This window comes from Roseimaritima multifibrata (assembly GCF_007741495.1).
GTDB lineage: Bacteria > Planctomycetota > Planctomycetia > Pirellulales > Pirellulaceae > Roseimaritima > Roseimaritima multifibrata.
Genome location: NZ_CP036262.1, coordinates 2,364,530 through 2,479,872 on the forward strand (window position 1 = coordinate 2,364,530; position 115,343 = coordinate 2,479,872).

At 55.2% G+C, this 115,343-nt stretch carries 88 protein-coding genes and 1 tRNA gene (2 of these 89 running past the window's edge); 44 read left to right on the forward strand and 45 right to left on the reverse strand.

Going from position 1 to position 115,343, the window contains the following annotated elements; genetic code table 11:
• The 3 genes from FF011L_RS08590 to FF011L_RS08600 form a co-directional block, all read right to left on the reverse strand.
• Positions 1-506: the 5' portion of a sensor histidine kinase gene (locus tag FF011L_RS08590; protein WP_145351217.1), read on the reverse strand. The gene continues 247 nt to the left of window position 1, outside the view; 506 of the gene's 753 nt are visible here — the first part of the coding sequence; its start codon is at positions 504-506; its stop codon lies beyond the left edge, outside the window.
• A 131-nt stretch (positions 507-637) separates the two neighbouring features.
• Positions 638-2,239 (reverse strand): undecaprenyl-phosphate galactose phosphotransferase WbaP, encoded by a 1,602-nt coding sequence (gene wbaP, locus FF011L_RS08595; protein WP_145351218.1) that lies wholly within the window; start codon positions 2,237-2,239, stop codon positions 638-640.
• Positions 2,240-2,256: 17 nt separating this feature from the next.
• Positions 2,257-4,593, reverse strand: a complete 2,337-nt coding sequence (locus FF011L_RS08600; protein WP_145351219.1) for a polysaccharide biosynthesis tyrosine autokinase — start codon at positions 4,591-4,593, stop codon at positions 2,257-2,259.
• Positions 4,594-4,836: 243 nt separating this feature from the next.
• On the opposite strand from FF011L_RS08600, the gene FF011L_RS08605 reads away from it, so the two are divergent.
• A complete protein-coding gene (locus tag FF011L_RS08605) occupies positions 4,837-6,168 on the forward strand; it encodes a site-2 protease family protein (protein ID WP_145351220.1) in 1,332 nt (443 codons plus the stop codon).
• Positions 6,113-8,374 (forward strand): hypothetical protein, encoded by a 2,262-nt coding sequence (locus FF011L_RS08610; RefSeq protein WP_145351221.1) that lies wholly within the window; start codon positions 6,113-6,115, stop codon positions 8,372-8,374. The genes FF011L_RS08605 and FF011L_RS08610 overlap by 56 nt, the downstream gene beginning before the upstream one ends.
• A 241-nt stretch (positions 8,375-8,615) precedes the next feature.
• Here the strand turns inward: FF011L_RS08610 and FF011L_RS08615 are convergent, their stop codons facing one another.
• From FF011L_RS08615 to FF011L_RS08635, 5 genes are all read right to left on the reverse strand, one after another.
• Entirely contained in the window at positions 8,616-9,743 is a 1,128-nt protein-coding gene (locus FF011L_RS08615; protein WP_145351222.1) for a GNAT family N-acetyltransferase, read from the reverse strand.
• Positions 9,744-9,866: 123 nt separating this feature from the next.
• Positions 9,867-11,039, reverse strand: a complete 1,173-nt coding sequence (locus tag FF011L_RS08620) for a class I SAM-dependent methyltransferase (RefSeq protein ID WP_145351223.1) — start codon at positions 11,037-11,039, stop codon at positions 9,867-9,869.
• 70 nt (positions 11,040-11,109) lie between these two features.
• Positions 11,110-12,144 carry a GDP-mannose 4,6-dehydratase gene (gmd, locus tag FF011L_RS08625; RefSeq protein WP_145351224.1) on the reverse strand — a complete coding sequence of 345 codons (1,035 nt, stop codon included), beginning with the start codon at positions 12,142-12,144 and terminating at the stop codon, positions 11,110-11,112.
• Between the two features lie 61 nt (positions 12,145-12,205).
• Positions 12,206-14,176, reverse strand: a complete 1,971-nt coding sequence (locus FF011L_RS08630) for a sodium/solute symporter (protein ID WP_145351225.1) — start codon at positions 14,174-14,176, stop codon at positions 12,206-12,208.
• The gene (locus tag FF011L_RS08635; protein ID WP_145351226.1) at positions 14,173-14,412 is read right to left on the reverse strand and encodes a DUF485 domain-containing protein; all 240 of its coding nucleotides are present in this window, start codon (positions 14,410-14,412) and stop codon (positions 14,173-14,175) included. The genes FF011L_RS08630 and FF011L_RS08635 overlap by 4 nt, the downstream gene beginning before the upstream one ends.
• 191 nt (positions 14,413-14,603) lie before the next feature.
• Between FF011L_RS08635 and FF011L_RS08640 the strand changes: the two genes are divergently transcribed.
• Positions 14,604-15,152 (forward strand): hypothetical protein, encoded by a 549-nt coding sequence (locus FF011L_RS08640; protein ID WP_145351227.1) that lies wholly within the window; start codon positions 14,604-14,606, stop codon positions 15,150-15,152.
• A 182-nt stretch (positions 15,153-15,334) separates the two neighbouring features.
• On the opposite strand, the gene FF011L_RS08645 is transcribed toward FF011L_RS08640, so the two are convergent.
• Positions 15,335-15,631 carry a hypothetical protein gene (locus tag FF011L_RS08645; RefSeq protein ID WP_145351228.1) on the reverse strand — a complete coding sequence of 99 codons (297 nt, stop codon included), beginning with the start codon at positions 15,629-15,631 and terminating at the stop codon, positions 15,335-15,337.
• A gap of 166 nt (positions 15,632-15,797) precedes the next feature.
• Positions 15,798-16,469 carry a zinc metallopeptidase gene (locus tag FF011L_RS08650; RefSeq protein WP_145351229.1) on the reverse strand — a complete coding sequence of 224 codons (672 nt, stop codon included), beginning with the start codon at positions 16,467-16,469 and terminating at the stop codon, positions 15,798-15,800.
• 427 nt (positions 16,470-16,896) lie between these two features.
• Here FF011L_RS08650 and FF011L_RS08655 point away from each other — a divergent pair, with 427 nt between their 5' ends.
• A complete protein-coding gene (locus tag FF011L_RS08655) occupies positions 16,897-17,523 on the forward strand; it encodes a toxin-antitoxin system HicB family antitoxin (protein ID WP_145351230.1) in 627 nt (208 codons plus the stop codon).
• A 409-nt stretch (positions 17,524-17,932) separates the two neighbouring features.
• Here FF011L_RS08655 and FF011L_RS08660 read toward each other — a convergent pair whose 3' ends face one another.
• Together FF011L_RS08660 and rpoD are read right to left on the reverse strand one after the other, a co-directional pair.
• Entirely contained in the window at positions 17,933-19,606 is a 1,674-nt protein-coding gene (locus tag FF011L_RS08660) for a M28 family peptidase (RefSeq protein ID WP_145351231.1), read from the reverse strand.
• Positions 19,607-19,874: 268 nt separating this feature from the next.
• Complete coding sequence (gene rpoD, locus FF011L_RS08665; protein WP_391560922.1) at positions 19,875-21,548, reverse strand: RNA polymerase sigma factor RpoD; 1,674 nt, start codon at positions 21,546-21,548, stop codon at positions 19,875-19,877.
• Between the two features lie 335 nt (positions 21,549-21,883).
• Here rpoD and FF011L_RS08670 point away from each other — a divergent pair, with 335 nt between their 5' ends.
• Positions 21,884-23,968 carry a hypothetical protein gene (locus FF011L_RS08670; protein ID WP_145351233.1) on the forward strand — a complete coding sequence of 695 codons (2,085 nt, stop codon included), beginning with the start codon at positions 21,884-21,886 and terminating at the stop codon, positions 23,966-23,968.
• Complete coding sequence (locus FF011L_RS08675; RefSeq protein ID WP_246109820.1) at positions 23,968-25,842, forward strand: hypothetical protein; 1,875 nt, start codon at positions 23,968-23,970, stop codon at positions 25,840-25,842. The genes FF011L_RS08670 and FF011L_RS08675 overlap by 1 nt, the downstream gene beginning before the upstream one ends.
• An 88-nt stretch (positions 25,843-25,930) precedes the next feature.
• On the opposite strand, the gene xseA is transcribed toward FF011L_RS08675, so the two are convergent.
• Both xseA and FF011L_RS08685 read right to left on the reverse strand, forming a co-directional pair.
• Positions 25,931-27,142, reverse strand: a complete 1,212-nt coding sequence (gene xseA, locus FF011L_RS08680) for an exodeoxyribonuclease VII large subunit (RefSeq protein WP_145351234.1) — start codon at positions 27,140-27,142, stop codon at positions 25,931-25,933.
• A gap of 65 nt (positions 27,143-27,207) precedes the next feature.
• Entirely contained in the window at positions 27,208-27,444 is a 237-nt protein-coding gene (locus FF011L_RS08685) for a hypothetical protein (protein WP_145351235.1), read from the reverse strand.
• Positions 27,445-28,032: 588 nt separating this feature from the next.
• Here FF011L_RS08685 and FF011L_RS08690 point away from each other — a divergent pair.
• The 3 genes from FF011L_RS08690 (at position 28,033) to FF011L_RS08700 (ending at position 31,115) form a co-directional block, all read left to right on the forward strand.
• Complete coding sequence (locus FF011L_RS08690; RefSeq protein ID WP_145351236.1) at positions 28,033-29,109, forward strand: transposase; 1,077 nt, start codon at positions 28,033-28,035, stop codon at positions 29,107-29,109.
• A 171-nt stretch (positions 29,110-29,280) separates the two neighbouring features.
• Positions 29,281-30,456 carry a hypothetical protein gene (locus FF011L_RS08695; protein ID WP_145351237.1) on the forward strand — a complete coding sequence of 392 codons (1,176 nt, stop codon included), beginning with the start codon at positions 29,281-29,283 and terminating at the stop codon, positions 30,454-30,456.
• Between the two features lie 323 nt (positions 30,457-30,779).
• Entirely contained in the window at positions 30,780-31,115 is a 336-nt protein-coding gene (locus FF011L_RS08700) for a co-chaperone GroES (protein WP_145351238.1), read from the forward strand.
• 153 nt (positions 31,116-31,268) lie between these two features.
• Here the strand turns inward: FF011L_RS08700 and FF011L_RS08705 are convergent, their stop codons facing one another.
• Entirely contained in the window at positions 31,269-32,054 is a 786-nt protein-coding gene (locus FF011L_RS08705) for a creatininase family protein (RefSeq protein ID WP_145351239.1), read from the reverse strand.
• A gap of 101 nt (positions 32,055-32,155) precedes the next feature.
• Between FF011L_RS08705 and FF011L_RS26225 the strand changes: the two genes are divergently transcribed.
• From FF011L_RS26225 to FF011L_RS08720, 3 genes are all read left to right on the forward strand, one after another.
• Entirely contained in the window at positions 32,156-33,772 is a 1,617-nt protein-coding gene (locus FF011L_RS26225) for a ThuA domain-containing protein (protein ID WP_218933089.1), read from the forward strand.
• 160 nt (positions 33,773-33,932) lie between these two features.
• The gene (locus FF011L_RS08715; RefSeq protein WP_145351240.1) at positions 33,933-34,580 is read left to right on the forward strand and encodes a sigma-70 family RNA polymerase sigma factor; all 648 of its coding nucleotides are present in this window, start codon (positions 33,933-33,935) and stop codon (positions 34,578-34,580) included.
• Positions 34,577-36,265, forward strand: a complete 1,689-nt coding sequence (locus FF011L_RS08720) for a serine/threonine-protein kinase (RefSeq protein ID WP_145351241.1) — start codon at positions 34,577-34,579, stop codon at positions 36,263-36,265. The genes FF011L_RS08715 and FF011L_RS08720 overlap by 4 nt, the downstream gene beginning before the upstream one ends.
• Here FF011L_RS08720 and FF011L_RS08725 read toward each other — a convergent pair.
• Positions 36,210-37,295, reverse strand: a complete 1,086-nt coding sequence (locus FF011L_RS08725; RefSeq protein WP_145351242.1) for a hypothetical protein — start codon at positions 37,293-37,295, stop codon at positions 36,210-36,212. The genes FF011L_RS08720 and FF011L_RS08725 overlap by 56 nt on opposite strands.
• Positions 37,296-37,464: 169 nt before the next feature.
• Between FF011L_RS08725 and FF011L_RS08730 the strand changes: the two genes are divergently transcribed.
• Together FF011L_RS08730 and FF011L_RS08735 are read left to right on the forward strand one after the other, a co-directional pair.
• Entirely contained in the window at positions 37,465-38,019 is a 555-nt protein-coding gene (locus FF011L_RS08730; protein WP_145351243.1) for a VanZ family protein, read from the forward strand.
• Between the two features lie 4 nt (positions 38,020-38,023).
• Positions 38,024-39,034, forward strand: a complete 1,011-nt coding sequence (locus tag FF011L_RS08735; protein ID WP_145351244.1) for a 4Fe-4S dicluster domain-containing protein — start codon at positions 38,024-38,026, stop codon at positions 39,032-39,034.
• A 41-nt stretch (positions 39,035-39,075) separates the two neighbouring features.
• Here FF011L_RS08735 and FF011L_RS08740 read toward each other — a convergent pair whose 3' ends face one another.
• From FF011L_RS08740 to ykgO, 3 genes are all read right to left on the reverse strand, one after another.
• Positions 39,076-42,573, reverse strand: a complete 3,498-nt coding sequence (locus FF011L_RS08740) for a mechanosensitive ion channel domain-containing protein (protein WP_145351245.1) — start codon at positions 42,571-42,573, stop codon at positions 39,076-39,078.
• Positions 42,574-42,656: 83 nt separating this feature from the next.
• The gene (locus FF011L_RS08745) at positions 42,657-42,854 is read right to left on the reverse strand and encodes a hypothetical protein (protein ID WP_145351246.1); all 198 of its coding nucleotides are present in this window, start codon (positions 42,852-42,854) and stop codon (positions 42,657-42,659) included.
• A gap of 188 nt (positions 42,855-43,042) precedes the next feature.
• Positions 43,043-43,195 (reverse strand): type B 50S ribosomal protein L36, encoded by a 153-nt coding sequence (ykgO, locus tag FF011L_RS08750; protein WP_145351247.1) that lies wholly within the window; start codon positions 43,193-43,195, stop codon positions 43,043-43,045.
• A gap of 140 nt (positions 43,196-43,335) precedes the next feature.
• Here ykgO and larC point away from each other — a divergent pair, with 140 nt between their 5' ends.
• From larC to FF011L_RS08775, 5 genes are all read left to right on the forward strand, one after another.
• Positions 43,336-44,529 carry a nickel pincer cofactor biosynthesis protein LarC gene (gene larC / locus FF011L_RS08755; protein WP_145351248.1) on the forward strand — a complete coding sequence of 398 codons (1,194 nt, stop codon included), beginning with the start codon at positions 43,336-43,338 and terminating at the stop codon, positions 44,527-44,529.
• A complete protein-coding gene (locus FF011L_RS08760; protein ID WP_246109822.1) occupies positions 44,507-45,394 on the forward strand; it encodes a DUF58 domain-containing protein in 888 nt (295 codons plus the stop codon). Before larC ends, FF011L_RS08760 begins: the two co-directional genes overlap by 23 nt.
• 11 nt (positions 45,395-45,405) lie before the next feature.
• Positions 45,406-46,164: a YggS family pyridoxal phosphate-dependent enzyme gene (locus tag FF011L_RS08765; RefSeq protein WP_145351249.1), complete on the forward strand. Its 759-nt coding sequence runs from the start codon at positions 45,406-45,408 to the stop codon at positions 46,162-46,164.
• Positions 46,165-46,235: 71 nt separating this feature from the next.
• A complete protein-coding gene (hemL, locus tag FF011L_RS08770) occupies positions 46,236-47,567 on the forward strand; it encodes a glutamate-1-semialdehyde 2,1-aminomutase (protein WP_145351250.1) in 1,332 nt (443 codons plus the stop codon).
• A gap of 51 nt (positions 47,568-47,618) precedes the next feature.
• Positions 47,619-48,869, forward strand: a complete 1,251-nt coding sequence (locus tag FF011L_RS08775; RefSeq protein WP_145351251.1) for an alpha/beta hydrolase family protein — start codon at positions 47,619-47,621, stop codon at positions 48,867-48,869.
• 496 nt (positions 48,870-49,365) lie between these two features.
• On the opposite strand, the gene FF011L_RS08780 is transcribed toward FF011L_RS08775, so the two are convergent.
• Positions 49,366-51,906, reverse strand: a complete 2,541-nt coding sequence (locus tag FF011L_RS08780; protein ID WP_145351252.1) for a M1 family metallopeptidase — start codon at positions 51,904-51,906, stop codon at positions 49,366-49,368.
• 122 nt (positions 51,907-52,028) lie between these two features.
• Here FF011L_RS08780 and FF011L_RS08785 point away from each other — a divergent pair, with 122 nt between their 5' ends.
• Both FF011L_RS08785 and FF011L_RS08790 read left to right on the forward strand, forming a co-directional pair.
• Positions 52,029-52,703 (forward strand): RluA family pseudouridine synthase, encoded by a 675-nt coding sequence (locus FF011L_RS08785; RefSeq protein WP_246109823.1) that lies wholly within the window; start codon positions 52,029-52,031, stop codon positions 52,701-52,703.
• Positions 52,704-52,864: 161 nt separating this feature from the next.
• Positions 52,865-53,650 (forward strand): phytanoyl-CoA dioxygenase family protein, encoded by a 786-nt coding sequence (locus FF011L_RS08790; RefSeq protein WP_145351255.1) that lies wholly within the window; start codon positions 52,865-52,867, stop codon positions 53,648-53,650.
• Positions 53,651-53,747: 97 nt separating this feature from the next.
• On the opposite strand, the gene FF011L_RS08795 is transcribed toward FF011L_RS08790, so the two are convergent.
• Positions 53,748-54,203 carry a ferritin-like domain-containing protein gene (locus FF011L_RS08795; RefSeq protein ID WP_145351257.1) on the reverse strand — a complete coding sequence of 152 codons (456 nt, stop codon included), beginning with the start codon at positions 54,201-54,203 and terminating at the stop codon, positions 53,748-53,750.
• Positions 54,204-54,354: 151 nt separating this feature from the next.
• Here FF011L_RS08795 and FF011L_RS08800 point away from each other — a divergent pair, with 151 nt between their 5' ends.
• Entirely contained in the window at positions 54,355-54,960 is a 606-nt protein-coding gene (locus tag FF011L_RS08800; protein ID WP_145351259.1) for a lysophospholipid acyltransferase family protein, read from the forward strand.
• Positions 54,961-54,967: 7 nt separating this feature from the next.
• Here the strand turns inward: FF011L_RS08800 and FF011L_RS08805 are convergent, their stop codons facing one another.
• Positions 54,968-55,465 (reverse strand): acetolactate synthase, encoded by a 498-nt coding sequence (locus tag FF011L_RS08805; protein ID WP_145351262.1) that lies wholly within the window; start codon positions 55,463-55,465, stop codon positions 54,968-54,970.
• Positions 55,466-55,577: 112 nt separating this feature from the next.
• Between FF011L_RS08805 and FF011L_RS08810 the strand changes: the two genes are divergently transcribed.
• The 5 genes from FF011L_RS08810 (at position 55,578) to FF011L_RS08830 (ending at position 60,790) form a co-directional block, all read left to right on the forward strand.
• Positions 55,578-55,967 (forward strand): acyl-CoA thioesterase, encoded by a 390-nt coding sequence (locus FF011L_RS08810; RefSeq protein ID WP_145351264.1) that lies wholly within the window; start codon positions 55,578-55,580, stop codon positions 55,965-55,967.
• Between the two features lie 119 nt (positions 55,968-56,086).
• A complete protein-coding gene (locus FF011L_RS08815; protein WP_145351266.1) occupies positions 56,087-57,649 on the forward strand; it encodes an ABC transporter permease in 1,563 nt (520 codons plus the stop codon).
• A gap of 73 nt (positions 57,650-57,722) precedes the next feature.
• The gene (locus tag FF011L_RS08820; protein ID WP_145351268.1) at positions 57,723-58,442 is read left to right on the forward strand and encodes an ABC transporter ATP-binding protein; all 720 of its coding nucleotides are present in this window, start codon (positions 57,723-57,725) and stop codon (positions 58,440-58,442) included.
• Positions 58,443-58,515: 73 nt separating this feature from the next.
• Positions 58,516-59,376 carry a branched-chain-amino-acid transaminase gene (ilvE, locus tag FF011L_RS08825; protein WP_145355144.1) on the forward strand — a complete coding sequence of 287 codons (861 nt, stop codon included), beginning with the start codon at positions 58,516-58,518 and terminating at the stop codon, positions 59,374-59,376.
• 61 nt (positions 59,377-59,437) lie between these two features.
• On the forward strand, positions 59,438-60,790 hold the full coding sequence (locus FF011L_RS08830) for a nucleotide sugar dehydrogenase (RefSeq protein ID WP_145351269.1): 1,353 nt from the start codon (positions 59,438-59,440) through the stop codon (positions 60,788-60,790).
• 228 nt (positions 60,791-61,018) lie between these two features.
• Here FF011L_RS08830 and FF011L_RS08835 read toward each other — a convergent pair whose 3' ends face one another.
• The 4 genes from FF011L_RS08835 to FF011L_RS08850 form a co-directional block, all read right to left on the reverse strand.
• Positions 61,019-61,219, reverse strand: coding sequence for a hypothetical protein (locus FF011L_RS08835; protein ID WP_145351271.1), 201 nt, complete (start codon positions 61,217-61,219; stop codon positions 61,019-61,021).
• Between the two features lie 107 nt (positions 61,220-61,326).
• Entirely contained in the window at positions 61,327-63,270 is a 1,944-nt protein-coding gene (gene cysN, locus FF011L_RS08840) for a sulfate adenylyltransferase subunit CysN (protein WP_145351273.1), read from the reverse strand.
• Between the two features lie 71 nt (positions 63,271-63,341).
• Positions 63,342-64,253, reverse strand: coding sequence for a sulfate adenylyltransferase subunit CysD (gene cysD / locus FF011L_RS08845; RefSeq protein ID WP_145351275.1), 912 nt, complete (start codon positions 64,251-64,253; stop codon positions 63,342-63,344).
• 130 nt (positions 64,254-64,383) lie between these two features.
• Complete coding sequence (locus FF011L_RS08850) at positions 64,384-66,387, reverse strand: polysaccharide biosynthesis protein (RefSeq protein ID WP_145351277.1); 2,004 nt, start codon at positions 66,385-66,387, stop codon at positions 64,384-64,386.
• A gap of 360 nt (positions 66,388-66,747) precedes the next feature.
• Here FF011L_RS08850 and FF011L_RS08855 point away from each other — a divergent pair, with 360 nt between their 5' ends.
• On the forward strand, positions 66,748-68,520 hold the full coding sequence (locus tag FF011L_RS08855) for an MSCRAMM family adhesin SdrC (protein ID WP_218933090.1): 1,773 nt from the start codon (positions 66,748-66,750) through the stop codon (positions 68,518-68,520).
• A 143-nt stretch (positions 68,521-68,663) separates the two neighbouring features.
• Here FF011L_RS08855 and FF011L_RS08860 read toward each other — a convergent pair whose 3' ends face one another.
• Both FF011L_RS08860 and fba read right to left on the reverse strand, forming a co-directional pair.
• Positions 68,664-70,076 carry a class I adenylate-forming enzyme family protein gene (locus FF011L_RS08860; protein WP_218933091.1) on the reverse strand — a complete coding sequence of 471 codons (1,413 nt, stop codon included), beginning with the start codon at positions 70,074-70,076 and terminating at the stop codon, positions 68,664-68,666.
• A gap of 19 nt (positions 70,077-70,095) precedes the next feature.
• A complete protein-coding gene (fba, locus tag FF011L_RS08865; RefSeq protein ID WP_145351283.1) occupies positions 70,096-71,106 on the reverse strand; it encodes a class II fructose-bisphosphate aldolase in 1,011 nt (336 codons plus the stop codon).
• A 1,096-nt stretch (positions 71,107-72,202) separates the two neighbouring features.
• Here fba and pckA point away from each other — a divergent pair.
• The gene (gene pckA, locus FF011L_RS08870) at positions 72,203-73,792 is read left to right on the forward strand and encodes a phosphoenolpyruvate carboxykinase (ATP) (protein WP_145351284.1); all 1,590 of its coding nucleotides are present in this window, start codon (positions 72,203-72,205) and stop codon (positions 73,790-73,792) included.
• 96 nt (positions 73,793-73,888) lie between these two features.
• On the opposite strand, the gene FF011L_RS08875 is transcribed toward pckA, so the two are convergent.
• The 3 genes from FF011L_RS08875 to FF011L_RS08885 form a co-directional block, all read right to left on the reverse strand.
• Positions 73,889-75,121 carry a polysaccharide biosynthesis/export family protein gene (locus tag FF011L_RS08875; RefSeq protein WP_246109824.1) on the reverse strand — a complete coding sequence of 411 codons (1,233 nt, stop codon included), beginning with the start codon at positions 75,119-75,121 and terminating at the stop codon, positions 73,889-73,891.
• 7 nt (positions 75,122-75,128) lie between these two features.
• Entirely contained in the window at positions 75,129-76,748 is a 1,620-nt protein-coding gene (locus FF011L_RS08880; protein WP_145351286.1) for a tetratricopeptide repeat protein, read from the reverse strand.
• 362 nt (positions 76,749-77,110) lie between these two features.
• Positions 77,111-77,596 carry an FHA domain-containing protein gene (locus FF011L_RS08885; RefSeq protein WP_246109825.1) on the reverse strand — a complete coding sequence of 162 codons (486 nt, stop codon included), beginning with the start codon at positions 77,594-77,596 and terminating at the stop codon, positions 77,111-77,113.
• A gap of 86 nt (positions 77,597-77,682) precedes the next feature.
• On the opposite strand from FF011L_RS08885, the gene FF011L_RS08890 reads away from it, so the two are divergent.
• A complete protein-coding gene (locus tag FF011L_RS08890; RefSeq protein WP_145351288.1) occupies positions 77,683-78,816 on the forward strand; it encodes a TIGR01212 family radical SAM protein in 1,134 nt (377 codons plus the stop codon).
• A gap of 503 nt (positions 78,817-79,319) precedes the next feature.
• Here the strand turns inward: FF011L_RS08890 and FF011L_RS08895 are convergent.
• From FF011L_RS08895 to FF011L_RS08915, 5 genes are all read right to left on the reverse strand, one after another.
• Entirely contained in the window at positions 79,320-79,835 is a 516-nt protein-coding gene (locus tag FF011L_RS08895) for a DUF6702 family protein (RefSeq protein WP_145351290.1), read from the reverse strand.
• 2 nt (positions 79,836-79,837) lie between these two features.
• Complete coding sequence (locus FF011L_RS08900; protein WP_145351292.1) at positions 79,838-84,961, reverse strand: Ig-like domain-containing protein; 5,124 nt, start codon at positions 84,959-84,961, stop codon at positions 79,838-79,840.
• A 342-nt stretch (positions 84,962-85,303) separates the two neighbouring features.
• Entirely contained in the window at positions 85,304-86,092 is a 789-nt protein-coding gene (locus tag FF011L_RS08905) for an SDR family NAD(P)-dependent oxidoreductase (protein WP_145351294.1), read from the reverse strand.
• A 219-nt stretch (positions 86,093-86,311) separates the two neighbouring features.
• The gene (gene yidD / locus FF011L_RS08910) at positions 86,312-86,518 is read right to left on the reverse strand and encodes a membrane protein insertion efficiency factor YidD (protein ID WP_145351295.1); all 207 of its coding nucleotides are present in this window, start codon (positions 86,516-86,518) and stop codon (positions 86,312-86,314) included.
• Positions 86,519-86,564: 46 nt separating this feature from the next.
• Complete coding sequence (locus FF011L_RS08915) at positions 86,565-88,154, reverse strand: sulfatase family protein (RefSeq protein ID WP_145351297.1); 1,590 nt, start codon at positions 88,152-88,154, stop codon at positions 86,565-86,567.
• A 270-nt stretch (positions 88,155-88,424) separates the two neighbouring features.
• Between FF011L_RS08915 and FF011L_RS08920 the strand changes: the two genes are divergently transcribed.
• Positions 88,425-90,227, forward strand: a complete 1,803-nt coding sequence (locus FF011L_RS08920; RefSeq protein ID WP_145351299.1) for an ABC transporter ATP-binding protein — start codon at positions 88,425-88,427, stop codon at positions 90,225-90,227.
• Here the strand turns inward: FF011L_RS08920 and FF011L_RS08925 are convergent.
• Positions 90,224-91,015 (reverse strand): hypothetical protein, encoded by a 792-nt coding sequence (locus tag FF011L_RS08925; RefSeq protein ID WP_145351300.1) that lies wholly within the window; start codon positions 91,013-91,015, stop codon positions 90,224-90,226. The genes FF011L_RS08920 and FF011L_RS08925 overlap by 4 nt on opposite strands.
• A 243-nt stretch (positions 91,016-91,258) precedes the next feature.
• On the opposite strand from FF011L_RS08925, the gene FF011L_RS08930 reads away from it, so the two are divergent.
• The 7 genes from FF011L_RS08930 (at position 91,259) to FF011L_RS08960 (ending at position 98,423) form a co-directional block, all read left to right on the forward strand.
• Positions 91,259-91,951 carry a phosphoribosylanthranilate isomerase gene (locus FF011L_RS08930; RefSeq protein WP_145351302.1) on the forward strand — a complete coding sequence of 231 codons (693 nt, stop codon included), beginning with the start codon at positions 91,259-91,261 and terminating at the stop codon, positions 91,949-91,951.
• An 87-nt stretch (positions 91,952-92,038) separates the two neighbouring features.
• Complete coding sequence (ahcY, locus tag FF011L_RS08935; RefSeq protein ID WP_145351304.1) at positions 92,039-93,376, forward strand: adenosylhomocysteinase; 1,338 nt, start codon at positions 92,039-92,041, stop codon at positions 93,374-93,376.
• Positions 93,377-93,879: 503 nt separating this feature from the next.
• The gene (locus FF011L_RS08940) at positions 93,880-95,211 is read left to right on the forward strand and encodes a DUF1015 domain-containing protein (RefSeq protein ID WP_145351306.1); all 1,332 of its coding nucleotides are present in this window, start codon (positions 93,880-93,882) and stop codon (positions 95,209-95,211) included.
• Between the two features lie 75 nt (positions 95,212-95,286).
• Positions 95,287-95,604: a hypothetical protein gene (locus FF011L_RS08945; RefSeq protein ID WP_145351308.1), complete on the forward strand. Its 318-nt coding sequence runs from the start codon at positions 95,287-95,289 to the stop codon at positions 95,602-95,604.
• A 129-nt stretch (positions 95,605-95,733) separates the two neighbouring features.
• On the forward strand, positions 95,734-96,480 hold the full coding sequence (locus tag FF011L_RS08950; protein ID WP_145351310.1) for a ParA family protein: 747 nt from the start codon (positions 95,734-95,736) through the stop codon (positions 96,478-96,480).
• Complete coding sequence (locus FF011L_RS08955) at positions 96,473-97,543, forward strand: ParB/RepB/Spo0J family partition protein (protein ID WP_246109827.1); 1,071 nt, start codon at positions 96,473-96,475, stop codon at positions 97,541-97,543. Before FF011L_RS08950 ends, FF011L_RS08955 begins: the two co-directional genes overlap by 8 nt.
• 805 nt (positions 97,544-98,348) lie before the next feature.
• Positions 98,349-98,423 (forward strand) — tRNA-Pro (locus FF011L_RS08960).
• 179 nt (positions 98,424-98,602) lie between these two features.
• On the opposite strand, the gene FF011L_RS08965 is transcribed toward FF011L_RS08960, so the two are convergent.
• The 3 genes from FF011L_RS08965 to FF011L_RS08975 all read right to left on the reverse strand — a co-directional run bounded on the left by FF011L_RS08965 (position 98,603) and on the right by FF011L_RS08975 (position 102,384).
• Positions 98,603-99,757 (reverse strand): PP2C family protein-serine/threonine phosphatase, encoded by a 1,155-nt coding sequence (locus FF011L_RS08965; protein ID WP_145351311.1) that lies wholly within the window; start codon positions 99,755-99,757, stop codon positions 98,603-98,605.
• 172 nt (positions 99,758-99,929) lie between these two features.
• A complete protein-coding gene (locus FF011L_RS08970) occupies positions 99,930-100,472 on the reverse strand; it encodes a dual specificity protein phosphatase family protein (RefSeq protein WP_145351313.1) in 543 nt (180 codons plus the stop codon).
• Positions 100,459-102,384 (reverse strand): cation:proton antiporter, encoded by a 1,926-nt coding sequence (locus FF011L_RS08975; protein WP_145351315.1) that lies wholly within the window; start codon positions 102,382-102,384, stop codon positions 100,459-100,461. The genes FF011L_RS08970 and FF011L_RS08975 overlap by 14 nt, the downstream gene beginning before the upstream one ends.
• A 221-nt stretch (positions 102,385-102,605) precedes the next feature.
• On the opposite strand from FF011L_RS08975, the gene FF011L_RS08980 reads away from it, so the two are divergent.
• The 3 genes from FF011L_RS08980 to xseB all read left to right on the forward strand — a co-directional run bounded on the left by FF011L_RS08980 (position 102,606) and on the right by xseB (position 106,751).
• On the forward strand, positions 102,606-102,797 hold the full coding sequence (locus tag FF011L_RS08980; protein ID WP_145351317.1) for a hypothetical protein: 192 nt from the start codon (positions 102,606-102,608) through the stop codon (positions 102,795-102,797).
• A gap of 541 nt (positions 102,798-103,338) precedes the next feature.
• Entirely contained in the window at positions 103,339-106,404 is a 3,066-nt protein-coding gene (locus FF011L_RS08985) for a vitamin B12-dependent ribonucleotide reductase (RefSeq protein WP_145351319.1), read from the forward strand.
• The gene (gene xseB, locus FF011L_RS08990; protein WP_145351321.1) at positions 106,404-106,751 is read left to right on the forward strand and encodes an exodeoxyribonuclease VII small subunit; all 348 of its coding nucleotides are present in this window, start codon (positions 106,404-106,406) and stop codon (positions 106,749-106,751) included. Before FF011L_RS08985 ends, xseB begins: the two co-directional genes overlap by 1 nt.
• Before the next feature lie 128 nt (positions 106,752-106,879).
• Here xseB and FF011L_RS08995 read toward each other — a convergent pair whose 3' ends face one another.
• Entirely contained in the window at positions 106,880-107,716 is an 837-nt protein-coding gene (locus tag FF011L_RS08995; RefSeq protein WP_246109828.1) for an alpha/beta hydrolase family protein, read from the reverse strand.
• A complete protein-coding gene (floA, locus tag FF011L_RS09000) occupies positions 107,713-108,696 on the reverse strand; it encodes a flotillin-like protein FloA (protein WP_145351325.1) in 984 nt (327 codons plus the stop codon). Before floA ends, FF011L_RS08995 begins: the two co-directional genes overlap by 4 nt.
• Before the next feature lie 155 nt (positions 108,697-108,851).
• Between floA and FF011L_RS09005 the strand changes: the two genes are divergently transcribed.
• The 3 genes from FF011L_RS09005 to FF011L_RS09015 all read left to right on the forward strand — a co-directional run bounded on the left by FF011L_RS09005 (position 108,852) and on the right by FF011L_RS09015 (position 113,202).
• Entirely contained in the window at positions 108,852-109,934 is a 1,083-nt protein-coding gene (locus tag FF011L_RS09005; protein ID WP_246109829.1) for a glycosyltransferase family 9 protein, read from the forward strand.
• A gap of 201 nt (positions 109,935-110,135) precedes the next feature.
• Positions 110,136-112,154 carry a hypothetical protein gene (locus FF011L_RS09010; RefSeq protein ID WP_145351327.1) on the forward strand — a complete coding sequence of 673 codons (2,019 nt, stop codon included), beginning with the start codon at positions 110,136-110,138 and terminating at the stop codon, positions 112,152-112,154.
• Between the two features lie 115 nt (positions 112,155-112,269).
• Complete coding sequence (locus FF011L_RS09015) at positions 112,270-113,202, forward strand: DNA integrity scanning protein DisA nucleotide-binding domain protein (RefSeq protein ID WP_145351329.1); 933 nt, start codon at positions 112,270-112,272, stop codon at positions 113,200-113,202.
• A 68-nt stretch (positions 113,203-113,270) separates the two neighbouring features.
• Here FF011L_RS09015 and FF011L_RS09020 read toward each other — a convergent pair whose 3' ends face one another.
• The 3 genes from FF011L_RS09020 to FF011L_RS09030 all read right to left on the reverse strand — a co-directional run.
• On the reverse strand, positions 113,271-113,477 hold the full coding sequence (locus FF011L_RS09020; RefSeq protein ID WP_145351331.1) for a hypothetical protein: 207 nt from the start codon (positions 113,475-113,477) through the stop codon (positions 113,271-113,273).
• Positions 113,478-113,901: 424 nt separating this feature from the next.
• On the reverse strand, positions 113,902-114,705 hold the full coding sequence (locus tag FF011L_RS09025) for a class I SAM-dependent methyltransferase (RefSeq protein ID WP_145351333.1): 804 nt from the start codon (positions 114,703-114,705) through the stop codon (positions 113,902-113,904).
• On the reverse strand, positions 114,702-115,343 hold the 3' portion of the coding sequence (locus FF011L_RS09030; RefSeq protein ID WP_145351335.1) for a cysteine hydrolase family protein. 90 nt of this gene lie beyond the right edge of the window; the window shows 642 of its 732 coding nt (coding positions 91-732); its start codon lies off the right edge, out of view; its stop codon occupies positions 114,702-114,704. Before FF011L_RS09030 ends, FF011L_RS09025 begins: the two co-directional genes overlap by 4 nt.

Below are 115,343 nucleotides of genomic sequence, written 5' to 3' on the forward strand. Positions count from 1 at the left end.
CTGGTCGTGCGGACATACAGTTGGCCTCCCTCTTGCATCGCTTCCAAAGCATTTTTCACCAGATTCATCAATGCGGCCTGCAGCGTATCGCTGTGCAGCAAGATGGCGGGAAGGTCGGGGTCGAGGTAGCGTTCCAGCGTGATATGCGACGCGTCGGCTTGGGCTTCATAGGCTGTCAGGACGCGTTCGATTTGCTCGTTCAGGCTGCCCGGAGTCAAATCGATTTTTCGCAGTCGAGCAAAACGAAGGAAGTCTCGCAAAAGATTTTCCATCCGCTCGCACTGTTGGCGAACGATGTCCGCTTTGGCAAGCGTCCGCTGGCGAACCGGTGCCTCCAAGTCCTGCAGTTCTTCGCTTAACAGATCGACATTCATGTGAATGACCGAGAGCGGGTTCTTGATCTCATGAGCCAATGAACCGGCTAGCTCAGCCAGTTCCTCATAGGCTTGGCGAATCGATTCGGGGTCTTCCGATTTGCGGTTTGACTGCCAATCGTCATCGCCCATGCCGCATCGATCCCGCTAGAGTTCAGAACAAAGGTCAGGGCAAAAAGCAGACACTGACGCTAAGCTCAGGATATACCGCAGGAGGCGGTGCGAACAGTTGCCAAGCGGCTGAATCGGCATGCGGAGGCCGTTCAGTAGGCTCCTTCGCATTTCAAAACCGATTTTATGGTCCTTGCTAAAATATAAAGGTCTAGCCAGGGGGACCAGTTGAGGACGTAAAAGCGGTCGTACATCAGCCGTTCTTCGTAGGTCGTGTCGTTGCGTCCATTGATCTGCCACATCCCGGTGATTCCTGGACGGACTCGCAGATAATGATCGTACGTATCGCCATACTTGACAATTTCAGCGGTTTGAATGGGACGGGGGCCAACGATGCTCATATCCCCGGTGATCACATTCCAGATCTGAGGCAATTCGTCCAGGCTGGTCTTTCGCAAAAATTTGCCAAGAAACGTAATCCGCGGATCGATTTTTAGTTTGTGATTCTTTTCGTATTCGGCGGCCGCTTCGGCATTGGATTCTAAGTACTGGGCGAGGATTTTTTCCGCGTCGGGAACCATCGTGCGAAATTTCCATGCGCCAAACGGTTGCCCGTCTCGCCCGATTCGGGTGTTTTGGTAAAGGACCGGACTGCCTGAACTGATGCGAACCAAAATCGCCAATGTCGCCAGTAATGGAATCAGAAAGGGGCTGCATACTACCACCATGGCTAGATCCAGAACCCGTTTGATGAACTGCTGTTCGGGCATCATCAAACGCTCTTCGACTTTGACTGCCGACAGACCACCACAGTCGAGCGGACGCGTCCATAAGCAGGGGAGTTCATGTCGAGTATGGATCAGGACGACGTGCCGGAAACGTTGGCGGAAAAACTGAATCCAAGCCAAGCTTTGAGCATCGGTGCGGTCTGGCATCGCGATCACCAACCAATAGACTCCTTTTTGTTTGGCGTGCCGAATCACATCTTCTAAATTTCCCAGCCATTCCAGTCGCGTCTCGTTAGGCTCTTGCCAATAACGATGGGTATCGTCAAATCGTCCCAGCAGTCGCAAACCACGGGCACCACCGCTGGCGAAAATCGAATCCACTTGGTCGGCCAGTTGTCCGTCGCCTATCAATAGGGTCGGATATCCCCACCAATCATACCGGCGTGCCCAAGCCCGAAGGAAGGTGCGCAGGGTGGGGGAAAGCAGCATCGCGCAAAAGTAGGTCCCCGCCGCCAAATAGGGATAAGGCGAATCGGGCTGGCCATGGAACAAGGAAAACGTAACGGTCACCATCCCGATCGCTGCCCACGTCAAAGTCAACTGGCGAAGCTCGACAGCGGGATGAGTTCCGGCGGCCGGATAAAGCCCTGCCGCGACAAAGCAAACCCATTGCAGGCCAACGGCAATGGCCCAAAAGAGAAAGCCATGATTTACCGGCGCTGACCCAAACCAGTCGCTGAGAGAATAGAAAATTGCGAAACCGATGCTAACGGCCAGCATGTCGGCGAACATCAACGGGCCAGCGGTCCGTAAAACCTGCGCCCAGTACCGCTGTTGCATCGGTCCGCGATCGTCGGTGTCGGCCGACAATGCGGGACTGTTTAGGCGGGCCGGAGGTGTTTCGAGATGATGCGGGGCAGGGACCACCGACGATGGGATGCCGGCGGCGCATGGAGCCGATTGCACGGGGGATTCGCTGGGATTGTTTCCTGGATGCATCGATGAATCGATAGGAGTGCTACGCATGAAATGGAGACTGATTGCTAGCCGTTTGACTGAGGAGCACGGAAGTAGGCATTCACTTTTCGTTGGCCCCCATATTCGTAGCCATATCCGGCATCGACTTCGTCACCTTGTTTCGCCAATCGATCGATGTCGTTGACGACAAACCCGACCGCCTGCACCCCTACGCCCTGCAATCGCTGAACGGCTCGTTCGGTTTCCGGCCGCGAAGAATTCGATGTTCTTAAAGCAACGACCACCCCATCCACTTTCTGTCCAAGCGAAGTCGATTCGCTGACAGCTAATAAAGGCGTGCTGTCGATCAGGATGTATTCGTACTTCTGACGCAACGTTTCCAGCATTTCGAAGAACGTTTTGCCCATCAAAAGCTCTGAGGGATTCGACGGCCGGAACCCACTTGGCATCACCGAAAGATTTTCAATCGGAGTCTCGTGAATGGAATCGACTAGTTCGGTGTCGCCGGTAAGCACGTTGGACAGTCCTGCTTCGTCTTCCAAGCCAAATAGCGTCCCCAGACGCGGTCGCCGGAGGTCGCAGTCGATCAGCAATACCTGTTTCCCCGTCTGGGCAATCGAAACCGCAAGGTTTGTCGTTGTTAATGTCTTGCCGTCGCCTGGATTGGGGCTGGTCATTTGGATGACGCGAAGCTCTTTGCCGCCGGGGCGGAAAAGGAGCGAGGTGCGCAGGTGGCGGTAGGCTTCTGCGTCGGAAGAGTCGGGACGGTGGTAGACGACCAATTCCGGCGATAGTGTTTTGTCCATTCCGCGATGGCGGCGGAATTTCATCGTTCCAACGGCTCCCAGCATCGGAGCTCCCACGGCCGATTCGATTTCTTTGGTAGATCGAAAACTTCGATCGCCCAAATCGATCAGTAACCCCAAGCCGCCGCCGGTCATGGACCCGAAACAAAGTCCTGCGATCAGGACCAGCGGAATGATGGGCCAGACCAATTCCCCGAATTCAGGGGCGCGGAGAATCTCGGTGACAAAGCCGCCATATCCCTGCATCACGTTCAACTGACGCAGGCGATCGATGACGGCTAGCTGAAGTTGTTTGGTTGCGAACAATTCGTCGCGGATCTCCTGGTCGCGTAGTTCGTCGTCCACCAGGTCTACCGAATCGCTCTCTTCCTTTGCGATCTCCTCTTTGACGAAAACGATGCGCTGTGTGACGTCTTCAAGGTCTTTTTCGATAACCTTCGCGTAGGCATTGACCAAGGTTCCGCTGCGGACTTCTGGCGAGTCAGCCAGTGGTTTGATCGCATCCCGTTTGGCGGTCAAGAATTGTTCGACGTCCTGCACCGCGTCTTGTAGGTCTTGGACTTTTGGGTGGGCGTCCCCCAGTCGCGAGCGTTCCTCGCGAAGACGAACTTTCAGGGAAAGCAAACTATCCATTTCGGTATTCGCGGCCGTGGTCCGCATCGGTTGCTGGGCAACAAAGGACTCGTCGGAATTCGCGTCGCCGCGCTCCACGTTGACCAACAACGCCAAGCGTTCGACATCTCGATTATCGATTAATCCCAATCGTTCCAAATCGGAAAAATCTTGCAACGATTCGTCGTTTTGGGTTCGTGCCAGGATCGAAGCTCGGCTTTGCAGTTCGCTTTCCCGCAGTTGCAGGCGAATCAATTCGTTGTGCAGCATCGCCAAGCGAATCTGATTCTTGGTCAGCGAATCGGGGCCAAGGGTTAACAGCGGCGTCCCCCGACGAAATTCACGATAGGACTGTTCCAGTTGGTCGATTTCCAAGGTCAGGTCATCGCGAGCCTGTTGGATCAATCCGGTCGCTTCGCTGTTGGCATCCTGAAGCGTCGCCGCCATGAAGTCTTGATAGGATTCTGTAATGGCCGACAGGACCAATGCGCAGTCGGCTGCATCGTTGTGGCGGAATTCGGCGACGAACGTTAGCGGCGCATAGGCAAGTTCCTGACCGCCTCGCTCGATCCACAGTTGCTCGATGATGTAATTGACGACGGCTCGGCGGTGATCGAATTTGGCTAAGACCGGGTCCAGTTCCGAACGAATCGATTCCAGCTCTTCAAGCTGACGATTGTCGATGGCATCGCCGATCACACGCGGGCTGCGGATGATTTCCATGTGAGTCGCTAAAAGTGCGTCTCCGACCTCTTGCTGTGGGGCGGCCCCTGTCTGGGAATCGGACATCTGAGGCAGCCCAGGGTCCTTGCGCATGACCAAGACCTCAACGCGTGAGGCATAGACCTTGGGAGCGACGAACGCATAAAAGACTGCCAAACTGATTCCGAAGGCCAGCCCGAGAAAGAGAATCAGCCAGCGGCGGCGGAGAATCCCCCAGAAATCGAGGTTCGGCTGTGGGGAAACGGTGTTGTCACCACTCATGTTTTTCCTGTCGGAAGTTGTCGTTCTGCAGCAGGCGAGCAAGGTTCTCCTAACCTTCCTCTTTTACCTAGTCAAAATAGTCTGCTTTAAGCATTAGGAGATGAGAATACGTAAAACGGCGTAAACTAGTTTTTTTTCAGGGAGGGTTGTGCCGCCTAGGTCGTTTTTACGGGATGGCACGGCTACAGTGAAAAGGTATCAAAACGCTTCTTATTGAGTTGATTCTTACCCCTTGGATTTTTCGTGCTGAACCGCCGTTTACCACTGGGCCGCTACTTCGGCATTCCTCTCTATGTCCACTGGACGTTCTCGTTGCTGCTGCTGGCGGTAGGGCTTGAACGGATGCGCAATGATGGGCGTTGGCAGGATGCATTGCTGTCCATCTGTATCGTTTTGACCGTCTATTTGTGCGTCACATTGCACGAATATGGGCATGCGATGATGGCCAAGGCCTTTGGTGTGGGGACGCGAGATATCACATTGCTGCCGATCGGGGGGGTCGCTCGACTGGAGCGAATGCCTCGCCAGCCCTCTCAGGAATTACTGATTGCCGTTGCCGGGCCAGCGGTCAACGTCGTGATCGCTTCGTTGTTAATCGTTGGGATGGTCCTTTGGGGACTGGCGACGACGGGGCCGATGGGAGCGATTAACAATGCTTTGGATGCGATCGATACGGATCAGATCACGTTTGCAGGTTTTGTATTGATCATTTTGTTGGCCAACGTCGCCCTGATCGTATTCAACATGATTCCCGCGTTTCCGATGGACGGCGGCCGGGTGCTGCGAAGTTTGTTGGCGATGCTGATGGACTATCCTCGGGCCACTTGGTGGGCATCGAGGATCGGGCTGGGGTGTGCTTTTTTGATGGGGGGGATCGCGATTCTAAATTCGTATTACGTGATGCTGTTCATCGCCTTTTTTGTCGCTTGGGCTGGTATGTCGGAGGCTCGTCAGGTCTCGATCGGTGAGGCCGTGCGCGGGCTGAAGGTTTCTCAGGTGATGATCCGCATCCCCCACCAGCTGTGTTTACAGATCGATCAATCGCTCGAACAAGCGGCTCACCATTGGCAGCATTTTCCGGGTGAAACAATGCCTGTCTGTTCCCCAGAGGGGGAGTGCCTGGGAATGTTAAGTCTGAAGGACCTGATCAGCGGACTGAATGCGGGGCATGGGGCTCAGCCGGTCGTCACCATTGCCCAGCGAAACATTCCCCGGATATCGCCAGACGAAGGGATCGATTCCCTTTTAGGGCGACTTCCTTCGCGGGGAATACGGCAAATGCCGGTCGTGACGGCCGAGGGGCGTCTGATCGGGATCGTTGATCTGGACAATGTGATGCAGCGTGCTGCACTCGCCGGTACGATTCCTTTCGGTCCGATGGCGGTGCCTGAATCCTACCTTTTGTCGCCTTTAGAATCTTTGCGACGGGGTGCGGCAGACCACCCGCCGGAAAAAGTTTTAGAGAATGATGCACGGATGGAGGGACCTCAAGACACTATTAATAGTGGAGGAACCGAACATGCGACTGACACTACGAACCCTACTAGCTTTACGAAACCGGACACTACGCCCTGAGGACGAACAAGTTCTTCAGGCCAAAGTCCAAGCGAGCAGCTATGCGCAGCAGCTGCTGGAATTGATCCAATCCGTGTTGTCGAATCCCCGGCTGTCGGCTTTGTCGCCAACAGCAACCGGGCCGACAGACGATCCAAATATCATGGCGGAGTATATCGATAGTACTCTTCCTCCCGAGCAGGCGGCCGAAGTCGATCGGACCTGTTTGGAATCCCCGCTGCACATGGCAGAAGCGGCGGGAGCCCACGAAGTTTTGACGTTGGTGCTGAAGGAGCCCGCTCATTTTTCGCCGCAGCTTCGCGACCGTATTTATCGGATCGGGCAGGGGGCTCAGGTCACGCAGGAGGGAGCGGTCGAGAATGTTTCGCCTCATCCCGCAGTGACGCCCGTCAGCGCTGCCGATTCGGGAGCCTTCATGGCGGCCACTCGTTTAAAAGAGGAAGAGCAAGGAACGCCTCTGGGCGACAGCTTGAGGGACGAACGCATCGCAAAGGCAGCGATCGCCGGTAGCCGTGAATGGAATGCTGCCGACGCAAGCGAAATCTTCGGGGATCGAATACGAGCCACGCGGGTCGTCCCCTGGTTGGTGGCGCTCGCTTTGATCGCCGTTTTTCTGTTTGCGATGAAGCAGGCCTTTTCGCCGCTGTTGCCGAACTCGGGGAAACAGGTTGCTGAGGGTAGTGGGAAGGATGCGGTCCCACTTCTGCCAGGAACCGAACCGGACGAATTGGAAACGGAACAACCGGACCCTGCCAAAGAACCAGACACCCCGTCAAGCGACGCGGTTGCCGTGACGCCTGATAAAGTGTCCGACGAACCGGCTGTGGGCGATCCGGATAAAACCGCTGCAGCGGTTCCCGTAATCACGCCACCAGCGATGGAAACGACGGAGCAATCGCCTCCGCCACCTGCCGAAACGGTTGCTCCGCCCAAACCGGCTGATGCCGTGGTGGCTGCCGTTCCAGCGGATCGCGATGGCAAAATGGAGGAGAATCCGGGGGACGATTCGGTGCAACCGCCCCCAGCGAAACCGCCTGCGGAGGGGGCCGAAGTGCCGCCCCAACCTGTTGGAGTCGCGACGACGGCAAGTGATCTTGGGCTTTTGCTAAGTCTGCTTCCCGGTGGAAATAAGTGGAGCGGACTTGCCCCCGAATCGCCGGTCGCCGATCGGACGTTGGTCTTTTCGCCGCCGACGTTTCGCAGTCAGTTGACGGTCCCTGAAAAGTATGACTTGGTGCTGATGGGCGGAACTCGCAGTCGCTTGCATGCAGGCGAGCAAACCACTGAAATCGAACTGGAAACAGGCAAGCTGCTGGTGACCGCTTTGCAAGCCGATCTTTCCGTCCCCTTCCAGACCGGGACTCAGCAATGGGAACTGGAACTGGTACCCGAATCCGGTTCTGCAGCGGTTGAAGCTTCGATATTTCGGAGCCCTGGAGCAGACCCACGCATTCAGGAAAACCTGCTGGAAGTGGTCAACGTCTATGCTGTGACCGGGCCATTAAAGGTCCGCTTGAACGGCGCCGATGAGGTCACGTTGGAAACGGGCCAACGATGGCAGAAGATCGGCGAAGGAGCAGGGAAGGTGGATACTCTTGAAACGCCTCCAGCGTGGATCGCAACTCCTGCCCCCGATACGATTGCCGAATCGGCTCGCCAAAACCTGTTGCAGTTGCTGGCCGCCAATCAAGACCTTGAATTGGGGCTGCGGGAAGCGACACGTTTTCGCAAAGCCGAAGTGGCTGCGTTGGCAGCCGAAACCCTTTGTGCGATGGGGAAGTGCGATATCTATTTCGGAGCCGACGGGATCCTTAACGAGGGAAACCAGAAGAACTTTTTCCAAGACCATGTTGCTGCCCTTAAACAACGAATGGATTTGAATTCGGCGGCAGCCAAGGCTTTGCAGAAAGATGCCGAGACGATGGACGCCGCCGCCGCACAGACTTTGTTCCGCTTGTTGTGGGATTATTCCCCCGAACAGCTGGAAGCCAAAGCGGATGAAGAACTGGTGGCGATGCTTGATAGCCCTCAGATGCCTGTGCGGATTCTTGCCAGTGAATCGCTACGGCGGATTACCGGAACCAACTTGTTCTTCAAACCGGAACAAGAGAATCCCGCACGGCGAAAAACGGACATCAAGAAATGGGAAACCCGATTGCGCCGAGGCGATATTCGCTGGGAAGCGGTCCCCATCGCAGGCCAATAGACACAGGGCAGCGATGTCGTGGATCGTGCAATTGGAAAGTCTTGCCTGCCCGCACTGCGGGTAGGCGTAGGAGCAGCCAATGCCGTCCACCTTCTTAGCGGAACGGCGCGAGCCGTCCGGCAATCCGCCCAGAAAACGCCAATGCATTTGCCGGATCGGCTTACGCCGATCCGCGAGGAAAACCGCTCGCAGAGGCCAAAGGAAATCGCATGGTAGGATCGCCGCTGGGCAGTCGCTTTGGCTACAGTTTTTTGTCGTACATGCGGTGCGCTTTGGTTTTGGTCGCACCTCCGCGTTCAATGGTTTTGCGTGAAAGCGTGTTGCTTTCCAAAACCCAAGAGAATTCGCCTTCCTTGATTCCGAATTCGATCGCATCGGGAAGGATGCGTTCCAGCGTCACCAACCCGAGGCCCCATTTTTGGTATTCGGGAATGACGTTGGTGCTGATCAACCGGACGCGGGTTAGGTTCTTTCGCTTGGTGAACAATTTGATCCAGCCGAACGGAAAAATGTTTCCGCCGATCTCTTTGATGATCGGATTGAAGTCAAGCAATCCGAATCCCGCGCCGACCGGTTTGCCGTCGATCTCGGCGATGCTGGTCATTTCGGGGACCAACATGTACTTCAGCTCTTTGGCTTGATGATCGATTTCTGCGCCACTCAGCGGGACATAGCCCCAGGTGTTTTCGAGCGAGCGGTTGTAGATTTCAAGAAAAGTGCGCACGTCGCTGCTGAACCGTTTTTTGTCGATCGGTCGGCAGACAACGTTGAAGCGTTTCTTGACCTCTTCAAGGATGAAAGCCAGTTTGGGGTCCAGCGTTTTCAGGTCGTCGACGTGACCGATGTAGCTGAACATGTCTTCGGCTTTTTCAAATCCGGCAGCTTTGATAAGTCGGTCGTGGTAGGGCGGGTTGTAAGGGATCATGAATGTCGGCGGGGAATCGAATCCATCGATCAGCGTGCCGCACTCGTAGTTCAGGCTTGGGCTGGCGGGGCCGCGGACATCGGTCATCCCTTTTGCTTTCAGCCACTCCCCAGCGGTTTCGAACAGCAGGTTCGAAGCCTGTTCATCATCGGCGCATTCGTAGAACCCGAAAAAGCCGCGTTTTTCTTTGTAGCGATCGTTGTGCGCGTTATTGATGATCGCCACGATTCGTCCGATCACCTTACCTTCACGGGCAACGATGAACGCTTGGCATTCGCCGGCGGCGTAAAACGGGTGAGGCTTGAACCCGACCAGCTCTTTTTGAACTTTCCAGATCGGCGGCACCCAGTTTGGATCGCCTTGATACAGCTCTTTAATGACGCGCATGAAAGCACGTCGATCGGATCGAGTCGCAACGGGCCAACAACGCAGGGCATCAGACATCGAGGTTCCGCTTTCAGGGCTTTGGGGAAGTCTTGTGTAGGGGACCACCGGCAACGGGAAGGTGTGCGATGGACCGTTTGTTAATGAAAAATGACGGCCAGGCGTTCAGAATAACGGACGATCTTAGGTTTGTCGTCGGCCAATGGCGGCTTGAATTCCGGCGGAGGTCTTGTGGATCAGTAGCGTCGCTTCGGGACGGTGTTGTCCCTTTTTATCGGCTAGTTTCGGGCGGATTTTTTCGGGCCGCAAGTCCGAACCGCGGACCTTGATTTCTTGTAACCGTACGTCTTGCTGGACGGCTGCACGCTTAATGGCCTTCATGTCGGCTGATCCGCGCCAGAGGACTTCGTACCCGACCGCTAGAGGGTGGGGCGGAGGGGCGGCGGAAGTTAAAAATCCTGCCGGTCCGCCAACCAATTGCAGGTTCTGGGCGACTGCAAATGCAACCGTTAAACCTGCCGCTCGGACGGCAGGGTCAAGGTCGATCAACCAAGCATCTGCAGACGCGACGGTTTCGACGGGGTATTCACGTTCCCAGGACGTTGCGGCGTACTCTTCGGCAGTGGCGAAGAAGGTAACCGGTTCGCGATCGCGGTAAACACGCGTCGCTCGTCGACCGCCGCAAGCGACCGGTTCCGGGAAATCGCCGAACCATGCGACTTGTTGGCGAACACTCCCACGGCAACTGATCCACTCAAGTTCCGCTGCCTCTTCCCAACTGTCAGGGACTTCGGCTGCCGGCGCCAGTTTGATGGCCGTTCCCAGCGAGCGATCGACCAAACGTTGCATGGTTTCTAAATCGGGCAGGTAGCCTTGCGGATCGGAATGACGTTTCTCATCCGCTCGGCGGTCCGGGTCTAGATGGACGTAAGACTGTTGGTAGCAGTCAGGCAGATCCTCTGCTTTTACGCATACGACCGCAGAATGGTACGTATTGGCGACGGCCGCGGACTGGAGGTTGTAGGCGACCACTGCCGCCATCACCGGATCGGAATCGATGGCCACAACCGGACCTCGCTGGCGGAGCGCGATCGCGTCGCCGCCGACTCCACTGCAGATATCGACGATCGATCGCCCGCTTGGGAAGCGAGCCGCTTTGTAGTGGGCGGTCCAGCGATCGGATGCTTGTTCGGCGGCCCTTTGGGTGCCAAGCCAAAAGCCATCCCCCAGTTTGTCTTGCAGTTTCGGCAAGATCTGAGCGAATTGGCCAACCCAGCGAGTCGCCTCGTTGCCGAGCTCCACGCGCATCCGTTTGATGGCTGCCGGAGTTGGCGCTTTCGCATACTCCAACACCACGTTTTTTAACTGGGGATTGCCAGCAAGCGATGCGACGATCTGGGCATCCGTAAGCGGGCAGGCGATAGCGCTAGTCCTTCTGAGAGCTGTCGGAGCCAGCGAAACTTGCTGCGTGGGCTTCGCGTTTGGCGAGGTCCAGGTCGTGGTCGACCATGATGCGTGCTAGTTCCCGAAGATCGGTTTCCGCGGTCCAGCCAAGCTTCTCTTTTGCCTTGGTGGGGTCGCCAAGAAGCAATTCCACTTCGGCGGGGCGGAAGTATCGTGGGTCGATTTCCACGTACTGTTGCCAGTCCAGATCCAACTGTCCAAAAACCAATTCCAAGAACGCGCGGACGGTTTGGGTTTCCCCTGTCGCGATCACGTAGTCGTCGGGTTTGTCCTGCTGCAGGATCGCCCACATCGCTTTCACGTAATCTTTGGCGTAGCCCCAGTCACGTTTGGCATCAAGGTTTCCGAGGTACAGTTTTTTCTGTAGCCCCATCTTGATCCGGGTGGCGGCTCGCGTGATTTTGCGGGTCACAAAGGTTTCGCCGCGACGCTCGGATTCGTGATTAAATAGAATCCCGTTGCAGGCGTACATGTCGTAGCTTTCGCGGTAGTTTATCGTTTGGTGAAACGCGTAAACCTTGGCACAAGCATACGGAGATTGCGGATTGAACGGAGTCGTTTCGCGCTGCGGCGTCTCCATGACGTCGCCATACATTTCGCTGCTGGAAGCCTGGTAAACCCGGACCGGCTTGCGAGCGTGCAGCAGACGCGCTGCTTCAAGAACATTTAAGGCTCCAACGCCCACCGTCTGCAGCGTGTAAACCGGTTGATCGAACGAGACCCGAACGTGGCTCTGGGCACCCAGGTTGTAGATTTCGTCCGGTTCGATTTCAAGCACCAGATTCGTCAATGCCTGGCCGTCGGTTAGGTCGCCATAGTGCAACCGCAACTCGCTTTTTTCATGCGGGTCACAGTAGATATGCTCGATCCGTTCCGTCGAAAAAGTGCTGCTTCTGCGCACTAGTCCGTGGACCTTATAACCCTTGTCCAGAAGCAATTCGGCCAAATAACTGCCATCCTGGCCGGTGATCCCGGTGATCAATGCCGACTTGCTCATCTCGTCCGTTCTCGTCGTTAGGGTTTGCCCTAGCGGGCGGTATAATTTCCGCAGCTTACGCTTATTCTCCAGTCGCTGCCAAGCCCGAGTCGGAAACGGGGGGCTCGGGCGATGTTAGCAGCGAAACAACAATCAGCGTGAGGAACGCCAATGGGATCGTGACGATGCCGGGCTGCGTGAACGGGGCCCAGGCAAGTTCCGGATCCCATCCGTAAACCTGTTTGTAGGTATCGCTGCTTAGCAGGATCCAGCCCAGCGAGCTGACCATGCCGACGATAACGCTGGAAATCACTCCCTGGCGAGTCGTTCGTTTCCAGAACAGCAGCATGACCAACGCCGGTAAGTTGGCACTTGCGGCCACACTAAAGGCCCAGCCGACCAGATAGCTGACGTTCATTTTTTGGAACAAAATTCCAAGTACGATCGCGATCGCTCCGACGACGACGGCGGCCATTTTCGCGATTCGAACTTGTTGATGGTCGGTCATTTTCCATCCCAAGTACCCGCCCAAGAGGTCATGAGCGACGGCACCGCTGGAGGCCAGGATCAGACCGCTGACGGTTCCCAGAACGGTTGTAAATGCGATCGCCGAGATAATCGCGAACAGCAATTGGCTGAGGCTCTGGGCAAGTAGCGGAGCCGCCATGTTGTTCGATTGCACGTCCAACGCACCGCTGGTCATCGCTCCAAGTCCTAAATACAGCGTCAGGACGTAGAAGAACCCGATACTTGCGATCCCAACGATCGTGCTCTTGCGGGCCGCTGCGCCGTCTTTGACCGTGTAATAGCGGATCAGGATATGGGGCAGGGAGGCGGTGCCGCAGAAGAGAGCCAGCATTAAGGAGAGGAAGTTGATTCGGTCGCGGACAAGTTTTCCTGAATCATCCGACGCTTCGCCACGAATCCCCGCAAATTTTGGGTGCTCGCCCGGACGCATGATTCGGCTTCCTGCAGTCGGTTTTTGGAAATAGACTTCGGTCGTCGTTCCATCGGCGTGACGGACAACCCGGTTGCCCCAGAGGACGACTTCGCTGTCTTGAAGCGTTTTGAAGAATTCGATCGGTCCCAGCGGTCCGGTCTCGGTTTGTCCATCGGGAAGTTTGGTGACGTGGCCCACCGGGTGCAGAACCCGTTCCCCTTCGCCCTCGCCAAGGGGCAGGCCGCCAATGAACGTGTTCCCATCCCGTTTGGAAACGGACTGAGCTTCGCGAAGCAGTATTTTTCCTTCTTCGGCAATTTTGTCGTAAACCGTGTACCCGCCGTCGGCGTCTTGCAGTCGGACTAAGGATTCCTCTTTCCAGCCGTCCTCGTCCGGGAGGATGGCACGGCCGTCAATCTCTTTGCCCGCAAGTGCCTCGGCGTCAAAGGGGCCTAGTTGCTGAAGGGCGTACCCATCGGTCCCCCCATCGGAAACGTTTAGGCCGCGCTGCAGAACCATGACCGTTAGCACAAGGCTAAAGATAACCAGCAGCGATCCCTTCAAAAATTGGACCCAGGTCGTGGAAACCATGCCGGCGGTAATCACGATCACGATGACCACCGCACCCACCATGACAACTCCGGCCCAGTAAGGCAGACCCATCAGGGGTTGGATTAATGTCCCTGCACCAACCATTTGCGGGATCAAGTAAAAAACGCTGACAGCAAGCGTGCTGATACCGGCGGCTAGTTTGATGCCCGGTGAATTGAAGCGAGCATCGAGAGCGTCGGCAAAGGTAAACTTGCCCATCCGTTTCATCGGTTCGGCGATGACAAATAGGGCGACGATCCAGCCGGCTAGGTAGCCAATCGAATAGAGGAATCCGTCGTAACCGTAGGCGGCGATCATCCCGCAAATGCCCAGGAAGGACGCGGCGGAAAGGTAGTCGCCTGCGAAGGCAATGCCGTTCACTGCCCACGGAATTTCACCATGAGCGGTAAAAAAGCCAGCCGACGAGTTCGCCTTGCGACCCATCCAAAAGCTAATGCCAATTGTTACGAGGACAAAGGCGAAGAAGATGCCAACCGTCGTGTAGGAAAACTCGTAAATCATTCTTCAGTTCCTTCTGCACGACAGAGGAAGCCATAAATCAAAGCCAAAATCAATGCCGCAATGATCAGGAAAAAACCATACAGGATCGCAAGGTTTAAGCCCCCCAAAGGACGCCATTCCATCGCCGTGGGTGCAAATGCACACAACAGCATGAAACCTAGATACATTGCTGTGTAGATGAAAAACAACAGCCAACCAAGTCTCTGGTTGTACTGCCGGGGCTCCTGTTTCGACATCCGCGGGCGCCTTCAGTTCATTTGGGTGGGGACGCTCCAACCGAGCGACCGATAAATCTTTGATCCAGAGTGTAACCGGAATCGGGACCGTTTGTGAGGCGATTAGGGTGGACTCGTTTGCAGTAAAGTGAATCGATCGATTTTCAGGGAAGAGGGAATGCTCGATGGGCACTATTGAGAAAGGTTTTTGAATGAAATCGCTTCGCTTGCAGCCGATGCAGAAGTTTTCTGTGCCGGCAAAACCGGATGTCGTCATGCAGCGATTTCGAGAATCGCTTCCGTTGCTTGAGTCTGCAGAGCACACTTCGATGGCCGGCCGAGTCGTCGATTTTCGAATCGCACCGTCGAAGCAACGATTTTGGTCCCCGCATCTCTCGGTGCAGGTGGGCGAGCCGGTCGGACCTTGGTCAGGTGGGGCGCAGGAAGGGGAGGGTGGCGCGGAAGATGAGATGTCCGAAATAATCGCTCGTTTTTCGCCTCGTCCGGAAATTTGGACGATGGTGATGGCGATCTATTTCGCCGCGGCAATTTGCATGTTGGCCGCGTCGATATTCGCCTACGCGCAGTGGTTCCTCGGGCGGATGCCGTGGGCACTGTTCGCTTGGCCTGCCGGGCTGCTGATTATTGGGGCGCTGCACGGAGCCAGTTTGGTAGGTCAGTCGTTGAGTGAAGATCAGATGGAAGAATTGCAGGGCAGGCTAGAGCAGTTAGTTGCATTGGCCTTTCCAGCGGAGTCGTAAAGCATTGACTCGCATTTTTCAGATGCATGTTGGCGAAGTCCCGGCCCGCTATGCAACAGTCTGTCGACTTCGTGATTGCCACCTGCGAAACGCGACACTATCTCGGCCGGTTAGCGTCGCTTCACTCTCCGTTTGCAAAGGGCGGCACGGTCGCCGCGGCTGGCAGGTCAGCCAGTTGCAAATCATGCGCGGGCGGCTTGGCGGGGCCCACGTGCTAGGAGGACTGCGCGTCGTTGGGCAACGATGTCGTATCGCTGAAGGACCAGTTGCGCCAGGTCACCGATGTGATGGAGTTCCCCTTTCTTGCCGTCATATAGGGGAACGCTGCGGCTCAGTTGAGGCAGCGGGCGCTGGAGTTCGACTGGCATTGCTCGTGGGTGGGAGCTTGCTTGTTGCCGAGATTTTGGGGCGGGGGAAGCCGCCCTGGAGGCAGAGGAATGGTCTTCAGTCGCCGCAGGAAAAAGTAGCAATTGAGTCATCGTCGGTACTCGCTAGCAGGCTAGGGTGAAAGTCCTTTCACCACTTGCCTGAACAAGGGATGAGAGATTCCTTGTGGGACGTCTGTCCCACTGAAACCAATCATCGCTACCCGACGGACACGTTAGGTCACGCCTAAAAAAGAAGTCCTTTGCTACCGCCGATTCGCTACCGTCGATTGGCGCTGAAGATCAGGTAAGCCAGCGTGGCGACTGCCTGGAGCGTGCCAGCGACATACGTTAGGGCGGCCGCATTTAGGACCTTGGAAACGTACTGGGATTCGTAATCGGTAATGATTCCCTGGGCTACCAATTGGCGTTTCGCGCGGGCGCTGGCGTCAAATTCTACGGGCAGGTTAATTACCTGAAAGAAAACGATCGCTGCGAAGGCAATGATCCCGATCCAGAGGAGTGGTGTGAACCCGGTGAGCATCCCGCCGATGAACATTAGCATGGCGGCATTGGAGCCAAAGCTGGCTGCGGGGACCGCTGCGTTTCGGATCACTAGCGGGGCGTAACGCTCGGCGTCCTGCATCGCGTGACCCGCCTCGTGGCAGGCGACTCCGACGGCTGCCATCGATTGCGCCCCGTAAACTTCTGGGCTCAGTCGTAGGACCTTGGCGCTGGGGTCGTAGTGGTCTGACAGAGTCCCCCCGATTGGTTCGATCTGGACCGATTGCAGGCCTGCGGAATCGAGCATCAGCCGCGCCGCTTGGAAGCCGGTCATCCGAGCTGGCTCTTCGGACATCTTTCGGAACGTCGATTTGACCTTCCACTGGGCGTACATGCCGAGAAGGAAGAATGGCCCCACAAACAAGAAGTACATCGGGTCGAAAAACATGATCGGTCTATCCAGCGCAAAGGGTCTGCCGTGCTGACAGTCAGCAGGTCGTACTGCTAATCATAGGCAACTGCCGTGCCGATCCGCCCTCTCTGCTTCGCTTTCTAGCCGATTCTTGTCCCGGCAAAAAACTTTTCCCAGGAAAAAACAAAAAGCATCCGAGGTGGACACTTGGGTTTTGCATCGAGGCAGGGTGCCCAAAAAATAGGCAGGTCGGCCAATGCCTGTCGGTTGTGCATGGGCATTCTGTGGCTGCACAGTTTGCGTGCGTTTTCCCTAAGTCCTTATGCTTGCATGACTTCCGGGTTCTCTTTTGCCAGCAAAGAAAGATTGGGGTGTTCTCTCAGCGAGGTCCGACCGGCCGCCGCTGAGCTCCGTTCTTCATTTCAGTCTCACGGCCTGCCGAGCCATCCGCAAAAGGAATTCGATGAATACCCCTCAGCCGTCCACTCCATTCAGCATGCTTTCCGCTTCCGATTATTCTTCGCAAAATAAATCTCCCGAAGCGTCCCAGGCTCCGGTTGCCGAGGCCGAGAGTCGTGCCGAAGGTGGGGCAGTTGAGCGACTGCAGTTGCCTCCTATCACTCCAGGTTTGCACCCCCAGCAGCGGGCCGACGAAGTTCTTCGTCTGGCTCAGGAAGCGTTTGCTCAAACCGGTAAGTGGGTTCTCTTCTATCGTGAGATGATGGGAGTGGATGGAGTCGTGCGGCAGTTGTTCCCAGAGGCAGAGGATTTACGAGCCTTTGAAACCACCCCCCAGTTTGCCCAGTTGCTGGAAATAATGACCGCTGTGAGGGCGCATGATTCAGGGAAGGTCGACGAGCTTGAGCCTCAGAAAATGATCACCGTCCGCTTGCCGAAGAGCCAGCATGAGGCGATGAAGGTCGAGGCGAAGGAGCACGGGACCAGCATCAACAAGCTTTGTATCAGCAAGCTCCTGTTGCCGATCCGAGCCGAATTTGTGCCGGCGGAAAAAGGGAAGGTTCGTGGTCGCAAGCCAGGTCCTCAGGGGCCGCTTAATCGGGTCGCTGAAAACCTTCCAACCGATGTCTAGGGATATCGCTCAATGTGGACGAAAGCTCCATTAGCCAAGAAGACGCCGACGCGAGTTTAGAGGGTATTTTTAAAAGCCCCGCGTCGGGTGATGGGGACGCTCCACCTTCTTAGCGGAACGGCGCGAGCCGTCCGGCAGTATCTCCTGCAACCCCACGTATTGGCCGGATCGTCTCTCGCCAATTCGCCAAGAGCTCCACCTTTCTTAGCGGAACGGCGCGAGCCGTCCGGCAGTATCTCCTGGAACCCCACGGATTGGCAGGATCGTCTCGCGCCAATTCGCCAAGAGCTCCACCTTTCTTAGCGGAACGGCGCGAGCCGTCCGGCAGTGGCTCCTGAGACCCCACGTATTAGCAGGACGGCTCGCGCCGTTCCGCTAAAAACTACCGTACCCTTGGGGCTTCCGAACCCTATTGGGCCGATTTGGTGATCGCCGCTTTCCTTGCTGCTTCGAATTCGTCTCCGGCGTTCCAGCTAGGCATGGTGTCTGCTTCGGCGACCTGTAGCCCGACTTTGTAGAGCAACTGAATGTCCTCGACCGCGCCGGCGAGGTCCCAGGCTTCGCTATATTCGTCGCTCGGCTGGTGGTAGTCCTTTTTTACCCAGCTGTCGAGTTGTTCTTGGCCCCAGCCGGCGGGTTTGCCGACGACGTTTGTGCCGGTGTGCAGATAGACTCCGGGGACGCCGATCTTGGCCAGCGAAAACTGGTCGCTGCGGTAGTAGTAGCCTCGGTCAGGGAAATGGTCCGGCGTGACGACTCTGCCCTGCCCTTTCGCGACGTCAATCAAGACTTGGTCCAGGGTCGATTTGCCCATCCCGATCATATTGACGTCGTGAGTCCGTCCGATCCAGTTGGCTCCGTCGATATTGATAACCGCCGCCATCTTGCCCGCTGGGATCGTGGGATTCGCCGCGAAGTACTTGCTGCCAAGGAGGCCTTGTTCCTCGGCGCCGACCGCCGCGAACAAGATGGATCGTTTTGGAGCTTTGGGAAGCGACGCGAAGGCTCGTGCCACCATCAGCAAGCCCGCTGTCCCCGACGCATTGTCGATCGCACCGTTGTAGATGTTGTCACCATCCTCGCTACGACGAGCTGCGATGCCGATATGGTCATGGTGAGCCATGAAGATGACATGCTCGGAGCGTAACTCTGGGTCGCTCCCTTCCAGGCGAGCCAGCACATTGGCCGTTTCTTGTTTGCGGACGTCGCAGGTTAGGTCCATCGAGAGTTCTGTCGGCAGCGGGACGGGCCGGAACGATCGCTTTTCGGCTTGAGCCCGCAGTTCATCGAGGTCCATGCCAACCGAATCGATCAGTTTCCGAGCCGCCTGCTCGGTTACCCAGCCGCGGACGTCGACGCGTGGTTGCCCTTCGTCCTGGAGTTCAAATTCTTCGCCCGACCAAGAGGTCTGGACCACCTGGAATGGATAGCCCGCCGACGCTTCGGTATGAATGATCAGGGCTCCTGCGGCCCCCATTTTTGCAGCCATCGCGTACTTGTAGTCCCAGCGGCCGTAATAGAGTCGGCGTTTTCCCTCAAACAGCTCAGGGTCGTCGGCAGGGTCATTGTTCATCATCACCAGGATCTTCCCGCGGACATCGACGTCTTTGAAGTCGTCCCAGTCGTATTCGGGGGCTTGGATTCCATACCCAACGAAGATCAGCGGAGCATTTTTCACCGAGACCTGTTGTTGGGGGCGGCCCGAAGTGGCGATGTATTCGTCGTAGTACTTCAGCGTGACTGTTTTGTCTCCTCGGAAATCGATCGTAGGAGGGCACTCGGTTTGTACGCCAACCAGCGGGAACGGCTGTAGCCAGCTTCCCGATGGGCCAGCAGGTTGTAGGCCCAATCCCTGGAACTGAGTCGAAAGATAGGCTTGTGTTAACGCATCGCCGCGGGATCCCGGGCCTCGACCTTCCAGCAGGTCATCCGAAAGAAAGCGAATGTGGCCGCGGAGTGCCGCGTCATTGATGTTTTTCGTCGAGGCATCCAGGGCGGCGGCTGATTCATCTTGGCCCACGAGGACGGGAGCAAAGGAGAGCCAACCAATCGCCAAAACAAGGAAGTGAGGTAGATAGCGCACGAGCAGAAAATTCCTGTGTTGAAGACCCGAAATTCAAGAATCAGCAAGTATACGTTGTTCCCGCACTCAAAGAGGCGTTGAGGAACGCTCTTTGTAGCGAAACAAGGCAGGTCAGGCCGTTTGCGTCATTCCGCCGGAAGCCGATTTTCCTGCCCCCATATTCTTGCCGAGTTTTACGGTGGGGCGATTTGTGGGGACACCAACGAGTTGCGGGCGGCAAGAGCCGCCCGCGTTGTTGTTCAGAATTTGGTTCCTCGGAACCGAAAGGCTAGACCGGCTCTTTGCCGTCGACGACCGATAGTTCGGCTCCGTCCAGGAAGCTGACCAGCGACTTCGCTCGGTACGGCTGCTGTAGTTTGCGGACAGCTTTGCTTTCGATTTGACGGACTCGTTCGCGAGTCACTTGGAAAATCCGTCCGACTTCTTCCAGCGTGTAGGTGTAGCCGTCCGCTAGGCCGTAACGCAGGCGGAGGATTTCTCGTTCGCGATAGTTAAGCGTTTGCATCGCCCGGTCGATCTGCTGCTTGAGGGCTTCGCGGTTTGCTTCCATCAACGGATCATCGTCACGGTGGTCTTCCAGGAATTCGCCAAAGACACTGTCTTCGTGGTCTCCAACGGGTTGGTCCAGCGACAGCGGAGCTCGGCTCATCTTCAGGATCACGCGTGTTTCGTCGACGGACATGTTCATCCGCTCGGCGACTTCTTCAGGCGTCGGTTCGCGGCCGACTTCTTGAACCAGGTCACGCGTCACCTGCCGAACCTTGTTCATCGTATCGATCATGTGGACCGGAACACGAATGGTACGGCTTTGGTCGGCAATCGCACGGGTGATCGCTTGGCGAATCCACCACGTCGCGTAGGTGCTGAATTTGTAGCCCCTCGCGTGTTCGAATTTGTCGACCGCTCGCATCAGTCCCGTGTTGCCTTCTTGAATGAGGTCCAAGAAAGAGAGGCCTCGGTTGCGGTACTTCTTGGCGATCGAGACCACCAAGCGGAGGTTTCCTGCCGAGAGGACTCGTTTGGCTGCGTCGTAATCTTCGCGGAAGGCGTTGGTCCGTTTGATCCGTCGGCCCAGGGTCCGTGGAGCTTCGAACGTCAGACGCATCAGGTGTCGTAGTTCGGTTTGTAGTTCTTCAACCGTGGGCATTCCTGGGCCACCGAGAAGATCGGGGTGCGATAGGAGGTTGCGAATTTCCTGCATCCGCTGGGATGTTTCTTCCAGCTTGTCAAAGATTGGCTGCAGGCGTCCTGTCCGCAGGTTCATCTCTTCGACTAGGCGAACCGCCTTGTTTCGGCGAATGGTCAGACGTCGCCATGCGTTGCGGCGTTCGGCCGCTGGAAGGCTTGCATTGATTGCGGTGAAGTAGTCAGGTTGGTTGGCAACCAGCAGATGCTTGAGCGTTTCGACGTTCGGAACGATCCGTTTCATGATCGCGACTTTTTCCTTCTTGTTCGTCACGCTCACTTCGATCGTTCGGTCCAAACGTAGTTGTTTGTCTCGGACCTGTTCCAGGAGCTTGCAGGCTCCTTGCAAGACGAAGTCGGTTGCGAGCATCGAATTGCGAAATTTTTCGCGAGTCTTTTCGATCTGTTTCGCAGCCGAGACTTCTTGGTCGCGGGTGAGCAATGGGATCTGGCCCATTTGCATCAAGTACATCCGGACAGGATCTTCTGTCGGGTCTCCGGTCATTTCACGACGTCGCGGATCCGCTTCATCACCGGCTACGGAAAGATTGCCACTACCGAGGGCACGTTCTCCGCCCATCACGCGATTTCTGCGTTTAATGGACTCGTCGGCCTCGTAGGCGTCGTCTTGCAGACTGCGGCTCATTCGTTTCGCCATCTCCATCTCCCCTGGGTGCCGGTTCGCATTGCATTCATCTGGATCGTTTGAGATTGCATCCAGGGTGCCGAAACTGTCTAAAGAGTAAGCTGATATCATGGAAGTCGTTCTGTGCCAAAGAGTTGCGTCAGTGGATGTTGGTCGTCCTAGCACTCGCTTGGTGGCGAATTTGCAACATTTTGCGTTGCGTAAATGCAACATGTTGTGTAAACGCTCCGCTATTTGGGTGTCTTCCCGTCGAGCGGAATGGTTTTGTCTGCCAGTGCAGGGGCTGAACCCTTCAACCGTAGGTTGCGACAGGCGATTGGGGCGGAATTCTGCTCAGAATGTCTACTGAGAAACAAAAAAAATGCGGTTTACCACCTGTGGTAGCAAAGGCAGGTTTGCCTGCTACGCTAGGCTGAATTGATTCTTGCTCGATATGAAACCTATCTATGTTCGGATTTGGAAAGAATTCGCCTGCCCAGCACGTGCGTCGGTCTCAATTACTTCCGTTGTTGGAAGACGGGGATCAGCGGGCCGCGGCCGAACGTTTTTATCCTTCGCCCGGACGTGAAAGCTTCCTGACCGCTCTGCGGCGCTTGGATCCTCAATCCGCCGCTGCGATTGTCGCCGCCGGCCGTCAGTTGGAGTGTGCCGCTCCGTTGGCCGAACAACCGACCGTTGCCATCGCCGGAATGCTTAACAGCGGCAAAACAAGCTTGGTGGCAAGTTTCCTTAGTGCCGAAGGAAAGAAGCTCTGCTTGCGCGGCGCCAATAACCGTGAAGGGACGCATCGTTTTGTGCTCTGGCTGCCATCGGCTTGGGAACAGGATTCGGAACTGTGGGGATTGCTGCTCGGACGTATCGGCGAAGCTTTGGGAAGCCCTCCAGAGCGGCTTTCCAGTGACCCCCAGCAAGCCCATGCTCAGTACAACAACAGCGAAGGGGATGCTTCTTTGCTGTCGGTTCCGCTGGTGGCGACCGACCCGGGATTGGATGCCGCAGGAGTCGGTTTGTTGGACTGTCCTGACATTGTTTCAGACAGTTCTTTTGGACGTGGCGATCCTGAGACCCGCCGGCAGTTGCTGGGCAAAGCCGCGACGCTGTGCTCGGCGTTTCTTGTCGTCACGACTCCGGAACAATTTCGCGACCGCGACTTGGCCGATCATCTGCGAGTCGCTTCCGATTTAATGCCCGGAGTTCCGCGGTTGCTTGCCGTCAACAAAATTCGGCCGCGTCAGACACCTGACCAGGTCTGGGAAACCTTTCGGCCGCTTGCCGAGCAGCATCGTGTTGAGAAAATTTATGCTGCCTATGATTTTGATATCGAGAACAGCCGCCCCTATATTCCTGCGCCTCCCGGCGAACATGATCATCGAGCGGTTGACGCATCCGATCCGTTGCCGATTTTCTTTTCGCTTGCGGAAAACCCCGACGAGAATCCTCCCGCAGCCATTTTAGATGATCGCTTTCTGACGGAACTGCCAGGCCAGTTGGACCGCGGGAAATTATTTGAACGATTTCGAATCGCTTTGGAGACTACGTTGCGTGCGGCGGTCTGGGAGGGCGGCATGGACGTCATCGAAGAGGGAGCCGAAAAGTGTCAGCGGGACATCGAACGAATGCGAAAATTGCTGCTGGCCGTTGGCTTGGAATTTTTTGCAAACCGGCAACCCGGAGGCCAGATCATTGAACTCCGATTGCATCAATCCGAACGGATCATTCGCCAATTGACCGATGCCTTCTCGGCTTCGGCACCGTGGTACGCGCGGTGGGGCGTGCGGATGAATGCTTACGTCGTGAAAATAGTGGGTGGCACCAAAGATCTGTTCCGGCAGATTGTTCCCACCGCCATCGCTCGGCAGAAAGCCGGTGAAGTTCGCGAAGCGCTGACGGCTGGTGAGTTCGGAGGGATTTTGACTCCAGGACGACTGGATAATGCGCTTCGGCAGCATGGCGTGGTTGATCGGTTGGTAACGCAGCCCGACGACAGTCAGCTTAATCAGTTGTCCCGCGAAGCAATTGCTCGGTTTGAACGTGATGATTTCACTTCGTTGGATGTCGTGCGGTTGGATGAATCGGTTCGACGAATGTGGAAGGAAGTGCCGGCGAGCAAAAAAATCTCGGCGGGGATCACTCCATTGACCGCAGCCCTTGCTGCTTTTGGTGCCGTCCTCTTGATCCCCTTGGATTTTGGCGGATCGATGATTGTCGCTTCGGCTTCGATTCCAGAATTGTTGGCCGCCGCTGGGCTAAGTGCTTTCGCGACCTATTGGAGCGGCAAACAAACGACGAACAACGTCGGGCAGCAAGCCGCCAGACAACAGCTGAGCGATTTTAGTACGGTCCTGGGCGACACGCTGGGGATTCCTCGTACGGATCAACCTCTGAGTGTTCAGGTTGCCAAGCAGGAAGTCCCCTTGCCCGCTCCGACGATTAAGCAGCGACCTGCAGAGTGGGCGCCGATGACTTATTGGAAGACCCGGCAAGCATTCCAGACCGAGCTGAATGAACAGCTCCCACGTGAGGCGTCCTGATGAATTCTTTTACTCCATCCAGCATGGATCCTCGTCGAGCCGATTCGTCTTTGGAAAATTCGGACCCCGGAAGCTTGTTCTTGCAGCGAGTCCAACGCGCGGCGACGACCGTTTTGGGAGACAGCCTTGCCGGGCAGGATGTGCTCGGGTTGTGTCTGGATCACCAGAGATCACGCCAACTGATATTGCAGGATCGAACGACCGGCGTCGCCACCGTTGCCATTGTCGGCGCCGCTGGTCAGGGAAAGTCATGGTTGGCCAAGCAGATCGTGCGTGGCAGCGCCGCCGAAAAAGAGATTCCAAGTGGTAATGCAGAGGACGAATCAACGCGGCGGTTGATCTGGATTGGCCCGCAACCGCCAAGCGATCTGGACCAGCGGCGTGAACGCTATCTCCACTGCGATTCTGCTGACATGCATGATTTCGGTGGGGAGTATCTGCTGGTGGATACTCCTGGGGCAACCGATAGCGATCAAGAGATTGCCGATACGGCTCGGCGAGCCCTGTCGATGGCATCGATCCTGATTATGGTGACACGCCGCGATCAACTGCGCAGCCAAACCGTGACGGTCCTTTCTGAATTGGGCGAAGGGACACTGATTGTACCGATCATCAATGCCGTCCGAAATTCAGAAGATGCCGAATTGGATGCCGACTGCGATGCGTTGGTATCGCGAATGCGCTCGGCCGCTCCTTCGGGGACCGTATTGGCCCCCATCTTGATTCCTGATTTTGATGTCCAAGAGATTTCGCCGGTCGCAGCCAGTGACAATGCGTTGCAGAAACTGAACCGTTTGCTGCAACCCTATCTTGATGGCCATCTGACGGACGATCGACGCCGGCGGATTCGTTTGGCAACCGCAGATGCTCGTTTCCGCGAATCGCTGCGAGCGACGTTGGGCGAGCATTTGCCTGGTTTGACTTTGGCTGTGGAACGTTTGAATGAAGAAGCTGAGCGTTTGCCTCGCGATATTGCGTTGTCGCTTGTAGGAGATAAAGAATCGCTTCGCGCCGGGGTCCGGTCACGTTTGCGTTTGACCCTCTTAACGGAAACCGCAGCCATCTGGTTTCCCTACCGTACGATGCTGGGATTGTTGAACCTGACCCATGGGGCTTGGGATCGAGTCGTTCTGTCACTGTCGGGCAGTTTGCCTTCGTTGTTGACCGCCGCTTGGACCAGTGCACGCAACCTAAGTCAAAACGGAGCTCGAGAACAAGATCTGCGGGAAGGGCTGCGGCGTCGAAGCAGCGCCGCCGTCACCGACCGATTGGGGCCACCCATCGCACGTTTTCGCGACCAGCTAAAAGAGTTGATGCACCAAGAGGGGCCAGCCACAAACACGTTGTTGGATTCCGATTCGGGCACGGATTCACAGGTTGCCTATCTAGCGGGGATCGATTCCCTGCAAGAAGAATCACAGCAGATTTTCGAGCAAGAGATAGATCGCCACACGATGCGTCGCTCGACCGTCATGATCCTGGCGTTGATTGGTACGGCAATCTTCTGGTTTCTGATGTCCGCTCCAATTGTTTCCTTGTACGGGGAATATCTCGCGGCGAGTGTTGAAACATTGCAGGGGGCCGGAGGCCCACTGGAGCGTTTTCCAAGACCCGAATTTTCGATGCTGCTGACCAGTTTGTTGCTGTCCGTATTGCCAATGGCAATTTTTGCGATGCTTGTGATTACCTGGGCCCAGCGGAATGGAAGCGTTTTGCAAGCCGAACAGATGATTCGCGATCGCCATGATCAGAGTATTCAGCGATTGCAGCAGCAGGGAGTCTTGAAGCTCCGTTGGAACGATCCTCAGTTGGCTGACGCCGAATTTTTGCTATCAGCAGGCCGAGATAATTCGACGTCCAGCGAGACTGACTAACGTATTGTCGCCAGCAACGAACCTGAGGGGCCGTTGCTTGGTGTGGCTTGCTGCTTAAGCACCGTGCGGCGTTTGGGCTCGCAAGTCGCTATTCAATCGGCTCGATCGATTCCACTCGGCTGTGAATCGTCCCCGCAGCGACGCGGGTGCGGAGAAGGTCACCGTTGGCAATCTCGGCAAGATCGCGAACTGGTTTTTGTGATTTTGCGTCCAGCGTGACGCTATAGCCACGCGACAAAACGCCGAGTGGGCTTAACGCTTCTAGGTTTGCCGCGACGGCCCCCAGTTTTTGGCTGGACCGTTGCGTGCATTGGCGAATTGCGCGTTGAGCTCTTAAGTCAAGTTCGTCGACCCTGCGTCGCATCTGTGCTAGCGGGTCATGTGGGCGGGCAAAAACCGGGCGGGATTCTAACGAGGTTAATTGTGCGCGAGCGCGATGAAGTTGATTGGCCAGCGGACGATATAGCCGGGAATGCAAGGCACGCAGGTTTTCAAGCAAGTCATCTGCCGAAGGAATCAGCAGTTCCGCAGCTTCGCTGGGGGTTAAGGCTCGTCGATCGGCGACCAAGTCGGACAGCGTTACATCGATTTCGTGGCCAACCGCTGAGACGATCGGGAGGGAAGCGGCGGCGATCGCCCGTACAACCGATTCTTCGTTAAAGCACCACAGATCTTCCAGGCTGCCACCACCACGGCCAACGACAATGGCATCGACGGCCGGCGTAAGCCGATGTGCCGCGGCGATGCCACGCACAATGCTTTCTGCCGATCCGGCTCCTTGCACCTGGGCAGGCACGAGAACGATCTGCACCGATGCGGAGCGTCTGGCAGCAACTTCAAGGAAATCACGGATCGCAGCGCCACCGGGGCTGGTCACAAAGGCGACTCGGCGAGGGAAAGTCGGGATCGGTCGTTTGAATTCCTGAGCAAACAAGCCTTCGGCGGCCAGTTTTTCGCGGAGCTGTTGGAAGGCAAGTTGTAGACTGCCCAGTCCTTGAGGAACCGCTTTTCGGATGACCAGCTGGTAACTACCGCGTGCTGCGTAGACTTCAACGTCACCCCAGCAGATCATATCTTGACCGTTTTCGATCTTAAAAGGCAGCCTTGCCGCCGTGCTCCGCCAGATGATCGCTCGGATCTGTGACCTTGCATCTTTCAGGGTGAAGTACAGATGACCACTTGACGGGCGAGACAGATCGGTAACCTCTCCCTGCACATTTATTTTGGGGAAGCTTGACTCTAAGGTCGATTTAACACGCTCTGTCAGTTCAGAGACTGACCAAATATTGGATTGCGACATAGGGCAGATTCTACCTTGGCCGCATCCCACTTCGTCAATGGCTTGGATTGACGAATCGGCAAAATTCAATTTGAAAGAGGGTCGCTAAGGTTATCTTCAGACAGCGACAGTTCAACCAAATCGATCAGGGGAATGCGCCAATGAAACGTACGGTCCGCTTCGGCCTTGGTCATCCCGCTACGGACAAGTTTTGTGCGTCGATTCCAGGACTTCTGTATCTCCTCACATCTTGCAGCAATCTGTTCTGGAGAGGGGTCTTTCTTACCAGGTCCTAAATCGAATTCCAAATTCTGACTCACCATGGAGCACCTCACTGTTTAGAAAAGGGACCAAAAAACTATTTGGTTCGGCATGCGCCTTAATTAATACAGAAGGCAAACGCTGTTCCTAATCGCAGCAAACAGCAGGTCAAATACATCCCAGTTGTCATAAGTCTTTACCGTCAATAGCTTTGCCAGGATTACAAAGCTCAAAGCACCAGTCGAGCAAGCCACAAATCCACTGCAGCAAAACGCAACACCCCTGTCTAATTCTGCCCAACCCCAAACCGGGCCACCCACCGTCAAACCCCAAACCGGGCCACCCACCTTCAGGAAGGGGCCAGTCACTCATCAGAAAAAAAGAACGGGGCCAGTCACTGTCTACAACATGGAAAGGTGCCAGGCACTACCCATCTCAGGCACTACCCATCGCTCGCGCAGCAGAGTTCTGCCATCCAGTCCGAGCGAAAGGAGAAGATCGTCGTGATGAATGCTGGCAATCTCCCGATGATATGCGCGGACGTCGTTAAGGATGCGTTCCACGTCTCGGCCATTTGACTCTAACGAACCACCCGTTAGGATTGGTCGATGGCATTGTTGTTTTAACTTCCTTCGTCTGGGGCAGATCGAATGGCTAGGCAAAATCGTGGTGTCGTTATTAAGCCTTCCGAGGTGCAAATTGTTCATACGCACCAGCGATGCGTTCGCCGTGCGTATCTTTGTGGGCTGGATAACGCCAATGAAAAATCTTATGAGCATCGCCGAGGGTGGGTGCGTAGTCGACTGGAAGAGTTGGCTGCTGCGTTTGGTATCGAGTGTTTAACCTACGCAGTGATGAGCAATCATCTACACCTCGTTCTTCGCTCTCGTCCAGACGTTGTTACTAAATGGTCAGACATTGAAGTGGCAAAACGCTGGTTGAAAATATACCCAGGACCCAAGCCACGCAGCGGAAAACCGAAGGTTTCGTTGGAGGACAAGGCGAAGCAGTTGGCTGGGGATTCTAAACGGATTGCAGAGCTCCGGATTCGTCTGAGCAATATCAGTTGGTGGATGCGTTCGGTTTCGGAGAATATTTCTAGACGGAGCAATCTAGAGGACGAAGTGACCGGGCACTTTTGGGAAGGGCGATTTAAAGCGACTGTGTTGCTTGATGAAGCTTCGGTGCTGGCCTGCGCATGTTATGTGGACCTCAATCCCATTCGTGCTGCCATGGCGGAGTCGATTGAAAACAGTTCTTATACAGGGGCTTGCGATCGTTTGAAAGATTTGACAAGCAGCCTGCAAACTAAGTGTCCACCTGAAAAGTTTGATGAGAGACAAGAAAGTTTTAAAAATAGTGGGTGGTTAAGTCCGCTCATGATTGATGAGGCGAAGGATCCGATTGGTGCTGATCTTTGTCGCGATGGAAGGCGAGCCAGTAACAAAGGTTTCTTGAGGATCTCACTGCCGCAATATTTGGAACTGCTGGAATGGACGGGCCGACAACTTCGCGTTGATAAACGCGGAAAGATTCCTGAGTCACTTGCACCGCTGGTTGAGCGGTTGGGGGTGGATGTCGAGGGCTGGTTCTTGCTGGTTAAGAGATTTCGGAAGGTGTTTCGGCGTGCTGCTGGGACGCCAGAGAGTCTTGCAGCCGAGGCAAAGCGGCGAGGGACATCTTGGATATGTGCTCCAGGAAATCCTTTTCAGCACTTAGCGGCGTAGTGGATCGACGCTAAGCTCTGACGGTCGTGCCATATTGTCCGGTTGGTACTGGTTCTAGCGGGTGATCGTATCATGAGTCCTCGCTTTTTGTGATGCAATTTTCATAGTAGCTTCGGACGATAAGTTCACGACAAGTTTGTTCGTCCTGTCTTACATCAAATGGAATTGCTCATGCCCTTTCTTGGCGGAAGTCTTGCGTTCGAGAGATTCAGTGTCACTGGTTTTGAGGCTGGGTCATTCGGTGAAGAGCATCTTGAACTGCTTCAGCAGAACGCTGCCGGAAATGTAGAAACAGCATCTACGGAGAACGTCCATGTCGGTTTCCTTGGGGGAACTCATGTCTTCGATCAAGATTTCGATCTCGCCAAGAACCTAATCAATGAAGCCGTTCACTGTTCGGTGAGAATTGATACCAATCAAATTCCGTCGGCCATCCGCAAAGCTTGGCTGCAGATGGAACTAAACGCCATTTCAAAAGATAATCCTTCCGGTACCCCAACGAAGTCACAGCGAAAAGAGGCGAAGGAAGCGGTTGAGCAGCGATGCGAAGTTGAAGCAGCGACGGGAAAGTACCGAAAAATGCAGCATTTTCCAATGCTCTGGGACTATCGTCAGGAAACACTTTATTTTGGCGGGTCGACAGGAAATGCTAGTGGGCATTGCACCGATCTTCTCGAACGCGTTTATGAGTTGGAGTTAAGGCACATCACATCTGGTGCCATCGCTCAGGCTTGGGGAAGCGCCAATGATCGGTACGCGGAAGTTGACGATGTAGTCCCCGCGATTTTTGTCCCGACCTTACCGTACAGCGACGTGGCTTGGGCCAACGAGCACTCGAAGGTTCCTGATTTCCTTGGAAATGAGTTTCTGCTTTGGCTGTGGTGGCAGCAGGAGACGGAAACCGACACTTTTACTCTCGCCGATCAGTCGGAAATTACTTTTATGTTGGCGAAAACACTGTCGTTGGAGTGTCCGCGTGGGGAGTCCGGAAAGGAAACGATTTCAGCGGAATCACCGGTGAAACTGCCCGAAGCAATGCAGGCGGTACGGACAGGAAAATTACCGCGGAAATCGGGACTGACAATCGTTCGCGATGGTCGCCAGTTCGATTTAGTTTTGCAAGCAGAATCGTTTGGGATCAGCGGGGCAAAGATCCACCTGGAGGACGATGAAGAATTTGAGATCGATGACCGAATCGACGCGATTCGCACCCTCAGTGAATCAATTGACCTGCTGTTTCACCTGTTTTGTGAGCGGCGCACAGGGATGCAGTGGGGGAAAGATCTTGGAGGGATGATTCAATGGTTGGAATCGGCAGGGAAATCGAACGCGAAGTCGGCTGCGTAGCCCTGTAGGCCTCCGTTTGCATCGTAGTCGCCCGCGAACGGCTGCTTGACCAGGCAAGGAAACGCCTATCTATCAGAAGCGTCCTCGTTTGCTGCCGTAATTCTGGGGCTCCCTCGCGTAGAGATCAGTGAATAGAATGGCGGCTTCCCTTTCCATTTCGCTGAAAAGTGCCTGGCCCCCTTTGTGCTTTAGCTGAAAGTGGCTGGCCCCTTTCATGCTTTTGCTATTTGAAAAGTGGCTGGCCCCTTTTGCGATTGAGATGGAAGTGGCTGGCCCCTGTTGGGGCGTCTTGGCTTTTGAACTCTGTTGTGATTTCGATCTGAATGAAAAAAAAGACTGCTAGTCCTTTGGAATATGTTGAGCCTATTGGTGCACGTGTTTTGGTTCGTAAAGACGAACCTAAGCGTGAAACTCGGGGGGGGATCGCGCTTCCGGATGCTGCTGAAATCCCGACGATTACTGGGCGGATTGTTACGACCAGCGCGCTGATTCAGAATGATGAGGATGTCCCTCTGCGTCAGTACGACAAAATTTTGTTCCACCCCAAAAATGCGATCCCCGTCGATCTGGAACACGATAATCAGCTGTTTGTGGTCCCCGTCGAAGATGTGGTTGCTGTGTTTCGCCGCGGACGTCCGGACGCTGAAGTTACTGATTGATCTGCTGCCGGGCGATCTGCTCTTGTGCATTCGGGCCGCTTTGACTCGGGCCGCTCTGAATCGGGCCGCCTTGACGCGGCACGCGTTGCCGCTGGAAAAACAGATCTTTTGCAGACGGCGGGGCGGGATGAATGTCCCGAACTTCGCCATGCTTTAAAATGGAAAAGTATCGTCGATTTCGGCTGCGGATAGATCGGCTAGAAATGGGGCCAACCGCTCGACTAGCAGTTCCATGACCTGTTCCCCTTTTTCGGCGCTCGCCGCGTGTGGATTGCCTGACCCTGATTGAGTGGTCAGTAGGTGCCACGGTCGAGTTATGGAAACCCATTTCTCGTTGACGGCCTTGAACTGCGATGGTCGCACCGCCCCTTCATCGGCTCGAAGTTTTCCATCTGCATCTTTGATTACCAGTTCGGGAAAGAAGGCTAACCCCATTGAGGTTTCCATTTCGCCTGCATGGTCTTCGCGTTGGTCGAAGATTTCATCATAGCGGTCTGCAAACATCCGGAACCAATCGCAGAGGAATAGCTGGGCAGGCGTTTTGCCAGCCATTTCCCTTAGGAACGGTTTGAATTCGTTTCCGCCATGACCGTTCAGTAAGACGATCTTTCGAATTCCGCTGCCAACCAACGAGTCAACAAGATCTTTCAGGATTTGAAATAGGGTGCTGGGCTGGAGGTTGATTGCCAATGGCAATTCACGCATGTTGGTCTCGGTCCCAAATGGAATCGCCGGTAGCAGGACGATCCGGCCTCCTAGTTCATGGGCTGCCCGGCAGATGGCGTCGCCGATCGCTTCGTTCTGCAGTGTGTCGGTTGCATAGGGAAGATGTAGGTTGTGAGGCTCGGTCGCACCTAGGGGAATGACCGCAACTTGGTAGTCGGCTTCTCGGACATCTGCGAGGGTGGCTTCACCGAGCCGCCAGGGGCGAGCGTGCATGGTTTTCTCCGCGTTAGGAAAGTTTCGTAAACAGGAATGGACTACAATATCGGTCTCAAGAGACCGCTGCAGCCCGCCTCGTCCGTACTGGAGATCTTTTCGTGACACCCTGTCAATTCTTGCGTTCTGCCCTTGCCGTTGGATTTGCCTCGCTGATCGGCATTTTTGTGCTCGCGCCACAGCAGGGCGAGGCACATGATTTTTTGCTTCAACATCAGGTTGAAACGGCTCCGGAAAGTGGTCTGTATCATCGCGTCGAGCGGGCTGAAAGCTGGAAACCGTCCCAGACCGCCATCATCGTTTGCGATATGTGGGATTCGCATCATTGTTACCGCGCGGTTGAGCGCGCGACCGAGATGGCGCCGCGGATGAACGCTTTGCTGAAGAAAGCACGAGAGATGGGAGTGGTCATCATTCATGCGCCCAGTGATTGCATGGATGCCTATCAATCGCACCCGGCTCGTAAACGAGCGATGTCGGTTCCCGCCGCCAATAATTTCCCAGCTGAAATCGCAGAATGGTGCTACAAAATCCCCAGCGAAGAATTGGCGGATTACCCGATTGATCAGTCCGATGGCGGCGAAGATGACACCCCCGAAGAGCATGCGGCCTGGGAGAAAGTCTTGGTTGCCCGAGGGTTGAACCCGAAAGCCCCGTGGACGCATCAAATGGATGCGTTGGAGATCGATTCGGACCGCGACTACATCAGTGATTCTGGAACGGAAATTTGGAGCCTGTTGGAATCTAAAGGGATCGAGAACGTCGTTCTGACCGGTGTGCACCTAAATATGTGTGTGCTCGGACGACCTTTTGGGCTGCGGAGAATGGTCGCCGGCGGCAAGAATGCTGTCGTCATCCGCGACCTTACTGACACAATGTATAACCCGGCAGCTGAGCCCTACGTCAATCACTTCAGTGGTACCGATCTGATTCTGGATCATATCGAACGTCATGTTTGTGCGACAATCACTAGTGATCAAATCCTTGATGGAGAACCCTTTCAGTTTGAGGACGACGACCGGCCTCGGCTGGCAATTTTGATTGGCGAAGGCGAATATGAAACCGAAAGAACTCTTCCTGCTTATGCGGTTTCCCACCTAGGTAAAACGTATTCCGTCGATATTATCCATGCCGATGTCGATGACCCGAATCACTTCCCGGGAATTGAGCGGATTGCCAAGGCGGATGTGCTGTTGATCTCGGTTCGCCGTCGGACTCCCCCAGCGGCCGAGATGAAGGTGATTCGCGACTTCATCCAAGCCGGTAAACCTGTTGTCGGAATCCGCACTGCAAGCCACGCGTTTCTGTTGCGAAACAAGAAGCCCGCTGCCGGGCTTGCGGACTGGTTAACATGGGATGCCGACGTTTTTGGCGGCAGTTATACCAACCACTACGGAAACGAATTGTTCCCAGAAATCAGTGTGGTGCCGGAAGCAAAGGCTCATCCGATCTTGGACCAAGTGCGTCCCCTGCCCTACACGTCAAAGTGGTCGCTTTATCGAGTTTCACCATTGTTGCCGGGGACAACCGCGTTGCTGAACGGAAAGATTGAAGGCAAACCAGCGGAACCAGTCGCTTGGACATTTACCCGAGCGGATGGGGGACGATCGTTTTATACCTCTCTTGGCCACAAAACGGATTTCCAGCAGCCAGCGTTTCAGCGGTTGCTGAAGAATGGAATCGACTGGGCTGTGGAGATTCCGGTTGAGTCCAAGTAAAAGGATGCGTTGCCATCTGCAGGGGGTGTCTGGAGATGGCAAGAAAGTCGTTGGTCGGTGGCAGGTCGTCGCCTGGCGAATCGACCAAGGCGGCTAGCCCTGATTTGATCACCAGAAACGTTTCGTTTAAGTTTCCCGGTTTCCTGCTTTGGAAAGCGATATGACAGCTTCTTTGTGGCCTCAGGCGGATGGGACTGAAACGCTGCTTGCGGCTGCCCGCACCGGCGATGAAGAGGCGATCAATCAATTATTCGATCGGCACCGAGATCCCGTGCGGCGTCTGGTCCGGATGCGTTTAGATCGACGTGTTCAGCAGCGAGTCGATGTCAGCGATGTCGTCCAGGAGGTGATGTTAGAGGCGAACGGGAGGCTGCAGAACTATCTGGAAAATCCCGTGATGGCATTTCATTTGTGGATTCGCCAGATTGCCTGGGATCGCATGATCGATACTTATCGCAAACATCGCGGCAGTGCCAAACGCGACCTTGATCGCGAGCAACCACTTTATCTTGGCGGGGATGCCGAAAAATCAACTTTGGAACTTGCTGCGGCATTGCAGGATCCCCAGCTAACGCCGCAGGCGATTGCGGTGCAAAGGGAATTGGCTTCGCAGGTGAATGCCGGTATTGAAAAACTTGATGAGCAGGATCGTGAGGTGTTGTGGATGCGGCACTTCGAACACCTGACGAACCAAGAGGTCGCCAGTGCACTGGGGATCAGTGATCCTGCGGCAAGTATGCGGTACCTGCGTGCCATCCGCAGGCTGCGTGAGCAGTTGCGTGACGACAAGGATCTATCGACATCATGAGCCCTCCAGCGGATCCGCCAGGGGCTTTTGATCATGGCGCCGACGAGCACGAGCACGAGCACGAGCACGAGCAGGTGTTGGCGGAGGTTCTTTCAGGCTTGATGGATCGCGTTGCACGCGGTGAGCCGGTCGACGTCGATCAAGTCTGTCAGCAGTATCCCGAGTTGGCGGCAGAGCTGCGGGAATTATGGACCGCCGTCTTAGTGACCGATCGAACCAGTGCCTTTGAAAGTGAACGGTCCCTGTCGCAGGATTCCAGTCGCTATCAAGCCATGCAATTGCCGCGGGTGGTAGGCGATTACGAACTGCGGGAGGAGATCGGGCGTGGGGGGATGGGGGTGGTTTTTCGGGCCCGGCAAATCAGTTTGAATCGTGAAGTGGCCGTTAAGATGATCCTCAAGGGACGCCTGGCCAGCGAGTCTGATTTTCAGCGGTTTATTGCCGAAGCATCTGCGACGGCTCGGTTAACCCATCCTAATATCGTTCCTGTTTATGAGGTGGGGGATGTAGAGGGACGCCCGTATTTCAGCATGAAGTACATCGAGGGTGAAACGCTTGCCGAGCGTTTGCAGCGTGGCCCCTTGCCTCAGAGGGATGCGGCAGAAATTCTTAGTGCGATTGCCCGCGCGATTGGTGCGGCCCACCGAGCGGGGATTTTGCACCGCGACATCAAGCCCTCCAATATCATCCTTGGCAAAACTGGAGTTCCTCTGATTTCCGATTTTGGATTGGCCAAGCAATCGCACCATGAGCATTCCCTGACCAGTAGTGGCATGGTCGTTGGGACGCCTGCGTATATGTCTCCAGAGCAAGCGTCCGGCATTCGCCGAGCAATGGGGCCCACCAGCGATGTCTATAGTTTGGGCTGCGTGCTTTACCACACGTTGACCGGCCGAGCCCCGTTGGTTGCTGATTCGCCCGTGGAGTTGATGCTAAAGGTGTTGGAGCAAGATCCGCCACCGCCGAGGGTTCTCAATCCGAGTATTGACCGCGACTTAGAAATGGTTGTGGTTCGCTGTTTGCAAAAACCGCCCGACCTCCGTTATCTCAGTGCGGACTCCTTGGCAGATGATCTAGATGCGTTTCTTAATGATGAACCGGTCGCTGCGCGGAGTGGTCGATTCAGCCAAGTGATCGCACGCATGTTTCGCGAAACGCATCATGCGATTGTCCTTGAAAATTGGGGCCTGCTTTGGATTTGGCATTCGTTGGCATTGCTGATCGCCGCGGTGCTGACGTGGGGATTGCAGTTCTATGGGGTTTCCAGTCGCTGGGCTTTTGGATCGTTGTGGACCGTGGGTCTGGGAGCGTGGGCGACTGTCTTTTGGATGCTTCGCCGGCGATTGGGGCCGGTCACATTCATTGAACGGCAGACAGCCCATGTGTGGGGAGCGAGCATGATTGGTGTCGGCGTGCTGTTTCCGCTGGAGTGGCTGATGGGCCTGCCGGTGCTGACGCTATCTCCGGTGCTTGGCGTGGTCGCTTCGACGGTCTTTCTGGTGAAAGCCAGTATGTATAGCGGCCTGTTCTATATCCAAGCGGTGGTCATGTTAGCGACCGCGTTTGGCATGGCCCTGTTTCCCTCGGTCGCTCACCTGCTGTTTGGAGTGACCGCCGCCGGGTGTTTCTTTATTCCGGGCTGGAAGTATTTTCGTCAGCGTCAACGGTCGGTTGATGCAACTTAGAGTTGTCGCGGAATGCAGTGATCACTTCGATTTCTTGATCGTTTGTGTCGCGTCGCAGAAGCAGGTAGATACCGGCAATCAACGACCAAAGCATGAGGACCGAGAAAACTTGGGGGAGATGCATGATCAGGGACTGCGTGAGGACGGGAACCGCCTGTTCACCCTGCCCCGTTTGATAGAATCGCTGCGTAATATTCCAGCCCACTTCACAGACCCCGTGGACAAGCTGAACCGCTATCCAGTGGATGGCAAAACCAACCAGCAGGTAAAAAGCCAAATGTACCGGACGACGAAACGTATACTCGTATCCACGACTAAGCGCATCAAACGTATCGCATTCGTCTTCGGCAAGCAGCGATGCCCAGGCAAGTGGGACTGCGAATAGGGATCCAAATCCCAGGACCCCTGCGGCCAACAGGAACGGCGTTAAGAAAAGCGATGCAATATCGCCAAGCGTTCCCGAAATCCGGCCGAGAAATCCTGCCAGCAGGAACAGCGCAGCGACAAGTACCGCCGCAAGCATGGGGATTAGCATCACCGATAGCATTGCGATCGCACGTTCCGCAACCAAGCGACAGCTATCAAGCATCCCCAGCGGTGCGCGTTCGGCGCAACTGCTGAGGCTCCGGCGAAGCACAAGGCCAAGGGGAACGAACCACAGCACGGCAACGAGAACCTGCCGCAACACGATCCAGCCAATGTTGGAATCGGGACCTAGCCCACCAACGGCGGTCGCTGGACAGGCTGTGTATTCGGCGGCCCAAAGGAATCCGCTCGCCGGGCGGTTAAAGTAGTGTGAAAAGGGGTCTTCAACCAACAGCGGAAGATGCAGGCCGGGCCCGTCGATTCCAATCCCGGTTTGAATCGCTGCGGTTCCCCAAAACGCAAGGCAACCGAGTATCAACAGCGGGATTGAAAATGCAGGGGCAAGCGTTCTTAGCAGCACCAGGGGGGAGACCGCGTCGGACCAGCGATATAGTTTAGGGAGAAGCCCCGGGGCGGACTCCCGAGATGAGGGTGCAGCGGTCACAGCAAATTTTCAACCAAAGGGGAAACCTGGAGCAAGTCACGAAGTATTGTAGTGAATTCTGACTTCCCTGAGCGGAAAACTCTACCCCATAGCGGTTTGCGGGAATCGTGATCTGGAGGCTTTCAGATTTGAGGTGGCAACGCCGTGTCGCTGTTTGCTACTTTCCACCTTGGCTCTCCGTTCAGAATTCCTAGATAAGCAAACCGATCACATGCAATTTCTCGTCCGTATGACCGTTTTTGGGATCCGGTTAGCTCCGATATTGCTTGTGGCCTACTGGATTATGCTGTTCACCGGGACTCATCTGCCACGAGTCCCGATGCCAGCGATCCGAAATTTGGACAAAGTCCAGCATTTTGTCGCTTTCAGCGGTCTGGCCTTTTTGTTGGCCTGGAGTATCCCCACGCGAGCCGGGGGCGTTTGGAAAAAAGCGGGGATTGCCTTTTCGGTCGCCGTTGTATACGGCATTTTCGATGAATTGACTCAGCCGTTTTTCGGGCGGAATCGGGAACTCGCTGATTTTTTTGCGGACTGCTTGGGCGCGTTGTTTGGGGTTTGGAGCTACCTTCTGCTGCGTCGCTTCCTCTACCGAAAGATCTCCTCGCCGCCATTGCGGGATAAAAAGCCCGAGACATCGGCCGGGCCGGTTCTTGACTATGAAGCAGCTATCAATAATGTTGGTGAGTTGCCGGGGAAACCAACCATGCAACGCCTGAGTTCCTGACATTGTGATTCAATCGCTATCCTCTCCAACATTCACGATTGTCGTTTCCAAAGGACAATCTAGGGCTCCCGATAAGCGAAGTCTGGAAGCGACGGTTGCCGAAGCGGCAGCAACGCGTGCGGGAGTGGACGTCCTTGTCGTTCCCCATCTGTACGATCTTGCCCCGAAAGGTGAGACGATACAGCGTTTGCGAGCGATCGAAGGGGATATCATCCTGCTGACGTGGATTTTCCCGAGGGCGGCCCATTGGGTCTTTGACCGAGCCGGCATTCGGGGCCAGTTCGGCGAAGTTTCGCTGAAGGAAGTTTTGGACGAGGATGAGGAAGAAGAGCCAACCGATCCGGAGGCAATGGACGAGAATCCGCTTACCGAAACGGTTCTTGAGGATCACCCGCGTCCCGATCGGCGAATTTTTACGCTCGATCTGCGTTTGGCGACCGATCCGCAAACCTACCTCGATGAAATCGACCGGATTTGTGGGCTGGAGGCGACGCCATCAACCGCGTCTGCCGTAAAGCAGGCCGAACCGGGTGGGCTATTTCAGATCGAAGAGCCTACCAATCGGCGGTGGTACCCGGTCATCGATTTCAGTCGGTGCACCAACTGCATGGAATGTATTGATTTCTGTTTGTTCGGCGTTTATGGCGTCGATGATGTGGAAACCATTCTTGTCGAACAACCCGACAGCTGCCGCAAAGGATGTCCCGCATGCAGTCGCGTCTGCCCTGCCAATGCGATCATATTTCCGCAGCACAAAGCTCCCGGGATTGCGGGAAGTGCTGCCGTGGATGGTGGCGGTTTAAAAATCGATCTCTCGCTGCTGTTTGGGGCCCCCGACAAGGACGAGGATCCTATCGCGACCGCGGCACGCGAGCGGGACGAACAGTTGTTGCTGGCGGGCCGCAATGCCGTTGGCATCGATGATCAGTTGGCGAAACGCCAGGCGGACATTCAGGCTGGCCCGGCCGATGAGCTGGACCAGTTGCTGGACGAACTGGATGCGTTGGATCTGTAAGTCGCTGCTGAAGCGACCACCACTCGGGACCTGACGGCAAATTAGGTTTCCTTGCCGACGTCGTCTAGTTTCGAAGCGGTTTCAGCCAGGTTCTCTTGAGGAGCAGCAGCAGCTGGTTGGTGCCAGTTGTCTGGAATGCTGCGGATATTGAGATCCCGTTGTGGGAATGCGATTTCAATGTTGGCTTCTCGGAATCGGCGATCGATTTCCATGTGCAGTTCGTGGATGGTTTGCAGGCGGACTTCAAGGCTTGGGACGAAGCATCGAATCGTAAAGTTCAGCGTGGAATCCCCGAATTGCTCAAAGGTGATCACGTTGCGAAGGCCCGGTTGCGCGGTCGGATGCCGCTCAACGATCTCTGCTAGGATTTTGCAGACCTTTGTGGTGTCACTTCCATAGGCGACGCCTACGTCCACTTGGACTCGGCTGACCGTGTCGCTTAGCGACCAGTTTACCAGCGTCCCAGTAATCAGGTTCTTATTGGGAACGATCACTTCCTGCCGATCCCAGTTGGTGATCGTTGTGGCTCGCATGCGGATCTTGGAAACCGAACCGGTTTCGCCGTCCAGGGTAATGACATCGCCCACTCGGATCGGTTGTTCAAATAGCAGGATGATGCCGCTGATAAAGTTTGCGAAGATTTCCTGCAGGCCAAATCCTAAGCCGACCCCCAAGCCGGCGACCAACCACTGCACGCTGCTCCAGTGCAATCCGAGGATTTTTGCGGTGACTAGCAGTCCGATCGTTGCCAAGAGGTAGCTGCTGAGGGTTGTGATCGCATAGCGGACCGCATTTTCTAGCGGCAAGCGTTGAAGGATGATTGTTTCCAGCAGTCCGGGAGCGTTTCGCACAACAACCAGGGTCAGGATCAGCATCGGGACGGCGAACAACAGGTTCGTCATCGTGATTGTTTCGAGGATCGTGCCGTCGTTTGCTTTAATTGTCCAGAGCGTGACCGCATCCAGGAAACCAAGCGCGGGCAGGACCGGGGCCCAGACTCGATACAAGCCAAACAGGACAAGCACGAACAGGCCCGCGTGAAGCAGGCGTTGGGTTTGGGCGCTGATGTCGGCAACATCGACGGCCTCGGTTTCAGGCAATTCAACCGTTCCCGGTTCACTGGCCATTCTTTCGGCCGCCGCGACCCGTTCCAGAGCCCTTGCTTTCATCTGTTGGATCGCGATCCGCCGGCGAGAAATCAAGAGCCACCGGACGGACAAGCCCGAAACAATTGTCACTGTCGTGGCGATCCAGATCGTGCGGTAAAAGCGGAAGGATAGCTGGGTTGCCGAATAGCTATAGCCAATCATGCAAAGGACTGCCAAGCCAATCGGAATGAGGACCAGAAGAGGGCGCCACAGCCACCATAGCTGCGAAACCCAACCGTGTGAATTTCCTGCGAAATAATGTGATGCGACCCCACGTTTTGGGTGGGAGATCGCCCAGAAAACGGTCGCCACGACCAGCATCGCCGTTGCGAAAAAGAGCCGAGACAAACTGAGCAGATCCGCGTCGACTTCATCGCCACCTTCAAGGACGCGCCACAAAAAGATAAGCGGGGTAACGACATTGATCATCCACCACAGGGCCCGTCGAATCGGGGTGATCACACTTGGGGGCCAGGCGAAGTGATCGGTCGCTAGTCCGCCTTGCCGGACCACCTGACGGAGGAATTCCAGCGGAAGGATCACAAAACCGGTGACGATCAGAGCGTGTCCGATGTGCTGTAGGTAGACGATGGAGTTCAATTTTGCAGAGAGCAACCAGCCAGGACCAATCAATGCAACCGAAACAGGAATCGCTAAGATCAGGGTCCATAGAACGGATGTGAACGTCGGCTTCATGGCGCTTGCCATGCGGTGAGAGGCAGCTGCACCTAACGCGGCCAGACGTCGTTTGGCATGCCCGCGAAGATAGGTTAGGCCGGCCAAGAGGACTGCCCAGCTGATCGATTCGACAGGGTATTCCATCGGCAATCGCCAGCTCGCTTGTCCTAGAAGCGCTAAATGCTTCCGCCCGATTAGCCATTTTGTGGCGTCATCCAAACTGTCTAGATCCTTCAGGCTGTACGGGGCAGCACTGCGGACCCATAGCAGGTGTTTGCTGATCAGTTGCCGATAAGTGCGTACTTGGCTTGCATAGGATTCCTGGGTCACGTCCATTGGCACCAAGGTTTCAATGACCAGTTCCTCGGCATCACGCAACATTTGGCGGAGCATGTCCCGTTCCATCGCGCTCGCTATGGCTTCCGGTGAATTGGGAATCGTTTCGGGACGGGAATCAATGTCCTCTAGGCGAGCTTCGATTTGGGTCAGGGTGGATTGCGCTGCTTCGACCGCTTGGGTGTTGTCGGATGCCGCGATGAGGAGAGTCGCATTGGAGGGGAGCTTGGCTTGTTTGCGTTGCAGTAGGTAGCCGACCGAACGGCTGAGCCCGCGGCTGGTGTCGAGGTCGGTTTGGACCAGTCCCTCGATCTTCTCGTAATCCTGTTTAAGTGCCGACAGTTTGCTGGTTAAGGCAATGGATTCCGATTTCTTCGTCGCCGCTTCCGAAACGAGACTCCGCCATTCGGCGAGCAGTTCGATCGAACCGGCAGCATCCTCTCGGTATTGCTCGGAGGTCGAATTGCTCAGGCGGTTGTATTTGTTGATCTGAGCCGTGATCAGGTCGGCCTGCTGGGCTGCGGCAGACTGCACCAGTTTTCCCAGCTGATCCTGGGTGGCGGCGATCTTCTTGCGGTACAGTTCCTGCTGGGCGGGTAGCAGTTCCGACTGCGCCTGGTAGGTCGCAAGTTTTTGCCTTGCGACGGCAATTTCTTGCTGCGCCGCGGCGATGCTAACCGCTTTTTCGATTCTTGCTGCTTCTTTGACGAAGGGAGAAACGTCTTCGGCCAGTGGCGGTGCGGCGTTTAGCGTTTGGATCTTGTTCTGAAGCTCCGTAACCTGGGCTGGAATTCGGAGCGCGTCTTCTTTGCGGGTGCGAATTTCCGTCGAGATCAAATCGAGCAAATTCTGTAGTTCGGTTAAGCTGTCGCTCAGGCGATCCTTTTCATCCTCGATCTCTTCCATCGACGAGTTTCGAGTCGCAGAGACCTCGATTTCGATCGGATTGGCTAGTGCTTCTTTGGTATTGGCGAGCTCTTTTTTAGCGGAAGCCGCGCTCGCTTCCAGTTGGCTTGCCGCCGCCTGTAGTTCGGCGATTTGAGTTAAAGCTGTGCTGGCATTTTTGTATCGTTCAAGGATTTTGCCGCGCAGTTCGTCTTCGATCGCGGTGTTGGCTTTGATCTCCTCGGTCGTTTTTTGCAGTTCTTCCTGCGTCGGCAGGGCCGTTGCCTGCGTCTGCACCGGCTTTAGCGGCGCGGGTTGAGCCGGATCGATCGGGCCGTTGAGAGACGGTTGCTGCTGAGCTCCTGCGACGTTTACGAGCAGGCAGGTGAGGAGAATCCCCAGAGCCATCGACCAAGGGCCGGATTTTGGTCGAGGCGAAGAAGCAGGTGCCAGGGTCGTGAAAGAGTGAAACTGGCTTGAGCAACACGTCATGGCTAATCCGTTGGGCCAAATGAAATGGATTCAATTGGCTTAGTATGGATTCCCGGTGGCGAATGGCCAATCCACCAGGTTGGCTATGCGGCGTATTTTCCCGTTTCGATTTCTGCCGAATCCGTTTCGGTGACGCCCATTTCCTTCAGCAAGGCAGAAACCTTGGCGTCCAGTTCGTCGATCTGGGCCAAGACTTCATCTTGGCGACGCTCCAGTTCCTCAAGCAATCCGCCGGGGGCTGAGCTGGAGTTGGTTTCTGGCGAAGAATTAAGAGCCGACATGCGCTAAGACCCGAACGCGAAAGAGATGTCTGTGCGACAAAGGCACACGACACCAATCGGCGATCGGCGAGGCTTATCTGACTCGGACCCGCGAGGTTCGCGTCACGTAAAGAGCGATGTTTGCGGGTTTTTTTGAGTTTAGGTAATCTGCGGCGTCCTTGCGGGATCGCCGCCGTCAAACCTGGGTTTTATCGGCGAGCTTTCTTAACTTTTGCGCCACCCTGGCGAACTTTAAAGCGTGGATTGCTTTTGCAAATCACGTAAACACGGCCACGACGACGGACAACTTGGCAGTCAGGGTGGCGATATTTTAGGGCTCCGATTGAGCTTACGACCTTCATAGGACTTCTCTTATGGTTCGATTTCGACTGATAAACTATTTGAATTGGGGGCTCGGCAGCGACCCAAGTAACGATCAGAATCACGGATTCTACTAAAAGGCCACCTCAAGGCAACGCCACCTTTGAATTTCGGGGTTCCGATGCGAATAGCATATTTTGATTGTTTAAGCGGAATTAGCGGTGATATGACTCTAGGAGCACTAATTGACGCCGGAGCCTCGCTGGAAAAAATTCGCGAGGGAATCCGAAGTTTAGGGCTCGGAGAGGTGCAAATCGGCGTTGAAGAGGTGCACAAATGTGGATTTCGGGCGATTCAGGTCTCGATTGAGCATCCTCCGGAGCACGCACACCGACACCTTCATCATATTGAAGCGATGATCGACCAAGCGGAGGCGATTCGTCCAGCTGCAAAAGAATTAGCGAGGCAGATTTTTACCGCTTTGGGGGAAGCCGAAGCGAAAGTGCATGGCACGACGCTAAAAAAAGTCCACTTCCACGAAGTCGGAGCGATCGATTCGATTGCGGATATCGTCGGGACCGCGATCGCGATGGATGATTTAGGGATTGAAGCGATTGAGGCATCGGCGGTTCCGACCGGCTGTGGATCGATCGAAATTGCTCACGGTCGGGTTTCGGTGCCGGCCCCTGCGACGGCGGAGCTGCTGCGAGGGATCCCGATCGCACCTTGTGATATTGATTTCGAACTGACGACGCCGACCGGGGCCGCGATCCTGAAGGCAACGGCTCGTCGCTTCGGTTCGTTGCCCAGCATGACCCCCGAATCGGTCGGCTATGGGTCGGGGCAAAAAGACCTAGAGGGGCAGGCGAACGTCTTGCGTGTGTTGATCGGAGAGTGTGTCGAGACCGATCCCTGTTGGCCGGTCGAATACGACCGTGTGACGGTTCTGGAAACCAATATCGACAACACCACCGCGGAGGACCTTGCAGCGGCGACGCGTCAATTGATGGAAGCAGGGGCCGTTGACGTTTATCAAACGCCATGTCTGATGAAGAAAGGCCGGTCAGGCGTCTTGTTGACCGTATTGTGTGGAGACGGAAGGGCTGTCGAGCTGGAGCGTTTGTTGTTTCAGGCAACCGGAACGATTGGGATTCGTCGCCATCGAGTCGATCGGCACAAACTGCCCCGCCGCGAAGCGAGCCGCGAAACGACGCTTGGTCCTGTGGCAGGCAAGGAATGTCAGCTCCCCGATGGGAACTGGCGATTTGCCGCGGAGTACGAGGCACTGCGAACGATTGCCGAATCGCGAAACCTGTCCGTCCACCAGGTCCGTTTATTGATTGATTCACCCAGTGATCGCAGTACCGATGTTTGACGCCGAGTTTCTCAAACGGTTGGAATACCTTTCGCTTCTCTCCAAGCAAGCTTTCAATGGGAAATTGCTTGCTCAGCGGCGGAGTAAACGAATTGGCAGCGGGATCGAATTTGCTGACCATCGCGACTATCTGTATGGCGATGATTTGCGGTACCTGGACTGGAACGTTTTTGCACGCCACGGAGACCTGCTGTTGAAGCGGTTTCAGGAGGAGGAAGATCTGCACGTCTACCTGCTTCTGGACGCAAGCGCCAGCATGGACACGGGCGAGCCGAATAAATTTCGATTCGCTCGGCAGATTGCAGCGGCTCTTGCCTATATCGCGTTGGCCGATATGGATCGTGTGAGCGTCGTTGCCTACGATCACAAAATCGTGAACACCTTGCCGCTGATGCGTGGCAAAAACAATGTGCTGCGGTTGCTTGAGTTCCTTGAATCTTTGTCTGCCGGCGGAGAGGGTACGGACTTAAAGGCCGTGGTCGATGATTTTTCACGACGAGCCAGCAAACGTGGTTTGGCGTTGGTGATTAGTGACCTGTATGACCAGGAAGGATTTCAGGCGGGGATCGATCGCCTGCGTCATCAGCGATTTGACCCGCATGTGATTCAGGTTCAGTCTCCACAGGAGGTTTCTCCGCCATGGCTTGGAGATATCGAACTGGTCGACGCGGAAACCGGTCGACGTTCCAATCGAACGATCACCCAGGAGGCACGGCAGCGGTACCTTGATCGCTTCGCTTTGTTCAATGAATCGGTCGAGAAATACTGTCACTCGTACGGTCTAAGCCATGCTCGGGCTACATCCGATGTCCCCTTTGATGCGGTATTGTTAAAGATGATGCGAACCGCGAATTTTACTCAATAGATCGTGATTTGATGCTTGAATTTCATGCTCCGCTTCCCGCTGCGACCGTCGCCCGCGTGCGAGACAACTGGCTGTCGCTCCAGGCCGACGTCGCCGCTGCAGCCCAGCGTGCCAACCGCCAACCCGATTCCATTCGTGTGGTTGGCGTTACCAAATACGTCGATCCTGAAACCGCCGCTTGTTTGCCTGCGGCCGGTTGTCTGGATCTGGGCGAAAACCGGCCGCAGATGCTATGGGAAAAACATGCTTGGCTGCAGGAACACGCGATCGATGCAGCTCCGGTCCGCTGGCATTTAATCGGACACCTGCAACGCAATAAGCTGCGACGCACCGTCCCTTGTTTGGAGCTTCTGCATAGCGTCGACAGTCTTCGCTTGGCGACATCGCTGGGGGAGCAGACCGCCGGCAAGGCACTTCGTCGTATTCCGCTGCCCGTCCTGCTAGAGATCAATATCAGCGGAGAGGACGCGAAAACGGGGCTTACCCCTCAAGAAGCACGGGATGTCTTGGAGGCGACGCTGCCATACGATGGAATCCAGGTGATCGGATTGATGGGCATGGCGGGTTTTTCCTCCAGCCCCAAACAGGCACAAGCTGAATTCGCTCAGCTACGATGCTGGCGAGACGCCTGGCAATCCGAATTTGGTCTGTCCCTCCCCGAGCTGTCGATGGGGATGAGTGGCGACTTTGAAGCGGCGATTGCCGAAGGAGCGACCCTCTTGCGGATTGGCTCTAGGTTGTTCGAGGGAATCGAACGGAGGCCAGCGTAACGGCTGGTTTTATCAATCAAGATCGTCAAGATATCAAAACATCAACGTTCCACTTTAACGCAAAAATTGTCATGACCGATTCAAAATCAACTTCAGCAAACTCGTTGGCTCATCAAGCAGGACCCGCTAGTCAGGCTGCATTCGAACGAGCTTGCAAGCTCATGCCTGGCGGTGTGAACAGTCCTGCACGAGCCTTTGGTGCTGTTGGGGGATCGCCGCTCTTTGTCAAGCAAGCTTCCGGAGCTTGGCTGGAAGATATCGATGGAAATCGCTTCCTGGATTTCATTGGCTCTTGGGGCCCGATGATTTTAGGACACGCCCATCCGCAGGTGATCGAAGCGATTCAGCAGGCGGTCGTACGAGGGACCAGTTACGGGGCACCGACGGAAGCGGAATCGGGACTGGCTGAACAGATCATCGAAGCGGTTCCAAGCATCGAACGTGTTCGCTTGGTCAATTCGGGCACCGAAGCGACGATGAGTGCCATCCGGGTCGCTCGCGGTGCTACGGGGCGAGACAAGGTGATCAAGTTCGCGGGAAATTATCACGGTCATGTCGATAGCTTGCTGGTTGCAGCGGGGAGTGCCGCAGCGACGCTGGGAGTCCCCGATTCGCCGGGTGTTACGTCGGGAGCCACTGAGGACACGATTGTGCTCCCCTACAACGACGCTCAGGCGGTTGCCGACGCTTTGCAAACCTATGACGGGCAAGTTGCGGCGATCATTCTGGAGCCGGTTGTTGGGAACATGGGGTGCGTCCCGCCGGAACCAGGTTTCTTGCAGCAACTGCGAGACCTGACGACGGCAGCCGGGACGATTTTGATATTTGATGAAGTGATGACCGGATTCCGGTTGGCCTATGGTGGGGCTCAGGAATATTTCGGTGTGACTCCCGACATGACAACGCTCGGGAAGATCGTTGGCGGTGGTATGCCTCTGGGAGCCTACGGAGGCCGTGCCGATATCATGTCTCAGGTCCTGCCTGCCGGTCCCGTTTTTCAAGCGGGGACGTTAAGCGGAAATCCGGTTGCGGTGGCAGCGGGAAGTGCAACTCTGAAACAGCTGAAAGAAAACCCGCCGTACGCTCAGCTTGAGGAAATGGGAGCTCGATTGGCTACGGGGCTGTCGGCGGCTGCCGCCGCTGCGGGGTTGCCGTATCAGCTTCAGCGAGTTGGCAGCATGATGACGCTGTTCTTCAACGAAGCTCCGGTTCGCAATTGGGATGAAGCCGACCGCAGTGACCGTAAGCGGTTCGCTGACTATTTCTGGGGGATGATGAAAAACGGGATCTACATGCCTTGCAGTCAGTTCGAAGCGCTCTTCTTCAGCCAAGAGCATGGGGCAAGCGAAATGGATCAGACCATCGAAGCTGCCCACAAAGTCTGTGCGGACCTAGTAAAATAGCCTCCTAAAGCTCCCTTTTGCCTACTAGATCTTTACTGCCAGAGTCTTCCCATGAAACTTGCTGCTTTCTGTTTTTGTCTACTTGGATTGACTTTCCTAAGTCACGGCTGGGGGGATCAGCCCTGGGCAGCCGATCCAGAGTTTGTGGAAAAGAAGATGGCCAAGAGTGGCGGATTTAACTATCGCGAAGCGGATGTGCCGGAATACCAATTGCCGGAAATTCTCAAGAATGAAGCGGGAGAAGTGGTTACCGCTGGCGATTGGCCTGCACGGCGTAGTGAATTGATGGAACTGTTTCGTGAGCACGTTTATGGCCGCCGGCCAGACGTCCCTTATGAAGTTCGATTCGATGTTGTGCATGAGCAGAAGGGGATTTGGGATGGTGCTGCGAATGCTCGAGAAGTGAAAGTGCGGATCCTTGCTGGCGGAAGCGAGTACTCGTATACGTTGCTGGTCTTTGTACCGATTCTGGAGGGCGATAAAGCAGCGAAGCCGTTGCCAACGATCATTCATTTGAACAACCGCGATTTTCCGGATTTCGAAAAAGCGATCGCGGAGCCTGACGATTTCTGGCCGGTTCGAATGATCTGCGAACAAGGGTTTGTAGCGGCTGCTGTGTCGACCAAGCAAATTGATCCCGATGCGAAGAACCGATTTGATGATGGGATTCGTGGCTTTTTGGCGAAGGCTTCGGGGCAGAAACCGACACCGTCCTCGTGGGGAGCTCTTTCGTCTTGGGGCTGGGGCGTTAGTCGTGCAATCGATTACTTGCTGACCATGCCGGAAGTCGACAAAACACGGATCGCGATGGTCGGGCATTCTCGAGGCGGGAAAGCGGCGTTGTGGGCCGCGGCAGAAGATCCAAGGATTGCGATCGCGTATTCCAACAATTCAGGCTGCGGTGGAGCCGCTTTGTCACGACGCCAGTTTGGTGAGACCGTTGACCGGATTACGACTTCGTTTCCGTACTGGTTCTGCGGACGGTTTCGTCAATACGCAAATCAGGAAGCCAAGTTGCCGGTCGACCAACATCAATTGGTCGCCTTGGTGGCTCCGCGGGCGGTCTACATAACCAGTGCCACCGAAGACTTGTGGGCCGACCCTCATGGTGAATACCTAAGTCTGATTGAGGCCGCTCCGGCATTCGAGCTATTGGGCGAGGAGTCGATCGTTCAGCCCACCATGCCTGCCGCAGACAAACAGCGAATCGTCGGCAAGACCGGCTACCACATCCGAACGGGCGGACACGGATTGACCCCCTTTGATTGGCAGCAATTCATGCAATTCGTCAAAGCCCAGTAGAGCCGGCTTAGTGATTGTCGCCTGTCGCTTGGAACGTGAAATTTAACATTGGCGATTACTGTCGTGCGGCAAAGTTTCAAGGCCTCCCATACTTTTTAGGCCCGAAGGGTCGACACAATCACTGCCGGGGGTGAAGCCCCCGGTTGGGGAAAAAGTGCCAGCGAAAAGGCCCGAAGGGCCGACACAAAGACAGAGGGGAATGCGTCCAAATAACGCAACTTCAAAACGCGTTAGCAAGGAATTGTATGAACTGAACGCGATCCCTCGCTGACGCAGCGAGTTGGGATCTTTTGGTGCATTGCTGCACTTCAGCAGCCTATCGGGAAACCGTCAGCAATACTTTCACGTCCCCCGCGAAAGGCTGCAATATTTCGCCGCTTTCGATTAAATCAACAAGCCGCGAGCCGTCCGGCCGTCACGTAGAAAACACAACGTATTTGCCGTGCGGCTTGCGCCGCTCCGCATTTCACCGGATCACCTGTGAAGATATTTCGGGCTAAGACTTGGCCGCGGCTTTAGGCTTCTTCTTTTTCGCAGGCTTCTTCGCCTCCGGTGCCTTAGCGTCAGCCTTCTTCTTGGCATCGGCCGCCTTCTTCACTTCAGCCTTTTTCTTAGCATCCTCTTCCGCTTGCTTCTTGGCATCGGCTGTCTTCTTAGCCTCCGCTTCAGCCTTCTTCTCCTCGGCTTCGTCTAGCTTCTTTTGCCGTTGCATTGGGTTACTGGAGGAGCGTGAAGACTTGTAGAGTTTGAAGCGACTGGGGACCAGTTTAGGTGGCCAGTGGTTGTTGTTGGCTTCGACGTCTGCGGTCTGGCCGCGTGGGTCGACTTCCAAGCTTCGGATGGATTTGTCCGTGATGATCAGCTTGTTGACGGTCTTTGAGTTTTGACGCCAGATTTCAGCGGGGTAGGCCTTGGTTTCTTGGCTTCCGTCTTCATAGGTGATCCCCAGGATGATCGGCATCACGACACCCCCTTCGTTGTTAAAGCGGACGACGTAGAACTGCGTCTTTCGCTTCAGCAATTTGTTCTCTTTGTCATCAAGCGATTCAAGATACTTTTGAAACGACTTGCGAGCTTCTTCGGTGACTTCGTTTTCGTCTTGATCGTTATAGAAATCTTTCAATCCTGGAAATAGCTCGACACGCCTTGGCAGGTCGGCATTCCGTTCTACCGAGAGCGATTCCCGCTTGCCTTCTTTTTCGATGCGTTTTCGTTCGGCCGCTTCATCCGGGTCACCGGGATCGATCTCGTATAACTGAACCGATTCGATTCCGATATCGACATGGTCGGTGCTGTAGAACCAGCCTCTCCAGAACCAGTCCAAGTCAACGCCTGACGCGTCTTCCATCGTGCGAAAGAAATCGGCAGGGGTTGGTCGTCGGAACTTCCAGCGACGGGCATATTCGCGAAACGCAAAATCGAATTGCTCGCGGCCCAGGATGGTTTCTCGCAGAATGTTCAGTGCGGTCGCGGGCTTGGCATAAGCATTGTTGCCAAACTGAAGGATCGATTCGCTGTTCGTCATGATGGGAACTTGATTGCTGCTTCGCATGTAGCTTGCAATGTCGCCCGGTTCACCTCGACGTGATGGGTAGTTCTCTTCCCATTCTTGCTCTGCCAAGTATTGCAGGAAGGTGTTCAACCCTTCGTCCATCCACGTCCATTGGCGTTCGTCGCTATTGACGATCATCGGGAAATAGTTGTGTCCGACTTCGTGGATGATCACGGAGATCAACGCGTACTTGGTTTGTTTCGAATAGGTGCCGTCTTTTTCCGGACGTGGTCCATTGAAACAGATCATCGGATATTCCATTCCATAGACCGGTCCGTTGACGCTGATCGCGGTGGGATAGGGGTACTCGAAGGTGTACCGGTTGTAGACGTTCAGGGTGTGAACAATCGAATGCGTGGAATAGAGGCTCCACAGCGGTTCGGCCTCGTTTGGGTAGTAGGACATCGCCATCACTCGTTTGTCACCGATTGGATGGCCTACCGCATCCCAGATGAATTTTCGGCTGCTGGCGAAAGCGAAATCTCGCACGTTCTCTGCATGGAAGACCCATGTCTTGGTCTCTTTTGCCCGGGAGGATTCGTTTTCTTTCGCTTCCTCTGGGGTGATAACGAACATCGGTTCTTTGGCGGTTTTCGCTTTGTTGAACCGTTCTCGCTGGGTGGCGTTCAGGACTTTGTCTGCATTCTGCAGTACGCCGGTCGCGGCGACCACATGGTCCGCGGGTGTCGTGATCCGAACTTTATAATCGCCCAGTTCCAGCGTAAATTCGCCGCGTCCGAGAAACTGTTTGTGCTGCCAGCCGGTGTAATCGGTAAACGCGACGGCGCGAGGAAACCATTGGGCGATTTCGTAGATGTAGTTCTTGTCATCGGGAAAGTATTCGAATCCGCTGCGAGCGCGGATGTGTTTGCTGTTCACGATGTTGAACGCATAGTCGATGCTTAGGCTGGCGGTTTTGCCTGGTTTGATCGGGGCCGGCAGATCGATCCGCATCATCGTTTTGACGATCGTGTAGTCCAGTTTGTTTCCCTTCTTGTCCTCCACGCGGCTGATCTTGTATCCCCCCTCAAATTCTCCGCGGGCAAGCAGGGCTTCCAGGGTGGCGAACCCGACTCGACCTGAAAGCGAAGGAGCGGTTGCCGTCAGCACCGCGTCCGATTCGGGTTCAAATTGATTCTGGTCCAATTGCAACCAGATATAGCGGAGCTCGTGCGGAGATTGATTGTGGTAGTCAATCTGGACGGTCCCTTCCAATCGCTGATGCTGGTCGTCCAGTTTGACATCGATCTGATAGTCCGCACGCTGCTGCCAGTAATTGGGCCCCGGTTCGCCCGCGGCCGTGCGGTACATGTTCGGAGTCGGCAGCCATTCTTCCAATTGGCGGAAGGCATCGGGCTGGTTTTCAAATTTGTTATTGGGTAGCGGTTGTGCGGACGCTGGGAGGACGCCACTTATCGAATACAACAGGCCGACAAAGAACAAACAGGCGGCACGAAACGCGAACGAGCTAGCGATGGAATTCATGATGCGAAAAACAGAATGCAAGAAGCGGAGGCCGGAAGTGGCATCTGTACGTAGTGAAAGCGATCAACGATGATTGGGAGAGTACCTATTGTAACCCGTTGCGCTAAGGAAAGTTGATCACTGTGCAGGTCTTGTACGAAGATAATCACCTTCTGGTTGTCAATAAACCGGCAGGCATCGCAACCATGGGGACACCTGATTCCGATACCGTTTACTCGTGGGCTGGGGCTTACTTAAAGCAGAAGTACAACAAGCCGGGGAACGTATTTGTTGGGATCGTTAGTCGACTGGATTCCTTCACCAGCGGGGTGCTGGTGTTGGCTAGAACCAGTAAGTCCGCTTCTCGGTTGTCGGAGCAGTTTCGTGAATCGACGGTTGAGAAAACGTACCTTGCCGTCGTTGAAGGGAAGTTGGAGCCTCCAAGCGATCCTCAGGTGGATTGGCACGAATGGTCGGATTGGGTGCTGAAGGACGAATCGGCACACCGGATGCGAACGGTTTCAAAAGGGCAAAAAGGGGCTCAAGAGGCGAGGCTGAAGTGGCGGATTGTCCGTCGTTGGGGAGACCGTACCCTGGTCGAAGTGAAATTGCTGACGGGGAGGAAACACCAGATTCGAGTCCAGTTTTCTTCTCGCGGGTACGCCGTTTGGGGGGACCGGAAATACGATGCAAAAAAAAGAATGGAGCGTGGTATCGCGCTGCATTCCTGTCGAATTCAGTTTTTGCATCCCACAAAAAAGGATAAAATGGAGTTCACGGCCGAACCCCCCGCTTCCTGGCGGTCACTGCTAGGATGATTGCGATGTGGACGGTTTGGCGTTGGAAGTACTTCTGAAAAAGCTTCTTCCTGAAAAAGTCCCGGTAGTCCCCGGCACCCACCGTCACGTTCCAGCGTAGTCGTCACAAGTCTTGGTTCTTATCAGCCTGCCTTAACCCGTTTTTATAATCGGATAAATCGATGAAGCCGAGTGTCGAGAGCAATGGCAACTTCTTCCGTGCCACCGCTGAGGATCGAGAGGTCTTTGAGAGAACTGGTTGCTTGATGGTGCGGGGACTGTTTAATCCGTCAGAAGCGAAGTTGTTGAACGAAGTCGCACGGCGAGACTCCGACATGGAAAGAGCCGCGACCGCGCGGAGCGATGCCGCGGGGGGACGTACTGTGTTGGCGGTCCGAGACGATCTGGGCGACGATCTGTTTAGCACCATCGCTTGTTGTCAGCGTGTTGCAGACAACGCGGCTTACCTGATGGACGAAGAGGTCTACCACTACCATCACAAATTGATGCAAAAGGAACCTCGCGTCGGCGGGGCTTGGGAATGGCATCAGGATTATGGCTATTGGTACAACTACGGCTGCTTATCGCCGAGGATGCTCAGTTGCTACATCGCGATCGACCGGGCATCCAAGTCGAATGGGTGTCTGCAGACGATCCCAGGTTCCCATCATCTGGGGCGACTGGACCATGGCAAAGTGGGCGGCCAGACCGGCGCGGAACTGGAACGGGTAGAAGCGATCCTGGAAACGATGCCGCTTGAGTACGCAGAAATGGAACCGGGCGATGGATTGTTCTTTCATGCCAGCGTTTTGCATCGCTCGGATCAAAACAAGAGCGAAGACCCGCGATGGTCGTTCATCGTCTGTTTCAACACACGAAGCAATTCGCCCTATAAAAAGATTCGGCATAACGGCTATCAGCCATTGCAAGTCGTCGACGACGCGGCGGTGATGGCGTTCGCACAATAGAGCAGCGCGGGGTGCCGGCAGATCTTGCGCATTGGCCTTCACTCTTCGTAAACAGAAGAGTGAAGGCAGCTGACAGCTAACGATGAATTTTCGGTGCTTAGCTGGCTTTGGAGTCGCTGGTTGCAGCGGCTCCGCTGGCTGGGGTGTCGCGGAGTAGTTTGGTGTACTCGTCGACTCCGTCTTGTTCTTCCTTGAGGATGTCTTCTAGGAAGATGACCAAAGCGCGATCGCCTTCGGCGAGGTCGAGTGCCTGGTTGTACATTTCAACCGCTTTCGCTTCGAACGCGAGGCTGAATTCTAGGACTTCTTTCAGGTCACGACTTTGCTTGATTTCATTGCGGGTCGCCACAGGAACGCCGCCCAGGGCAACGATCTTTTCGCCGACCAGCTGAGCGTGCTTGAACGATTCTTTTGCGTCCCCCAGGAAGTGGTCTGCGTAGACCTGTCGCCAAACACCTTCGATGATGAAGCTGGCCTGTGAGTACTGTGCGACTCCGGTCCATTCGTGTTTGAGGATTTCGTTTAGTTGGTTGATGATTGCTTTGCGATCCATGATTTTTTCCCGTGCGAAGAGACCGAATTGGTAAGTCTTATTGTAATATTATCGCTTGTTATCGAATTCGACGAGATGCGACTGGGACAAATTCGGCAGCCAAGTTCGCCCGCCACCTCCTCGCTGAGAGATTCCGGGATAGAATCTAGTCATGAAATTGACCGGACATGTGATTGTATTAGTAGCCAAGCTTTTCAGCGGTTGCACGGTGCGCTGGGTGGGATGTCAGCCAGACACCTGCCAGCGAATCTATTTTGCCAATCACACCAGTCATTTAGATGCGGTGGTGCTGTGGTCAGCGTTGCCGAAACATTTGCGTGCGGTAACACGGCCGGTCGCTGCGAAGGATTATTGGGGCAAAGGGCGTTTTCGCCCACATATTGCCGAGTCGTTCAACGCGATGCTTATCGACCGCAAAGAGATCAAGGTCCATCGCAGCCCGGTCGACGTGATGATCCGCGAGATGGGGGACGTCTATTCGCTGATTGTCTTTCCCGAAGGGGGCCGAGCCAGTGGCGAAGAGATGGGGGAATTCAAGAGTGGGCTGTATTATCTGGGCAAAAAACGCCCCGATCTGGAACTTGTCCCTGTCTGCATCGACAATGTGAACCGAATTTTACCTCGCGGAGAGGTCTTGCCGGTTCCTCTTTTAAGCTGCATTACGATCGGGCCTCCTATCTTTTTAGAGGCAGGCGAGCCCAAAACGGTATTTCTTAAGCGAGCTCGTGAAGCGGTGCGATCTTTACGCGAGCGGTAATCCGCTTCTATTCGAGTATATCGTCTCGGAGGTCGTCTTCGGTAAGCACGCGGAAACCTTTTGCGTTCAGCGTTTCGGTCGCCAAGTCGATATTGTCGACCATGATCGCCATGGCGGGCTGCCCATGGATACGAGCCAGCAGCGGGTAGGCCTGGATGATGTTGATCTCAGCCGCCAGCAACGCGGTGCAGACCCGTAGGATCGGCTGAGGGCTGTCTGGCAGTTCGACCCCCAGCAAATCGGATTCGATGATCGCCAGACCGGCTCGTTCAAGCAGTTCGCGGCCTCGTTCGTAGTCGCTTAGGACCAATCGAACGAAAGCGCATTCGGCTGAATCATTGATCGAGATCGCAGCAACACGGATCCCGGTCCCTTCAAAACGGCGGACCACTTCTTGCAGTTGCCCAACGCGATTCTCCAAAAATACCGTAAATTGCCGGATCGTTGGATATCCTCGTCCTCGCATCGTTTCAAACTTGGTGCCCGATCCTTCGCCAGTTGTCATCGCCGTCTCAATCGTTGGGGTTGCTTGCGGGGGTACTGGCCGACAGTTTAGGCTGCTGCCTCGATCAAGGCAAACGTCTTGAAATCCTGTCACCGCGGAGAAATGCCCCCCAATGCTTTCCGAACACACCCTGCAGTTTCGTGTTGAGTATTTCCAGACGGACGGACAGCGACGAGTCCACCATGGGAATTACATAGATTTTTTCGAACGTGGCCGAGTCGAAATGCTCCGCGCCGCAGGGATGAACTACAAGGATCTTGAGGCCGAAGGGCTGATGCTGGTCGTTACCGAGATGAACGTCAAATATTTTGCCGCCGCCGAGTTTGATGATTTGCTGACGCAAACGACGCGGACGCTGGAAATTCGCGGCGTACGGATTCGCCATGAGTATAAAATTTACAGAGACGAAACGTTGTTGGTTTCCGGAGAATCGACCATCGCGTGTGTCGATCAAACGGGACGCCCCCGCCGCTTACCAGCCTTTTTTCGGCGTACTAATTGAGCTTTACGCCGTCTGCGGCCCGCCGCTAGACTCCGAGCCAATATGACTAGCGATCGGCAGGGATACCGGAATTGGATCGCGTTGAATGTCATTCCAGTGCCGAAGGAACGGTGGACAGAATGTATCGTTGGTTGCTTTGTTTTCGCTATTTACGCACGCGTTATATCGCCTTGGCCTCGGTCATTAGTGTGACGTTGGGCGTTGGTACGCTGATTGTCGTCAATAGTGTGATGTCCGGTTTCTCGGCGGAAATGCATGACAAAATGCAATCGCTGGCCTCCGATATCGTCATTGAATCCCATGCAAGCAATGGGATGCCTGATCCGGCCGGTCACCTGGAGATCATCCGTGAATTGGTGGGGGACCAACTGGAGGGGGCTAGCTACACCGTCAATACGCCAGCGATGGTCGCGATGGAACACAACGGACAGGTCGTGACCCACCAGGTCAATCTGACTGGTCTGGATCCCGAAACCTACGCTTCGGTAACCGATTTTGGTAAATACCTACTGCATCCAGAAAACCAAAAACAAATCGATTTTGCCCTTCGTGATGGCGGCTATCCCGATCGTGATCGACAGTATCCATGGGGAAAAGAATACCGCGACTGGCATCTAGCGATCACGAAGGCTCGCGACGAAGAACAGGCGCGTCTTGAGATTGCTGAGCGGGAGGCGTCTGGGATTTCCGAAACCGTCGATGAAGCTCAGTCGGGCCCTTCGCTCGGTCCAATGTTTCCAACCGACTTGGTTGTGCATGACCCTGTTGTGGATAGCGAAGCGGGGCCGACCGAGACGACCGATTTTCCAGGATTGGTGTTAGGCATTGCGACTAGCAGTTTCCGCGGACGCGATGCAAACGACGAAGTGGTGGACTACTTTTACTGCCGACCAGGTGATGACGTTCGCTTGATGTTCGCCAATGCAGCGGATCAACCTCAATCGGTCAAAGCGATCAATCAGAAATTTACCGTTGTCGATCTATTTGAATCGGGGATGAGCGAATACGACGGATCGTTCGCCTTCTGTGATATTCGAACGCTGCAAAGCCTGCGAGGCATGGTCGACCCGATCAGTGGCCAGCGAAGCGTTACCACGATCCAGCTTCGGCTGGTCGATGGAGCCGATTTGAACGCCGTTCGTGACCAGCTTCGAAGGCAATTTCCGCCGGAACGGTTCGCTTACAACATTCGGACTTGGCGCGATATGCAGGGGCCGTTGTTGGCTGCCGTCCAGATGGAGACGACCATCCTAAACATTCTGTTGTTTTTGATCATCGCCGTCGCTGGCTTTGGGATTCTGGCAACCTTTTTCATGATCGTCGTTGAAAAGACCAAAGATATTGGGACCTTGAAAGCACTCGGTGCGTCCAGTGGCGGCGTGATGAGCATCTTTCTTTCGTATGGCCTGACGTTGGGGATCGTGGGCTCGGGAGTCGGATTGATCGGAGGTCTGTTGTTTGTCGACAACATCAACCCCATTGCAGCGGTCATCGAAACGATCACCGGTCAGGAAGTGTTTGACCCCACAATCTATTACTTCAATGAAATCCCCACCATCGTTGAACCTTTCACTGTCGTTTGGGTCATGATTGGGGCTGTGATGATTGCGGTGATGGCAAGTGTGCTGCCAGCGCTTCGAGCCGCAAGGATGCACCCCGTTCAAGCGTTGCGTTACGAATAATTCCGTCAGCTCGACCACGAAATTCGAAGACGATTCCATGCATGCCAATCCCTTTCCAACCCCGACGATTCCAATGCCGAATGCTCCCATTCTTCAAGCACGTGGTTTGGTCAAAAGTTACCGAAAAAATCGGCTGGAAGTCCCCGTCCTGCGGGGCGTCGATTTGGACATTCCTGCCGGCGCGATCACGGCAATGGTTGGCAGGAGTGGGAGCGGTAAAAGCACGTTGATGCATTTGCTGGCAACCCTCGATCAACCGGATTCCGGAGAAGTCTTCTTCCAGGGAGAGCGAATCGATAACGCCAGTCGTCGCCGCCGCGATGCGTTTCGCAACCGTGATATCGGGATCATCTTTCAGTTCTACCACTTGCTTCCAGAATTGTCCGCTTTGGAAAATGTGCTCGCATCGACCATGATCGGGCAAAGCGTTTGGTCCTACATGTCCAACCGCCGGAAGACTCGAGCCCGAGCGGAAGAATTGCTCGAACGAGTCGGTCTGACTCATCGACGGACGCACAAACCATGCGAAATGAGCGGGGGAGAGATGCAGCGTGCAGCCATCGCTAGGGCGTTGATGTCGGAGCCCTCGGTACTGTTAGCGGATGAACCAACGGGGAACCTCGACTCCGAAACGGGCCTGGAAATTTTGAGCCTGCTAAAGGGCCTGAATCGTGAAGAAGGGCTGACGATCGTGATGGTCACCCACGATGACAGCATCGCAAATGATGCGGATTTCGCGGTCCGGATGGAAAACGGATCGGTGGCTCCGAAAGCCCTTGCCGAAGTCGCGTAGCGGTGGGCCTATTCTTGCTTATACTCAGGGAATCCCCCTTCCCAGTTTTGTCCCCCGTGACCAGTTAGACGATATGGCTCTGAAAGTATTTATCAACGGTGAATTGTTCGACAAAGATGACGCCAAAATCAGCGTTTTCGATCATGGCCTGCTGTTCGGGGACGGGATTTTTGAGGGCATGCGTGCCTACAGCGGAAAAGTCTTTGAAATGGGGCCGCACCTAGACCGTTTGTGGGAATCGGCTCGAGCCATCCATCTGGAAATCCCTGGGACCAAAGATGAAATGGCTGCCGCGGTCAATCAGACCCTGCAGGCGAATGAGTTGAGTGATGCCTATGTGCGTCTGATCGTGACACGAGGAACGGGAACATTGGGCCTGGATGCCCACCTTTGCAAGAATCCGCAGGTGATCATCATCACGGATAAAATCTCGCTATATCCCGAGAAATTCTACGAAGAGGGCTTGGATCTGGTCACCGCTGCGACCATCCGGAACCATCCTGCTGCCCTTAGCCCACGGGTGAAAAGCCTGAATTACCTGAATAATATTCTGGCGAAAATTGAAGGAGCCAGAGCCGGTTGCGTCGAAGCTTTGATGTTGAACCACAAAGGAGAGGTCGCTGAGTGTACCGGGGACAACATTTTTATCGTTCGAAAAGGAAAACTACTGACTCCGCCGATCGATGCTGGGATTCTGGAAGGGATCACCCGCAACGCAGTCATCCAGCTGGCCGCAAAGCTGGGGATCGAGTGTTTGGAGCAGCCTTTTACCCGTCATGATGTGTTCGTGTGCGACGAATGTTTTCTCACCGGGAGTGCCGCGGAAGTGATTCCCGTTGTCCGGTTGGACGATCGAAGCATCGGCGACGGCAAGCCCGGGCCGATGACGCAACAGCTGCGTAAGGCGTTTACCGCATTGGTTCACGGTTCCTAGACGCCTCTTCTTGCCCTGCATCTATTGTTTTTACCTTCAAAGTAATATGAGTTTACCTTCGATGTCCAATTCACCCTCCTCGTCACCAGCGGCTGCGCACGAAGTCCTGCTCGAAAGAATTGAATCGAAAAAGGCCGTTGTGGGGGTGATTGGACTGGGGTATGTCGGATTGCCGTTGATCGACGCTTTCACAAAGGCTGGCTTCACTTGCCAGGGGTTTGACGTCGACCCCAAGAAAATCGAAACTTTGGAATCGGGCAAAAGCTATATCAAACATGTCGCAGATACGACGATCGCCGGCTGGTTGGAAGCGAAGCGTTTTTCAGCGACCGCTGACATGCAGAAACTGTCCGAACCGGATGTTCTTTTAATCTGTGTTCCAACCCCTTTGACCGATGCCCGGGATCCCGATCTGAAGTATGTCACGGGAACCTGCGAAGCGATCGCGGCGAATCTAAAACCGGGGCAATTGGTTGTGCTGGAAAGCACGACCTACCCGACGACCACTCGCGATGTCATGGTTCCGATTTTGGAATCTAGCGGTCTGAAGGCGGGAAAGGACTTTTTCGTCGCCTACAGTCCTGAACGAGAAGACCCAGGTAATCCAAGTTTTTCAGCCGCTCAAATTCCCAAGGTGGTTGGTGGGATCGATGCCCATAGCCGAGACGTGGCGGAGGCGTTGTACGGGGCCGCCGTTGCCGGCACGGTCACCGTCAGTAGCTGCGAAGTCGCTGAAGCGGCAAAAGTGCTTGAGAATATTTACCGAGCGGTCAACATCGCATTGGTAAACGAATTAAAAGTTTTGTTTGATGCGATCGATATCGACGTTTGGGAAGTGATTGATGCCGCCAAAACGAAACCTTTTGGTTTCCAGGCGTTCTATCCTGGCCCTGGGCTGGGCGGACACTGCATCCCAATCGATCCTTTTTACCTTTCTTGGCTTGCAAGAAAACATGGGCAGACGACCCGTTTTATCGAGCTGGCGGGTGAAGTAAACACTTCGATGCCTGGGTATGTGATCCGTCGCCTGGCTGAATTCTTGAATGACGCTGCGAAACCGATCAAGGGAAGTAAAATCTGTTTGTTGGGTGTCGCCTACAAGAAGGACGTGGATGATCCGCGGGAGAGTCCGTCGTTTGTTCTGCTGGAATCCTTGCTGCAGCGTGGGGCGGATCTAACTTATAGCGATCCTCATGTCCCCACATTGCCGAAAATGAGGCACCATGATGTCCCTGCGATGGTCAGCCAAGAATTGACGCCCGAATTTTTGGCTCAGCAAGATTGCGTGTTGATCGCCACCGATCACACGGCGTTTGATTACGAAATGATCGTAAAGCATGCTCAGATGGTCGTTGACACACGGAACGCCACGGTGAAGGTTCTGACCAACCGAGATAAGATTCACAAGACTTAAAAGAGCCTGCGGTACGACAGCAAAGCCTGATGCGCTGGTGGCATCTGGATTCGGCCAAGGTCAGGCGTTGTTGTCGACACCCAAACCTAGTCTCACGCCCTTCAAGCGTGGCTGCTGGGCAAGCGATCTTTGAGGAAGCTTCCAGCCGTTGCTGGCGTTGTCAGACGGTGATCCCACGCGTCGCGAGCGTTGCTGCGGACGCGAACTTCAAGATTGGATACTCTGGCCTTAGGCGACTTCGCCGTTGGGCAGGTTTGAATCGCTATAAGTGTTTCTTGAGGATGCGTTTGGGGTCGCCCAGAATCGCTCTTTGCAGATGATGCAGCGATAGGGCCGGCTGCTGCCAAGCCTCAGTGGGTACTCGTACCAACGCATCCGAGATCGATGAATCGAAGTGGATTCTCCGCAAGGACATTCTACGCGAGCCATGATCGTCCTCCCCGAACAAGTATGGAAATGCCCCCCAACATTACGCTAAATGATCATTCGAAAATTATAGCACGCTTGGCGGGTTTGCAATACTGCAGGCAGGGGGGTTATCGAATGAATTCTTTTTCGCGAAGTAGTTCTAGAATTGCGCTGACGCAGTCGTCCAGCGAGTCTTCGGCTGGGTTGATGACCAAGTCGGCGGCATCCGGAACTTCGTAGGGGGCCGTAACGCCTGGGAAGTCCTGAAGCTTCCCTGCGTCGGCCTGGGCGTACTGCCCTTTTGTATCACGTTCGCGGCAGGTTTCCAGAGGAGTTGCGACATGAACGACGAGGAAACGGTCGTTTCCGACGACGCTAGCAGCTTTCTGGCGAACCGATTCGTTGGGGGCAACAAACGCTGCGATGCAGAGGATTCCGGCATCGTTCAGGGTTTGGGCAAGGAACGCGGACCGTCGTAGGTTTTCGCTGCGATCTTTGGCGGAGAAGCCTAGGTCGCGGCTAAGCCCGGCGCGAACGCGTTCGCCATCGATAACCGCAACGGCACGACCGGAATCAAACAGTTTTCGTTCACAGGCCGAGGCAACCGTTGATTTACCGCTTCCCGTTAGGCCGGTAAGCAAGATCGTCGCTGGTTTTTGGCCAAATCGAGCTTCTCGTTCTTCGCTGCCGACGTTGGGGACCGACCCATCGTCGGAACCGGTCGCTTCGCTGGTTTCGTCATCCCAGATCGCGGTGTGTTTTGGATCGGTTGTCCCGTCTAAGATCATTCCCGCGCCAACCGTTGCATTGGTCAGACGGTCAATAATGATGAACGACCCGGTGTTGTGGTTGCGGCGGTAAGCATCGAAGTGAATCGGATGGTTCAAAGAGACGCTGACGCGACCGATTTCGTTAAGGGCCAGCTGCGGCGTCGGGCTGCGATGCAGCGTATTGACGTCGATTTTGTAATTAAGGGTTTCAATGCTGCCGGGCAGGGTCTGCGTCGTATGTTTGAACAGATACGTTTTCCCTGGAAGCATGGGATCCTGGTTCATCCATACGACCATTGCATTGATCGAATCGCTTGATCGCGGAATGTTCCCGCTACGAACGATCATGTCGCCTCGGCTGGCGTCAATTTCGTCTTCAAGGGTCAGCGTCACGGCCAGCGGAGCGTAGGCTTCGTCGATTGGGCCGGCAAACGTTTCGATCGACTTAATTTTGGAGGTCTGCTGGCTGGGCAGGATCGTGACCGGTTCGCCGGTGCGGATGATTCCCGATGCGATCGTCCCACAGAAACCGCGGAAGTCTAGGTTGGGTCGATTCACATACTGAACCGGCATCCGGAAGTCCCGCAGATTCCGATCGGAGCCGATGTAAACCGATTCCAGGAAATTCATCAGCGTGCTGCCGGTATACCACGGCGTGGATGGGCTTTCATCGACAACGTTGTCGCCGTTGAGGGCGCTGATCGGGATGAAGTGGAGATCTGGCAGGTCCAGGCGGGCAGCAAATGCCCGGTAATCACGGCAGATTTCTTCAAAACGCTCTTCGCTGAAATCGACCAAGTCCATCTTGTTGACGGCAACAACGACGTGGCGAATTCCCAGTAGTGAAACAATAAAACTGTGGCGACGTGTTTGGGTGAGGACACCATGTCGCGCATCGATCAGGATCACGGCCAAGTCGGCCGTGCTGGCTCCGGTGGCCATGTTACGCGTGTATTGTTCATGTCCCGGGGTGTCCGCGATGATGAACTTGCGTTTTGCCGTGCTGAAGTAGCGATAGGCGACATCGATCGTGATGCCTTGTTCGCGTTCTTCTTTCAGGCCGTCGGTAGCGAGGGCGGGGTCAAATTTGCCGCCGGCCGATCCTTGCGTCACCGAATCCGATTCAATCTTGGAAAGTTCGTCTTCGTACAGCATCTTGGAATCGAAAAGCAGCCGCCCAATGAGCGTGCTTTTGCCGTCATCCACGCTTCCACAGGTGATAAAGCGAAGCAACTGCTTATGTTCGTGCTGCTTCAGGTAGGCGTCGATGTCGGTGGCGATCAGGTCGGATTGGTGCGACATTGGAATCGATTGCGAAGGTAGAGAGCAAAAAGGGCAAGTTGAAAACAGCGGGCGGAGGAATGGGGCGACTTCTAAAAGTACCCTCGTTCCTTCTTCTTCTGCATTCCGGCTCCGCCTTCGTCTTGGTCGATCACACGTCCTTGTCGTTCACTTGTACGAGTCAGCAGCATTTCCTGAATGATTTCAGGAAGGGTGGTTGCCGAGCTTTCGACGGCGCCCGTTAGTGGGTAGCAGCCGAGGGTTCGGAAGCGAACGCAGCGTTGCTGCACCACTTCCCCTGGTTCCAGTGGGATACGATCGTCATCCATCATGATCAACGCACCGTTACGCTCGATCACGGGGCGAACCGCAGCGAAGTAAAGGGGTACGATCGGGATGTTTTCTAGGTGGATGTATTGCCAGACATCCAGTTCCGTCCAGTTGCTCATTGGGAAAACGCGAATCGATTCGCCTTTGTTGACCCGAGCGTTGTACAGATTCCACAGTTCTGGCCGCTGGTTCTTGGGGTCCCAGCGATGGTTTTTGTCGCGGAAACTAAAAACCCGTTCCTTGGCGCGGCTCTTCTCTTCGTCGCGGCGAGCTCCACCGAAGGCGGCATCGAACTGGTGTTTGTCGAGGGCCTGTTTCAGTCCATCCGTTTTCATCAGTTCCGTGTGGCGTTCGCTATCTTCCCACGGTTTGATGTTGTGCTTGGCACCCTCTTCATTGATGTGGACGATCAGGTCCAATCCGAGCTCCTCGCGTGCAAATTTCTCGCGAAATTCGATCATTTCCTTGAATTTCCATGTGGTGTCCACATGCATTAAAGGAAAGGGAGGTTTGGCAGGGGCAAAGGCTTTGCGCGCCAAGTGAACCAGGACGGCAGAGTCTTTGCCAACGGAATAAAGCATTACAGGCTTTTGGAATTCAGCGACCACTTCACGAATGATGTGGATGCTTTCCGCTTCCAGTTGCTTTAGATGAGTTAGGGTGTAGTCAGACATGATGGAGCGTTCTTGTAGGCCAAAATCGGAGAACTTGACCACAGGGTGGTTCAGTGGAGGCTGCCAAAGTAGGTTCCGAGTATAGGTATTCTCGGCTATTTCGGGCAGGCGGGGCAGTTTCTTTCGTCCGCTATGCGGCGAAAGGTCGTCTCTTCTTGGATTCTTTTGTCGAATGCGGCGAGGCTGCGTCGCACGCGAACGCCAATTCTTCCTGGGATGCGGCAGTGGAATCCGATTCGTCCAGCAGTTCGGGGCGATAGCTGGGAATGGTTGCTTTGAGTGCTCGTCGGATGGCAATCCCATCTAATTCGGCGCTCGCCAGTAACGTTTTGACGTGACGCATGATCTGCAGCCTGGACATTGTAATCCCTTCGGCGACCAGGATTTTGGCGTATTGCGTCGGATGTTGCGTTTCCCCCTCCGCGTAAAGTTCTTCGTAAAGCTTTTCGCCTGGTCGGAGGCCGCTGATTTGCAATTCGATGTCGCGGCCTAATTCTAAACCTGACAGCCGGACCATGTCCGCAGCAAGGTCCATGATTCGAACCGGGTTTCCCATGTCAAGAACGAAGATTTCCCCTCCGTCTCCCACACAGCCTGCTTGGACGACCAATTGGCTCGCTTCTGGAATGGTCATGAAGAAACGGGTCATGTCAGGATGGGTGATCGTTAGCGGACCGCCTTGGGCAATTTGTTGCCGGAAAACAGGAATGACGCTTCCTGCCGAACCAAGCACGTTCCCGAAACGGACGGTAACGAACCTGCACTGCGAATCAACACTTCCAGGAGACGCTCCGTTCAACGATTGGACGTATAGTTCCGCAACCCGTTTGCAGCATCCCATCACGCTGGTCGGATTGACCGCTTTGTCGGTGCTGACCATCACAAACGCTTCGCAGTCGTACTTCTGAGCCAGGTCGGCAAGGTTACGGGTGGCACCAACAATGTTCTTTAACGCTTCGCCAGGATGTTGCTCCATCAGGGGAACATGTTTATAGGCGGCCGCGTGAAAGATGATTTCTGGTTCGTAGGAAGCAAAGATGCCCTCCATACGCTCGGGGTCGGTCGCGTCGGCGACCAGGATTTCGACCTGGTTTGCCTGGATCGCTTCGTCAAGTTCTCGTCCCAGGAAGAACTGACCCGTTTCACTGCGGTCCAGAAGCAACAGTTTTGCTGGATGAAGGCTTAGCAGCTGACGCGATAATTCACTGCCGATCGACCCACAGCTGCCTGTGACCAAGACCGTTCGCCCTTCGACCCAGGTTTCCAGGCGTTCTTTGTCTAAGCTGACGGTTTCGCGCCCCAGCAGGTCTTCGATAGCGACTTCCCGCGGCTGGAAATCGACATGCCCATCGACAATGCGATTGACATCTGGGATGACCTGAACGTTGATGTTTGCTTTTTTACATTGTTCGACGACGTTTCGGACCTTGCTTCCCGGAACGGCCCCAGAGATCAGCAGTACCGTTGATGCATTGGCTTTTTCGGCTGCCGCTGCGGTGTCGTCGATCAGCCCTAGGATAGGGACTCCAGCAATTTCTCGGTGAAGCATGCGTTGGCGATCAGTAACCAGTCCCACCGGACGAAACTTGCTGAAGGTGCTGTTTTTAAGGGTGCGAAGGAAAACCTCGCTTGCAACAGCATTGCCCGCGATGATGACCGGTTCTTGCTCGCCCAGGTTGCGTGAGCCCCTGCGTTCCCGTCGTTCTCGCAAGATTCTGCGGAGCGTCAGGCAGCCGCAAATTAGCAGGGTTGTTAGGCAGCCATCAATTAAAATGACGCCTCGCGGCAATAGTTGAGCAGGATTCAGAAGGTAGTTTGCCGCTGCGACAGCAAGCGAAGCGAGGATCGTAACGCGTGTAAGCCGAATCGCATCATGCAGGGAAACGAAGGCGTGCCACATTCGGCCCAGCCGACCAAACATGAAAACCCCCAGTTTGACGGCAAGCACCCAAGGGAGTGCGGAAAGCAGCAGTTTTTGCTGTTCCGGTGCTATTTGGCCATCGAAACGGAGAAAGAAGGCTCCTGCAAGCGAGCCGACGAGAACAGGAATGAGCCATAGTAAGGTTTTTAAACGCCTGCGCAGTCGAACGCGCGAAACGTCGAAAAATACAGGTGATTGGTTGGTGGGGGCCATTTGAAGTCCTGGGCTTCGTTATGAACGTCTTACTCAGTCGCCCCCTAAATAGCAAACCCGCACAACTTGCCCAACCCTAGTTTATGGGGGGGCTAAAAGGATTCCCGGCACTCCCTGCTGACTTTCGGCTTTCCCTGCGGCTGCCCTGGAGATATAACACACCATGCCCAAGAAGGGGCCGACACGCCTCTTTGCCCGATTTCCCCAATCCTGACGTTGAAACAACGCTGTTTCCGCAGTGGAGGGTTGAGTTTAAGTGGCAGAGTGATGGAGCGGCAGTGCGAAAAAATCGCCGTGCCCGATGAGCGGCAGAGCGAATAACCGAACAAAACAACTGAATTAAAGAAACACCGAATGAACATGTCCGACCATTGGAAGTCGCTAACGCGGCTTCTAGGGGCTCCAGATCCTGCGGATCCCCCCAAGAAGAAGACACCCGCAAAACCACCGATTGCTGAGTCAAAAGAGAAAGTAGAGAAGGTTGAGGAGAGCACTTCCGCCCATTTGACGCCCCCAGAACGACTCGAAAATCGCTCGGGTCAGCAGGCTTCCGAGCTGCTAAGCGATTTGACGCAGGTCCCCGATCGTGAGTCGTTACCCGGGTTCGAAGTTCGGGAAACCGCAAAAAATGCCAGTTCATGGGATGCTCTTGTTCAGGACCTTGGTCTTGAAGACGAATTGAAGGAAGGTGGTTCGCAATCACCAAACGCCGAGGCAGAGACGGAGAAACCTGCAGCCGCAGTGGAGCGGCAAGCTCCACCGGAAAAAAAATCCGCTCCCAAATCAAGGCGATCTCCGGCACGCGAAGAGTCAAGCAGCGATAGCGAAGAGTCGGAAGCACCGGCGAAATCTTCAGGTTTCGGGTCGGGGTTGCTCGATTCAGATGATCCTCCGGCTCGCCCAAGACGACGCCGCCGCAGTTCGCGGAAATCAGAACCAAGTTCCCAGGATTCGGCTTCCCAGGATTCCGGAACCAAGTCGGATATCGTCGTTCAGGTGGTTCCAACGCCCGAATTGGAACGAGAAGAGATTCCGTCGGACGAAGAACTGTTTGCGGGATTCAAAGGCAGCAGTCGGTCCAAGCCGGAAGCCGCAAAGCCAGAAGTGAAGCCTGAGGCTGATCGCCGGCCCCGAGAAAGGTCGGACAGCTCTCGTGACTCTGGCTCCAGTGATGAGTCGCGTGGAACCGAATCACGTGGCAGTGAATCGCGAGGACGCGGTCGCGGGCGTGGCAGGGGACGAGATCGAGATGAATCGCCTCGACGCGAACGTGACGCTGAAGTCAGTGCACCGCGCGCTGCTAAGGAAGCCGAGCTGGACGTCGATTTTAAGGAAGTCGAAGTCGATGCACCTACCTCGCGTCGTCCGCGGCGTGAAAATCGCACCCGTGAAGATCGCCCGCGGGAAGATCGTCCGGAACGTGACCGCAAACCCGCGGCACGTGACACAAATGATGATGCCAACGAACGAAGCGAAAAGGAGTCGAGGGGATCCGAGCGTGAAGAGAGTTCGGGTCGACCCCGTCGAGGTCGCCGACGCGGTCAGCGTCAGGCGATGTCGGTTGATTTTGCTGAGGACGCCGCCGATGCACCTGAATTGGATTCGGATTCCGATTCCGATTTTGGAGCTTCGATCAAAGAAGAGAGCATTGCTGCAAGCAAGTCCTTGGATCGTATTGAGGAATCGGACGAAGGGGATGAACCACCCCGTCGCCGCCGACGACGAAGAAGAGGACGTGGGCGAAGCGGCCGAGCTGGAGAGGGACGGCAGGAAGAGACGGAAGTTTCGGAAAGCGTGGATTCCAGTGATGTCGATTCGGGTTCGGCCTCGGATGAACCCGTTTACGATGATGATCACGAAGATGCGGAAGAGGTCACTGAACTGCGTCGTGGCAGACGTCGACGCTCGCGTCGACCGTCTGGTGATCGCGCTGAAAGCCGAGGGAATCAGAGCGACGATTCGCCTAGTCGTGCTAGCGACAGCGACGACGAAGATCTAGAACCGCGGAAGGAACGTTCGGTCACGACTTGGAACGAAGCGGTTGATATCCTGATCTCTAGCAACCTGTCCAGTCGAAAGAATGGTTCGCAGGGACGGTCGCGGCAGCGGTCGTCAAACGGTCGAAGTCGATAACGATTTTGAGCCGCTAAAGAATCGATAGGATCGCTGGTTTTACGGCCAGCGATCCTTTTTTATTGGGCGGGACCGGTTTTGCGTCCCCGCTTGATTTCTTCTGTTGGCAGGTTCAGAGATGCGCTGTCGTTTGAAGACGCCCGTTATTCGCCATACCTGGGGCCGACGATCTGACGGCGTGGAGTTCCTTTGGTGGTGACCTCGTCCGTTTCAAACGGTCCGTAGCGAATGACCCAGCGTCGCGGCCGTTTCCATTTTTCCAGCAGCGCGACGCTTGCGTCTAGCGTTCGCTGCAGAGTTTCGGGAGATCGGGTGGAGCGTTGGCATTCGACGATCCCCACCAAATCTCCTTTTCGGTCATGCCACAGAACGGCATGGCGGACATCTGCAAGTTGGCATACGAGCGATTCGATTTCGGTCGGTTGGATTTTTTTCCCGTTCGCCAGCACGATCGTATCGTCTGCTCTGCCAAGAATCGTGACGATCCCGTCATCAGCGATCGAGGCAAGGTCTCCTGTTTGCAGCCAGTCCTGCTGCATGCAGGCTTTCGTGCTGGCCGGATCGTCAAGGTAGCCTGTCATCAGTCCCGGTCCACGGACTTCTAGGCGTCCCTCGGGATCCAATCGAATTTGAGTGAAAGGGATCGGCCCGCCAACCGTACCAGGACGACCTTTGGAGGGCGTTCCGGAGCAGACGACGGGGCCCGCTTCGGTCAGTCCATAGCCATGAATGACAGTGATTCCTGCCTCTTGAAGCGCAGAGTAGTCCTGTCGTGAGAGCGGAGCACCGCCGCAGCCAAGCATCCTTAGACGCTCCAGGCCAAGCTGTTGTATGCTTGTCGGAAGGTCGTTTTCTGAAGCTTTTTCAAGGATGCGACTTGCGATACTTGGGACCACGTTTAATAGGGTCGGGCGAATTTTTAAGGCCTCTGATCGCAGTCCTTCCCAGCCTAGTGATACGGCTAACTGGCCACCGCTGATCAGCCATGTGCCCAGTTCGCAGGTCCTGGCGTAGGCGTGCCAAAGCGGAAGGATCGTCAACCGACAGTCCGATTCACTTTGCGGGGCGGCCGACAGTTTGCCAGCTGCATTGGCGGCCAAGGCCTGCCAGGACAGGACGACGGCTCGAGGGGAAGCGGACGTTCCGCTGGTCCAAAGAATCAGAGATTCCGAAGCCGGGGATGGTTCGTTAAAGCAACGATTGGGCTTTGCCGAACCGTTTCTCGCCCGTTCGAAAAACCTCTGCATGTCGACCGTGGTCAGGTGCAGGGTGGCGCCGGTTTGGGCGAGGATCGTCGGCAGCGGCTTGGGAGGTTTGCCGGGGCCAAGGGGCACTTCGCATAATCCAGCGTTCTGAATTGCAAGGGTGCCGATGACCGCAAGAAAATGGTTGTCGAACTGAGTGACAACGCGGCCATGAGGTGAAAGGTCTAGGAGGCGATTGGTAATCTCGTTTGTCAGAGAACGCAGTTCGCTCCAGTTGATCCATTGGTCCCCCAGCCAAAGAGCAGCGGCGTTGGGCCGCTGCTGGGCATGGGAATGTAGATGCTGGATCAATCGCACAGGGTAGCCTGTACTACAAAGTTGCTTGCAGTTTGGCAGCGTTGCCAGCCTGACCAAAAGCGACCATGCGGGCCATGCAGACCTGCTTCATCGCTTCGCGAGCTGGTTTCAGGTAAGCGCGAGGGTCAAACGCATCGGGGCTTTCGGTCAGTACTTTGCGGATTGCACCGGTGATTGCCATTCGGCAGTCGGTGTCGACGTTGATTTTGCGAACGCCACTCTTGATACCGCGTTGGATTTCTTCGACAGGCACGCCGTAGGTTTGTTTCATCGATCCACCAAACTGGTTGATGATGTCTTGCAGTTCCTGTGGGACGCTGCTGCTGCCGTGCATGACCAGGTGGGTGTTTGGCAATTTTGCATGGATCGCTTCGATGCGTTCCATGTCCAAAACCTTCCCGGTAGGCTTTTTGGTGAACTTGTAAGCTCCGTGGCTGGTGCCGATGGCGACGGCCAACGCATCGACGCCGGTCGCTTCGACAAACTGAGCCGCTTCGTCTGGATCGGTTAGAAGTTGGTCGTGGGTCAACGCGCCAACGGCTCCGTGCCCATCTTCTTGTTCCCCGCCGCCACTTTCTAGCGAGCCTAGGCAGCCCAATTCGCCTTCGACGGAGACGTTTTTGGCGTGGGCCATTTTGACGACTTCGGAAGTGACTTTGACGTTGTATTCAAAGCTGGCGGGTGTCTTTCCGTCGGCTTCCAACGAGCCGTCCATCATGACGCTGGTGAAACCGTTTTCGATAGCCGAGAGGCAGGTTTCCGGGCTGTTGCCATGATCCTGGTGCATGACGATTGGAATGTGCGGGTAAAGTTCAACCGCAGCAAGCATCAGGTGACGCAAGAAAGCGTCTTGCGAATAGGCTCGAGCTCCACGTGAGGCCTGGATGATTACGGGGGAGTCGGTCTCCTCTGCGGCCTCCATAATGGACTGGATTTGCTCCATGTTGTTGACGTTGAAGGCTGCCACGCCGTAATCGTTTTCGGCAGCGTGATCCAGAACGACTCGCAGCGGAACTAAAGCCATAACTCTTTTCCTCTCACAGGGATAATTCAACAGAAATTTTTAGCATCTTTAAGTCGCTGATTATCGCCTTCAGGATTGATCTGGCAAGGCCCAACAGTTCCGCCAAGTTAGCGGTCCCGCATTGGGATTCCCATCACAAATCGCAGCCAACCCGCCAGGAGGCAGCATCGGAGGAGCCTAGCTTCCAGGACTGTTCCTGGCTCAGCATTTTCCATTTCTCATTTTCCACTACTCATTACTCATTAATGGGCAGCTGGTCTGGATACGGAGGAGCCCGCAGTGGAGCCGGCTTGCGTGTGAGAGGAATTGTAAAAGCGAAAATGAGGAATGAAGATTGCAAAATGGCAGTCCCAGCTGGGCATTTTCCATTTCTCATTTTCCATTACTCACTACTCATTATGGGCAGTTGGTCTGGATACGGAGGAGCCCGCAGTGGAGCCGGCTTGCGTGTGAGAGAAATTGTAAAAGCTCAAATGAGAAATGAAGAATGCAAAATGGCAGTCCCAGCTGGGCATTTTCCATTTTTCATTTTCCACTACTCATTACTCATTAGTGGGCAGCTGGTCTGGATACGGAGGAGCCCGCAGTGGAGCCGGCTTGCGTGTGAGAGAAATTGTAAAAGCTCAAATGAGAAATGAAGAATGCAAAATGGCAGTCCCAACTGGGCATTTTCCATTTTCCACTTTCCATTACTCACTACTCATTATTGGGCAGCTGGTCTGGATATGGGGAGCCCGCAGTGGAGCCGGCTTGCGTGTGAGGTAAATTGTAAAAGCTCAAATGAGAAATGAAGATTGCAAAATGGCAGTCCCAGCTGGGCATTTTCCATTTTTCATTACTCAATACTCATTACTCATTCTCACACCCAACGCGAAGAGTCTCCAACCACGCCCCGCGATCAGAAAGCCTTTTCCTCCAACCACTCCGCTGCGCGGATCTCCGCTGCGCGAGTCACTGCTGCGCAGCCTTCCGCGTAGCCGCCCTCCACAAAGTGGATCCCTGGTACGATGCCCGAGGCCAAATCGTTAGGCTGGTAATATATCCGCATCGATTAGCGGAACCTGTTTCTGACTCTTTTCTCCCTGTGAAGAACACGATGAGCCTAAATCCGATTGATTTGTCCCAATACGGTCTTGAAGTTGAAGACATCATCCGCAATGCAACGCCCGCGCGGTTGTACGAATACGCGATCGCAGACGGGGATGCTGTGATCGCCGCTAGTGGCGCTCTAGCGACTAGCAGCGGAGACAAAACAGGCCGGAGCCCGAAGGACAAACGGATCGTCGACGACCAGGCCACCAGTGAAGATATTTGGTGGGGCGATGTCAATATTCGCTTGACCGATCGCTCATTTGCAATCAATCGACAACGAGCGATCGACTATCTAAATACTCGGAAACGACTGTTCGTCTTCGATGGCTACGCGGGGTGGGATCAAACGCATCAGTTGCGAGTTCGGGTGATCGCCGAAAGTGCTTACCATGCGCTTTTCATGAACAATATGTTGATTCGTCCAACGGCCGAGCAGCTGGCGGAATTCAAAGACCCCGATCTCGTGATCCTGAACGCGGGTAGTTTTCCCGCGAATCCGTACACGTCTCAAATGACAAGCAAGACAAGCATTGACTTGAGCTTTGAGCATGGGGAATTGGTGATTCTGGGGACCCAGTATGCAGGTGAAATGAAAAAGGGTGTTTTCACCGTGATGAACTACCTGATGCCGAAGAAAGGTGTGCTTAGCATGCACTGCAGTGCAAACGAAAGTGATACCGGCGAAACCACGTTGTTCTTCGGATTGTCTGGAACAGGTAAGACTACCCTTTCGACCGACCCGCGGCGAAAATTGATCGGTGACGATGAGCACTGTTGGACCGACACCGGTATTTTTAATATCGAAGGTGGCTGTTACGCAAAGGTCATTCACCTGAGCCAAGAGAATGAACCGGAGATCTACCAAGCGATTCGATTTGGGTCTGTATTGGAAAACGTCGTCTACGATATGGGGACTCATGAGGTCAATTATGACGATGCGTCGCTTACGGAAAATACGCGAGTTGCCTACCCGATCGATTTTATCAAGCGTGCGAAGGAACCCTGTGTCGGAGGTCATCCGACAAATATCGTGTTTTTGACGTGTGACGCTTTTGGCGTGTTACCGCCGGTAAGTCAATTGACGCCGGAGCAGGCGATGTACCACTACATCAGCGGTTACACCGCCAAGGTCGCGGGGACAGAAGTCGGCGTGACCGAGCCGGTCGCCACGTTTAGCGCCTGTTTCGGAGCGGCTTTTTTGGTCTGGCATCCATCGAAATACGCTGAACTGTTGGCCGAAAAGATGCGTGAAAACAACTCGCGGGCTTGGCTGGTCAACACGGGCTGGACCGGTGGCGGTGTTGGCATTGGTAAACGAATTCGTTTATCGGCGACACGAGCGATCATCGATGCGATCCATGACGGGACCCTCGGTAACGCTCCGATGCGGACGGAATCGACCTTTGGATTGCAGGTACCCACGGAATGTGCAGGGGTGCCGCAGGATCTGCTGTGGCCACAGAATGCCTGGGGGGATGATGAAGCCTATGCGACGGCTTCGCAGCGATTGGCCGATCTGTTCCAGCAAAACTTCGTCAAGTACGAAGGTGGGGTGACACCTGTTGTGCTGGCGGCGGGGCCGAACAGGTCCTAGGCGAATTCACGAACCAGGCGATTGTGCGTTGTGCCGGGGCGCCCGGTCAATGAACTATCCGGGCTATGAATTAACCGGGCAGAGGCAGCCAGATCACTAGTTGCCTGTGTCGATCTGAAATCCATTGAACGGGACTACTCCGTAGATTCCGTTCGTGAAGACCTGCTGAACAAAGTCGTTGAACACGCGGATCGGAGATTTGGGAACGATCACGACATCTCCATCACGCAGCCAGATTTCGTCGGAAGGGGTGGGCCGTTTGGCGAGAACCGCTCCCTGCAAATCAAGCATCGTTGCGACCAATCGCCAGTCCTCTGCACGTCGGAGGACAACAATCTGACGCATGTTCGCACCTGGTTGGTAGCCCCCTGCCATCGCGATTGCTCCCAGCACGGTTGTCGGCGTTTCGATCTGAAACCGGTTGGATTGGCCGACTTCCCCTAGCACGTAGATAAAGTGAGGTGCTTGTTCGGTCAGTACCGGTTCGATTTCCAAGCCGACAACGATCTGTTCATAAAGCAGATTGATTTCTTGCTTTAGATCGCTGAGCGTCAATCCTTGCACGTGAACCGAACCGACTCCGGGAAGCCGAATATTGCCGTCGGGAGTGACTCGCACATTGACGGCTTGTTGTTGCAACCCGCTTTGGCCGCCAACGGCGTTGCGGATGTCTTCAGCCAGCGTGTTCGTTTTGACGGGCGTCACATCGATCGCCGGTTCGTTGTAGAACTCCTTGTAGCGTTCCTCCAGCACACGACGCAGTTGGTCAACCGTAAGACCGGCGGCATGGATCTGACCCAGCAGGCGGACCGTGATGGTTCCGTCGGGTTGAAGTTGAAGACCAGATTCTAGAGTTCCTCGCGTGAGGTCTTCATTGGAAATCGATTCAATCAAGACTTCGTCGCCGACCGCCAACCGATAGGCTCCTCCGGTTTGACGGCGAGTGATCAGGTAGATCACCTGTAACTGATCATTGGGCCGGAGCCGGTATTCGGCCAGGTGAGCCAGTCGTGGTGGGCCCGCATATTCACCATGTGCAAACGGTTGAAAGTCCATCGGACGCATATCGGTCCAACGCCCCTCGGCTCCGTCGCACGTTTTGCAGTCCACCCCTTGGATGCAGGCTTGGCAGTTGCCCGCTGTCCCGTTGCCGCCGCATGACTGACAGGACGCACACGTGGGGGAGGCTCCCGCGTAGCCTTGTGTCGAGTAACCCTGGGCCCGCACTTCTTGGACGCAGGCAAACACCAACAAGCATGCGGTCAGGCAAGCGATCGAACGGAAGCGTATGGGCAGCCATGATGGATTGGCGTGAGGCATAGGGATCATTTTGGCGTTACTTCCAAAGTTGCGAAACGGCCTGAGCGACACGCCCTACGGCTGACTTGGGTTCGGCGGGAACCACTTGAGGTGCGGGGGTGGGTTCGTTGGACGTCGCGGTTGACCCGGACGAATCCGAGGCCGTACGGTCGGCGCTCGCTGCGGGAATCGCCAGAGTTGGTTGCGGCTGGATTCCTGGAGGCGAAGTCGGAGGCGAGAGGCTGGCGAATTGCTGGGGGGAAAGCGTGATGATCTGTGGGGTTGCCGGAGGCTGAATCGGCAGCCCTTCGATTTGAGCAATACGCTCTCTGGCAGCTTGGATGTTTCCGCTCTGACGAAGCGTTTCCGCTAGGTTCACGCCTGCCGAACGAGTGGGCTGGATCTGAAAACTCTTTTCCAGAGCCCACTGAGCTTCTTCCAATAGGCCTTGTTTCAGCAATTGAAAACCGAGCTCGTTTGCGATCACCGCGTCGTCTGGACGCGCTTGAATGGCGGCCCGCAATAAGCTGATGACCACGGCGTCGGTCAGTGCTGTCGGTTTTTTGTTTTTCCGTTCCACTTCCGCGAGGACGGCCAAGGCTTCGGTGGCAATCGGGTTGGCTTCGGCAACGATTGCAAACTTGGCTCGAGCGAAATCAAGGTACAGGTCGGCGGCTCGGCTGCCGTTTAAATGGCTGGTGGTACAGTCTTTGAGGACCGGAGTCTGGTGGGACTGAACCATCCGCTGCAGCGATGCCTGGCTGACGGGGCCGTATTGCCCACTGAAGTCGTTGGCTTCTTCTAGGGCTTGCTGAGCCTGCTGAAGATTGCGGGCGGACCGAATCTGACCATCCAGCATGTCGTTCGCATCGGCGATCAGCCGAAGGGTTTCCATCGCCGATCGCTTGGCGGTTAAATGCATGCCGCGGCGGAGTTGGAGATGGGCATCGTCCAGCGACTGGATTGCTTGTTCGGCCATTCGGCGTGCCGTCAGGGTCGATACCGCTGGCGTGGGGGCCTGTTCGGAGGGAGTGCGAAGCTTGCTTAGCGTTCGCGTGCTCACTTGACGCGCCAGTGTTTTACGTGACGCTTCCTGAGCCAGTTCGCGTTCGAATTGGCGGTCCTGCTGAACGTTCTGCCAGTTCAGTTGGAAGTTGTTTGGAAGGTGCGAATAGGTGGCGGATGTCTGTGAATCCGAATCAGGCACCATCGGCAGGGTGACCTTTACATCCGGGACGTTTGCCACCTGATTCGCAGCGGCGGAGGCCAGCGACGCAGCGGGGAAATCGTGAACCGTTTGGCCCTTTTGGACTGCCGCTTGCAGCGACGGTGGAACCGGTTGCTGCGAAGCGACCGGGTGCCCGATCGCGACTGTCGCGGTACTCGGTTCCCGAATTAGGGCGGAGGTTGGTTGGCGTCGACCCGTCAACTCGTTCGCTTGCATGGGATTGGGAAGCGATGCCGAGCTGTTCTTTTCGGGTGCAGGTGCCGGAGCGATACGTGTCGGTTTTGCAGGTTCACTACCTGGTTCCCGAATCGCGAGAAACGGACGATCTTCGTTCCCATATACAGACAACGCTGAAAGCGTGCAGCTAGCGAGAGCACATCCCAACAGGACATGCTTCAATCGATAGCGTTTACGTTTAGCATCATCCATGATGGCAAATCGTTAAGTCGACGGATCGGCAAAGTTGGTGATATCCCAATTTTGCACAGGGCTATTTCATTAAATGGGATCGGAAGATCCGGCGTGATGCGCTACTCATAATGCCCGCGCATGCCCTCCCGTGCCGGCCTTGCGGGCGATTAACCGTCTTAGCCGTTACAATCCAGCTGGTTGTTAGGAAACGGCTTGGCGTGCGGCTGCGGAGCTGAGAATCGAAGATCGTGCTGCTTTTCAGTTGCTGCACGCGGCGTCGTTCACGCAAGAAGGGGGACACGGTACGAGCCGGCCAGCGACACTCGGCATACGCTTAGCCGGTGTCGCAAAGATTTCCGATGCCTGCCCTGCGACGTCCTTTAATCGTCCAGGACGTTCCGGTTGGTATTGGGTTTCTGTTCGCTTCGACGGGTTAAACCGGCACGTTCCATCAACGAGCGACGGAGCATTTCTTCTGCATCGTCATCATCCGGGGGAGGCGTTCCGAACGCACCAAGACGCTGCGGATCGTACTCGACCGTATAATCATGTTTCGCGATGGAAAGCCTGCAGCCAGGATCAAGCCTCTTGCGGTAGATCTTTTTGCCGTCGACCTTGGTTCCGTTCCGGCTGTTCAAATCGCGAACGAACCAATAGCCTGCTTCCAACGCAAGGCGGCAGTGTTGGCCAGAAACATTGGAAAACTTCAGCGATATATCGCACGACTCCCGTCGACCAATGACTAACTTTGATTTAAACAAAGGGATCGGGTCTCCGCCGCCACAGGGTACAAGGTCACCCATGTCTTCGCCGGAGTGGGTGGCGTGACTATCGGCCGAGTCGGATGAGTCTGCTGGATTAGGCATGGTGGTTGGCGGGGAAAGAGGTTTGATAAATAGCAGGCAGGACCCTCTATTGTTTTCCTAAACGGGCTGGCTGACAACGGTTTCCTATGAATATTCCCCAAAAAAACGAAGTCCATTCGATGTCGGAAAGTTCAGATGTGAGTATTGGGAAGGATATGTTGCTTGATTGGCAGAAAGAAGGTTTGCCATTTAACGCCTTTGGGGCCTCTTTGAGGCGGCGTTTCGGGGGACGGATTCAGCGTGTTAGCATCGATGCCGGGTTTACCTGTCCAAATGTCGACGGGGCGGTTACCAAAGGAGGCTGCAATTTTTGTGACAATCGATCCTTCAGCCCCAGTCGCCGCGGACGATTGGCGAGCGTCCTTGATCAATTGAATCGAGGAATCGAATCGGTCCGCAGACGGTACGACAAAGTGGCTGGTTTCATTGCTTACCTGCAGCCTGCGACCAATACCTACGGACCGATTGACCAGCTGGAAGAACTGTACCGGGCCTGTTTGGATGTTTCCGACGAAGTGATGGGACTGGCGATTGGTACCCGTCCCGACTGTGTGCCTGATCCGGTCCTCGATTTAATCGATCAGCTGGCCGAGAAACATTATGTGTCGCTTGAATACGGTATGCAGACCATGCATGATGCCGGCTTGGACTGGATGAATCGTGGACATCATCACGCCAGCATGATCGACGCGATGCAGCGGAGTGCAGGACGCGGTTTCGAAACCTGTGCTCACATCATCTTGGGAATCCCGGGTGAAACGCACGCGGACAGGATGGAAACGGCGGTCGAAATCGGCAGGCTTCAGGTTGATGCGGTCAAACTGCATAACTTGTACGCCGTCCGTGATACGCCTTTGGGGGAAGAGGTGCTTTCGGGCAAGGTCGAAATGATGCAGCGCGATGAATACATCGAAACCGTTGTCGATTTTCTGGAACGAATCCCTCGCGATGTGATCGTCGAACGAGTCAGCGGAGACGCTCCGCCCGATTTCCTGATTGCACCTCTCTGGTGTTTGGAAAAATCAGCTTTGCGGTTGGCCATCGAAAAAGAATTCGCACGGCGAGGCACTCAGCAAGGAGATCGATTCGAAGGAGATTCAGCGGCTGCCGCTGCCCGAGCTCTTCGCGCTCCCGCGACGCTGCAGGATCAGACGCCCCCCTCCATCCTGGCCCGCATCGCCAAAGAAAGAACCCTGCCGGTCCTAAAAATGAAAGGGTAGGGTAGGGCGTTATCTGCGGTCGTTTAGGGAGAATCTTTCTTGCCGGAACGGCATCGTTTTTAGCCCGAAGGGCGGCAGATATTTGTCATTGGCGTAAGCCAACGGATGATGGCAAGTGCGTTGGCAAGCCCAGCGGGCGACAGAAGGGAGCAGGTGATTAAACGCGCTTGGCTGCGAAATTTCTGCCGCCCTCCGGGCTTACTTGCTCGGTCTTTTCCGCCTCCGGCGGCTCGCACCGCCGGCAAGTATGTGCCGCCCTCCGGGCTCGCGATTTTTAGCCCGAAGGGCGGCAGATATTTGTCATTGGCGTAAGCCAACGGATGATGGCAAGTGCATTGGCAAGCCCAGCGGGCGGGAGAAGGGAGCAGGTGATTAAACGCGCTTGGCTGCGAAATTTCTGCCGCCCTCCGGGCTATCTTGCTCGGGGTTTTCCGTCCCCGGCAGCTCACGTCGCCGGCAGGTATGTGTCGCCCTCCGGGCTTTCTTGCTGGGGCTTGGGGCGACTAGCGGGATTTCCGAGCGGGAAGCGGCACGTTCTTCACGGGGACCGATGACGTGAAGTGAAGGCTCGGTTTTTCGGCGATGTCTGTGAACGTGAAGCTGCTGATGTGCGTCGGTTCGACCTGCATGAACATCCGGTTTTCGATCTTCAGTGGAGCGTCCCCAGGGGAGGGTTCCCACTCAAAATAGAGCCAGAGGTATTTGCCTCGATCGTCTAATTCGTAACCAACCCAGTGGCGTTTGGCGACAACCGGTTCCTCTTCGCCATCTTCTGTTTGTCGAAACAGTTTTAGATGTTTGTCCAGATATTGCTGAATGTATTTTTCAGCCTTTGCCTTGGGAAGTTGCTCGATGACGATCGGCATCTTCATCGACGCGGAAAGGGCTCGATCGAGATCGCGTGGGTCACATCGAAATGCGACTTCATAGCGATTCGATTGAGCATTCCATTCCACTTCTGCCATGCTCCGGTGGTATGGGTGGAGCAGGCAGCTGAACAACAAGGCAATCGTAAACAAGACTAGTTCCAGACCGTTACAACGTCATCGGCAAGCAAGGCTAGGATATCGTCTTCTTCGTCATCGGATGAAGACGAATCAGCCGTGTAGGTGTTGGCTGCCACGGCGGTGTCGCTGTCCTCTGGTTGTTGCTCCCAGCCGAGAAGGTTCGGGCTGTCAGCATCCACGTCGTTGGTGGAAAGCGATTCAAAGACGGCGTCGCTGGAAGCACTGCTTGGATTCGACTTGGTAACCAACGGAGCGGCTTCGCCGTTTGCGTTGCTGAAGCGAGCTTGTCGGTTGAGGAAGTTGATCACACCCAATGCATCGATTGGCGTGATCGCACTATCACCATTCACGTCGGCGAAGAATTTCCGCACCGAACTACCAAACGATTCGCCTTGAGCTACCGAGCGGCTCATCTGGTTCAGGGTATTGATAACCCCTAGAGCGTCGATCGGAGAAACGTATCCGTCGGCGTTCACGTCGTACGGATTGGATCCGTTCTGGAACGGTGATTCACCTGCTGCGACGGAGATTTCGATCTCTGCCACATCAAACAGGATGCGATCGCGATCGACAGGTCCTGGAGGATCGTAAAGCAGAGTGTCCTGGAATGGCGATGAATCGGCTTCGTCACCAACGATTCGCAAAGTCCCGATCGCATCGGCTTGGAAGAACAGTGTGGCCATCAATTTTGGCTCACCACCAAGCGGGTCTGCACTTCCGCCTGAGTCGATCTGGAAGGCTCCGAATTCGTTAATCAGCCCAGGAGCGGTTAGGTTTCCAACCGCAGCACCCTCATTGAAATCGGAGGAGAATTCAACATCAAAGCCGAAGTCTGAACCGTCGTTGTTGGACGGAGTGACCAGGAGGCGGTCGTATAGGACGTCTAGGTAACCGGCGAATACGCCTAGGTCACCGGCCGAAGCACTACGGAGGTCATCTAGGTAGACTTCTACGCCGAATTCTTGTCCAACCACCAAGCTGTTGACCGGGTTTCCTGCCGTATCAACATACTGGAAGGAGATTCCAACATCGGCTTGGTTGGCGGCGGCACCAATTGCCACTCGTACTTCTGCGGTGCTTCGGAAACCATCTTCGTCGACGATCAGATACGTGAAACGATCAACCCCAACGACTCCAGCATTGGGCCGGTAGATCGCTACGTCATCGCTCGGGTCGTTCGGAGTTCCTGCGGTATCAACAATGCTGACGTTTCCGCGAGTCGGGGCCGTGAGGATCCCGAATTCAATGATGTCTTTCTGTGACCCTTGTGCGTTCAAAGCCAAGACATCGTTTGTCAGAATATCGAGTTCTGCTGCGTTACCTGGGAGGATTGGATTCCCGTTGGAATCGACCGAATCAGGGAATGAGTCGTCGATCGCTCGGGTTTGTGCTCCATTGGGCAAATCGCTGATCTGCAATTCGCCGCTGCCAAGGATGATTCGTTCCACGGGAACGACTGTATCTTCACCAAGCAGAATCACTTCGCTTTGTGGCAAATCTGCTGGGTCTGCTTGGAAGGTTGCGACTCCTGCCGAATCCGCTTTCATGCGAATCGTAAACAGGACGTTCGCGCCGGTCTGGTTAATGTTTGGATCGGTCAAAGCCGAAATCGGCTGAGTCCCACCCACTTCGTTGATGATACCGGGAGTGCCGGCGTCACCTTGCTGGAATACCGATCCTCCGACGTAAAAGGCACCGAAGTCAATGTCGAAAGGAAACCCGTTGGCTCCTCCGTTGAGCGAGGTTACCGAAACCAGTTCATCGGAATACAGCAGGTCAAGGAACGCACTGCCGACCCCTTGGCGAGTGGTGTCCGTCAGTTCGATGTCTTCAACGGATACCTGGACCAGGAAGTAATCTCCCACCGTCACGTTATCGACCGGAGTCCGGTCGACATCGTCTAGGAAGGCAAAACTGAACTCAACGTCGTTGTTTCCGGGAAGCTGCGAAGTGGGCAGCATCTTCAAGGTGACTTGGGCGGTACTGGGATTCCCTGCACCATCGATAATCGTATAGCTGAATTGCTCGGTGCCGTTAAACCCGGTCGAAGGCGTGTAGCGTAATGATTGGCCACCACCAACCAAATCGACTCGTCCGCCTTGATCACCCTGTTCGAAGGAGACGATCGACAGCCCACCATTGATGCTGGAAATGTCGTTGTCCAGAACGCTCAGCGGGAAGTTCACCGAGTTTTCGGGGACGAGGAACGTGTCGTCCAATGCAAAGGGTAAATCGGTTTGGAACGTGACGTTAACGGAAACCACACCTTGGGCTGGGTCACCGTTGCTGTCGCGAATCAGTTCGCCGTCAGGACCTTCGGCGAAGTAGGTAATCGTATCACGGCCAATGAACCCGTTGGGCGGCGTGTAAAGGATGCCCGTTCCATCGGTCGTTTGGATTGCCGTTCCCGTTGTGCTGGACGTGTCCAGACTATTCAACTTGAGGGTAAAGCCGGGGGCCACAAAATCGTTGTCGAGGACGTCAAGAAGGTTCCCCGTGCTGTTCCGGTCAACCCGATAAGTATCGGGCTGCAAAGCGTCGGATGTATTCAGAACGGTGAACAGGTGGTCTTCAACTTCTCCTGCATCGGTAGGACCGAAGGAAGCAACGCCGGCTTCCGCGCTGTAACGGAAGCGGCCGACCACGCTGCCTAGAACCGCGTCAGCGGGAACCGCGATGTCGATTTCGTTAAGACCATTGGCAAGGTTCTGGTCGACGATGACATGTTCGCCCGCGTCATCGAAGCTGCCGTTGCCGTTGAAATCGATCCAAGCCTGCAGGTAACCGGGCTGACCGGTCGTGTTTGTTGCGGTGATCTGCAAAGTGGCTGTGTCATCACGCCCGAATGCCGACGTTGCAATTACGCCATCTTCGTCATCGATGACCGTTCCATTGGCCTGCAGGATGCCAGTCAAGTCGTCTGCGTCCGCATTGGCTGAACGGACGCCGCCATTGGCGTCCAAGTCGACCGATGCACCGAGGAACAGCCCGGCAACCAAGCCGTGGCTGGCAGCATTGACGCCTACCGTCGATGCGACGTCCGCATCGCCGTAGTCACGAGCAGGCTGATTGCCGAAGTCTTGCCCAGAAATCGGCTCTCCGGTGAATTGAACAATGTGTTCGCCCGACGCAGGTGTCGTTTGGATGTATCCAGGGCCCACCACTTCACGGATCGTGTAAGTCCCGGCGGCATCAAAGTCGAAAGAGTAGCTTCCGTCGGCAGCGGTGATGGCTTGGGGTTCACCCGTGTCAGGCCAGTCATCGTTGTCCAGGTCGATATACATAAAGACCCCTTCGATGCCCGGTTCCGTGGCTTCACGGAATCCGTTGCCGTTGATGTCGGCAAACTTAACACCTGTCACATCGGCACGGATCTGTTCCACTCCAAAATTGATCGCAGCCACGGTCCCTGTTGTAGGGATCACGACGCTTTGCGTCGAAGCGGTGGTGATCGCCGAATTCGAGGGGACAACCACGCTGACGGTCGTCGCACCAGGAGCTCCATTGATGGTGTAGGTGCCGTCGGAACCGGAGACTGCACGTGGTTCAAAGGAATCAAATTGGCCGTTTCCGTTGGAATCGACAAAGACGGTGACGCCCGCTAAGCCACTATCGCCAGGTTGCAGTCCGTCTCCGTTAACGTCGCGGAATACGGTACCCGTAACCGAACCACCAACGGTTCCGGTCGATAGGCCAAACGCGATCGCATCGGCGACCCGTTCATACCCGAAGAATCCTTCAGCCGTGCTGAACCGGTCATAAACCGGGAATTCTAGATTCTGGTCGTCTTCGGTGCCAAAGATGCCGTCTGGACCAAGCTCGAAATCAAACGCTTGGACAGGGGCTCCAGGACCGTCGATCATCGATCCAATGTTGTTGTTACCGTCGGTATGGCGGAGACCAAAGGAATGTCCCAATTCATGCGTGACCGTGACCGCAATCGTCTGGGCAACTAGATCAAGCGTGCTTTGGGCGCCGGAAATAGTGATGCCCGCGGTGTAGGGAAGCACTTGATCAAGAGGAGAGTAAACGATTTCTGAAGTGTCGAAGTTCCCGATATCGATCGACTCAGAAATGCCCAGCAGGTCTTCTGTGAAAATGTCCGCATTGGTTCCGCCGACGATCACTCGCGTCACGTTCGCAACGCCAATCGGATCGGCGTGGTCGCGACTGTTGAGAATCGTGATCCCGAACTGACCTGCGATGCCGGTGTTGGCGTAGTCGCCATTACTGCCGTTGACGGGGATTACGTCATTGAAATCCTCATGAACGCGAGCCATGATGCGGTCGATCAGGGCATCTTCGTCACGCTGTAGCAGCCCAAAATTGGTGATGTAATCGTACAAGCTGTCGATCCGGATGGTTCCCGTATTGGGAAGCCCGGTTTCGAGGTCAATCGGATCGATTACCGAACGAGGCCCAACGTAACCGTCAAAATCGACGTACACGATTTGCTTCGTGCCAATCGGTTGGCTTTCCATGTACGGACGATAGGCCCGCATGCCTAACGTATAGACGCCGGTGAAGCCGTTGGGGGCTACACGAACATAGTAGCGGCCGTCTTCTGGAACCACTTGGGCTCCGGCAACCGTTCCGTTTGTCTGCAGTGGGGAACTATCGGGAAGCAGCAGTGGGTCGTGCTGGTTGGAATCCATCGCGAACCAGCGACTGCCGTTCTCGTAGAAAACGTCGATCGAGCCTGCACCACCAATGGTCGCGAGGTCCAGGATGTCGCCAGCTCGCAGATCGACCGCGAAGTAGTCAACGTCTTCGGGCTGTTGAATCGGATTGTTCGTTTGGACCAGCGATAGGGTCCCCGTGACATCCACGATCGGTTCTTGATCCGACATGGTGCCTAGAGGAACTACCTCCGCGCTGAAAATCCCGTTGTTCAGTCCGGTCTGGCCCGACTGCTCCGATTCATTGAATATGAAGGCAGTGACCGAACCGATGTTCCGAGGGTTTTCGGTATCGGTAACGACCGCCGCTGGGTTCACATCACTCGCAACGGGAGTAATGCCGGCTGCCAGCAGCTGGCGCGCTTCGAGACTCTCCATAATCAAGCGTCGCTTGGACACCATGGACTTGCCCGATTTGGTCTGACGACGACTGGCTTTGTTTTTGGCTGACTTCACCATCTAGTCCCTGCTCGATTGAACGGAGCATCGCAAAACGTTGCGATCCAAGTAGGTTTTCGTTTGAACTTCTAAGTCTCAACTCTGTTGCTGCTTAACAGCGAGAATCCGCGACGCCCCTTGTCCGTCAATCCACTCGCTTTAAGTGGTATCGACGAACGAGAATGTAAGGGTTTGTTAAAATGGGGGATTTTAGCCGTATAGATAAGCTGCGGTCCCGATTCTAGTTGCACCCCCTACAGTGTCAACGAAACGCTTTTACTGCGATGCGCTATTCGGGGGCAAAGTTCCCTCTACGACCCGAAAAATCGTTACGTCGCTGGCAAGCGGTTTCACTGACAAGGCTTATTCTAGTTTGCGCCCTTGGACGCGTGCGACAATTCGTGCAGAAATCGTACGAGGCAGGGTTCGCGTCGCAATGGTTCCTACGCGATTGAATAAACCGGGGGTGCAATTCCGCTTTTTCTTGCGGAAAGCCTGGTATCCCGCGGCGGCAACCTGTTTTGCTGGCAGTGAATTGCGGTCAAAGAAACCAAGCGAACCGATCCCGCTGCGGCTAGCAAACTCGGTGCTGACGGGGCCCGGAGCCAGCGACGTGACCGAAATTGGGGTCCCGCGAAGTTCTTCGCGCAATGCGTCAGAAAAAGACTGAACAAATGCCTTGCTGGCGTAGTAAACCGCCATCAATGGGCCCGGTGGGAAGGCTGCCACCGAAGAAACATTTAAAATTCCCCCCCGCTGACGCTCCAACATTTTGGGAAGCAGGCGATGCGTCAGTTCGGTCAACGCCGAAATATTGACCCCGATCATCGCCCGCTGAGTCTCCCATTTCGAATCTTGGAACCGGCCGAGGATGCCAAAACCCGCGTTGTTGACCAGAACATCAACCTCTATTTCTTGTTCGCTAAGCGATTCGCAAAGTTTTTGGGCTCCGTCCGGCTTCGCCAGGTCCATGGCAATCACCGTCGCGTGGGTGCCGTACTGCGATTCCAATTCCTTCGCTAGTTCCTGTAATTTTTCTTCGCGACGTGCGACCAAGACCACTTCAGCCCCATCCTTCGCGAAAAGCCGGGCTAATTCTTCACCGATGCCAGAACTGGCCCCGGTGATCAAGACGCATTCAGTCGCTGGCATGTCGATCGTCGGTTTGTAGATAGGAGTCGTCGTGTGGCGGAGGCTTGTGAGCGCCGTCTTGGCTGACTCTGCCGGAAAAACAGCCGGAAAAACAGAGTGTGTGAAGGCCAATAAACACTGTTATTGGGCCAAACCGTCTACTGAGAAATCGCACTTCTTGGCAGGAGCGTGCTGAATGTGCTGGCGCGAGGACTTATGGGGCGGATCCGGCGAGGAGACTTACGGGGGATCGTACCCGCCGGGGTGCCAGGGGTGACATTTTGCGATCCGGCAGGTCGCTTTCCAAATCCCACGCACGATCCCGTACCGCTCGATCGCTTCGATCGCATATTGGCTGCAAGTCGGTGCGAAGCGGCAGCAGGGGGGGAACATTGGGCTGATCCCCTTTTGGTAGCATTGGATAAGGAACAGCACGCCTCTTTTCATCGTCGCTTCGTGTTACCTAGCGTTTCGGTGTATCAAACGTTGCCATCTATCGGGCGTTCTTATTAATAGGTTCCTCAACGACCAGTGATTTAGGGAATGCGGCCGCCTCTGCGCCACCCTTTTTCGCCCAACGTTTGTTCTGCGAGCCGCCAGCAGGCTGATTTAAGGGAATTTCCATTGCGTTCGCTTCCTGCAGCATCCCGTACAGCTGATCTTCCATTTTCTTCGCGATCGGGCGCAGTTTGGGGTCGTTGATCAAATTGTTGGTTTCTTTTGGGTCGGCTTGCAGATCATACAGTTCGTCGACGTCCCATAAACCGTAATAGGTGATGTATTTGTAGCGATCGCCACGAAGGGCGAATTGGGTGGGCGTCTGCGGGAAATTCTTTTCCCAGTAGTAAACGTAGAGAAAGTGGTCTCGCCAAGGTTGCGGTTTGCCAGCCGCAAGGTCCAGGAAACTAAGGCCGTCCATATATTCTGGAGTCTCCAGTCCCGCGGCATGCATGACGGTCGGACCAACGTCCAGGTTTCCGATCATTTGTTCGACAACCGTCCCGCCAGAAAACAGGTTGGGGCATTGCATCATCATCGGAACGCGGATCGATGTTTCGTAGGCAACGCGTTTATCGATCAGCCCGTGTTCACCAAACATGAATCCATTGTCACCCATATAGATGACAAGAGTGTCGTCATGGATTCCCATTTCCTTCAGCTGCTGAAGGACGCGTCCCACCCCATCGTCAACCGCCAAAACCGATTCGCAGTACCGCTGGTAGAGATAATCCAGGCCTTTGTCGCTGTGATAGGAAAAATCGATCCCATGCCAGCTGTTGCGTTGGTCTCGTACCCAGCGCGGGGCGTCGTTGGCAGCGGTAATATCTTCTCCGCGAGGCAGAAAATCAAGGTTTTCGTTCGCATATCTCCCTTCGTGCCGTTTTGCGGGGGTGAAGTTCGCATGGACCGCTTTGTGGGAAAGGTATAGGAAAAACGGTTTGTCCGAATCCTTCTGGTTTTCCAACCAATCGACTGCGTAATCGGTCAATTCATCGGTGATGTAGCCCTTTTGAGGGACACGTTCGCCGTTGACGTTCAGGGTGTACTTGGGTCCGGGGGGTAGGTAATTGCCTTGGCCGCGAAAGCTGACCCAATGGTCGAATCCGGGGCGAGGTTCGTCATGCGATCCCCCCATGTGCCATTTTCCGACAAAGGCGGTCTCGTATCCCGCTTGTTGCAGGTATTCCGGGAAAAACCTTGTTCCGGGCGGGACCAGGCGATTGTTATCGATGACTCGATGCCGGTGCGTGTACAGACCGGTCAGAATCGAAGCTCGACTGGGGGAGCAGAGGGAAGTGGTCACAAAGGCATTTTTCAGATGCACGCCATTCTTTGCCAATGAATCAAGGTGCGGGGTTTCCAGGAATGGATGCCCCATGAACCCCATCGCGTCGTAACGATGGTCATCGGTCAGAATGAAGACAACATTGCGTGGGGCGATTCCGTCCCGTTTTCCCGCCGGAGGCAGTTCGCCCGTGCTGGGGTTGGTTTTCGCTGGCGGGGCAGCCTGGCTAAAGGGGGCGACCATGGCAGCGAATAGCAAAACACAAATCATTCGGCGAATGCGACTAGAAGAATACATCGTTTGTAAGTCATCGAACGAGAGTTACGGATTCAAGAAGACCTCTAGTTCTAGCATACTCCCGCGGTCGGTTCTCGCGTGGCGCGGACTTAAGGCAGCAATCTGATCGCTCAAAAACGTCCGTAAATCTGAATCTGGGCTTTCGGTTTCCTTGCCATGGGAAAATCGCTAGCACTGTCAGGCACCTGAACCGTTAGGCGGGTACGATGGAGAGGAAGGCTATCCTATTTGTTGCACTAGTCGGTTCCTCTGCTGTTGAGACGATGCACCATGTTTTTATTTGGACCTTTTTCTGAAGCTCGAAAAGAGGTCACCATTCCGGGCATTCTTGCTTGGCGGGTGGCGTCTTGCTTCCTCGCTCTTTTGGTCCCCCTGTTGATTGTGGTCGTGGGGTTGATCACCGAATTGCTGGGGCCAGGAATACTGACGACAAAGGTTCAGCTTGGTCGCGGTTTAGTCGTCCCCGTTCCCGAGGTGTTGATTCAGCAGCCCGCTTTGACGCAGTTGCTTTGGTTGACGGCTTTTGCCGTTGGGGTCGCGTTCGTTTTTGCCCTCCTGCTATGGCGGACCCATTTAGGGCTGCTCCGTCGTGGACGTTTGACGACCGAGAAATTCCATCAGCGGATTTTGCAGCGCATCCTCGATAAGGCCCAGGTCGAAGGCGCAAGTGCTCAGCGATCACGCGTCCAAGCATTGATCGAACGCGATCTGCCCGCATTAAATATCGGATTGATCTCCTGGTGGCGATCCTGTCCACGGATCGCGATTGTGTTGGCCTGTTGTCTGGGATTGGCTTTATTGGTCGATGTTTGGTTGGCTTTGCTAGCGATTATCGGCGGGATTTTAGTTTGGCGGTTGCGGATGTGGGTCAGCCGTCGTGAACCGGCACAAGGTGCAGGGTGGGAGGTTGCTCATTCGCAGCAAGACCTTGTGGAAACCGTCCGGCAGGCGCCCCTCTTGGCCCGTTTGCAATCAAGGCAAACGGTCAGCGATGTGTTTGCGGAAAAACTGCTTCGGTTGCGCCGCCAGCAAGCGGCCGTGGATGCCCATCATTCTCGCGTTTTGCCTGTGGTCGCTTTCGCCGGTTTGCTGGCGACTTTGTTGGTGTTGCTTGCCTTTGGCGTCAACCGTTTGAGCAGTGCCGATGGACTGGGAATGTCCGCAGGCGTTGTGCTGGGGCTTTCGTTGGCCGGAGCGGCCGTCGCGGCGGCTCGGATACTTCGGTTTTATAAAAATATCGTGTTAGCCCAAGACGCAGCGGCAAACCTTTATCGCTTCTTGGCGGGTGAAGAAGATCAACAGATGGGGGATTTGGTCGGGATTACCGGAATCCGGTCGGCCGTTGAATTAAGCAATGTCACGCTCCGAAACGATTTGGGAAAAGACGTCCTTACCAGCCTGACTTTACGGTTGGAGCCGAAATCGGTGGTCGCTTTGTTGGGGACCGATACGGTTTCCACGGCTGCACTGATCGAAATCTTGCAAGGGTTTGGCAAACCGACCGAGGGGACGGTTGAAATCGATGGGATCTCGGTTAGCGAAATCCATCCCAACTCCCTTTCGCGGCAGGTGTTTTGGGTTGGAGCCGATGGCCCGATTTGGAACGGTACGATTGCCGAAAACCTGTTGGGTATAGACGCCGTCGGCGGGGACGAAGCGGTTCAGGAAGTCTTGCGTCGGGTCGGAATCTACGAACAGATCTCGGAACTTAGCGATGGGATGGCAACGGTGTTGTCGCCCGACGATACAAGTCTTGATGGGACGACGCGCTATGCGATCGGCGTCGCCCGTGCGCTGCTGAGAAAGCCTGCGCTTGTCGTGGTTCAAGAACCGGATACGGTCGAAGGGCTAGCCGATGACGAGCCGCTGGACGCTTTGCGTTTCTTAGCCCACAGCGGAGCGATCGTGATCATGTTGCCCCGACGTTTGAATTCTTTGCGAACCGCCGATCGCGTGGTCCTTCTAAATGGAAGCCGCCTAGCAGGGGAAGGGAGCCATGAAGATTTGCTAGCAGGAAGCGACCTGTATCGCCACCTGAACTACGCTCTTTTCAATCCCTACCGAAACCTTTAACGCAACAGCGACTGACCAACACAGAGCAGGATCAACAGCCAACTGCTCTGGTCGATGCGTTTTAGCATTTCGGCTTTTCGGCTTCGCTGAACCTTGATCCACGACTTGTGAACGTGGATGGGGTCGGCTTCTGAAACGGCGACGGCGCGTGACTGCAACCGGTTTGCCGCGTAGTAGCCAGCCATGATTAACAACGCGAATGCGGTTAGGGTCATCGTTTCGGTTACCGTCAGGGGGGAAGAAACAACGGCTCCAAACTGAATGGGAACCTTTACCGAAGATCCCGGAGCCGGTTGCAAGCTGGAATTAATGGTTTGCAACGTAAGTTTTGAAGTTGTGAGTTCGTTCTGCCAGTATTCTCTTTGGCGATCGATTTCGCTTGAATCGGTTTCGTGGAAGGTGGCCTGGACCACTGCGGACGTGGTTTCGGTTTCCTCGATCGGTTTGGTTTGCCGCAGATAAAATTCGGCAGCCTCGCATTTCCATTTCGCCTGATAATACGCATCCGGTTTTTCGGTGATCGTGGTCTCTTTATATTTCGTCAACCAAGTCCGAATCTCCGCGACCGCGGGACTTTCCAGCGGGACGAGGCAGGTGGCTTTATCGCTTCCGTCCGCTGCCGTCCAAACGACAGTTTGCATCTGGTGACGCCCCCCCAGAAGACTCCAACCAACCAGTAGGACGGCGCCTCCCAGCACGAGAGTCCGTCGGGTCGTGGTGGGGATACTCCAGGATTTGCCCTGAAGACGTTTTTGCCAAATCTGGCGAACCATGGTGAGATAACGCATTGTCTATCCGTCCGTAGTGTTCGAGATCCATTGGCAGGGACGGCCACTCTGAAACGTTGATTTCAAATCAGAGGGACATTTACGTTCTGGTGATTCTGTCGTCGCTTCTTACTGCCGCCACGCCGATCCTGTAGGCTTCTTTATCGGTTCTGCCCCTTGGTGCGGTTAGCGAATCTAGAGGACGGCGGTCGCTCACGCGGCATCGAACTGTCCGATCATCGCCAACCTTAAACGGATTCATTTATGTCTGCGGCTTCCCCCTTTCGAATAAAAATTTGCGGAGTCAAGCGATCCGAGGATCTTGTTGCCGCTTCGGAGTCGGGTGCGGACGCGGTCGGATTGAATTTTTTCCCACCAAGTGTTCGCTACATGGACCCTCTTGGGGAACAGGCTCGTTCTTTGGCAGCCGAAGCCGAGCAGTTGGGGCTGAACGTCGTTGGCTTGTTCGTCAATTCCGATGTCGATTCGATCGCCGCCCTGACGGAACGCGTCAGGTTGACGTTTGTTCAGTTGCATGGGGATGAAACGCCCGCCGCTGCAAGCCGTTTGAGGGATGCGGGTGTCGCCGTTTTAAGAGCCGTCCGGCTGCCTCGACGGGCGCTTTCTCCAGCGGAGATCGAAGACCGGGTTGCCCCCTGGCGGGAAGTCGGAGCGGCCATTTTGCTGGACGCCGATGCCGGCTCAAGCTACGGCGGGGAGGGGGTTTCGTTGGACTGGCGATCGATTGGAGCTTGGTCGGAGCAAGCGGCCGATCACTGGATCTTGGCGGGGGGGCTTGGTCCCAAGGATGTGTTCCGGGCAATCCAAATTGCCAAGCCGCATGGGGTCGACGTCGCATCCGGAGTCGAAGCACCGCGTGGGACCAAGGATGCGAACCTGGTGAACGCATTTTGCCTGGAGGCAGAACGTGGGCTTCAGGAACAATTTCGCCCCTAACAAAGACTTGTCAGGTCCTCTATTATGGCGTGGGTAAGAGTTCAAAAGTGCTCATCAACTACCTCCCTAAATTCTGGAGAACAAGACGTGTCTCAGGTCGAAACGACTCGATTGCCCTACAAGGTAAAGAACATTGATCTGGCCGAATTCGGTCGCAAAGAAATCAACCTGGCTGAAAACGAAATGCCCGGATTGATGGCACTACGGGAGAAGTACGGACAGGAAAAACCTCTGAAGGGGGCACGCATCGCAGGTTGCCTTCACATGACGATCCAGACTGCCGTGCTGATTGAAACGCTGGTTGAACTTGGTGCGGAAGTCACCTGGAGCAGCTGCAATATCTTCAGCACCCAGGATCACGCTGCCGCTGCAATCGCCGCCGCTGGCATCCCTGTTTACGCTTGGAAAGGGATGACCGACGAAGAATTCGATTGGTGCATCGAGCAGACGCTGCACTTTCCTTCGGGCGAACCGTTGAACATGATCCTGGATGACGGCGGCGACCTGACCGCCATGGTCCATGATAAGTTCCCTGAACTGTTGGCAGAAATTCGCGGCTTGAGCGAAGAAACGACCGCCGGTGTTCATCGCTTGGATGTCTTGCACCGAACAGGCAAACTGAAAGTGCCTGCGATCAACGTGAATGATTCGGCGACCAAAAGCAAATTTGACAACCTGTATGGCTGCCGCGAATCGCTGGCAGACGGAGTCAAACGAGCAACCGACGTTATGTTGGCTGGCAAGGTGGCTGTTGTCTGTGGTTACGGCGACGTCGGAAAAGGTTGTGCTGTCTCGCTGCAGCGTTACGGGTGCCGCGTGTTGGTAACCGAAATCGATCCAATCAATGCCCTGCAGGCTGCGATGGAAGGTTTTGAAGTGACCACGATGGAGAACGCCTGCTTGGAAGGCAATCTGTTTGTTACCACCACCGGTAACAAAGACATCATCATGGGCGAGCATTTGTCGAAGATGCCTAACGATGCAATTGTCTGCAACATCGGACACTTTGATACCGAAATCGACATCGCTTGGCTGGAAAGAGAAGTCGCTGCAGGTCGCGTTTCCAAAGAAGAGATCAAACCGGCTGACGTCGGTGCGGTCGAGCGTTACACCTTTGAAAACGGCAACAGCGTGATCGTGTTGGCGAAAGGCCGCTTGGTCAATCTTGGATGTGCAACCGGACACCCAAGTTTTGTGATGAGCACCTCGTTCACCAACCAGGTCTTGGCTCAATTGGAATTGTGGCAACGTGCCGATCAGTACGACGTCAGCGTCCACATCTTGCCAAAACGTCTGGATGAAGAAGTCGCTCGCCTGCACCTTGGAAAACTGGGCGTCAAATTGACCACCCTTTCGCAAGAGCAAGCCGACTACATCGGAGTGCCTGTCGAAGGACCTTACAAGCCAGACCACTATCGCTACTAGGCCTCACCGCCATTTAGCGTTTTGATCGAAATCAATGAAACTCGGGTCGCTACTTCGCGGTCCGAGTTTTTTGATGCGCCGGTCTGATTTCGGCAGCCGGTGGCGGAAAGCCAACGGCATGAGGCTTCCGTGTCGCCGTTCGCTCCGCAAAAGATGCGTTTGCGGCTGTTCTTTCGCGGGGGACGTGACGTATTGCCGGGCTGTCCACGCGCTGGCGAGCGTCGGTACGTGCCTGCCGTGGCTACCGTCACCAGACGGTGGTTCTTGCCGCATTGTCACGACGGCACTCGTCGCGGCCCCTGCGAAAGCAACCCCCGCAAATTCTGCAAACGCTGCTTTCCCGACCCAGGGCATCCCGAGCGGTTTTTTCGCGGCACAGTGGAATGTGGGCGGAAAGCTTGTTTGCTGGCGCGACCCTTTCGGTTTGTTTGGCGGTTACCTAAGCTTTGGGTTTGTCATTTGTACGGTTCGCCTCGGACCCAGCCCTTTCGGATTCTCAATCAATGCCTGAAATTCAAGCCTTCCACGGAATTCGCTACAACCTTGGTCATGTTGGTTCGCTGGCAGACGTTGTCGCCCCGCCCTACGACGTGATCGATCCGAAATTGCAGTCTGCTTTGTATGAAAAGCATCCGGCCAATGTCGTGCGGATCATTCTGAATCGCGACGAACCGGGCGACGCGGGGGATGTTCGCTATGAACGCGCGGGTCGGTTCTTGAAGAACTGGCAGGCCGAAGGGGTACTTGAGAGAGAGGCCCACCCTGCGATCTATGTCTACCACCAACACTTTGAGTTTGCTGGCCAACATTATTTGCGGCGTGGATTCTTGGCAGGAGTTCGTTTGCAGAGATTTGGGGAAGGAAATATCTATCCTCACGAAGAAACCCATTCGAAGGCGAAAATCGATCGTTTGAAATTGACCAATGCCTGCCAAGCCAATTGCAGCCCGATCTTTGGACTCTATCCCGACGCGGAGAACGAAACGCAGTGGGTCTTGGAAGAGGTGATCGCTGGAGTGGCCGGGTTGGAGGCAACCGATTCCTTGGGTGTCAAACATACGATTTGGCCGATCATGGATGCCCAGACAATCGCCGCGGTCGCTGCCCTGATCGAAGATAAGCCGATGTTTATCGCCGACGGCCATCATCGCTACGAGACCGCCTGCAACTATCGCGACCAATTGATTGAGCAGCATGGCCCGTTGCCAGAAGACCATCCTGCGAATTTTGTGATGACCATGTGTGTTGGAATGAGCGATTCAGGAATGATTGTTCTCCCCACCCATCGCCTGCTGCACGGGACCGAATCGTTTTCCTCTGAGGAGATCATTCGGCGTTTGGGAAATTGCTTTGATTGCCGAATTGTCGCCGAGGGGCCCGAAGGTGCGAACGAGGCGTGGGAAGAGATGGAGGTCGCCGACGAGCAAGGTCTGATCGGGCTGTATGCGACGGCCGACAAGAAGTGGTTGCTCTGTGAAGCGACCGAAGCGGCGATGGACCGGATGGCCGAATTGGCTCCGGAGAAGAGCGAAGAATGGCGTTCGTTGGGCGTCAGCCTGCTGCACCGCTTGGTCTTTGAAGATCTGCTGGGGGCGGCAGACCATCCGAAACCAACCTACGTCCACCAGGTTTCGGAAGTGGTTGACGGATTGGAAGGAAAGGGCGAGTTCAGCGAGAACGAGTCGACCGAGCCGTTTACCTTGGGAGCCTTGGTGATGCCGGCCAGTTTGGACTTGGTTGAAATGATCAGTCTGAACCAGGAACGGATGCCGGCCAAAAGCACCTACTTCTACCCCAAATTGTTGAGTGGGTTGGTTCTGAAACCTTTGGCTTAACGGTCCGTCGGCTGAATCGGAAGCGGAGCAAGATCGTTGCCTTTCGCTCGGGGCGCGAAGTTTTTGAAGTTTATAATGGACGGTTTCCCTACGGGGGTGCTGCTGTCCGGCAATGCCTCCGAAAATCTCAACCCGCTGCGTAAGCGAGGGACCGGGACCACGGCCTGCAATCCCTCGCTTACGCAGCGGGTTGGGATGACGACGGCCTGCGGGCCCGAAGAGTCCGTCGGATTCAATGCCGGGCAGGAATGCGAACCGGTTCGGCGACCGGCAATCCATCACCCATGGATTTCACGTCCTCCCGCGGAAGCCGCTTTGCAGGGCCTTTTTTCGCGGAGCGGCGGGCGACAGTCCCAGGATTCGGCGGCAAAGTATAGCGATCGTTCCGCGTGAAACATGCGTTGTGGAACGGTCGATCTTCGCCAATCGGTGTTTCACGCGAAACTGGCATTCTTTTACAACGGCCTTCGCGAGTAGAATCCAGCGGTCTGTCTCATTCGAGCTCTGTTGCGAATCTACCCTGTGAACAAGATCCTTTGCGTTGTCAATCAGAAGGGCGGCGTCGGTAAAACGACGACGGCCGTCAATTTAGCGGCCGCCCTGGCGATGTCCGGGCAGCGGGTGCTGTTGATTGACATGGATCCTCAGTGCAACGCGACCAGTGCTCTCGGTTGCACGCCGACCGACGGGCACCCGCTGGTTCGCGATCAGCCGATCCGCGAGAGTGTGGTCGCTACGGAGATCGCCGATCTGGATCTATTGCCAGGCAGCCGGACCTTTCATGACGTCGATCAGTTGGCGAAAACGGACGGTCCCGAAGCGGATCGTCTGAAGCAGCATCTGGGCGAAGGGGTCCACGCCTATCAATATGTCTTGTTAGATTGCCCGCCCAGTGTGGGGACTTTGACCCAGGCAGCGCTTGCTGCCAGCACCGAAGTCCTGATGCCAATCCAGTGCGAATATTTTGCGATGGAGGGGCTGACGCAACTAATTCAGGTAATTCGGCGGGCGATCCAGCAAACCGATGGAAGACTGACCTTTGGCGGAATCCTACTTACCATGTACGATCCCCGTCTGGAATTGACCCACGAAGTGGACCAGGAGGTCCGAGAGTTTTTTGGGGACATCGTGTTTGACACGGTTGTTCCCCGCGATGTGTCCCTTAGCGAAGCGCCCAGCCACGGCCAAAGCGTTTTCGAATACGCGCCCCGCAGCCGCGGAGCGTTCGCCTATACTCAGCTATGCATGGAGGTGCTTGAACGTGAGTAACCCAACAGGTTCAAAAGATCGTCGTTTAGGAAAAGGTTTGGCAGCCCTTCTGGGAACGCCGCTCGATGAAGATATGAGTCAGATTTCCGGTGGTGGCAATCGCCGCCCCGCAGAAAGTCCTTCGCGGTCCTCCGAAAAAGGGACCTCGTCGGCGAAATCGACGGCGTCAAACGATTCGGAATCGAAGACCACATCCGCTCGTTCGACATCGCCCAAAAAAGAGACGCACGAATCGGGCGAGCGAAGCGTTGAGCTAAGTGTCTACGAGATTGACAACAATCCGTTCCAGCCACGACGAGAATTCAACGAAGAAGAAATCGCTTCGCTGGCGGAAAGTCTGAAAGAACATGAACAGCTTCAGCCGGTCATCGTCCGCAAGGTCGGGGCTCGGTATCAGTTGATCAGTGGCGAACGTCGCTTGCGAGCTGCGATCCACGCCGGCTTGCCGACCGTTCGCGCGGATATCCGGGATGCCGACGATCGTTTGGTCGCAGAACTTGCGATCATCGAAAACTTGCAGCGAAAGGATCTGAATGCAATCGAAAAGGCGATGTCGTTCCGCCGCTACATCGATGAGCATCAATGCACTCAAGAAGATCTTGCCAACCGTTTGAAAATCGATCGCAGCACGATCGCTAACCTAATGCGTCTGTTGGAATTGCCAGCCGCCGTGATCGATCAGGTCAACAACGAACGGATCTCTTCCAGCCACGCTCGAGCTTTATTGCCGCTGGGGGATGAACGTCAGCAGGTGCAATTGGGCAAGCAGATCGAAGAAGAGAAATGGAGCGTTCGAGCGACCGAACACCATGTGTCGGCATTGCTGCAGGCTGAAGACGAAGAGGAATCGGGCGTCATCCGAATGGATACGACCAAAAAGAAACGAACGGTTTCGCCTCATATCCAATCGCTTCAGCAAGACCTGCGAATGCAGTTAGGCACAAAAGTAGAAATTCGCGAGACTTCCAAAGGCCGTGGGAAAATCACCATCCATTTCTCCAGTCCCGAAGAATTCGAGCGACTGCAGCAGTTGATGGGGACCGACGCAGTCGTCGCCGCCTAAAAGCAGATACTCTTCTCAGCGGAACGGCGCAAGCCGTCCGCCAAGTGCACGGGTTCTTTGGGCATTGCAGCAGGATGGCTTGAACCCAATGCCATCCACTCTTCTTAGCAAAACGGCGCAAGCCGTCCGGCAACCGAGCAGGATTTTCGGACGCTGCGGCAGGGCGTCCTTCGCTCGGCACGTGCGAAGAAAAAGCAAAAAACTCTGGCTCCCCTCGCCCTCAAAACAAGCTCGCTTAAAACAGATTTGATATTGAATCACCTATTCGCCATCGAGTTCATTTAAATGCGACTCAAAGGCTTGTTTTGGGGGAGAGGGGCTGGGGGAGAGGGGGCCGACAGAAGCAGGCAACGGATGACATAACCGCTAGAAATGCCGGGTGTTATCTGGGCCTCCGTTGCAAAATCGCCTCGTGAAAACTCTCAGTCTGGCGTCGGTAGCTAGTGGCTGCCGTAGCTATGTTCGCCAGAGCGTGGGCAGACCGCCAATACGCACCAATCAATTTCAGGTCCACCGCGAAAGGTGACAATCACTAAATCCACAAGCCGCGAGCCGTCCGGCAAGTGGCAGTGGGTTACGTGCTGAGGCCGGACGGCTCGCGCCGTTCCGCTAAGAGTACATATGCACAAGAGCCCGGAATTCCTGGGCTTCTAACTTGTTGCAAAAAAAATGGAAAGAATCGCCCTGATATGGGCTAACCCGCCTACCCAAAGTCGACTTGGGTTACTAGAATTCGGCCTCAATCAACGCAGTGATTGAAACAACAATAAACATTGAACTTTTGCCAGCGGTGCTGGTGGAAAATCGGGGCGTAGCTCAGCCTGGCTAGAGCGCCTGCTTTGGGAGCAGGAGGTCGCACGTTCGAATCGTGTCGCCCCGACTTGTTTAGCTTGCTATCTGATAGCAAGCAGTTAAGCCGCCTCGTGCGGCTTTTTTTATGCGCTGCCTGCTTCTGGGGCTTTTGCAAAGTAGTGCGTGTTGAGTCCGATTGCACGTCCGGTCTGTGGCTTGCTGCGTAAACGAAATTGTTTACGAAACATCTTCCGCAAGCTTGTCCTTTTAGGCCGCCGATTCCGAAGGCTCGGACGGATGAACTTTGATCACGACCAGCGTGACGTCGTCTTGTGGGGCGCCCGGTTTGCAGAATTTGATGATTTCCGCTAACAGGGCATCGCAAATGTCGGCGGCGGACCGGTGTCGGTTCTGGAGGATGATCCTCAGCAGGGACGTTTTTCCGAACAGATCTCCTTGCTCTGAGATCGCTTCGTAGCTTCCGTCGGTCGGTAGGACCAGGATATCGCCAGGCGACAATTGAACCGTTTCAAGCGTCGAATAGCCCGCCTCGGGGATCAAGCCCAGCGGATAGCCGCCCGATTGAAGGGCGATGACTTCCCCCGAATCGGAAATGATCCAGACAGGATGGGCCGCTGCGGCATATTCCAGGGTGCTTCGGACCGAGTCCAGACGTCCGTAGAAGGCGGTCACGAAATGTTCACCCTGGGTATCCTCGGCGACCGCTCGATTGGCGATCGTCAGGATTTGCCCGACCTCTTTATTCATCTGAGCACAGCTCCGCAAAATCCTGCGAGCTCCGACCATGATCAGGGCGGGGGCAAAGCCATGGCTGCTGACGTCGGCGACGACAACGTCCCAGCGTCGACGGTCGATCGGGATGAAATCAAAAAAGTCTCCACCACACTCCGACGTCGGTTCGCAGGTCGCCCCGATGTCAAATCCACGGATCGTCGGGGGCATCGAGGGGAGCATTCGTTGCTGGATCCGGCGAGCGATGTTCATGTCGCTTTCCATCTGCATGTTCCGGCGTTCGGCCAGCAGGCGAGCTTGCCTCTCGATCGCGTACCGCAGCGCCCGGACCAACAGCGGCTGACCGACCATCGCTTTGGGGACATAATCTTGGGCTCCGGCGGCGACCGCGGATACCGCTAGTTGTTCGTCTTCGTGGCCGCTTAAGATCACGACCGGAATGTCTTTGTTTTTTTTCCGTATCGACGTGAATGTGTCCAGCCCCAAAGAATCAGGCAGGTTCAAATCTAGGATGACGACGTCGGTTCCTCGGTGATCGAGGGCCCGCAGTGCGGAATCCAGGTCGCAGACGTGCGTGACGTGGAATAAATGGCTCGAGCGAAGGTGTGCTCGAATGACCAACGCATCGGTTTGACTGTCTTCCACAAGGAGCACTTCGATATCCGCCATCGCGCACCCTACTTTCCGCAACGTTCATTGCGATTCGCTGCCCATTTCGAGGGATTTATCAGCCTGAGCCGACCATGCTCAGCAACGCATCAAGGGGAGACGGTTTTACTCCAATCGCTACCTCTGAAGCGTGCCGGTTCATTGTACACGCATCCTCCTTGGGGAGGGGGTGCTAAGAGGGGCGGTATTTCGAGGCGAATTCGGCGACCACCGGACGGAATTCGACTCGCGGATTCACGTGGGGGCGTTTGCTAAGAAGCAGGGCCTGAGCCTGAGCAGGAGAGAGGTTTCGGTATTTTATCAGCCAGCAGATTGCGACCGTTGCGCTACGTGCTCGGCCCGCTTTGCAGTGAACGTAGGTGGTGCCCCCTTGCTCTGCATGCGACTGAATGAAGTCAACGGCTTGTTCGATATCTTCCAACCGCGGGTGGGTGAAGTCGGTCGTGGGGATATGCAGTTGCTCGATCCCGTATTTGTCGTATTCCGCGATCGGGCCGGCGTACTCTTCGCACGTATTGACGACCGCGGTCACTCCCTCGGCAGCCATCCCCGGGACATCGCGGGCGAACGGAAAGGCCCCCACAATCAGGCTCGGATCGATCCTGCTGGACCATTGGCGTCGTTTGAGCAGCCTGCCGTTTAGCATGTTCCACCACAGGGTTGGGTAGAAGACTGAACGAGCGTAAATCCGCTGGAGGGGCTTAGGAATCGGCATCGGTCCCAGTGTCTAGATCGGAGGGGGAGGAGGCAGTGTGATCTTTCGGGATCGATACCGAATGGATCATCGCGATCAATGTGTCCCCAGGTTCGGGGGCCAGTTGGCGGTCGTCGGTGTTGATTTGTAGGGTCCCGTTCGGAGACATCACGAACATCACCAAGGCATCCTTGCCATTGCGAGCACGAAAGTCATCCATCATGAATTCGTCGCTTAGGGTGGTCGCCTTCAGGATGGCGCCCGCTTCCATGCGATCGCGAAGGGCCGAGAACGTTAGTTTGTTGCCAAACAGGATTCGCCCTGTCAGGGAATGCGACAGGGATCGCGACTCGCTAGCCGAACGCCTTGTGAAATCCAGCTGATACGTTTCCGCTCGTCCAAACGTGGACTGAAATTCGCTCACCGCCAACGAGTTCACTTCATCGTTGGGAGTCATCGCCAGGAAGCGTCCAATACCGTCCAGTTGTAATTCTTCGCGGGCGTGGTCACTCAAGATGTTTACGCATTCCGCTCGGACACCATCCATCCGTGCCGCGGCCACCTTGTTGTAGTTCAAGTCGACAAGCATCACGTCCACTTTTAGATCGGTCAGGATCTTTGCTAGCTGACGGACCCAGCTGTCTCCGCCTGCGATCAGCAATCCCTGCGGATTCGGGCGAGCTAGTCCTAGCAGGCGGGCGACGGGACCGGCGACCAGGCCATAGAATGCGACCGTGCCGATAATGACTAGGAAGGTGACCGTGATCAGCTGGAAGGCTTGTTCCTCCATCGCTGCCGCTTCGCCCCCTTCGGATTGCTGCAGTTTCAAAGCGAACACGCTGCTGACCGCAGCTGCCACGATCCCGCGGGGGGCCATCGTCGAAATGAATGTTTTTTCTCGCCAGTTCAGCGGTGTTCCAAGTAGGGAAACAAAGACGGACAACGGGCGAACCAGCAAGATCATGATGACCAGGAATGCCAGCCCGGGCCAGCCAAGATCGATCACCGACATCGGGTCCAGGCGAGACCCCAACAAGATGAATAGGCAGCCGATCAGCAGAGTCCTCAAATGTTCTTTGAACTCGATCACATGCTCGATCTCGGTCCCTTTTTGATTGGCCAGCCAGACGCCAAATACGGTGACGGCAATCAATCCGGATTCTTCCGCAAAATGGTTGCTGATTGCAAACAGCCCCAGCGCGAGGGCCAGGGCGGCGACCCCTTGGAGCGAATCGGGAAGCCAATAACGGCGGAGAGCCTGTGAAAGGAAGACGCCCCCCATGATGCCTAGCAGTAAGCCTACCAAGATGATCTTGGTCAGCAGCATCGACGTCGCCATCACGTTCAGTGACTCGTGGCGGCTGAGCACAATTTCTTCGAAAACCAGGACGGCTAAAACCGCTCCGACCGGGTCGATGACGATCCCTTCCCACTTTAAGGTCGACGCGACTCGGCGGCTGGGACGGATCTGACGCAGCAAAGGCCCGATCACTGTCGGCCCGGTAACCGTCAGGATCGCCCCTAGTAACAATGACAGCCGCCAGGGGAATTCCAGCACGTAGTGAGCCGCACAGGCGGTTAGGGGCATCGTTACCGCGACGCCGATCGTCACCAATCGGAAGGTTGCCGATCCCGCTTCGCGTAATTCGCGAATTTGCAGGGACATCCCTCCCTCAAACAGAATCACTGCGACCGAAAGGGAAACCAGCGGAAAAAGAAGGGCGGGACCGACCTGAGTCGGTATGCCGGTCAGTTTGCTTAGTTCCGTCGCCCCGGTGAGATCCTCAAGCAGGTGATCTGGGTGGATGAATTGCCCTAAAATAACCCCAAAGGCCAACAGGAGTAGAATAGACGGTAGTTGAGTTCGCCAGGCTAGCCACTGAGCTAGGATTCCCAGAGCGGGTACTAGGGCGAGGTAGGCAAGCAAATCCATAATACAAACCGCGTAAGGCTTCGAGACGTCCAGTAGATTCAATTGTTGTATGCGAAAGGTAGATTAGTCCGTTTGATTCGGCAAGCTGCGCAATGTTGTCGAAATCGGTTGCAGCGAGAGACTTTAGCCGCAGGACCCTACGAAACCGTTTGTCCCACAACGTCTACCGATCGCCGCCTATTTTCGCACGTTCGTTTTAATCTTTCTTATTCCGAGCCAGTATGTCTGTTCCCAAAAAATCGATTTGTAAGTGGAGCAAAGAGATGATTGGCGCCCATTTGAGAGACCTGTTGGCCGAAGCCCATGCGGCTCGCTTTGTTTGTCGCAAATGTGGGCGGACCGCAGCGAACCGGCATTTGCTCTGCAAGCCTGTTAAACCGAACAAAACTTCTTCTCCGGACGAAACGTCTTAGCGGCACATTCATCGCCTAGCAGCCGGAGCGGTTTCCCCAGCTGTCCAGGTCCCCCCAGACGGATGAGAAACTTTTTGGTTTCTGACATGTTTTCCCCAGAAGCCGATTTGTTGCGCATGGTTTGACGCAAACTAGGGCAAGGAAACAACTTGCGCCGTCGTTTAGGCAAGGTGCGCGACCCCGGTTATTTTAAGGGTGTCCGCCTAAACCATTATGAGCTATCGAGTTACTGCTTTGTTAAATTTCTGTTTGACACTTGTCCTCCGATCGCTATCTTGTCCCCAGTCCCGCATGTAGTGCTTGAGTCTTAATGATAGCACTACCCGTAGTGTTAGAAGCCTCTGTTTGACGATTCGACAGGCCCAACGAACTGGTCGTCCGTCGCGTACTTGCGTACGATTTAGGGTACACCTGAACACTGGTGTGTGCGGCTGCTGTTCCCCCTCATAAATTTTTGGTTGTTAGCAATCGCTCTGCATGACGCAGCTTAAATCAGGCATTGTTAGGCAACCCACGGACGAACCTTTAGGAGTCTTGAAACATGGCAAATGTCATTTCTGCCGATGCACGCCCCGAGAACAAATCCCAGAACAAACCCGCGGAACAACATGGCGTCGAATATGCCCGCAGCCAGTACGGTACTTTGCTGGGCGATCGCGAAGCAGGTTTGAAATATACCGCTGATTTCTGTCCCGCCGACGCTGACAGTCCCTTCGATACAACCGAATGGGAACTGCGTAGTGCGACGATCAAAGACGAAACCGGCAACGCTCTTTTTGAGCAAAACGATTGCGAGATCCCTTCGGCTTGGTCTCAACTAGCAACGAATGTCGTCGTCAGCAAATATTTCTACGGCGACCCGAATGAAAAGGACGAACGGGAGCGGAGCGTTCGTCAGTTGATTCACCGAGTCACCCGCACGATCGCCGACTGGGGATTGCAGGACGGGTATTTCGATTCAGCGGAAGACGGCGAGAATTTTTATCGCGATCTAAGTTGGTTGTGTTTGCACCAGCACGGAGCTTTCAACAGCCCGGTTTGGTTTAACGTTGGACTGTTTCATCAGTACGGCGTTGCCGGAGCAAAATGCAACTGGCGTTGGAACCGAGAATTGGGGGCGGTCGATCAACCGGACAACCCTTACGAATTTCCTCAAGGTTCGGCCTGTTTTATTCAAGCGGTCGAAGACAACATGGAGGACATCATGCGTCTTGCGTGCAGCGAGGCGATGTTGTTCAAATTTGGCAGCGGCACCGGAACCGACCTGTCGACGATCCGGTCCTGCCGCGAACGTCTGTCGGGTGGTGGCACCCCATCGGGCCCATTGTCCTTCATGCGTGTCTATGATTCGATCGCCGGCGTGGTCAAGAGTGGTGGGAAGACTCGCCGCGCAGCCAAGATGCAGTCGCTGAAGATTTGGCATCCCGATGTTTTGGAGTTCATCCAAAGCAAATGGAACGAAGAGAAGAAAGCACACGCCCTGATCCGTGAAGGTTACGAATCGAATTTCAACGGAGAAGCTTACTCGTCGGTCTGTTTCCAGAACGCAAACCTGTCGGTCCGCGTAACGGATGACTACATGGATGCGGTTCGCCAAGGCAAACGTTGGCAGACCAAGTGGATCGACAGTCGGCACTGCGACGCGATCCCTCCGGAATACGATGCGAAGGAACTATTGAATCAGATGGCCGAGTGCGCATGGCACTGCGGCGACCCAGGGGTTCAGTACGACACGACGATCAACCGTTGGCACACCTGTCCTAATAGTGGACGGATCAACGCGTCGAATCCTTGCAGCGAATATATGTTCTTGGACAATACCGCTTGCAACCTCGCTTCGATCAACCTGATGAAGTTCGTTAAGAAGGATGGGGTTTTCGATCACGAACGATTCTGCAAGGCATCCCGTGCCTTCTTCATCGCTCAAGAAATCTTGGTCGACCACGCCAGTTACCCGACCGACGAAATCGCTGCAAACAGTCACCGCTTCCGTCCGCTTGGATTGGGATACAGTAATCTTGGTAGTGTCATCATGACCGCCGGGGTTCCTTATGATTCCGACGCGGCTCGTGGTATCTGTGGTTCGTTGACCGCACTTCTACATGGCACCGCCAACGCAACCAGTGCGGAAATCGCTGGCGTTGTCGGCACCTTCGACGGCTATGCAGAGAACGAAACGCCGATGCTGAAGGTGATGCAAATGCATCGTGACGCCGTGGAATCGATTCATGATGATGGTCCCGATGAACTGAAGGACGCCGCTCGGAACCTTTGGGACAAAGTCCTTGAACTGGGAGCCAAACATGGTTTCCGCAACGCTCAAGCAACCGTCTTGGCTCCTACCGGAACCATCAGTTTCATGATGGACTGCGATACCACGGGGATCGAACCGGACATCGCGTTGGTGAAATACAAGCAGCTTGCCGGTGGCGGAATGCTGAAGATCGTCAATAACACCGTCGCCGGTGGCTTGCGGACTCTGGGATATGATGAAGACCAGATCAAGGCGATGATCAGTTACATCAACGATAAAGATACGATCGAAGGAGCTCCGGGATTGGCCGATGAGCACCTGCCCGTCTTTGATTGTGCGTTCAAGCCTGCTGGCGGAGTTCGCAGCATCGGCTGGCGAGCTCACGTGACGATGATGGCCGCCGCTCAGCCGTTCCTTTCCGGAGCGATCAGCAAAACGGTTAACATGCCAAACGATGTAACGCCGCAGGATATCGCGGACGCTTACTTCTGGGGCTGGGAACTGGGACTGAAGGCGATCGCGATCTACCGTGACGGTAGCAAGCAGTCTCAGCCGCTGAACACCAAGAGCGGAACAAAAGAAGGGGCCGCGGTCGCCGAAGTGATCACCAAGACGGTCGAAAAGATTGTCTACAAGCCTCGTCGCGAACGTTTGCAGGATACGCGTCAGTCGCTGACCCACAAATTCAGCATCGGTGGACACGAAGGTTACCTGAACATCGGACTTTATCCTGATGGACGTCCGGGGGAACTCTTCATCACGATGGCTAAAGAGGGAAGCACGATCGGGGGGATCATGGATGCCTTCGGGACGGCCATCAGCATGGCGTTGCAGTACGGCGTCCCCTTGGAAGTGTTGGTCAACAAGTTCAGCCACACCCGGTTTGAACCGATGGGTCACACCACCAACCCCGACATCCGGATCGCCAAAAGCGTCGTCGACTATATCTTCCGTTATCTAGGGATTCACTTCCTGGCCGGATACCGCGAAGCCAGCCAGCCAGCTCCGTTGCCGCCGGTAACGAATGGTGATAATGGATCGACCCCTGCCAATGGAACCGCCAAGCCAAATGGTGCGGCGCCGGTTCTAGGTGGGAATGGGCCAACGATTGAAGCGACCGGGACCGCCGCTCGCTTCACCGGTCCAAAGTTGGATCTGGCCGTCCTGGAACGAGCTGGAATCAGCCGGAACCTTGGGAATGACCAGAACGGAACACCCGTCGGTGGGCAAAGTGAACAGTTTGCTCGGTTCCAAAGCGATGCCCCAAGTTGCGACAGCTGCGGAAGCATCACCGTTCGCAACGGGAACTGTTACCTCTGTCATAACTGCGGAAACAGCATGGGCTGCAGCTAATGGCTAAGAAGAAAGTTGTCAAAAAAGAGACCGATTCGACGTTTGAAAGCTCGCTCGCTTCGCTGGAACAAATCGTTCGAGACTTAGAGAGTGGCGAGCTGGGACTGGAACAGTCGTTGGATGCCTACGAGGTAGGGATCAAGCGACTGAAAGAATGTCACCAGCATCTGCAGGCTGCCGAACGTCGAGTTGAACAGCTCTCAGGTTTTGACGCCGATGGAAATCCGGTCCTCGAATCACTCGAGGATCGGCCAACGGCCGGCAAAGATGCGATCGGGCAGACCACGCCCGCCGCACGAGGACGCAAGAAGACGGATCTAGACGAGACCGACTCAGCGCTCTTTTAATCGATCGTCAAAAGGTGGAGTGATATCGGTCACTCCACTTTCTCTGCGAAAGTTCTCTCTGTGAAAGTAGCCCCCACAAACGCTACTTTCACGTCTCACGGATCGTCCAGCCGTTTTGCAGCCCCGGTTTAGGCACGTTCGCCATATCGGTGCAAGAAGTTTGCGATCGCATCGGCGACGTAGATCAGGTCGTCGGCATCTCGCAAAAATAGATGGTCGGCTTCGTGTAAATTCAACAGGCTGACCGGCGAGGGAGTGTCGGAATGGCTGGCCAATTGCATTATTCGGATCGCATTTTCGAAACCGACGGTCTCATCGCGGGGCGAATGACAGACGAGGATCGGCAAAGCGATCTTACCAATCATGTCTTCCACGAAATGGCTGCGGAAATCCTCCACCATCGCCGTCGTGATCTGAAACGCAACGCCTCCGATTTTGACGGTTCCTTCGCCCTCTTTTTCGATCCGAGGGTTCATCCGAATCAGCAGTTTTGCCAGATGGTGCGTATCGGTCGGGGCAGCCAACGTAACCAAGCATTTTAGATGCTGGAGCGAGGGCGTGGCGGCCCGGTTTGCGGCCGCTGCAAGCGACGCGGTCCCGCCAAAACTGTGGCCGATCAGGGCGTCAGGGGGACGAAGATGCTCTGCCGCAAAATTCGCTGCTGCGATTAAATCAGCCAGATTCGTTTGGAAGTTCGTTGCGGAAAAATCGCCATCGCTCCCCCCCAAGCCTGTCATGTCGTAGCGGAGGACGGTCATTCCCTGTTCGGCAAGTCGCCGGCTGATCCGCACCACCGCCTTCAGGTCTTTGTTGCAGGTGAAGCAGTGGGAAAAGAGGACTAGCGGTGCATTGGGGCGGTCGATGCACTCATCGACGATACCGCTGAGGTCAAACCCATTTCCACCGGCAAACCGCACACGACGACTGACTCGCTGGAAGCGAGCGGGAGGGAAGTTCGAACTCACGACGATTTTGGATTCAGATCGACACGGCCGGCGCGGAAGGCTTCGGCCATCGCTTTGGGGACTTCCGCTTCGGCTAATACCAAATGAGCCCGGTTGGCGACGACTTTCGCTTTCTGGTCCTGTTCTTCAGCGATCGCTTCGGCGCGGCGGCGTTCGGCCTGAGCTCTAGCGACGCGAGTGTCCGCTTCCGCTTGGTCGGACTGCAGGCGGGCTCCGATGTTCTCGCCGATGTCGATGTCTGCGATATCGATCGAAACAATTTCGAAAGCGGTCTGAGCGTCCAAGCCGCGTTTCAAAACGGCTCGAGTAATCATGTCTGGGTTTTCGAGGACTTCGAAATGCGATGACGTCGATCCGATCGAGCTAATGATCGATTCACCCACGCGAGCGATAATCGTTTCTTCCGTCGCTCCACCAATCAGCTGAGCCAAATTGGTTCGCACGGTGACTCGAGCACGGACCCGCAGTTCGATCCCATTTTTCGTGATGGCACTTAGCGTCGTTTTTCCGCTGCGACGTGGATCGGGGCAATCGATGACCTTGGGGTAGACGCTGGTCTGGACCGCGTCCAAGACGTCACGGCCGGCCAGGTCGATCGCAGCTGCCTGATCAAAATCAAGTTCGATGCTAGCACGATGCGCCGCGATGATCGCGTGGATCACATTCATCACATTGCCGTTTGCCAAGTAATGGGATTCCAGACGCTGGGTGCTGATCCCGGTCCGCCGGTTGATATCCATACCAGCTTGAGCGGCCATGATCTTGGCTTGCACGATCACGTGCGGATTCACCTTGGTGAAATGCATCCGGATCAGGCTGACAAGGCTAACGTCCGCCACCGACATGTAGGCCTGGAACCACAGTTTTCCGTAGCGAACGAAAATAACGAACAGCACCAACAGTAGGATGCCCGCAAGCAGGCCCCCAACAATCATTAGTACCGTGGTTATGCCGGCAGCAAACAGGATAGGAATGTTCATGTCGGTCCGTTCGACTTCGCTGGGTGTGAGTAAGCAGGGTGATCCGGTTCAGTTATAACGATTTCTGTGCTGGCCGTGGGAGGGTGGAATCTGGTATACGAGAAAATCCCAGTCGGTTTCCCGATTCTATTGCTTCCAGCTGGACTAAGACTCGCATGTCTGCTGCCAAAAAAACGCCTGCTATCAAACAATTGACTATTTCCCCCCGTCCTGAAGAATCCTCCAATCGAATCCTGATTTCTCGTATGAGTGCGATTGGGGATACTATTTTGACCCTGCCCGTCGCCGGTGCGCTTCGGGATGCCTATCCAGACGCCTTCCTGGCCTGGGTGGTGGAACGCAAGTCCGCGGCGATGGTTCGCGGACACGAATTCCTGGATGCCGTGATCGAGCTTGAACGGGGATGGTTTACGTCTCCAAAAGGAATCTGGGATGCTCGTCAGCGATTGCGGGCGCTTCAGGTCGATACCGCAATCGATTGTCAGGGAAATACCAAGTCGGCACTCGCCTGCCATTTGAGTGGCGCCAAACGCCGCATTGGCCATCGCGGTTATCATGGGGCCGAACTGAGCCAGTGGCTGAATAACGTGCTGGTCAAAACGACCAAACCACATTTGACCGACCGATCTTTGGGCTTGCTGGGACCGCTTGCTATCAAACAGTCGCGGATTCGTTGGCAGTTGCCCGTTCCGGCCGAAGCGAGGGCCTGGGCCAAGACATGGCGGCGACAAAATCCACAGCGGTTGGTGATCCTGAATCCAGGAGCCTCCTGGGATTCGAAATTGTGGGAAATGGATCGATTTGGTGCGGTCGCGTCCTATTTGGAAACGCAGTATCAAGCAAAATCGGTCGTCATCTGGGGCAACGCCAAAGAACGGGCTTTGGCCGAGGAGGTGATCGAAATGTCGGGTGGAAGTGCCACGCTTGCCCCCGATACGGATCTGCTTCATTTGGCTGCCTTGCTGGGAGCGGCCGATATGATGATCAGTGCCGATAGCGGGCCGATGCACATGGCCGTCGCGATGGGGACGCAGACCATCGGACTGCATGGTTCGACCAGAGCAATCGATTCGGGCCCCTATGGACCACCACACCGGGCGGTCCAGCGTACTTTTCACGATGGGACACGTCGCGAACGCCGCAGTGCCGCGAACACTGCAATGCGAGCCATCTCGGTGGAAGATGTTCAAGCGGAAATCGATCGGATTTTTAGTAAACGTCAGGCTAACGCCGCTTGATAATTCCCCGGATGGAAACATGGGGCAGATGCGACAGCGAGGAAGTTTGGTGGAAGTTGCACGGGTGCCTACCGGTTTTGCCGGGGGTATTTGAGGAGGTGGTTGAACTTCAGCCGACCCGCTTCCGATAAAGCACTGTGTATCCCTTGCGCAGTTCGTGCGTATTCCGAAATTGCTCCTGCCTGGCCAAGAAAGAGCTCAATGCCGCTTCCTCGACCCCGGTTTTCTTTGCTGTCAAAACGTTTTCTCCTGGCATCAGCATTAGTAGGAGTCACCTGGACGTCCACTGCAGTTGCTGATTCCCCGCTGCGGGTCGCAAGTCAAGTTCCTGTGCTGCTGGAGCCGAGCAGTGGGAAACCGGTAACGGGGACTCGGAAGGCTGCTGTGCTAGCTGCCGACCCTGTCAAAACCACTGAAACGGCAGCACCAAAAGCGGTCGCTGCCAAGCCTGCAAGCCAGCCTGCCGAACGTGTCGCTCGCTTACCCGAAAGCCCAATCACCACCGGCCGTTCGTCGGCAAAGACCGCACCTGCAGCCAGTCAGGTCGACGGCTGGGTCGCAAGGGATCACGTCAACCAGCGGTCGCCACTGCGCGATCCGCCCTCATTGCCAGATACCTCGGTTCCCAAAGTTTCCGTTCCGGAAGTTGTGATGCCGGATGTCTCGGCACCCGATATGGCATTCCCGGATGTTCGCACACATCGGTCACCGTTGGCAGGGCTTAAGCCGGTACCGCTTTCCGCTCCCGAGCGACCGAGTGAATCGAAGGATGATCTGACGATCGACGACGAAGCTGCGGAAGCGACGCCCGCGAATGAATCGACGAAAAGTCATTCGCTGGACATGAGCTTAGCGGCGCCTCGTCAAAATTCCGAAACAGTGCTCACAGGTCCGGAAGCGACGACCGCCAACCGTTCGAATGGGGAACTGGAAGCGGCCGGGAATCGCAAAGTGGTCGTGGAACCTAAAGTGCAAATTGCATTGGAACCTGTCGAAAACGCCTTGCCCGTACGTCGTCCTGTTTTGGCTGAGGACAACGAAGGTTCCGATTTCGAACCGGAGACCTATGGGGACAATGAACTGCCGATGGGTGTCTACATCGGGGACATGGAGCGAGAGGCGGGCGAGGAGTCACAGGTTGAAGAATTGGCAGCGGATTCGTTCGACGGAAAACAAAACGCTAAAGTGGAGCGACCACAGCCAAAACCGATCGTCGTTGGTGCAGCGGCACAGCGACTGCGTCAACCGATCGAAACGACCCTGACGTACTACTTCCAACGCCCCGAGATCGCTTCGAAACGTAGTTCGTGGGGGATGATGCACTCGATCATGGCCTTTGGGATCGACACCCAGGTGGTTTCCGGCCGCAAGCGTTTCAACGCGATCGCTTGGATGGCAGGTAACAACATTTGTCGTGGCCAGCGAATGTTCACCGTCGACCGGCACGGGATTGCACCCAAGCAAGGGGTTGGCCTGCAGGGGCATCAGGCTCAGATGTTGGCCGTTTTAGGTTTGGTCGGAGTCCCCGAATCGTATCCTTTGCACGCCGAAGGGCATGAGTTCTCGGTCGCTGAATTGATTGAACATGAACAGCGAGCCTGTCGTAGTGGCGCCGAACTGACGTTCACTCTGATCGGTTTGGCTCACTACATGGACACGGACGCGCAGTGGGTATCAGACGATGGTGAGAAGTGGGATTTTGAGCGACTGATACGCGAAGAGCTTGATCAGCAGGTTATTGGGGCGGCCTGTGGCGGGACTCACCGTTTGATGGGGCTAAGTCATGCACTGCGGATTCGCCGGGAACAGGGGCGAGAAATGACCGGGCAGTGGGCTCGCGCAGACCAGTTCATCGCCGACTTCGTCGACTACGCTTGGAAGCTTCAGAATCCCGATGGATCGATGAGCACCGAATGGTTTGAAGGACGTGGTGATCGGTCGGACGTGGATCGCAAGGTGCAGACGACCGGGCACATCGTGGAGTGGTTGATCGGTGTTTCCAGCGATGAACAATTGCAAGATCCTCGGATGTTGCGTGCGGTCAACTTCCTTGCCAATTCGATGTACCGATACCGGGCAAAGGACTGGTCTGTTGGTCCTAAAGGGCACGCACTCAGGTCCTTGTCGTTGTATCATCAGCGTCTCTACGATGCAGGATCGCCGTGGACGCAAGCGGCGGTTGCTCGTGGGCACCATCGAAGCAACCAACACCGCCACTAATCGGGCAAATTTTCGGAAATCCCGAAATAAGGTGGAATGTATAATTGCCGGGTTTGGAAAAGAGAGGTAAATTTCAGCGGAAACTTCCGCTATTCCTTCTCACTCTAAGCTGCAAATGGCATCGCAACGGCTAACGAAACACAATGCTGAGATGGTCCGCATGGCGGTTCGGACGGCAGAGGCGTTGGGGGCTGGCGCGATTTTGATTTTGTTGGATGGCACCACCGACTGGAAAAAACTTAGCCAGTTGTGTAACGAGAAAATCTCGACAATCGTCGCGGCTGACCGTGAAGAAGACCTGGAGGGAGCCGCCGAAGTTGGGCTGCTACCGCTGGCGCTGAACAAAGAGAAAGCACCACTCTTAGAACGCCTGCAGCATGCTTTGTTGGAAGCGGCCGCCGACGAACTGATCCGGCCCAACGGCGAAGTCATCACGCTCTATAGCGGATTCCAGCAGGGCCGATTCGATTCGATCAGCCATATGCAGTTGGACGAACGGATGCGGCGTCTGAGCGTTCGCGACCTGCAGCGTCTGGAAAGTAGCGTCCCGCTAAACACGCTGAAGGCGGTCGTCGATTTGGCGGTCCAGATCGGACGTGAAGGACGTGAAGGCAAAGCGGTCGGAGCACTCTTTGTTGTGGGCGACACTCGCCGCGTCTTAGAGCACACCAAAGACAGTGGCGCGGACCCGTTTCGTGGCTACAACAAAAAACATCGCAATCTGATGGACGCTCGAGTCAGCGAAGATGCGAAAGAAATTTCGCAGCTGGACGGAGCTTTTATCATTACCCCGGATGGGTATATCGAACGCAGTCGACAGATGTTGGAGGTTTCGCACGAAGACCTTCAAATGTCCAAAGGCTTAGGAGCTAGGCACTGGGCGGGAGCCGCGATCACCCGCAAGACCAAGGCCATTTCGGTCGTCGTCAGCCAATCCACAGGGACCGTTCGTTTGTATCAAAACGGGGTTCTCGTGATGCGAATCGAGCCGATGGACAAAGCGGTCAAATGGCAAGAATTCAATTTCGACCCGCCCGCCGGCGAATAACACCGTTGGGGCGGTTCCTGTCCGTTTCAATCGCGAAGCGATAGCCTGGGACGCAAGTCTCGTCCGTTTCAATCGCGAAGCGATGGCATGTGATAGCCGGGGACGCGAGTCTTGTCCGTTTCAATCGCGAGCGATGACATGCGATAGCCGGGGACGCGAGTCGTCCGTTTCAATCGCGAGCGATGACATGCGATAGCCGGGGACGCGAGTGTCGTCCGTTTCAATCGCGAGCGATGACATGCGATAGCCGGGGACGCGGGTCTCGTGCGTTTCAATCGCGAAGCGATGGCATGTGATAGCCTGGGACGCAAGTCCCAGGTTAACAACCAAAGCTCCCCGTTCAGTCGCGAAGCGACGACATGAATGAAGCTCCCGGGCAATCAATTGCGGTGACGCGGATTTGCCGTTTATGGTCATGCCGTCGCTTCGCGACTTTTGCGGTCTTGGGGGGCGTGTTCCTGGGACTTGCGTCCCAGGCTATCACATGTCGTCGCTTCGCGACTTTTGCGGTCTTGGGCTGCGTGTTCCTGGGACTTGCGTCCCAGGCTATCGCATGCCGTCGCTTCGCGACTTTTGCGGTCTTGGGGCTGCGTGTTCCTGGGACTTGCGTCCCAGGCTTTCGCATGTCGTCGCTTCGCGACTTTTGCGTCCCAGGCTATCACATGTCGTCGCTTCGCGACTTTTGCGGTCTTGGGGCCTCTAGACCCTGCGCAGTACGAACAATGCGTCGGTTAGGTCGTCGTCTAAGTCTCGTGGCGTTTCGATGTCATAGTCGAAATCGTAGATCTCGGCGATTTCGAACAACTCCACTTTGGCCAGCATCGCTTCGACTTGCGGGACGGTGTACAGACGCAGGTCAAAATCGGTTTGGCAGCGGATGGTTTTGACGACTTTGCTGACTCCATCCTTTTTCGCATGTCGTTTTGCGGTCAGGGTGGCTCGCATCGATTCCCGTCTCGCTTCGCGGTTAAAATTGCGAACCGTTAGGGTGACGCTGACGACCGTGCTGGAGTGTTTGGCTTTCCATCGCTCGGTGCACTCTTCGTCGGCATCCAAGGGGATGATGTGGAATCCCAGAATGTATAGGCCGCCGGGGCGGATGGCCGAGGCGACGGAAAACAGATGTTTAACGGCCTCCTCCTCGGTCAGAAGGTGCCGAAACGTATTAAACGTACAGAACGCCGCGTCGACAGGTTCCTCAAGCTGAAAAGAGGTCATGTCTCCGTGAATCAGTTCCGCCGACAGGCCTCGCCGTTTGAGCCGTTTTTTAAGGTACTGCAGCGACGGTTTGCTGATATCCAGCCCGGTCATCTCGTACCCTTCGGCTGCCATGTCGACGATCAATCGACCTCCGCCGCAGCCCGGTTCGAACAAACGTTTCACCGGAATCTTGGAATGTTCTTCAAAAGCCTTTTTGAAGAACGCCACTTCGTCGTCGTTTTCGTCGCGAAAGACGAGATCGAAATATTGAGGGTAGTCGTACCAGTTAGCCGAAACGGTCATGCGGATGGAGCTTTGTTCTGATGGACCGCAGCGAGCGCTTCGGTTGTTTTGATAACGCGGGCGTATCGGTCTCGCAGCGTCGCCAGCGAGGCTTCATGCAGTTCAGGGGTGACGGTGGTGCAGCAGTCTTCAACGACTGTGACCAAGTAGCCAAGGTCGCAGGCATCGCGGACAGTCGTTTCAACGCATTCGTTTGTGTAAACGCCGACGACAAAAAGCGATTCGATTCCTAGGTTTTTCAAAACGTAGTGGATGTTGGTTGACGAAAAAACGCCACTGGCCGTTTTATTGATCACAATTTCATCGCGATCGACATCGGGAGCGATCTCTTCCAAGAATTCGGCTTCTTTCGATCCCGGGGCGGCCAGCAGATCCAAACGCTTATGCCCTTTGCCGCGATCGCGTCCGTCACGCGTCAAGGATTGGATGCGGGTGTGGATGACTTCAAGGTTGTGGCTTCGGAAAGCATCCTGCAGACGTTTGACATTAGGCAAGACCGTCGATTCCAGGCGACCGAAGTAAAACTCTTGGGCTTCCGGTTCGATGCCGCTCGATTGATCGGGGCTGAAAACTCCAAATCCAGGTTTCGCGTCCAGGTATTGCAGGTCGATGCACAGAAGCGCGGTCCGCCCGGCCAG

What these genes read in the sequence shown, in the direction of transcription:
- wbaP (WP_145351218.1), bottom strand. Translation starts at nt 2,239, where the DNA reads ATGCGTAGCACTCCTATCGATTCATCGATGCATCCAGGAAACAATCCC.
- FF011L_RS08600 (WP_145351219.1), bottom strand. Translation starts at nt 4,593, where the DNA reads ATGAGTGGTGACAACACCGTTTCCCCACAGCCGAACCTCGATTTCTGG.
- FF011L_RS08610 (WP_145351221.1), top strand. Translation starts at nt 6,113, where the DNA reads ATGCGACTGACACTACGAACCCTACTAGCTTTACGAAACCGGACACTA.
- FF011L_RS08615 (WP_145351222.1), bottom strand. Translation starts at nt 9,743, where the DNA reads ATGTCTGATGCCCTGCGTTGTTGGCCCGTTGCGACTCGATCCGATCGA.
- gmd (WP_145351224.1), bottom strand. Translation starts at nt 12,144, where the DNA reads ATGAGCAAGTCGGCATTGATCACCGGGATCACCGGCCAGGATGGCAGT.
- FF011L_RS08630 (WP_145351225.1), bottom strand. Translation starts at nt 14,176, where the DNA reads ATGATTTACGAGTTTTCCTACACGACGGTTGGCATCTTCTTCGCCTTT.
- FF011L_RS08635 (WP_145351226.1), bottom strand. Translation starts at nt 14,412, where the DNA reads ATGTCGAAACAGGAGCCCCGGCAGTACAACCAGAGACTTGGTTGGCTG.
- FF011L_RS08640 (WP_145351227.1), top strand. Translation starts at nt 14,604, where the DNA reads ATGAAATCGCTTCGCTTGCAGCCGATGCAGAAGTTTTCTGTGCCGGCA.
- FF011L_RS08645 (WP_145351228.1), bottom strand. Translation starts at nt 15,631, where the DNA reads ATGACTCAATTGCTACTTTTTCCTGCGGCGACTGAAGACCATTCCTCT.
- FF011L_RS08650 (WP_145351229.1), bottom strand. Translation starts at nt 16,469, where the DNA reads ATGTTTTTCGACCCGATGTACTTCTTGTTTGTGGGGCCATTCTTCCTT.
- FF011L_RS08655 (WP_145351230.1), top strand. Translation starts at nt 16,897, where the DNA reads ATGAATACCCCTCAGCCGTCCACTCCATTCAGCATGCTTTCCGCTTCC.
- rpoD (WP_391560922.1), bottom strand. Translation starts at nt 21,548, where the DNA reads ATGATATCAGCTTACTCTTTAGACAGTTTCGGCACCCTGGATGCAATC.
- FF011L_RS08670 (WP_145351233.1), top strand. Translation starts at nt 21,884, where the DNA reads ATGTTCGGATTTGGAAAGAATTCGCCTGCCCAGCACGTGCGTCGGTCT.
- FF011L_RS08675 (WP_246109820.1), top strand. Translation starts at nt 23,968, where the DNA reads ATGAATTCTTTTACTCCATCCAGCATGGATCCTCGTCGAGCCGATTCG.
- xseA (WP_145351234.1), bottom strand. Translation starts at nt 27,142, where the DNA reads ATGTCGCAATCCAATATTTGGTCAGTCTCTGAACTGACAGAGCGTGTT.
- FF011L_RS08685 (WP_145351235.1), bottom strand. Translation starts at nt 27,444, where the DNA reads ATGGTGAGTCAGAATTTGGAATTCGATTTAGGACCTGGTAAGAAAGAC.
- FF011L_RS08690 (WP_145351236.1), top strand. Translation starts at nt 28,033, where the DNA reads ATGGCTAGGCAAAATCGTGGTGTCGTTATTAAGCCTTCCGAGGTGCAA.
- FF011L_RS08695 (WP_145351237.1), top strand. Translation starts at nt 29,281, where the DNA reads ATGCCCTTTCTTGGCGGAAGTCTTGCGTTCGAGAGATTCAGTGTCACT.
- FF011L_RS08700 (WP_145351238.1), top strand. Translation starts at nt 30,780, where the DNA reads ATGAAAAAAAAGACTGCTAGTCCTTTGGAATATGTTGAGCCTATTGGT.
- FF011L_RS08705 (WP_145351239.1), bottom strand. Translation starts at nt 32,054, where the DNA reads ATGCACGCTCGCCCCTGGCGGCTCGGTGAAGCCACCCTCGCAGATGTC.
- FF011L_RS08715 (WP_145351240.1), top strand. Translation starts at nt 33,933, where the DNA reads ATGACAGCTTCTTTGTGGCCTCAGGCGGATGGGACTGAAACGCTGCTT.
- FF011L_RS08720 (WP_145351241.1), top strand. Translation starts at nt 34,577, where the DNA reads ATGAGCCCTCCAGCGGATCCGCCAGGGGCTTTTGATCATGGCGCCGAC.
- FF011L_RS08740 (WP_145351245.1), bottom strand. Translation starts at nt 42,573, where the DNA reads ATGACGTGTTGCTCAAGCCAGTTTCACTCTTTCACGACCCTGGCACCT.
- FF011L_RS08745 (WP_145351246.1), bottom strand. Translation starts at nt 42,854, where the DNA reads ATGTCGGCTCTTAATTCTTCGCCAGAAACCAACTCCAGCTCAGCCCCC.
- ykgO (WP_145351247.1), bottom strand. Translation starts at nt 43,195, where the DNA reads ATGAAGGTCGTAAGCTCAATCGGAGCCCTAAAATATCGCCACCCTGAC.
- larC (WP_145351248.1), top strand. Translation starts at nt 43,336, where the DNA reads ATGCGAATAGCATATTTTGATTGTTTAAGCGGAATTAGCGGTGATATG.
- FF011L_RS08765 (WP_145351249.1), top strand. Translation starts at nt 45,406, where the DNA reads ATGCTTGAATTTCATGCTCCGCTTCCCGCTGCGACCGTCGCCCGCGTG.
- hemL (WP_145351250.1), top strand. Translation starts at nt 46,236, where the DNA reads ATGACCGATTCAAAATCAACTTCAGCAAACTCGTTGGCTCATCAAGCA.
- FF011L_RS08775 (WP_145351251.1), top strand. Translation starts at nt 47,619, where the DNA reads ATGAAACTTGCTGCTTTCTGTTTTTGTCTACTTGGATTGACTTTCCTA.
- FF011L_RS08780 (WP_145351252.1), bottom strand. Translation starts at nt 51,906, where the DNA reads ATGAATTCCATCGCTAGCTCGTTCGCGTTTCGTGCCGCCTGTTTGTTC.
- FF011L_RS08790 (WP_145351255.1), top strand. Translation starts at nt 52,865, where the DNA reads ATGAAGCCGAGTGTCGAGAGCAATGGCAACTTCTTCCGTGCCACCGCT.
- FF011L_RS08795 (WP_145351257.1), bottom strand. Translation starts at nt 54,203, where the DNA reads ATGGATCGCAAAGCAATCATCAACCAACTAAACGAAATCCTCAAACAC.
- FF011L_RS08800 (WP_145351259.1), top strand. Translation starts at nt 54,355, where the DNA reads ATGAAATTGACCGGACATGTGATTGTATTAGTAGCCAAGCTTTTCAGC.
- FF011L_RS08805 (WP_145351262.1), bottom strand. Translation starts at nt 55,465, where the DNA reads ATGACAACTGGCGAAGGATCGGGCACCAAGTTTGAAACGATGCGAGGA.
- FF011L_RS08810 (WP_145351264.1), top strand. Translation starts at nt 55,578, where the DNA reads ATGCTTTCCGAACACACCCTGCAGTTTCGTGTTGAGTATTTCCAGACG.
- FF011L_RS08815 (WP_145351266.1), top strand. Translation starts at nt 56,087, where the DNA reads ATGTATCGTTGGTTGCTTTGTTTTCGCTATTTACGCACGCGTTATATC.
- FF011L_RS08820 (WP_145351268.1), top strand. Translation starts at nt 57,723, where the DNA reads ATGCCGAATGCTCCCATTCTTCAAGCACGTGGTTTGGTCAAAAGTTAC.
- ilvE (WP_145355144.1), top strand. Translation starts at nt 58,516, where the DNA reads ATGGCTCTGAAAGTATTTATCAACGGTGAATTGTTCGACAAAGATGAC.
- FF011L_RS08830 (WP_145351269.1), top strand. Translation starts at nt 59,438, where the DNA reads ATGTCCAATTCACCCTCCTCGTCACCAGCGGCTGCGCACGAAGTCCTG.
- FF011L_RS08835 (WP_145351271.1), bottom strand. Translation starts at nt 61,219, where the DNA reads ATGGCTCGCGTAGAATGTCCTTGCGGAGAATCCACTTCGATTCATCGA.
- cysN (WP_145351273.1), bottom strand. Translation starts at nt 63,270, where the DNA reads ATGTCGCACCAATCCGACCTGATCGCCACCGACATCGACGCCTACCTG.
- cysD (WP_145351275.1), bottom strand. Translation starts at nt 64,253, where the DNA reads ATGTCTGACTACACCCTAACTCATCTAAAGCAACTGGAAGCGGAAAGC.
- FF011L_RS08850 (WP_145351277.1), bottom strand. Translation starts at nt 66,387, where the DNA reads ATGGCCCCCACCAACCAATCACCTGTATTTTTCGACGTTTCGCGCGTT.
- FF011L_RS08855 (WP_218933090.1), top strand. Translation starts at nt 66,748, where the DNA reads ATGTCCGACCATTGGAAGTCGCTAACGCGGCTTCTAGGGGCTCCAGAT.
- fba (WP_145351283.1), bottom strand. Translation starts at nt 71,106, where the DNA reads ATGGCTTTAGTTCCGCTGCGAGTCGTTCTGGATCACGCTGCCGAAAAC.
- pckA (WP_145351284.1), top strand. Translation starts at nt 72,203, where the DNA reads ATGAGCCTAAATCCGATTGATTTGTCCCAATACGGTCTTGAAGTTGAA.
- FF011L_RS08875 (WP_246109824.1), bottom strand. Translation starts at nt 75,121, where the DNA reads ATGATCCCTATGCCTCACGCCAATCCATCATGGCTGCCCATACGCTTC.
- FF011L_RS08880 (WP_145351286.1), bottom strand. Translation starts at nt 76,748, where the DNA reads ATGGATGATGCTAAACGTAAACGCTATCGATTGAAGCATGTCCTGTTG.
- FF011L_RS08885 (WP_246109825.1), bottom strand. Translation starts at nt 77,596, where the DNA reads ATGCCTAATCCAGCAGACTCATCCGACTCGGCCGATAGTCACGCCACC.
- FF011L_RS08890 (WP_145351288.1), top strand. Translation starts at nt 77,683, where the DNA reads ATGAATATTCCCCAAAAAAACGAAGTCCATTCGATGTCGGAAAGTTCA.
- FF011L_RS08900 (WP_145351292.1), bottom strand. Translation starts at nt 84,961, where the DNA reads ATGGTGAAGTCAGCCAAAAACAAAGCCAGTCGTCGTCAGACCAAATCG.
- FF011L_RS08905 (WP_145351294.1), bottom strand. Translation starts at nt 86,092, where the DNA reads ATGCCAGCGACTGAATGCGTCTTGATCACCGGGGCCAGTTCTGGCATC.
- yidD (WP_145351295.1), bottom strand. Translation starts at nt 86,518, where the DNA reads ATGAAAAGAGGCGTGCTGTTCCTTATCCAATGCTACCAAAAGGGGATC.
- FF011L_RS08915 (WP_145351297.1), bottom strand. Translation starts at nt 88,154, where the DNA reads ATGTATTCTTCTAGTCGCATTCGCCGAATGATTTGTGTTTTGCTATTC.
- FF011L_RS08920 (WP_145351299.1), top strand. Translation starts at nt 88,425, where the DNA reads ATGTTTTTATTTGGACCTTTTTCTGAAGCTCGAAAAGAGGTCACCATT.
- FF011L_RS08925 (WP_145351300.1), bottom strand. Translation starts at nt 91,015, where the DNA reads ATGCGTTATCTCACCATGGTTCGCCAGATTTGGCAAAAACGTCTTCAG.
- FF011L_RS08930 (WP_145351302.1), top strand. Translation starts at nt 91,259, where the DNA reads ATGTCTGCGGCTTCCCCCTTTCGAATAAAAATTTGCGGAGTCAAGCGA.
- FF011L_RS08940 (WP_145351306.1), top strand. Translation starts at nt 93,880, where the DNA reads ATGCCTGAAATTCAAGCCTTCCACGGAATTCGCTACAACCTTGGTCAT.
- FF011L_RS08945 (WP_145351308.1), top strand. Translation starts at nt 95,287, where the DNA reads ATGGACGGTTTCCCTACGGGGGTGCTGCTGTCCGGCAATGCCTCCGAA.
- FF011L_RS08965 (WP_145351311.1), bottom strand. Translation starts at nt 99,757, where the DNA reads ATGGCGGATATCGAAGTGCTCCTTGTGGAAGACAGTCAAACCGATGCG.
- FF011L_RS08970 (WP_145351313.1), bottom strand. Translation starts at nt 100,472, where the DNA reads ATGCCGATTCCTAAGCCCCTCCAGCGGATTTACGCTCGTTCAGTCTTC.
- FF011L_RS08975 (WP_145351315.1), bottom strand. Translation starts at nt 102,384, where the DNA reads ATGGATTTGCTTGCCTACCTCGCCCTAGTACCCGCTCTGGGAATCCTA.
- FF011L_RS08980 (WP_145351317.1), top strand. Translation starts at nt 102,606, where the DNA reads ATGTCTGTTCCCAAAAAATCGATTTGTAAGTGGAGCAAAGAGATGATT.
- FF011L_RS08985 (WP_145351319.1), top strand. Translation starts at nt 103,339, where the DNA reads ATGGCAAATGTCATTTCTGCCGATGCACGCCCCGAGAACAAATCCCAG.
- xseB (WP_145351321.1), top strand. Translation starts at nt 106,404, where the DNA reads ATGGCTAAGAAGAAAGTTGTCAAAAAAGAGACCGATTCGACGTTTGAA.
- floA (WP_145351325.1), bottom strand. Translation starts at nt 108,696, where the DNA reads ATGAACATTCCTATCCTGTTTGCTGCCGGCATAACCACGGTACTAATG.
- FF011L_RS09005 (WP_246109829.1), top strand. Translation starts at nt 108,852, where the DNA reads ATGTCTGCTGCCAAAAAAACGCCTGCTATCAAACAATTGACTATTTCC.
- FF011L_RS09010 (WP_145351327.1), top strand. Translation starts at nt 110,136, where the DNA reads ATGCCGCTTCCTCGACCCCGGTTTTCTTTGCTGTCAAAACGTTTTCTC.
- FF011L_RS09015 (WP_145351329.1), top strand. Translation starts at nt 112,270, where the DNA reads ATGGCATCGCAACGGCTAACGAAACACAATGCTGAGATGGTCCGCATG.
- FF011L_RS09025 (WP_145351333.1), bottom strand. Translation starts at nt 114,705, where the DNA reads ATGACCGTTTCGGCTAACTGGTACGACTACCCTCAATATTTCGATCTC.